Raw genomic sequence first — 115343 nt, 5'->3', positions numbered from 1 at the left:
CTACGAGACATTCGCAAACACGTTTCCTGGTATTTCAAAGGCTACCCGGTCGGCGGGGAGATGCGCCGGGCGTTGACCGCGGTCGAGACTCTGGCTCAATTGCGGCAACTGCTGGATACCGTGGACCGCAGCGTCCCCTATCCCGGAGCTGATGCCGAAGGCCCACGTGGCCGTGCAGGGGCACCTAAGAAACCGCACCTGCCAGAAGGCTGGCTCGAATCCCAAGACATCACCGATGAACACCGAGCCCAAATCCACGAAGCCGAACTGGACATTTCAGGAGGCTAAACCGTGACCAGTAGTGAAGCCGTGAACGGCCAGCACCCCCAGCCCCCACGAACCACGCAACAGCCGAGTCTCTTCTGGCCGCAGTACCGCCCGCCTTACGCCGGCGAAGCAACCCAAACACCAGGATACGACGTGTGGGATATGGCCCGCTGGGTGCCCGAACCGGCCAAATCTACGTATCGTTCGGATTTTGAGCGGGACCGCGCTCGCATTTTGCACTCGGCAGCGTTACGACGACTGGCTGCAAAAACCCAGGTCGTGTCCCCAGGGGATCACGACTTCATCCGAAATCGACTCACCCATTCGTTGGAAGTTGCCCAGGTGGGCCGGGAATTTGGCAGATCGCTGGGGTGCGATCCCGACGTGGTGGATGCTGCGTGTTTGTCCCACGATTTAGGACATCCGCCCTTCGGTCACAACGGTGAAAAGGCACTCAATGAGGCCGCGGCAGCGATTGGTGGTTTTGAAGGCAACGCGCAAACACTTCGTTTGCTGTCTCGTCTGGAACCCAAAAAGTTCACGGAAGACGGCCACCCGGCGGGCCTTAACCTCACTCGAGCCACGCTTGATGCTGCCACGAAATATCCGTGGCGCAAGGCTGATGCACCCCTGAAAGCCAATGGGAAGCCCACAAGGAAATTTGGCGTCTATGATGACGATGTTGAGGTCTTTAAGTGGTTTCGGAAAGGCATCACATCCGATCGTCTTTCGATGGAAGCCCAGGTCATGGATTTGGCGGATGACATCTCCTATTGTGTCCACGATGTCGAAGACGGCATCGTGTCGGGGATGTTTCAGTTGGGGTGGTTGACGAATCCCAACCGTCGTCAGCGTGCTATTGAAACCACCCGGGAGTGGTACCTCCCTGATACCGCACCAGAGGTGGTAGATGAGGCATTAGCTCGACTCGAGGCCACGCCCACATGGGTTTCAAACGCTGACGGGGCACGGCATGCCCACGCTGCGCTCAAGGATATGACGTCCCAGCTTATTGGGCGATTCACCACTGCCGCATTTGAAGCGACCCGGGATGCCTACGGCAACGACCCTCTCACACGCCACACCGCCGATGTCATCGTCCCGGAAGACACGGCAATAGAGATCGCTACCCTAAAGGGCATTGCCGCACACTTTGTGATGTCTTCGAAGCGTCGCCAGCCCCTGTATGAAGCCCAGCGTGAGGTCTTGTTCGAACTGGTCGAGCTGCTCACCTCTAGCGAGGATCACTACCTGGAACCGATGTACGCACAAGATTGGCAAGAGGCGCCAGACGATGCAAGTCGCAAGCGCGCTGTCATCGACCAGGTGGCATCCTTGACGGATACCTCAGCATTGCTATGGCACGGAAACTTAGTGCGTGGACAGGCAGAACCTACCGAGCTGCCTGTGGGACTCCACAACTAACTACACCACACCCGAAAGCATCTCGGGTAACGCCACAGCTGCCGTCGAGGGCAGATAAACGTCTGCCATCTTGGACAGTTCCGTGGCAGCAGGGTTGATCTCAATGATCTTAGCGCCGGCATCGCGACCTAGTAATGGTAACGACGCCGCTGGCTGTACCAGCCCCGAGGACCCCACCACGACCACCAAGTCAGCTTCCTGCAACGCTGCGACAGCTGCACCAAAGGCGTCCTCTGGAAGCATCTCCCCAAACCAGACCACCCCGGGACGTAAAACGCCCAGTTCACAGTGGCTACAGGCCACCGTGGGCACAATATCGTGGTTGCCGAAGTCTTGGTCAGCTCGCACACCAGTCGAAGCCGGATCGAAAGTCGCCGGGGTTCCGCAGTCCAGACAACGATATGCATGTAACGATCCGTGTAAGTGCAAGACTTCTTGTGCTCCACCGCGTTCATGGAGGTCATCGACATTTTGTGTTGCTACCGTCAAAGCCCCGTCTTGGGTGGCCAAGTGCCGCTGCCAAGCGCCAATCTTTCGGTGACCATCGTTGGGGTTGACGCTACGCACGAGCATCGCCCGCCACACGTACCACGACCACACTGTCGAGGGGTTGGCGCGGAATGCCGCTTCGGTTGCCAATTCTTCGGGTGCAAAACGCTCCCACAGGCCTGTCTGGGCATCACGAAACGTCGGCACGCCAGACTCCGCAGACATCCCCGCGCCGGAGAGCACCACCACCGAGCGAGCATCCTGAACCAGGAACGTTGCGCGTTGCATGTCAGATGTCATGAGTAAAGCTCCGGAAGAATGTCGCGAGCTGTGCCCTTCAGATACACGTCTGCTTCCTCGGACAGGGGCGTCATATTGGGATTGACCTCGATGACCTTGGCTCCGGCTGCTGAGGCGGCAATGGGCAGTGAAGCTGCCGGCTGGACAATATTTGATGTCCCCACCACGAGCGCCACGTCTGCCGAACGAACTGCATCCAAGGCCTCATCCATAGCGCCTTGTGGCAGCATCTCTCCGAACATCACAATATTGGGGCGAAGAAATCCGTGGTCACACCGCGTACACGCTGGAGGTTCGTCCAGTGTTAATTGGTCCAGGTCAGGCCGCGCCTGTAACTGCTCTTCGGTTGCCCTCTCTAGTGCGTAGTCCGCTGGAGCATCGCATTCGAAGCACCGAAAAGTGAACGTTGTGCCGTGTAAATGAGCCAGCACTTCCGCATCGGCACGTTCGTGCAAATCATCAATATTCTGCGTGATAATATCCAGGGCTCCGCCGCGGGCGTGCAACTGTTTTTGCCATGTGCCAAGGGCAATATGTCCTTCATGAGGGGCCACTGCCCGCATGACCCGGGCCTGATGTAGCATCCAGGACCAAACCAAATCGGGTTGGTTTGCCATCGCTTCTGGTGTAGCGAGTTGCTCGGGGCTGTATTTTTCCCACAGTCCTGTTTGGGCGTCACGAAAGGTGGGGACCCCCGATTCAGCAGACATGCCGGCCCCTGTCAGGACCGCTACTCGTTGAGCACCCTCAATAATCTCTTGAGCTTCGCGCATCGCGCCGTCTGACACTGTCCTCATACCCACCACTGTAGGTCAGCACCGAAAGTGAACACCAGCTTCGGCAGGGAGCCCGGGTAGGGCCAAGAAAACCAGCGGCGCCTGCTGTAGCCGGGTTACGGAACAGCAGGCGCCGGAATAGTCAGCCAGAGATGACTTCAGACTGGTTGTTATCGTGCAGGAAGTTCGAAGTCGATGTCCGAGCCCTCGGCGGATTCAAGCTCGACCTCCCAGCGTAGTTCGTCGCCGTCCTCGTCGAGTTCGATCTGTTCAAACGTGGCTTCTGGGTGAGCATCGAACGATTCATTCAATGCTGCGGTCACCGTAACAGTAGCCTGCTCGGCCTTGGCAATCTTGTCGTCATCGGTGTCACTGTCGTCTTCAGTAATCTCGCCGCCGGCGGTGACGTCGAGTTCCTGAAGTTCGCTCTCGACCACGATCTCGACTTCATACTGCGCGGTGTCGTCATCATCACGGTCAATACTGACGATGAAACCATCGGCGTATTCTGCTTCTACAGCCGTTACGACATCAAACACCGGATCTCCACCCAGTGGCTCTACATCCTCGGCCTCCGCAGTAGTGTCGCCAGGAGTAGTCTCCTCGGCTGTGGCGGCATCGTCGGTGGCATCTTGCTGCTCACCGTCAGTGGCGCCCTGTTCCGTCTCATTAGGGTCGACTGTTTCGACTTCCTGATCTGGCGGTTGCTGTTCGCCAGCGTCATCGGTAGTACAGGCAGTCATCAAGCCCAGAGCGGCCGCTCCAGCGATCCCGATGAATAGTCTCGATTGGCGAGCGTTGGTATTCGTCAGCATAAAACTCCTAACCTTCGGTGGAATTTTCATTTCATGTTATTTATCGAAGATGGGCCTGAAAAGGTCCAACTAATTCCCAGTGTAACCACGAGTACTTTCAGGTTCGAGACATCACTGCCCACTGATTTGTGCCTACCCGATCATGACGGCTTCAAATACGCCGGCACGTCCGGGACCATTGCTGGTCTTATCCACAGAGATCACGCCGCTGTTGGGTTGTCCAGACCTCCTCGACATAGACTATGGACATGGCAGGACGCATCACTCGGGAATCCATCGATAAGGTACTAGAAGCAACAGACTTGAAAACAGTTGTTGAAGAACACGTCTCACTTCGCACTGCCGGTATCGGCTCGTATAAGGGGCTGTGCCCTTTTCATGATGAACGCTCCCCATCTTTTCATGTCACGCCGTCCAAGGGCTTCTACCACTGCTTCGGTTGCCAAGAATCCGGCGACGCAATCAAGTTCATCATGGAAACCGAACACACCTCGTTTTCCGAAACTGTCGAGCTGCTGGCGGCACGAACCAATATCAGTCTGGAGTACGAGGAAGGTGGCGCTCCTGAACAGCAGACAGTGGCACCCCGACAACGCTTGTTACAAGCGCACCAAATCGCCGACGAATTTTATCAGCAGGCGCTGACCTCTCCGGCGGCCTCCCACGCCCGGGCCTTCCTCCACGAGAAAGGCTTCACGCAACAAGACGCCGAGTTATTCGGGGTGGGATATGCCCCAGACGGGTGGAACGAGCTGCTGTCACATTTACAACAGCGTGGGTTTACCCTAGAGGAGCTCACGGAGACCGGGCTGTTTTCCGAAGGCCGCCGGGGACTCTATGACCGCTTCCGGAACCGGTTGATGTGGCCGATCAAAGACATGACCGACAATACAATCGGCTACGGCGCTCGCCAGCTTGATGAAAACGACAAAGGTCCGAAGTACCTCAACACGCCTGAAACTCCGCTGTATAAGAAATCTCAAGTGCTCTACGGCCTCAACATGGCCAAAAAACACATCGCGCGGGAACGCCAGCTGGTGGTCGTCGAAGGATACACCGATGTCATGGCAGCACATCTTGCCGGCATTCAGACAGCCGTGGCAACTTGCGGGACGGCATTCGGTGAAGGCCACGTCAGGATCGCACGGCGGCTCATCACCGATGACGGCTCTGGCGGGGAAATCATTTTCACGTTCGACGGCGACGAAGCGGGGCAGAAGGCTGCGATGCGTGCCTTCGAATTTGATAACCAAATCGTGGCACAGACTTTTGTCGCGGTAGCTCCTGCGGGACAAGACCCCAACGATTTGCGTCAACACTATGGTGACGAAGCCGTCCGGGAACTCATCAAAGGCCGAACTCCACTTTTTGAGTTCGCTATTCGAACACGGCTCAAAGAATACAATCTTGATTCCGTGGAAGGACGAACAGGTGCGCTGCATTATGCAGCCCCGATCGTCAAAGAAATTCGAGACCCAATCATGCGCGATGGGTACATTCGCGAATTGGCCGGTTGGCTGGGCATGGACGTGGATGTTGTCCATCAAGCAGTTCAACGCGCCACAAAAGCGACCAGCGCTCGGAAACCCGCGGAACCATCTGAGCCGCAGCAGAGTGCAGCCGGGTCTCAGCTGTTCCGGCCGGACTTGCGTGACCCAGTTGCCAGGATGGAAAAAGAGGCGTTGGAAGTTATTTTGCAACGTCCTGAAACGTTGTCCCAGGAACAATGGAAAGCTCTGTACAGCTCTTCATTTAAAGTACCGGTCTATAACGCGATCCAGACGGCGGTATTGGCTGCGGCACGGAACGCTCAAGATACAACCAATTGGGTCCAACACGTCACTGCTGAAGCGCCTGAAGCCCTCTACTCATTCGTCACGGAGCTTGCGGTAGCACCCCTGCCGGCATCATCCGAAGAAGAGGTGATTCGGTATTCGCGTGACATCATGAATCGTCTACTCGAAATGCAGATTACCGAGCAAAAAGCAGAGCTAATCGGTAGGCTTCAGCGGTGGAATTCGCAAGAGGACCCCGAAGGATTCCAGGCCATCCAACAGCGCCTAGTCGAACTCGAAAACCAACGGCGTTTCCTGCGCCCAATTGACTAGTAATCATCGGGGCAGAAAACGCCGTGGTGAAAGCCAAAATTGAATTTCGGCAGGACCTCAAGGGTGTGAAGTTATAGGGGTTGTGGAGTCGCGGTTAAAGAGCCCAAGAGACTGAGTTACCAACCAGCCCAACTGTTGAAGTGGCGTTGCTCTCGCCAGCGCCTTCTACATCAGTGCCGTCATCAGCGGGATCCTCTTGCATTGGATCCTCGGCTGGGTCTTGGTTCGGATCTTCTGCTGGATCCTCCATATTGGGATCCTGAGCGGGTTCCTCTTGCATGCCTGGCTCAGCAGGCTCCTCTTCTGGGGTGGTGTCCTCCGCACAAGCGGTAAACAGCGCAAGTGCAGCGACTCCTGCGAAACCGGCGTACAGCTTGGAACGTTTAGAATTGGTTATCTTAAACACAGGGTTTATCTCCTTCGTTCTGTCAGTTCTTCCGTTGTATGTGGTTTTCAGCGATGGTCCTCGAGAGGTCCAATCTGCCCAAAAGTCTATCGGGTCACACTCATTTTTTGCACCCTCCTGCAATGTGGAGGCCTGCTGGAAACGGCAGGATTCCCCCGATTCGACATCTGGAAAAGGAGTCTGCTATAGTATTCATTTGTTGCCTTCCCCCATAGCTCAACGGCAGAGCACTCGACTGTTAATCGAGGGGTTACTGGTTCGAATCCAGTTGGGGGAGCGAACAGGCCCCGTCCAGTAGGACGGGGCCTTCTGTTTTTCCAGATCCCCTCGGCACGCATGGATCGTTGCGATGGCAGGCAAGGCCGGCGTCGGGGGCTTCAGCGTTTTTCCGCTTTATCTCCTCACCTAAGACGAGATTCCCTCATGGACCACCCAGGCTCAACGGGGGTCTTAGCTGATCCCAGAGAGGGTCGGGGAGGAAAAATTAGGGGCTTCATGACCTTGGTCAACCATTCAGTGCCTGTTCAGAAAGTTCACACAAAACTCTATGGCGCGTAGGCGCGTTTCACACCTCTTTTGGTGTGTATGGTCAGTGCAAAGTCTCAGTCGAAGGACAATTGCTTGGGTGCCCTGGCGTAAGGAAGGCTGGAGACATGTGGATTGGCTGGAATGAATTCGATATTTTGCTCGGCGACGTACACTCCCTGAAATCCAAGCGTTCCGTTGTGAGGCCTATCGTGGCTGAAATTCGAAAACGCTTTCAGATCTCTGTCGCCGAAGTCGAGGACGCAGAACTGTATCAACGCACTCGCATTGGAGTCTCTCTGGTTAGCGGAGATAGAAACCATATCGCAGAGACTCTGCAGAGGGTCGAAGAAGCGGTAGCCCAGCGTCCTGAAATTGAGTTGCTCTCCTCCAAAATGCGCCTTGTGCAGTCCACAGACTTCTAAATCCAAATAGACATTCGAGTTTTAGCGTCTGTCGGCATTCAAAGGTTGCATCAGGCACTACAAAACATCAGGCTAATAAAATAGAGCACGTATATGAGATGGTTGTCCACCGGTTTATACTGGTCAGACAGAGCATCTTAGATTTGACCGCATCACATATGAAGGTAGTGACTAATGACCACCAATGGCGCACGTCAGGTGACGACTAAAACTCGGATGAGTTCGCTGCTTGATTTGCTGGCGACCATCTTCCGGCTAATCCCAAAGCAGCTCAGCGACAACCTGATGCTGGTGAGCGGGCAACTCAAATCTAAGGGGATCCGCACTGGGGCCGGAGTTGGCGTAACGCTCCTTGGCCTGGTCTTTGGCGCAATAACATTTATCGCTCTCGTGGTAGCTTTGATCGGCGCATTTATGACCGAGGCACCGCTGTGGCAAACCTCGCTGTGGGTGGCTCTTGGGGCCTTCGTGCTCATGCTTGTCTTGCTAGGCGTGGGCTTCTTCATCATTCGCTCCAGCTTCCCGCTGGTTTCGCCTGAAATCATTCAGGGTATGAAGCACGATGTCGGTTACATCTTAAAAGGCAACGCTTTCAACCCGGCAGAGTTTGATCGCCTGGAAGAAGAACGACGTCACCAGCGCCAGGTCGAAAAACAGCGGCGTCAAGAGCAAGCGAAACGTGCCAAGAAAGAACACAAGCGTGCGGTACGACGTGGCGAGGCTGCAGATTCGCTTCCGCAAACCGAACCGACAGAAGCTCAGATCCGCCATCGCATGGAGCTTCGTCGTAAACACATGGGTGATATTCGTACAGGCGTGGATGAAAAGACGGATTTGCGCGCTCAGTTCAATACCTTCACAAGGCATGCCACCGGCAAGGTTCCCGCCGACAACGTTGAACAAGCAACCTCCCCGCTTGCAGCTCATCACTCTGCCGCCCGAGCAGGGGAGAAGGTCAACGATGGAGTCGAATACGTCAAAGATCGTTGGCAACCGTTGACCGTTCTTGGCGCTTCAGTGACGACCGCTGCGATATTGTTGCGCCGGCTCCGCCGTCGCTAGGCTCCTGATCCGCTGTGAGCTACTCATCGTTTCGAGGTTTCTATGAAGGGGCGGTCAGCCCAACCACCCGAAGGCAACAGTGATTCAACCATCACCAATAGCTGGCTGACCATCCCCAACGCGGTCACGTTGGCGAGATTCTTGCTGGTGCCAGTCTTCGTATGGTTCATGTTCCACGATGAATATTGGATCGCACTGATCACACTCATCGTGCTGTTCTCAACGGACTGGATCGACGGCTTCCTTGCCCGTATCCTCAACCAGAGATCCACAGTCGGCCAGTGGCTCGACCCGCTGGCGGACCGATTATCACTATGGGTGGTAGTCATTACGGTTGTCTTGTCAGGGTTGGCGCCGTTGTGGCTCATCTTTGCATTGGTGGTTCCAGACCTGCTTTTGGCGGGGGTCATGGCGGTCATTTACGCCGGCAATCCAAAGATGCGAGTCACACTCTTAGGCAAAGCCCGCACGGCAGCCCTGATGGTTGGGGTGCCGTTCTTACTGTTTGCTGAAGCGCCGTTTTTGGAGGACCCGCAAGTCTGGCACACGCTAGCCATTGTGATTCTTGCGGTGGGGGCCCTCGGTCATATCTTGGCAAGCATGGATTACCTTTTCCACGGGATCCAAAATGCGCGCAAGATGCGCAAAGCAAATCTCGATCCGCGCAACAAAACAGACCGCGACACGTTCCTGGAGTCAGTTTAATTCTTTGAGTGCATCAACTGTCTTTGCAGTGAATTCTCGCTACTCCGCCTTTTGGTGGAGCAAAACAGTGTTCTGTGACCTGAACGTGCCCTAGGATCAACACGAAACCAAAGAAAATGAGGAGCTATCAGAACTGTGCCCGAGAACCCAGCCACGCCGTTCCGTGTGCTCATCGCCGCCGACACCTACCCTCCACACGTCAACGGAGCGGCACAGTCATGTTTTCGCCTGGCGACCGAACTCACCGCTCGAGGATATGACGTCCATGTGGTGGCACCGCGTGACACCCCAGGTCCCGACACCGTGGAATACCAACCGGAAGCCACGATTCATCGCTTGAGATCTTATGCCGCACCTACACACGAGTTCTATCGCCTCGTAATGCCCTGGCACGCCAATCGAACAATCGATGATCTGATCGTGCACCTTGCACCAAATGTCGTGCACGCCCAATGTCACTACATGATTGGTGACGCAGCTATCGCGTCCGCTGACCGTCGCCGCATTCGACTGATTTGTACGAACCATTTCATGCCGGAGAACCTGGATCCGTTCATCCCGGGGCCACAATTTTTCAAAAACATTGTGTCCCGACGCTCCTGGTACGACATGGGACGCCTCATGCGCAGAGCAAATATTGTCACCACTCCAACGCCACTATCGGCAAAAAGCATGGGCGAGAATGCACAGCTCGATTATGTCCTCCCGGTCTCCAACGGCATTGATGTCGCAAAATATGAGGCCCAAGCTGATGAACACATCACCCCGCACCCGTATCCGACCGCGTTATTTGTCGGGCGTTTGGCTGTCGAGAAGAATGTTGACGTGTTGCTGAAGGCACTGACCATGACAGACCCAACTCTCGAAATCCACGCTGAAATCATTGGCGACGGCGAACAACGTGACTACTTGCATCGTCTCGCAAGGGATCTGGGAGTCGCTGACCGGGTGCATTTCCGTGGCCTAGTCTCAGACGAAGAGCTGCGTGAAGCCTACCTGCGGGCCGACGTGTTCACCCAGCCGTGCACGGCAGAACTCCAATCGTTGGCCTCGCTAGAAGCCATGAGCGCTTCCACCCCTGTGGTACTGGCGAACGCGTTAGCGTTGCCGCATTTAGTCTCCGAAGGCGTCAACGGGTATCTCTTCGAACCCTATAATGCTCAAGACTTGGCTGAAAAACTCAATCACGTCATTGGAGCTTCAGCCCAACAGCGTCACATGATGGGCGAAGCGTCACACCGATTCGCCTCCAAACACGCATATGGCAACGTTATCGATATCGTCGAAGAAATGTACCGTGGGGCTACGTCAGACGAGGTCGCGGGGATGCTTTCAGGAGCCAACCTGCGCTAGACTATGTGATCGTGCCGCCTGTCGTCCGCCTTCTAGGACTCGGACAAACACGCAGGTGACCACAAGGGGCGTTAGCTCAGTTGGTTAGAGCAGAGGACTCATAATCCTTTGGTCACCGGTTCAAGTCCGGTACGCCCTACTTTTCACGAATGGAGTGAGCATGCGGTTGTTTATGGACGGTCGCTACATCCGGACTGATTATCACGATGGAATCTCGCGGTTCAGCCACTCTCTGATTCATGCGGTAGCACGTATAGCTCCGCCGATCGTGATCATCCATGATCCTGCCCAGCGTGCTCTGCTTCCCGAGAATGTGGAAGTGGTGCAACTGTCATCGCCCACGTCGGTGCTCGAACCGTTAGCGGCCCGACGTCTTAACGCCTATCGGCCGGACGTGGTGTTTTCACCTATGCAGACTATCGGCTCTGTTGGGCGCACGTTTGGCCTCATCTTGACGCTGCATGATCTCATTTACTATCAACACCGGACGCCACCCAAGAACTTGCCGCAATTCATCCGAGGGCTCTGGTACGCCTATCATCTGACCTACTTGCCGCAACGCCTGTTGCTCAACCGTGCCGATGCCGTTGCAACCGTCTCCAAAACGTCCCAGAGACTTATCCGTCAACACCGGCTCACTTCACGGCCGGTCCACGTGATCTCGAATGCACCACCTGAAGTAGAAACACCGCGTGATCCGGCCCAGCGGCGTGCCAAAACACTGGTGTATATGGGCTCTTTTATGGAATATAAAAATGTTGAGCTGCTGATCCAAGCGATGCAACACCTGCCTGCATATCAGTTACATCTGTGCTCTCCTATTCCAGAGACCCGACGGATCCAGCTACTCGACATGGCTCGACGCTACAGTGTCGCCGACGGGCAACTGGTATTCCACGACGGTATTGCTGATGACACGTATCGCCAGTTGTTACGAAGCTGTACCGCATTGGTCACCGCCACGCGCTCTGAGGGGTATGGCTTACCCGTTGCTGAAGCGATGGCAGAGGGCACGCCCGTGGTACTTTCGAATCTTGAAATCTTCGAAGAGATCGCCGGGCTGGACAATCCGGGAGCGTTGTTTATCGATATCGAAGCCAGCAACCCCGCCCGACAATTCGCATCCCAGGTGCTTCGACTAGAAGATGACAGCACATTCGCCGCAGCATCTCGAGGGGCGGTCGAACAGGCTAGGTCGTTTCGGTGGGACCAATCGGCTCGGGATCTGCTCCGCCTGGCCGATGCGATCCATCATCGCCGGACTCGGGGGCCGGTTTATGGCGCCGGCTCAGTGTGAATCGGCCACAGGATCGAGGGTTCAGTCCAACCCAAAAGGAATGCGGGATCTATATATAAGTCGCGCGTCGTTGAACCGATGCGCCAAGCATCCGGCTTTCGAACGCCCCAGTGCACGCACTGCACCTCGCAATGGCTCACCCCCTCGGAGAGTTCGCCCAGCTGTTGACCTTGGCTTACAGTGTCACCGACCTGAAGCTCAGATTCCACAGGTTCAAAGGATGACAAGAGGCCGTTGGCGTGCCGGATCGTGAGGACCGGCCGATCAACCACCATGCCGACAAACGTCACCTCGCCCGCAGCAGGTGCAACGACCTGTGGGGTGGCAGACCGAAGGTCAAGACCCCGATGAGCCGCTGACCAAGGCATCTGGGGATGGATGAAACCATTGACGATATCGGCTTCGTTGGCGTCGACGATCGGCGGTACCCAGCGATCCGTCGTAGACGCCCTTGTTGGCGCGATATCTGAAGCGACAGCCCCAGAGGCCCACCACGCCAGCAAGAGCACGGCATTCAGCAGCAGAACCACCACGGCACAGAGGCCCGACGGGGGACGAGGCGGCGGTGAGGCGAACAATGAAAAGGCGTACATAATGCTAAGTGTGGGCGGTTTCTCCACTGCGCGGTGGGCAACCACCGTGGGTGGGGATATCTCCCATTCCCACCAAGCTGCTGTGGAAAGAGTATGCTAATGAATGTCTGCACATGCATATCGCCCAGTACTTCAACAACGAACGTGCCGGTGAAGGTGAAGGAGCAATCATGGCTGTAGTAACGATGCGTGAACTATTAGAATCTGGTGCGCACTTTGGGCACCAGACCAGTCGGTGGAATCCGAAGATGAAGCGTTTTATTTTCACCGAACGCAACGGTATTTACATCATCGATCTGCAGCAATCCCTGACACTGATTGACCAGGCTTACGAGTTCGTCAAAGAAACCGTGGCTCACGGCGGCAGCATTCTTTTTGCCGGGACGAAAAAACAGGCGCAGGAAGCCATCGCCGAGCAAGCCACTCGAGTCGGAATGCCTTACGTCAACCATCGTTGGTTGGGTGGCATGCTCACCAACTTCGCCACGGTTTCGAAACGCGTCGACCGCATGAAAGAGCTCGAAGAGATCGACTTCGAAGACGTTGCCGGTTCCGGCCACACTAAGAAAGAGCTGCTGCTACTGGAACGTGAACTGCTCAAGTTGCAGGCCAGCCTAGGCGGGATCCGCGATATGACTCGCACCCCCTCGGCCATCTGGGTGGTGGACACCGAAAAGGAACACCTGGCCGTGGACGAGGCAAACAAACTGGGCATCCCGGTCATCGCCATACTGGATACCAACGCCAACCCGGATCGAGTGACCTACCCGATTCCCGGCAACGACGACTCCATTCGCTCCGTGACCTTACTGACTCGCGTCATCGCTGATGCCGTGGCCGAAGGCCTGATGGCCCGCCACGGCCAGGGCGACAACGTCGAACCCATGGCCGAATGGGAACGGGAACTACTGCAAACCGATTCCTCGAGCGGTCCAACCGGAGCAACCGATAAGCTGAAACCGGTGTTATCCGTGCTGCAAGCTGCTGAAGCGGCGTATCCAAACTGCATTCTCGTCGAAGTCGAACAAGAAGATGACGGCGCATCCTACGAGGTTGAGCTCGTCCATGAACAGCAGCTCTACGAACTTGAGGTGACTCCCGACGGCGAGATTACTGTGGATGAGGTCGACTCAGACGATGAAGATATTCAGCGCGCCTCGCAAGTGACGGTCTCACTGCGTGACGCACTGCGCCAAGCCGTTGCTCAACACCAAGGCGCAACATTGGAGTCCATCGAACTCGAAGAGGAAGACGGTTCGCTCTACTGGGAAGTCGAACTCAAAGATGTCCAGGGCGAAGAGGTCGAATTCAAGATCGCGGCTGCAGGTGAGAACCGACAATAGCTCCGAGGCACCACAGCCAACCTTGGGGAATCGTGACGGCATTATGCTCCGGTTGACCTGAGGCATCGGACGTGTGTGGAGCGTCACACCTAGGTAAAATTCGTGTGCGCTATAGGGTATGCTTGACAAAGCAATTGTGTGCCTACCTTGGTGGGTGCTCAGTTGACTACGCGCGTGAGTGTGCAACCAGAGCGTTGCAGTTACACCCGTCGGTCCAGAGGAATCTGGTCAGCGGTGCTTCCCGAACTGTTTCGTACTCACGCTAGGAAGCTGAGAAAATCAGCTGCATACACTAACCGATAACGAGAAGGTTATTCCGCGTGCGGGATAACTTTGAAGGAGCGACCATGTCAGTCGTAACCATGCGTGAAATGCTGGATTCTGGTGTGCACTTCGGCCACCAGACACGTCGTTGGAACCCAAAGATGAAGCGCTTCATCTTCACAGAACGCAACGGCATTTACATTATTGACCTACAGCAATCCCTGTCTTTCATCGACCGCGCATATGAGTTTGTGAAAGAAACCGTCGCACACGGCGGCAGCATTTTGTTCGTAGGAACCAAAAAGCAGGCCCAAGAAGCGATCTCCGAGCAAGCCACACGAGTTGGCATGCCATACGTCAACCATCGTTGGCTGGGCGGTATGCTCACCAACTTTGCCACGGTATCGAAGCGCGTTGACCGCATGAAAGAACTCGAAGAAATCGATTTCGAAGATGTCGCCGGCTCGGGTCACACCAAAAAAGAACTCCTGCTGCTGGAACGCGAACTGCAAAAACTGCAGGCGAACCTCGGCGGTATTCGCAATATGACCCGCACCCCATCGGCTATCTGGGTCATCGACACCAAAAAAGAACACCTTGCTGTCGATGAAGCCAAGAAGCTTGGGATCCCTGTGGTTGCCATCCTGGATACCAACGCTGATCCCGACGATGTGACTTACCCCATCCCAGGCAACGACGATGCGATTCGTTCCGTAGCCTTGCTGACTCGCGTCATTGCTGATGCAGTCGCCGATGGTCTCATGGCCCGCAACCAGGGCAAAGGCGAAACCGGTGCAGAACCAATGGCCGAGTGGGAACGTGAACTGTTGGAATCAGGTCAGACCGAGAGTGCTGATGAAGGAGCCGCTGACACCACTGCTGCTCCAGCAGACGCAGCCACTGTAGAAACCGCAGAACAAGTCGGTGCCACTCCCGAAGGCGAACAGCCAGTGGCAACCGAAGAGTACTAATCCACACCACCACGTTTCGATTTAGAATTGCGGGCCACACCGCAACGAACATCCAAGGAATGGGATATCTGTAATGGCGAATTACACAGTCAAAGACATTCAGGCCCTACGTGAGCGTACTGGCGCCGGCATGATGGACGTCAAAAAGGCCCTCGACGAAGCCGAAGGCGATGTCGATAAGGCGATGGAAATCATCCGCGTCAAAGGTCTGCAAGGTGCCTCCAAACGTGAAGGTCGAGCCGCCGCTGAAGGTCTCATCACCGCCACCGTCAAAGACGGCGTTGGCGTCATGATCGAGATCAACTCCGAAACCGACTTCGTGGCCAAATCCGATAAGTTCATCGAACTGGCTAACACCGTGCTAGAGACCGCTGTGGCCTCAGGTGCCGATAACGTCGATGACCTGCTGGCCGCTGACTACAACGGCAACCCACTGGGCGATTTCGTCAAAGAAGAAGGCGCCCTGCTGGGGGAGAAAGTTGAAGTACGTCGACTGGCCCGCGTCGAAGGCGCATTCGTCGATGCGTACCTGCACAAGACATCAGCTGACCTGCCAGCTCAGGTTGGTGTCCTCATGGCTGTCGATGCTGACTCCGAAGCCGCACAGACGGCAGCCCACGATGTTGCAGTACACGTTGCTGCAATGAGCCCAACCTACCTCTCTCGGGACGAAGTTCCGGAAGAGACCGTCGCCAACGAACGTCGTATCGCCGAAGAGACTGCGCGTGCTGAAGGCAAGCCAGAGCGTGCCATGCAGAACATCATTGAAGGCCGCCTGACCGGTTACTTCAAAGAAGTTGCCCTGCTGGACCAGCCATTTGCTAAAGACACCAAGACCACCGTTGGTGCCGTGCTGGAAGACGCAGGAACGAAAGCGCTGGCTTTCGCCCGGTTCCGTGTTGGAGCCTAACGCGTTTCTAACCGCACCGCAGTGTTTGGAATTGTCTAGGTAATACAACAGCGTTACTACCTATAGCAAGGGGGTGATCACCACACACGGTGATCACCCCCTTCTCATGCCCCCACGATTTCATCGGACCCTCAGGAGCCTTACCGTGTCAGATACTCCCGCCATCAACGTTCCCGGCGGATTACAAGATGGCCCAAGCAACTCAAAACTCGACGCCGTTCACCGTCGCCGCGTCCTGTTGAAACTTTCAGGCGAAGTTTTCGGTGGCGGATCAATTGGGGTAGATCCCAATACGGTGCGAGCCGTAGCAGAGCAGATCGCCCAGGCTGCAGCTCATGTAGAAATCGCCATCGTCGTCGGCGGCGGGAACTTCTTCCGCGGTGCAGAGCTGTCCATCAACGGCATGGATCGCCGGCGGGCAGATTACATGGGCATGCTGGGGACCGTCATGAATGCGCTGGCACTTCAAGATTTCCTGACCCAGGCCGGGGTCGACACACGAGTCCAATCCGCCATCAATATGCACCAGGTAGCAGAACCCTATATCCCGCAGCGCGCAATTCGGCACATGCAAAAGGGCCGTGTCGTGATTTTTGGAGCAGGTACCGGATTACCGTACTTCTCGACCGATACCGTAGCGGCACAACGCGCATTAGAAATCCGTGCCGACCAAGTCCTCATGGCGAAATCCGGTGTCGACGGAGTCTATACGTCCGATCCGAAAGTCGATGCCGAAGCCAAGAAGTTTGACCATCTGACTTATGATGAGGCGATCATCAAAAACATCCGCGTTATGGACCTGACAGCGATGACCATGTGTAAAGATAACAACTTGGACATGCTGGTCTTTGGCATGGAAGGCGATGGAAACGTCACTCGCGCTCTGCTGGGTGAATCCATAGGCACCGTTGTCACACCGTAAATTGCTACACCTCTGCCTGTTTTAGACTAAAGGCACACCCAGAATTCAACGAAGGAGAAGCCATGACCTCATCAGCATTAGCAGACGCCAAAAAGGCGATGGAACGAACCCTAGAAGCAACCCGCGAAGACTTCGCAGCCGTGCGTACCGGACGCGCCAACCCAGGTCTATACGCAAAAGTCTTGGTGGACTACTACGGCAGCCCCACTCCGCTCCAGCAATTGGCCTCATTCGCTGTCCAAGACGCCCGCACCATTTTGATCTCACCATTCGACGTCACCGCACTGCGCGAGATCGAAACAGCACTGTCATCTTCCGAAGTGGGTGCAAACCCGTCCAACGACGGTAAGGTCATCCGCGTTGTGATGCCGGAACTAACGAAAGAGCGCCGTCAAGAATACGTGAAGTTGATCAAATCGAAAGCCGAAGACCACCGGGTCTCGGTACGCAACGCTCGTCGCGCGGCGAAAGAAACCATCGACAAGATGGTCGACGATGGCGACATCGGAGAAGATGATGGACGCCGCGCCGAAAAAGAGCTCGATGAACTGACACGTAAATACGTGGACCAAATCGATGAGATGGCCAAGAACAAAGAAGAAGAACTATTGGAGGTCTAGGCTCTAACAGCCTTTGCTTGCATGTCCACACCAGACCCAAAATCCGAACAGCAGTTTCCGGTCGTGACCCAACTCGATGGGTTTCCTGACCCAGTCAGAGACCCCGAGACGGGCATGATCGTGCCGCAGACCCGCCGGGAACGCCGGGCGCTTGAAGCTGCCCAACAACGGATGCGCGCCCGACGCACTGCCCGACAGCAGCAAGCCCAAGACCAGACCAACGGAATCCCGGATGAAACGACTGAGGATCTAGGTTTAGGATCGGATCCATCCTCCGACCTCGACACCGAAGAGGCCGCGGTGTTGTCCGTCAAAGAAGTTGCGGTTGACGACGATGTTCCCTCACAGCCGCTCCCCGCAGCGCCGTCTGAAGAGCCCGTCTCACGGGCCGGGCGGAATCTACCGGCAGCCATCACGGTTGGCCTGGTGCTATTAGCTGCTGCGGCGCTGGGGATCTTTTGGTCGTCACTCGTCCTGGCGCTGTTGGTAGCGATACTGGTCACCCTGGGAATTTGGGAACTCGCTCAAGTCACCAAAACCAAAAACATCCATCTGGCACTGACACCGGCCTGGGTTGCTGGCCTTGGCATTCCCGCCGCGGCCTGGTTCGGTGGTATCGATGCGATGGTCTTTGCGCTATTTGGCAGTATTCTGCTGAGCGTATTTTGGACTGCAGTGGGGGAGCCGGACCGGCCGGCCGCCTCGATGGCAAGCACCTTACTGTCCATTCTATGGCTACCGTTCTTCCTATCGTTCGGCATCACCTTATTGCAGGAGCCCGACGGGAGTTTCTTGCTGATGACCACGGTCCTCGCGGTGGTGGCCAGTGATACTTTCGGGTATATCGTTGGCGCTACACTGGGCAAACACCGCATGGCGCCGAAGATCTCGCCGAAGAAGTCATGGGAAGGTTTCTTTGGTTCCCTGGTGGGTGCCGTGGGCATTTCAATGCTAGTGACTCACTTCTTCCTCGAGTACCCGTGGTGGGTCGGAAGCATCATCGGAACCGTGCTGATGCTTGCGGCCACAGCCGGTGACTTTGCCGCGTCTATGATCAAACGTGATTTTGGTGTCAAAGATATGGGCACCACACTGCCTGGTCACGGGGGCGTCATGGATCGCTTAGACTCAATCGTGTTTGCCGTACCCGTTGGGTACACCCTGTTCGTGGTCGTGCTGCCACTGATCTTGGGCTAGATCTCAAAGGAAGTATTGTGTCGACTCAAACCCAAACCGCATCACCGTTTCAAACCGTGCAGAAGCGTGAATTCGGATACCATACCGGCCAAGTGGATGAATTCATTACCGCTGCACGAGAGGCCTATGAAACCGAGTCCGGGATCACCGCAGATACCGTGCAAGCAAAGACCTTTGACCTCGTGCGCGGTGGGTACCGCACGGATCAAGTGGATCAAGTCTTAGAACGGCTGGAAGATGCACTGCGTCGTGCAGAACGCGATGAGTTCATCGCCACATATGGTCAACAGGCCTGGGATCTGCAACTGCTGGATCGGTTAGAAGAGCTCAACGGTCGATTGCAGCGCCCGCGCGGAGAAAAGTTCCGCCCCGCCGACCCAAGCGTCCAGGGATATCATGTCGCAGACGTGGAAGTGTGCATGGCCAAAATCACCGGTCACCTTCAAGACGAAGAGCACATTCGCATCGATGACGTTCGAAACGTCACCTTTCGCGCACAAAAAGGCCCTCATGGATACGATGAAGCTCAAGTCGATGCGTTCTTGCTAGCCGTCATTGAACTGCTAGTCGTGCTCGACTAGGAACCATATGACGCTAGTCCTCGCCCTGCTGGGCATTCTCATCATGGTCGTGGGAATCGCCGCCTCCATCGCCTTACACGAAATAGGACATTTGGTCCCGGCCAAACTTTTCAATGTTCGTGTTACCCAATACATGATTGGGTTTGGTAAGACCCTTTGGTCCACGAAAAAAGGTGAGACCGAATACGGCATCAAGGCCATCCCCTTGGGCGGATACGTCTCTATGATCGGGATGCTGCCGGCCAACAAACCCGGGCAACAACCATCCAAAGCTCGCGCACAGTATTTTCAGACGATGGCTCACCAGGCTCGCGAGGACGCTGCCGCCCAACTGACCGAACACGACTCCGGGCGTACGTTCATCTCCCTGCCCGTGTGGAAACGTATCATTATCATGCTGGGCGGCCCCTTCATGAACCTCGTGATCGCGCTCGTGATCACCGCCATCCTCGTGTCCACATTTGGCGTAGCCACACCCACCACCAAAGTGCACGATGTCTTCGAGTGCATGACCGAAACCACCGATGCCAGTGCACTAGATGCCGAATGCGACCCAGACGATGAGCCATCTCCGGCCTGGGAAGCCGGACTGCGACCCGGCGATGAAATCACCCACTTCAATAACCAACCGGTCGACAGCTGGGACGACCTTTCGGCGGCCATCCGGCAGCGCGCGAACACCAATACCACCATCACCTACGTCCGCGATGACGAAGTCATCAACGAAACCATCACCCCGGTACTCACTCAGCGCCCCGTCCTGGATCGGTTTGACCAACCAGTCACTGACAGTAAAGGGCAGCTCGAAACCGCACCGGTGGGTTTCATTGGCATGTCGTCGATGGTAGAAAACCAACAACAGCCAGCAAGCGCCGCATTTACCGTGGTGGGGGACCAAATATCCGGTACGTTCTCGGTTATTACCGTCCTGCCGGTCAAGCTTTGGGAAACCGCTCAGGTGCTCCTGACCGACGGAGAGCGGGACCCGACCGGACCCGTCTCAGTCGTGGGTGTTGGACGGATCGCTGGCGAAGCGGCCGCCCAGCAGGATATCCCCATCGAGGATCGTGCTGCGATGCTGCTATCGCTGATCGCCGGGCTCAATGTAGCCTTGATGGTATTCAACCTCATCCCGCTGCTGCCCCTGGACGGCGGACACGTGGCGGGAGCGTTGTGGGAAGCCCTCCGGCGCGGTTGGGCCAAACTGCGAGGCAAACCGGACCCGGGACCATTTGATATCGCTAAAATGTTCCCGCTCACCATCGTCGTCTTCGGTCTATTGCTGACGATGGGGGTATTGTTGATCGTTGCAGACATTTTCAAACCGGTAACGCTGTTCTAGACGAAAGGGTGACGTTGCGGCACCTGACCCGTACACTTCGTTGGTTACTTGATGCCGAAGACACCGTGGCACAGGCAACCGGTGATACCGTGCGCATTCTGGCCAACTCGGACACCCCAGCCCTGCGTCATCTCATTGAACAACAGCCCGTCACCAATGCCTATGTGCAATCCATTCTGGACACCGGTCGGCGTGCTGGGCCTATCGGCGGATTCGCCCGCGGTATTTTCCTGGGGATTTTTGACCCCCGGGCACCCGATAGGCTGATCGCCGCCTGTTGGGCCGGTGCCAACATCGTGCCGGTGACCGACGACTTTGAAGCCGGCGCGTACTTCGGTCAGGCCCTGAGGGCCCTGAGAGAATACTTCGGTTCGATTTTCGGGCCCCAACACGCCGTCGAAGGTATCTGGGATGCGCTGCGCCACGGCAGGCAAGCAGCCCGCGACATCCGGAAAGATCAGCCCTTCATGACGATCACCGACCAACCAGACGTCGTGGCAAACCCCAAGGTTCGCTTAGCCACCGAAGCTGACTATGCTCGAGTCCTGCCCGCCTCGGTGGCCATGTTTACGGAAGAACTGGGCTATTCGCCTCTGGCCGACGGTTCAAGCGGTTACCGTCTTCGAGTTCGCCAACTGATCGCCAAGGGCCACACTCTGATTGAACCGGGCTCCGAAGATATCACGTTCAAGGCCGACCTGGGCATTGTCACCCGTTCCGCAGTGCAAATACAAGGCGTCTGGGTGGCTCCGGCAGCTCGCGGTCAAGGCCGTGCTGCACCAGCGATGGCAGCGGTGGTCAATCATGCACTAGGCCTTGCTCCCGTGGTGTGCCTCTACGTCAATGATTTCAACACGGCCGCCATCCGCACCTACCAACGCGTCGGATTTGAAACCGTCGATCGCTTCGCGACCGTATTATTCTAAACAGTACGAAGGAAAGGCAGGCATGGGCAGGCAACTTCTGGTGCTCGGTGCGGTGACAGCCCTGGTATTGACCGGCTGTTCACAGCCGCGCGAGTCTTCCTCGGTCGACGTCACCCCGCCTCCGGAAGTGGAAGTGCCTACTCAAACCATCTTCTATGAGGCTATCCAAGCGGCCCTAGGCGAGGAGGCAATCATCTCCACCGGGCAGCCCGCCATCGAAGCTCTCAATAGTGCGGCAGCCGAAATCGCCCAGTACGCACCGGAACCTGCTGAGTGCGCGGGGACCATTGACCCAGAGTTTTACACCACCACCGAGGTGGCGATGGGATTTCACTCACAATCTGGCGAGGACGCACAGCATAGCGCCCAAACCATCGTCGCAGCCGACCTTGAAACCGCCGATGACGCGAGCGCATACTTTGGGGCACGAACCGATCCCTGGGTGGAATGTCCCTCGGTCGACCTGACCATTGATGACACCAATGTCCTCACCTTGCACTACGAGGCCTCGACCTTTGCCGACACCACAGACCTATCAGTGCCCGAGATCATGACTCAAGCAGACCAAGACATGGTCCTAACATCGGCTGGAGAATTATCGGCTGCGTTTGAATCCTCAGATACCACGGTTCCAAATCCCGGAGGTCTGCCGGATTACGTCATCTCACCCGATGAGATTCCAGAACCCGAACCTGAACACATCTCAGTGACCAACGCCACCGTCGTGGCACGCTTTGACAGTCACGTCTACTGGGTCACAGTGGAGCCCGGAGAACGTCTGAACGAAGCGATCACCATGTTGGCCGAGGTTGTAGAAATGGTGCAAGACGAACTGTGAAACCTGCCGCTCTGCTATTGCTCCTTGCCGTGTTGGGCCTGACTGCTTGTACCGATCAACCGGTCGAACCTGAACCTGCACCCACTGCCACGGTGACTGAAACCGTGACAGCTGATCCCGCCGATCAGTTGCCCTCGGAAGATGAGCTCACTGATGCCATTGCCACCGTCATGGGCGCCTCCGACCCAGCACAGCTGCCCCAGGGTGCTGCAGCCCTCGATGAATTATCCGCGGTGCTCACCGCAGAGGGTGACGAAGATGACCAGTCAGATGGTGCGCAAGACACCAACTCGTGTCCTGCGGCGTTCGAAACCCAACCTGAGATTGCCGGTTACGGTCTAGCCGCAGCCCAAGACGAAGACACCGCAGACGACCAAGAGGAAACGACCGGTCTAGCTGCCCTGGGTTTTGAATCCCCCGAACGTGCCACCGCGCTCACGGACGAAATCCAAGATTTCGCTCAAACCTGCGAAGGGTACGAAATCCAGCCACTGACCCACCACACCGATGAAGCATTTCAAATCCGTGTCACCCCCGCCGACGAACCGAGCACATCGGTAGTACTGGTTCGCAACACCACCTGGGTCTATGCAGTTGCCTCGACCCCGGCCACAGACGTGGGCTTGGCGCTGACTCTGATCGATCAGCTCGAAGAAACGCTGCGGTAGAATACTTGCCAGATAACCACCGACCACCCTTCTTGAATGGAGCCCTCACAGTGCCATTGCGCATGTCCACACTATTTCTTCGCACCCTGCGAGATGATCCGGCCGATGCCGAAGTAGCCAGCCACAAACTGCTTGTCCGTGCCGGTTACATTCGTCGAGCCGCACCGGGTGGTTACACCTGGTTACCTCTTGGACTGCGCGTCAAAAACAAGGTGGAAAACATTGTTCGAGAAGAGATGAACGCCATCGGCGGGCAGGAAGTGCACTTCCCAGCTCTTTTGCCCAAGGAACCTTACGAGGCCACTGGGCGGTGGGAAGACTACGGCGACGGCATTTTCCGCCTACAAGATCGCTCGGGTGCGGACTTCTTGCTGGCACCCACCCACGAAGAACTCTTCACTTTGTTAGTCAAAGACCACTACTCGTCGTATAAAGATCTGCCGGTATATCTCTATCAGATCCAAACGAAATACCGTGACGAAGCCCGCCCGCGAGCTGGTCTACTGCGAGTTCGTGAATTCATCATGAAAGACTCGTATTCCTTCACGATCGACGATGCTGGCCTGGATGAAGCCTACGAGAAACACCGCGAAGCCTACGTGCGCATCTTTGAGCGCCTCGGTTTAGACGTGGTTGCCGTGGAAGCCATGGCCGGTGCCATGGGTGGGTCCCGTTCAGAAGAGTTCTTGCACCCCTCCGCAGCAGGGGAGGACACCTTCGTTGAATCACCCGGCGGCTACCGAGCCAATGTCGAAGCCGTCTCAACGGTGGTTCCTGACGCCATCGACTACACCGATGCAGCTGCTCCAGAAGTCAAAGACACCCCCGCCTCCACTACGATTGCCGCGCTGGTAGAAGTAGCCAATGACCTGGCACCCAAAGAAACGGGTCAGTGGCAGGCGCACGAGACACTAAAATGTGTCGTCCTGACCGCGGTGCTAGACGGAGATGAACGGCAAGTATTTGTCGTAGCCGTGCCCGGGGACCGTGACGTCGACATCAAACGCCTCGAAGCTTCCATTGGTGAAGCACTGGGTGTGACCGGTGAACCGTCAGTAGAGCCGGCCACCGAAGACGACATCGCCAAACACGCGCAACTTGTGCCAGGCTATATCGGCCCCACGGCATTCAACGCCGGACAAGTCCAGCAAATGCTGGGCACCGAGTCGCAGACCGGGATCCCGTTTTTCGTCGACCCACGGATCGTTCCGGGGAGCACGTGGATCACCGGAGCCAACGATGACCAACAACACGTCTTTGGATTGGTCGCAGAACGCGACTTCAGCTGGGACGGCGTGCTGGAGGCCACCGCGGTCCAAGATGGCGACCCGGCACCAGATGGTTCGGGACCGCTAGCTACCCGCCGGGGTATGGAAATGGGCCACATCTTCCAGTTAGGCCGTAAGTACGCTGAAGCACTAGGACTCAAAGTGCTCGACGAAAATGGGAAACAAGTCGTCGTGACCATGGGCTCCTACGGTATCGGCATTTCGCGTGCCGTCGCAGCGCTGGCCGAAGCCCATCATGATGAACAGGGTTTGATTTGGCCAATCAACGTCGCACCTGCCCACGTTCACATTGTGGCCACCGGTAAAGACGACAGTATCTTTGAGACCGCCGAAGAGTTTGCCACCAAACTCGAAGCCGCAGGCATCGAGGTATTACTGGATGATCGCAGAAAAGCACATGCGGGAGAAAAATTCTCCGATGCGGAACTGCTCGGCGTACCCATCCACCTCATCGTGGGACGAGGGTTAGCCAAAGGCACGGTCGAACTCAAAGACCGGTTCGCCGCTACCCGCGAAGATCTTGCGGTAGATGATGCACTGGAGCACTTGACCAATCTCGTGCACAGCTACCAGAACCGTTAGATACCCGTTGTGGTTGCCGGGCGATGGCCACTCGCCCGGCCATCAGGGTACGTTTAGCTGGTAAACGTAAAAGGCGATTTGCCAGGCTGCCAAGTGGCCTCCCAGCTGATCACTTGCCATAAACCGGCTAGGGCTAATTCACGTTCCGGTGCGGTCTCGGCTAACAGGTACAGCTGGGACCACTCGTCCAACAAATTATCTGAGACCTTCACCATATGGCCGAGGCTCATCCCGTCGGCGCGGCGTAACGTGTCGGATAACACAAAGGTCACCGGCACCCCCGGTTCGCACTCCGGTGGGAACAGTCGCGTGAGGGCTAGTGCGCTATCGTGGGCTTGCGATTGCTGGGCACGCCACAATGCCGTATCGACGACTCGGGCTCCTGCGACCGTAGAAAAGTAATCAACCCCATGCAGCTGGATAGTCGCATGTTCCAATGCCTGGGCGTAACGCGAACCACACGAGACCGGTTCACTGCTGACTACGGCATCCGGAATAGTTTGGACATGCGGTGGTGTTGTAGCAGAAGCAGCAGATATCCGCAGAACTCTGACGAGATGTTCAATGTGCTGTGAAGCGGTCAACTCGCTGGATTCCTCGGTGACACTATCGCTGCTTCGGACCAGACTGGTGGCCAGCCACGTGCCGAGTCCCACAAGCGCAATAAGCACGATTGCAGTGATGACCCCAGGCCACATCGGACGGCGGGGTGCCACACCTTGTCGGATCGAATCGTCATACTTCACATCACGTTATTGTGTCATAGTTCCACCGAACACCACTCGGACCGGGCCGAGGTTGGTACAAATGTCTATACAACGCACTGCTAGGAGTACATCACCGCGCTATGGTCAACCGTCGTAGTTTCGCTCAACACGTCCATGAATCACGCCCCGCCGTGTCGGAGTTAGATCCGATCCAGCGGTCTGAGCTCCAGTCGCTGATCGGGGCCGTGGTGGAGGGCCAGGGGCTCTGGTGTGAAGAAGTCGTGCTGGGAGGTCAGCCAGGGGACCGAGTCCTTTCTGTCGTCGTAGACCGTATCGACGACCAGGACGGCATCAGCCTTGACACCATCGGGGTAATAACCCAAGAAGTTTCGGCCGCGCTTGATGCCGAAGGCGATGCGATCCCGGAACTCGGCTCGCAATCGTACACGCTGGAGGTCACAACACCCGGTACCGACCGACCACTGGTGCGCAAACATCACTGGGAGAAAAATCTCGGACGTGTGGTCAATGTTCGAATTGATGACCAGGAAGCCACGGACGCCAAAATTCACGATGTCGATGCTGAGGGTGTCGAGCTGTCGATCATCACTCCGGGTGCGAAAAAAGGTATGCCCGCTAAGTACGCCAAGCCCGAGCACTATTCCTACGAGCGGCTGTCGAATGCCATCGTCCAAGTTCAGCTAAAATAGCCTAGAAACTCTGGCCCCGGTCAGCTATAACTGCACCACATAACAGAATCACAAGTGAATGACCCCTGGAGGACCCCTGGTGGATATCGATATTTCCCTGCTGCGCATGCTTGAGACGGAACATGAATTTCCGTTGGATCAACTGATCTCAACAATCGAGCAAGCACTGCTGCTGGCCTACCATAAATCTCCCGGCGCGATCCCACAAGCCCGAGCCGAAGTAGACACCAAAACTGGCAAAGTCACCATTTGGGCAGTCGAATACGGGGATAATGACGAGCCGATTGGCGAATTCGATGACACCCCATCAGGGTTTGACCGGATCGCTGCCTCGACCGCCCGACAGGTGATTGTGCAGCGCCTTCGCGATGCTGAAGATGATCAAGTGCTGGGGGAGTTCCGGGACAAACAGGATCAGGTCATCTCGGGCGTGATCCAACAGGGTAACAACCCGCATATGATTCAGGTAGATCTGGGCAGTGTCGAAGGTGTTCTTCCACCGGCAGAACAAGTCCCTGGCGAAGACTATTCACACGGCACCCGGTTGCGTTCCTACGTTGTGTCCGTGACTCGTGGCAATAAGGGTCCGTCCATCACCTTGTCGCGTTCCCACCCGGGACTGGTCCGTAAACTGTTTGAGTTCGAAGTGCCAGAAATCGCCAACGGCAGTGTCGAGATCGCCGCGATCGCTCGGGAAGCTGGACACCGCACCAAGATCGCGGTGAAAGCCAATGAACCCGGTATCAACGCCAAAGGTGCTTGCATTGGCGAAATGGGCAGCCGTGTCAGAGCGGTCATGACCGAGCTCAACGACGAGAAGATCGACATCGTTGACTACTCAGAAGATCCCGCTGCGTTTATCACCGCAGCCCTATCCCCATCAAAGGTCGTCAAAGTCTTTGGAGTGGATGAAGCAACTCGTTCAGCCTCCGTTGTCGTACCTGATTATCAACTGTCTCTTGCCATTGGCAAAGAAGGACAGAACGCCCGACTGGCCGCAAAACTGACCGGATGGCGCATCGACATCATGGGAGAGACGGTCTACGAACAGCAAAGAGGCGCTGAAGCGGCTCCAGAGGCTTAGCTCCTTTGGCGTCAACCAGGCGCTTTGCGTTAGACTATTAAAGGTTGACGATAGTGTGGCAGATGTGGAGGCCCATGGCCAAGCATGTACCAATGCGGTTATGTATTGGCTGTCGCACACGTGAAACCATTGACAGTTTGGTACGTGTCGCGTTCGACGAAGCCAATGATTCCCGATCATTAGTTTTAGATCAGCGCAACGTACTACCGGGACGTGGTGCTTGGCTGCACCGCGACCCGAAGTGTTTGTCCACGGCTTTGCGCAAACGCGCTTTTGCTCGGGCTTTTCGGGGTCGGGTCGACACCGCACAGCTAGAACAATCGCTGAGCGCATGGCACACGACAGACACCACCACATATAACAATGATGAAAGCGGGTCAGAGATCTGATGGATACCCGGTGAGCACACGATGAGTGCCCAACGATGAATATCACAGTCAGCTCACAACGCATGAGCAACCGTGGAAACGGTGTCATGCGGTTGATGACAGAGCATATAATTCGACCGGCCAGAATCGCGGTAATGCACTAAGTTCTAGTGGCAGCCACGATTCAGCCAGAATAGGAGAATCGTGGCGAAACTCCGCGTCCACGAAGTTGCGAAGCAACTTGGGATTACATCCCGCGAGGCGCTGAAGAAACTCGAAGAAATTGGCGAGTTCGTATCTTCAGCATCCTCAACCATTGAACCACCGGTAGTGAAGCGTTTGAAAGCAGAATTTGCTGACGCCGCACCGGCAGAAAAACCAACACCCGCGGCCAAGAAGCCTGCCGCGCCGAAACCTGCGGCCAAGAAACCAGCCGCGCCAAAGGCACAAGAGCCGGCAGCTCCGGCCAAAGAGTCGAAGCCTGCAGCGCCGAAGCCAGGACCGAAAGCTCCGACCCCACAAGAGCCGGCTCCCACGCCGCCAGAGGTCGCGCCAACACCTGCCGCCGAGACTCCAAAACCGGCAGCCAAGCCTGCGCCAGAGCCAGTTGCAGAACCAGAATCTGCAACAAAACCGGACGCAGCAAAACCAGACGTAGCAAAACCTGGCCAGGACAAGCCTGCGGCACCAAAACCAGGGCCGAAAGCACCAGCGCCTCGTCCGGGTAACAACCCCTTCCAATCCAAGGAAGGCACCACCGCCCCTCGTCCAGGACCACGCGGTGGTGGCCCACGCCCAGGAAACAACCCGTTCGCCCCGCAGCAAGGCATGCGCCAAGAACGTGGTGGCGGTCCACGCCCTGTACCGGGTCGTGGCGGACCCAAGCCGGCTCCTCGCAAGGGCGCACCAAAACCTGGCGCAAAGCCAGGCGGTAAGCCTGAAACAGCAGCACCACGCGGTTCAGGTCCACGCCCATCGCCGGCAATGATGCCCGGCCAGATCACCCCGCCCAAACCGGCCGAACCAGGCCGCGGTGGGGGACCACGTCGTGGCGCCGGTGGCGGACCGCGTCGAGGCCCGGGCCGTGGCTCACCTCAGGGTGCCTTCGGTCGGGGACCACAAACCGGTCGTCGTCGTTCCAAGAAGCGTCAACGTCGCGAAGAGCAGCATCAGCAAGCTCCAGTCATTGGCGGCGTCAAGGTACCAAAGGGTGACGGCGATACCGTCATCCGGTTGCGTCGCGGCTCCTCGATTGCTGATCTCGCTGAGCGCATCAAAGCTGATCCGGCAGCACTGGTGACCATCCTGTTCCACCTGGGTGAAATGGCCACGGCTAACCAGTCCTTGGACGAAGAGACCTTCGCTATCCTGGGTGAGGAAATCGGCTATAAAGTACAAGTCGTCTCCCCAGAAGAAGAAGATCGTGAAATCCTCGACGCCTTCGACATCGACCTCGATGAAGAAGAAGCCGCAGAAGACATGGAAGCCCGCCCGGCGGTTGTCACCGTTATGGGTCACGTGGACCACGGTAAAACCCGCACGTTGGATGCCATCCGCTCTGCACGGGTCCGTGAATCCGAAGCCGGCGGCATCACCCAGCACATCGGTGCATACCAGGTCGAAGTGCCACACGACGGAAATCAGCGCACGCTGACCTTCATTGATACCCCGGGTCACGAGGCGTTCACCGCCATGCGTGCTCGCGGTGCAAAGGTCACCGACATTGCCGTACTGGTCGTCGCCGCTGATGACGGCGTCATGCCCCAGACCGTTGAAGCGCTCAACCACGCCAAAGCCGCTGAAGTGCCGATCGTGGTTGCGATCAACAAGGTCGATAAGGAAGGCGCGAACCCGGATCGTATCCGTGGTGAATTGTCCGAATACGGCCTGGTCCCAGAAGAATATGGTGGCGACACCATGTTCGTAGAAATCTCTGCCTTGCAGAAGCAGAACATCGACGGATTGCTCGAATCGATCCTGCTAACCGCCGATGCTGCGCTGGAACTGACCGCTAACCCAGAACGTGAAGCCCGTGGGGTTGCCATTGAGGCTAACCTCGATCGCGGTCGAGGCCCAGTGGCCACCGTCCTGGTCCAGAACGGTACGCTGCACGTTGGCGATAACATGGTCGTGGGCGATGCTCACGGTCGTGTCCGTGCGATGTTCGATGAGTATGGCGACCCTGTCAAAGAGGCCTTGCCGTCACGTCCGGTTCAGGTACTTGGTCTGTCCAACGTGCCGCGCGCCGGTGACGTCTTCTTGGTCACCGACGACGAACGGACCGCGCGCCAGATCGCTGAACGACGCGAAACAGCAAAGCGCAACGCTATGCTGGCACGTCGCCGCAAGCGCATCACCCTGGAAGAGTTCGATCAGGCTGTTGCCGAAGGCAAACTGGATACGCTCAACCTCATTATTAAAGGTGACGCATCCGGTCCGGTGGAAGCACTGGAAGATTCACTCATGCAGATCGATGTGGGCGGCAAGGACGAAGTCCAATTGCGCGTTATCCACCGTGGCGTGGGTGCCATCACCCAGAACGACGTCAACCTGGCAACCGTCGACGATGCCGTCATCATCGGCTTCAACGTTCGCCCGGCTGAACGCGTCACCGAGCTGGCCGATGAAGAAGGCGTCGACATGCGCTTCTACACCGTCATCTACGACGTGATCGACGACATCGAACAAGCGCTCAAGGGCATGCTGAAACCGGAATACGAAGAAGCGGTGCTCGGTCGCGCCGAAGTCCGCGAAATCTTCCGTTCCTCCAAAGCAGGCACCATTGCCGGTTCCATGGTGGCCTCCGGTATCATGCGTCGCAACGCCACAGCACGCCTACTGCGTGATAACCGCGTGGTGGCCGACGATCTTTCGATCGGCTCGTTGCGTCGTTTCACCGACGATGTCACCGAAGTCCGCGAAGGCTTCGAATGCGGTATCGGACTGGGTAAATTCAGCGATATCCGCGAAGGCGACATCATCGAAAACTACGAAATGCGAGAGATACCGCGCGTATAGCTTGCAGCTCCGCGGCGTCCACACCGGACGCCGCGGATCCACCCCATTTCAGGAGATCTACCATGGCAGATCACAACCGTGCCGCACGACTGGCACAACGAATCAAAGTGCTTCTTGCTGAAGCTCTGCAAAAAACGATCAAAGATGACCGGGTCGACAACGTCACGATTACCGAAGCTCGCGTCACCAATGATCTACAGCAAGCCACTGTGTACTACACCGTCTTTGGTGATGACGACACCGTAGCCGCAGCGCACGAAGCAATGGAAGAAAACCGTGGACTCTTACGTCGCGAAATGGGCCGCGGGCTCAACATCCGGTTGGTTCCGACACTAGAGCTCATCCGCGACACCGTTCCCGAGACCGCCGCGCAACTGGAAGAAGTGCTGCGCGCCGCTCGAGCCCGGGATGCTGAACTCGCCGCACAGCGCGAATCAGCAACCTATGCCGGTGACGAAGACCCTTATAAGGAATAACACAATGGTGGCAGACGCTTCGGGATTACTTCTGGTGGATAAACCAGCGGGATGGACTTCACACGATGTGGTGTCTCGTACCCGCAAACTCGCTGGAACCCGAAAAGTCGGCCACGCAGGCACATTGGACCCGATGGCCACCGGATTGCTGGTCATCGGGTTCAATAAGGCCACCCGGTTGCTGACCTACATCGTCGACACCACAAAAACGTATCGCGCGACGATCCGACTGGGTCACACCACCACGACTGACGATGCCGACGGTGAGATCGTTCAAACTCGATTCGCGAATGCCGTCACCCCGGAAGACATCCAGCGGGCTGTCGCAGCACTGACCGGCACGATTCAACAGGTACCCTCGTCAGTATCCGCCATCAAGATTGATGGAAAACGGGCGTACCAGCGGGTCCGGGATGGCGAGGACGTCGAGATCCCGGCGCGCGAAGTCACCATCCACCGGTTCGACGTCGAAACTATCAACCGTGCCGATGACGGCAAGACGATCGACATCGAGGTTGAGGTCGAATGCACGCCCGGCACCTATATTCGCGCGCTGGCCCGCGATATGGGAGAGGACCTCAACACCGGAGGTTATCTCACGGCCCTGCGCCGCACCGCAGTGGGCCCCTATACCGTCGCCAATGCCGCCACCCTGGAACAATTGGCCCAGGACTTTCAATACACGGATATTTCCCAAGCGGCCGCAAAGCTCTTTCCGGTCCGCACCGTGAGCCTTGCACAGGCCCAAGACCTCGTCCATGGACGTCGCATCGAACCGACCGATGATAGCCAGCTGCACGCAGCGCAGCTGGCGAATGGACAGCTGGTCGCGTTGATCACCGATGTGGAACGTGCTGGCACCATCGAAGCTAAGCCGGAGATCGTGTTTGCCACGCTCGAAGACCTGACCGGGGCGTCTGCATGATTCTCGACGGCTGGTTTTACGCTGGGGCAGTCATCGGCATCCTGTCTGCGATCATTTGTATTGCCGCGACAATTTTTCGGGACCACCCGGCAGATTCGTCGATCTTGTCACTGGCTGCCATTGAACTGTATCTGGGGGTCTACGCCATCTACGCCCTGGTGTCACCCGTGCCTATTAATGGTCCCGGCTGGGAATTTTGGGGCTACATCATCACGGCAATGCTCTTACCCCCGATCGCGTTCTTCTGGGGGATAACGGACAAAACTCGTTGGTCCAATTTGGTCATGGCCGCCATTGGGCCGACCATATTGGTCATGATTCACAGATTGCAGGTGATCTGGCATGGCTAAAATTGCCAGCCGTACCCCAACACAAGCAACCGGCCGCACCACCGGCGTCGGCCGCATCATCGTCATGCTGTATGCGATCTTAGCGCTGGCGGCGTCCTGGCGCTCGGGATTCCAGATCCTAACCAAGTTCGATGAAGCGCCCGTGGCATTTACCTTGTCGGCGATGGCCGGGATCGTGTACATCGTGGCCACTATCGCCCTTGCGACCCCGGGGCGCAAAGCGTGGAGCGTTGCAGTGGTTGCCGTGTGGTTTGAACTCATCGGCGTGGTGACCGTTGGCACCTGGTCGCTGCTGGCCCCCCAGATGTTCCCCGAATCCACCGTCTGGTCTAGCTTTGGTATCGGCTATGGCTTCATCCCGCTCATCCTGCCGCTGATCGGCTTGTATTGGTTATATAAACACCGGCCAAAACCGTTAGCCTAGACTCATCTCCCGCGATACGAAAGAAGATACCAAGTGCAATACTGGGCAGGTACCGCTGCAATACAGCAACCAACACCGCCGTCGGTGGTCACACTCGGAAACTTCGACGGCGTCCACCGCGGCCACCAGGCCGTGTTGAAGCTCGTTGTAGATACCGCACACCAACACGACCTGACCTCGGTCGCGGTGACCTTTGACCCGCACCCTCGGTTGGTCCACCTGCCTGAAGAACCCCTGGTCCCCATCGTGTCGTTGCCACAAAAAATTCGGCTGCTGGAAGCCTGCGACCTCGACGCTACACTGGTCATCCACTACACACTGGATTTCGCGGCGCAATCCGCACAGGCCTTCGTGGAGAACATCCTCGTCGAAGCCTTGAACGCTCGAATCGTGGTCGTCGGCGCTGACACGCGTTTCGGAGCCGGCAACACCGGGGACATTCACACCCTGCGAAAGTTGGGCCAGGTACACAACTTTGAGGTGGTCGAAGTTGAGGACGTGGGCGAAACCGAACGTTGGTCCTCCACCTGGGTGCGCGAGACCCTAGCACATGGCAATGTTGCTCAAGCCAGCCGTATCCTGGGCCGCTACCACACGGTCGAAGGTGACATCGTCCACGGTCATGCCAGAGGCCGCGAACTCGGCTTCCCAACGGCCAACTTCGCACCCGACGCCCAGGGCATGATCCCCGCCGATGGCGTCTACGCCGGCTGGTTCACCGACGCGACCGGACAACGTCTGCCCACGGCAATCTCGGTGGGCAGTAACCCGACCTTCAACGATGTTGTCCGCACCGTGGAAGCCCATATTTTTGACCGGCCGCAAGACGAAGCGCTGGAAGAGTTCAACCTCTACGGGCAGCACTGCACCGTGGAATTCGTCGCCCGGCTGCGAGGCATGCTGGCGTTTAGCGGTATTGATGAACTCGTCGCGCAAATGGACCGCGACGTGAGCGATGCCAGAGCGATCCTCACCGGTGAAGCACCAGAACTTGACGCTCCACAGCCCCGAGGCGCTCAATAAATGTCGGCTCGCCGCTCCTCAGCTACGACACTGAACCGGGACGCACGAACACGCTACCAGCTAGCCTTCGACACCGACCAAGCTGAGCTCTACCACAGCATCCGGCCCGGCTACCAAGCCGAGATCCTGCCGTTTCTCACCTCACGCTCTGCGGGCCTAGCCATTGATCTGGGGGCCGGCACAGGACTGTTTACCGACCAACTTGTTGCAGCCGGGTGGGACGTGGTCGCAGTCGACCCGGCCGCACACATGCTGCACATCCTCGCAGCGAATCACCCTGACGTGACCACCGTGGTGAGCTCAGTCGAAGAGTTAGACACCACGGCATGGCAAAACCAAGCAGACCTAGTCGTCTGCGCTCAAGCCTGGCACTGGATTGATACGGTTCAAGGCTGCCACCAGGCCGCCGAGCTCTTAGCAGCAGAGGGAACCTTCGCCGTGGTGCACCACCAAATCGACACCTCACATGATTGGGTATTGCGGCTGTGCCGCATCATGCACTCGGGCGACGTGCATCCCATTGAGAAACCACCACAGGTGACTGAGCAGTTCACCGAACCCGAGGGCGCCTGGTGGCACTGGCATCAACGCTTGAATGTTGAACAAATTCATCAGCTCATGATGAGCAGGGCCTACTATCTGCGCACGACCCCGCGACAGCGGGCGCGCATGCATGACAATCTTCAGTGGTACCTGCTGGATCATCTGGGCTACACCGAAGATGACACCATCCAATTGCCCTACGTCACGGCCGCTTGGCGGATGCACAAGCGCCAATTGGGTCGTCACTGAACAAAGTGGTAAGGTTGGTGGCTGGTGTTCGCTGCGGTCCGCGGTGGCGATACCCGCCGACATGTCGGTGTTCTCTGATCGCGGTACAGCTCTCAAGGAGTTTCACATGTCAATTTCCCGTGAAGTAAAGCAGCAGCTTATTGCCGAATACGCCACCCATGAGGGTGACACCGGCTCGCCAGAAGTTCAGGTCGCCGTCCTGTCCCGTCGTATCGCGAATCTGACTGCACACCTCAAGGATCACCCCCACGACCACCACACCCGCCGCGGCCTGATGGCCCTGGTCGGTCGCCGTCGTCGTATGCTGCAGTACCTCTACTCCGAGGATGTAGAACGTTACCGTTCATTAATCGAACGGATCGGCCTGCGCAAGTAGGGTGAGACAAAGTTTGGGGCGGCGCTCCGGGGAATTGCCGGACGCCGCCTTGAAGTTTAATTACACTAGATAACAGTGCCATCTGGCACACCAGAAAAATTGCATCAAACCCGTTCCGTTTCCCGGTCCTCGACAGTGACCTCCGGAGCACACGTTGCGGAGGTTTCGATCGAAGACCGACATGATGGGTTTGATGCAAATATTTGAAAGGAGACCTATGGAAGGTCCAGAAATTCAATTTGCAGAAGCCGTCATTGATAACGGCGCATACGGTACTCGTACCGTCCGATTCGAAACCGGCCGCCTGGCCAAACAAGCCACCGGCTCCGCCTTCGTCATGCTAGACGAAGACACCTCGATGCTGACCACCACCACCGTGGGCAAGAGCCCGCGTGAAGGTTTTGACTTCTTCCCGCTGACCGTTGATGTTGAAGAACGTCAGTACGCCGCAGGTAAGATCCCCGGATCATTCTTCCGTCGTGAAGGCCGCCCACCGACGGATGCTATTCTGACCGCCCGTCTCATCGACCGGCCGTTGCGCCCATCTTTTGCTGATGGCATTCGCAACGAAGTGCAAGTCGTCGTGACCGTCACTTCAATGGGCCCAGACGAGATGTACGACAGCGTGGCTATCAACGCCGCCTCCATGTCCACGACCCTGACCGGGATGGATTTCGCCGGCCCAATCGGTGCGGTACGTATGGCACTCATTGCCGATGATCAAGGCGAAACCCAGTGGGTTGCTTTCCCGAAATACTCTCAACTAGAAAACGCCGTGTTCAACATGGTCGTTGCCGGGCGTATCGCCGATGACGACATCGCCGTGATGATGGTCGAAGCAGAAGCCACCGACGAAGCGTGGTCACTGATTCACGACAAGAATGTGGCCGCCCCGACTGAAGATGTCGTTGCTGCCGGCTTGGACGCTGCGAAGCCATTTATTCGCGTGCTGTGTGAAGCTCAAGCAGATCTGGCCGAGCGGGCCAGCAAAGAGCCGGTTGAAATTCCACTGTTCCGCGCCTACGAACAAGACGCCTTCGACGCGGTTGAAGAATTCGCTGCCGAGCGCTTGACCGAGATCTACTCGATCGGTGACAAACAGGCTCGTGAAACGGCTTCGGATGAATACCACAAAGAAGTCATCGAAGCACTGGCCGGCGAAGGCAAACCTTTCGAAGAGCGCCAAGACGAAATCGTCAAGGCCTACGGGGCTGTCACCAAACACATCGTGCGCAAACGGATCCTCACCGACCAGGTACGTATCGACGGCCGCGGGCTCACGGACATCCGTCAACTCACCGCCGAAGTGGAAGTGCTGCCACGCGTGCACGGTTCCGCAATCTTTGAACGCGGCGAAACCCAGATTATGGGTGTCACCACGCTGAACATGCTCCGGATGGAACAAAGCCTGGACTCCTTGAGCCCAGAAACCTCCAAGCGATACATGCACCACTACAACTTCCCGCCGTATTCGGTCGGGGAAACCGGTCGCGTTGGCTCACCAAAACGTCGCGAAATCGGCCACGGTGCACTGGCAGAACGTGCCATCGCTCCGGTTCTGCCGTCGCGTGAAGAATTCCCATACGCCATCCGTCAGGTATCCGAAGCGTTGGGTTCCAACGGGTCGACCTCGATGGGTTCGGTCTGTGCATCAACGCTGTCGCTGTACAACGCTGGTGTCCCACTGCGCGCTTCCGTTGCTGGGATCGCTATGGGTCTCGTTTCAGACACCGTCGATAACGAAACCCGTTACGCCGCGCTGACCGACATCTTGGGCGCTGAAGACGCCATGGGTGACATGGACTTCAAAGTTGCCGGCACCAAGGATTTCATCACCGCCATTCAGCTTGATACCAAGCTCGACGGGCTCCCAGCCGACGTCCTGTCAGCTGCGCTCACCCAAGCTCGCGAAGCTCGCCTGCACATCCTGTCGGTCATGGAATCGGTCATTGATGAAGCCGATGCAATGAGCGAGACCGCTCCACGCATCCTGTCAGTCAAGATCCCGGTCGACAAGATCGGTGAGGTCATTGGGCCCAAGGGCAAGATGATCAACCAGATCCAGGAAGACACTGGCGCAGACATCAGCATCGAAGACGATGGCACGGTCCTGATCGGTTCCACCGAAGGTAAAGCAGCTGAAGAGGCACGCGATACCATCAACGCCATCGCCAACCCACAGGTCCCAGAAGTCGGTGAACGCTACCTCGGCACCGTGGTCAAGACCACCAGCTTTGGTGCTTTCATCTCTTTGACCCCGGGCAAAGACGGCCTGTTGCACATCTCTGAACTGCGCAAACTCAACGACGGCAAACGCGTCGACGAAGTCGACGATGTCGTTGCTGTTGGGTCCAAGATTCAGGTCGAGATCGCCAAGGTCGATGATCGTGGCAAACTGTCGCTGGTCCCCGTCATTGAAGACGGCCAAGCTGACCAAGAAGGTCAAGACGACTAACCCCTGCTAAACCGTAAAATGCCGGGCTGAACACCACGTTCAGCCCGGCATTTTCATGTCAACCCTGCCCTCGGACTAAAGTAGTACACATGTCATCAGCTACCACACCACAACCCATCCGCGTAGCCCTGGTCGGAGCCACCGGCAAAATGGGCCGCTACGCCATCGACGCCATCAGCAACGCCGACGATATGGACCTCGTTGCGACCCTGTCATCCAAAAATCCGTTGGAAGACATCACCGAAGCGCAAGCGACGCACGTGCTAGATCTCAGCGTGCCAGATATTTCCCCTGACGTTGTAGCCTTTGCGGTCGACAACGGTCTCCACACCGTGGTGGGTACCTCCGGTTGGACCGAAGACAAACGCACCGCGCTTGCCTCGCAGCTGGCTAACCACCCCGAAATCGGGGTGCTCATCGCTCCGAACTTCTCGATCGGTTCGGTGCTAGCCACCCGTTTTGCAGCCCAAGCCGCCCCATACTTCGACTCGGTGGAAATCATCGAAATGCATCACCCCCACAAACTCGATGCCCCATCGGGGACCGCCGTGCGGACCGCCGAGATGATTGCCACAGCACGTCACAACGCCGGTGTCGGAGCGTCCCCGGATGCCACCAAGCACGATCCCGACCATGCTCGCGGTGCACAAGTTGACGGCGTCCACGTCCACGCCGTCCGATTGGCAGGGCTCGAAGCGCATCAAGAAGTCCTGCTGGGCACGCCGGGACAGCAACTTGTCTTGCGCCACGATGCCTTCGACCGCACCTCATACATGCCAGGCGTCTTGTTGGGACTGCGCACCGTGGCCTCTCGCCCTGGACTGGCCTACGGACTCGACGAATACTTGGATTTGGACTAACGCGATGAAAACAAAAATAGCCGTGGGCCTGCTCACCGCTTTGACCCTGCTATTTGCGGTCCTTGCCGTGTGGTCGGCCATCGCGTTCCTGAGCACGGATGACTGGATCGCCAAGGCGATCGGAGTCAGCGTCATCGCCATTGTGATCTTGGGGATGTGGGCGTTGGTGCGCGAACTGCGGTTTGGCGCCAGCACCGAGAAACTGGCCCGGATTCTTGAAGCGGAAGGGTTCCTGCCCGAAGATAACCTCCCGCGAGTGCGCGGCCGAATTGATCGTGCTGCCGCGGATAAAGAGTTCGAAATATATCGTGCCGAAACCGAAGCTGCCCCCGATGACTGGCGCAGCTGGTACCGGTTAGGCCTAGCCTACGACGCGGCTGGCGATCGGAAACGGGCCCGATCCGCGATACGGGACGCTATCACGATGTACCGTCAGAACTAAGTTTTGGCGGTCACCCGCGAAGCATTCCGCAACAACGATTCCAACGGGCCGCGCACCTTGAGGAAATATACGACCATCCCGAGGACTGCGACCAGCACCCAATGCACGATCAGCATCAACCAGATGTCGTCCCATACAGGGTCGCCGATCACAACCATCGATGGCCACGTCCGCGGCCAGAGGCCGGTGAGGATCACATGGGCCGTATACGCAGTCAAAGCGATCATGCCCGTGGCAGTAATTGGCAGCAGCACTACTTGCATGACCGTGCTGCGAGTGAGCATGAGAAACAACCCGATCGCGGCTAGGGCGGCTCCAGCCGTGGAATACATATCTAACGGAGCCCCAGAGTGCGGGACCGCTAGCCCGAACCACTGTGGTGCTCCCATGATCAGGTTCGTATCGATCTGGGCCCCGGTGGCCGCCAGCGCATCAAGCTCGGCAACATCATAGCCGGTCGCATGAGCAACGCGATACGCAAATGCGTCATCGCTCAAGAACCATGCGCCCAATCCACGAGACGCCACATAGATGACCGCCCCGGTGACGAACAGTCCCGCCGCGGTGACCAGGCGTCGCAGATTCGCCCGACCAATGGCCATGCCCACCAGGATGTAACCCAAAAAGGAAATCACCGGATAGTACCCCGTGAAGAGCACATCCCACAGCGTCAACAAGGGCTGGGTCAGGACATCCAACAGGGTGGGGGAGGTCCACAACCGCCAATTTTCGACATACACGCTGGTCCCACCAGCTTGGACGTGCATAAAGCGAGTGAATAACCCGTGCACCCAAGGGGCCACCACGATCCAGCTGATGGCGGTGATGGTCAGCACTTTGCGTGACATCGTGATAAACCACATCGCCACAAGAAACAGCACGCCGTAATGCACCAGAATGATAGCCACGTTGGACCCTGCGTGCCCCAAGAGCAGCCCGATAAAGATCAGAATGAGCGCACGCATCGATAATTGCACCCGCGAACGGCCGGGGTGTGCGGTGTTGCGCGTCAACAGGCTCAACCCCACGCCCGCTAAGACCACAAACAGCGCAGAAGACACCCCGGTGAATGTCATGCCAACCCAAGTAGGTGTCACGGCTCCGGCACCGGTACCCGTCAACAAGGGGTAAATGTGGGTAGCAATCATCCCGAAGATCGCCACGCCCCGAGCAGTATCCAATCCAACGATGCGGCCGGAGCCACCAAGACCAGGCATACGACAACTTTCTAGTGGAAGTCCTTCAACATAAGTCATCTACAGACGACCTATACTGTTTTCTTCCATTGTCACAGGTAGGCTTGAAGCTATGAGTCAGACATCCCGAACAACACATAATGGTGACGCATCGATGACCGAACCCATTTTTGGCACCATGGTCCCCGCCATGGTCACCCCCTTTACCGATGACGGCGAACTGGACCTCGAGGCAACTCAGACGCTGGCGGAGCACCTGGTTTCCAATGGAGCCGACGGGCTGGTCGTGACCGGCACCACCGGTGAAACGTCCACCTTAACGGATGACGAAAACATCCAGGTATTTGAAGCCGTAGTCGAAGCAGTTGGGGGCCGCGCCAAAGTTGTGGCCGGAACCGGGATGAATGATACCGCGCACTCGGCTCACCTCTCGCAGCGTGCACAAGCCGCTGGGGTTGACGGGTTATTGCTGGTCACCCCGTACTATAACAAGCCCAATCAAGCGGGGATCCAAGCGCACTTCGAACACATCGCGTCCGCCACGGATCTGCCCATCATGCTGTATGACATTCCAGGTCGATCCGTGATGCCGATCGAGCCAGACACGCTCATGACGTTATCCAAACACCCCAACATTGTGGCGCTCAAAGACGCCAAGTCGGACTACCAGTCCACGACGTTAGTCTTGGCCAACACCGATTTAACCGTCTACTCCGGCGATGACGGGCTGACCCTGCCACTCATGGCAGCCGGAGCCGTCGGCGTGGTCTCTGTGACCGGCCATGTCGCGCCGCGCACCTACCGTGAGCTTGTTGATGCCGCAAATGCCGGCGACTTCGCTACCGCACGGCAAAAACACTTCGAACTCGACCCGATCCAGCGTGCGGTCATGACCCACGTCCAGGGGGCCGTAGCAGCCAAGACCGTGCTTGCTTGGCAGGGCATCATTCCGTCGGCCCGGGTACGTCTCCCGCTCGTCGGTGTCACCGACGACGAAGCAGCACTCATCAAAACTGACCTCGCCGAAGGCGGCATCACGCTCTAACGGCCCAGTCGCTACACTTTTTCAACTTCATCGGAGGAACCACTCGACCATGACCGAAACCCAAGTTATCTCCCATCCACCTAAACTCCGCAACGGCACCTGCCGTATTGTGCCGCTCGGCGGGTTGGGTGATATCGGTCGAAACATGACGGTCTTTGAGCTCAACGGCAAGCTCCTGATCGTCGACGCCGGTGTCCTCTTCCCAGAAGAAGTCCAACCCGGCATCGACTTGATCCTGCCGGACTTTGATTACATCAAAGACCGTCTCGACGACGTGGTAGCCATCGTGCTAACCCACGGCCACGAGGACCACATCGGGGCAGTACCGTATCTGCTGCGCTTGAATCCCGACATTCCACTGATCGGTTCGCAGCTGACCCTGGCCCTAGTCGAATCGAAACTCCAACAGCACCGCATCAAACCGCTCACACTGGAGGCACAAGACGGTGGCCGCGAACAGCTGGGGCCTTTCGATCTGGAATTCGTCGCCGTCAACCACTCGATTCCGGATTCTCTGGCCATCGCAATCCGCACCGAAGCCGGCACCATTTTGCACACCGGAGACTTCAAAATGGACCAGCTGCCTCTCGACGGGCGCATCACCGACTTGCGTGCTTTTGCGCGACTTGGTGAAGAGGGTGTCGATCTGTTTATGACCGACTCGACCAACTCCGAAGTCCCCGGGTTTACCCCCACCGAGAAGGACATTGGGCCGGTCATTGAAAACTACATTGGCAAAGCACAACGCCGTGTCATTGTAGCGTCGTTTGCTTCGCATATTCACCGCGTCCAGCAAGTCTTGGATGCTGCGGTAAAACACGGTCGCAAGGTCGCTTTTGTTGGACGGTCGATGGTCAACAACATGGGCATCGCCGCTGATCTGGGATATTTAAACATTCCCGCCAACACGGTCATCGATCTCAAACACGTTAATGATTATGCAGATCATGAAGTGGTCCTGATGTCCACCGGGTCCCAGGGTGAACCGATGGCGGCGCTGTCTCGGATGGCCAATGATGAGCACCGCCAAATCACCATCCAAGAGGACGATTTGGTGATCTTGGCATCTTCCATGATTCCCGGCAATGAGAATGCTGTCACACGAGTGATCAATGGTCTGATGTCCATGGGCGCCCACGTGATTCATAAAGGTAACGCCCACGTACACGTGTCAGGCCACGCCTCTGAGGGCGAACTGCTGTACTGCTACAACATCGTTAAACCAAAAAACGTGCTGCCGGTGCACGGCGAAATGCGCCATTTGATCGCCAATGGACGCCTAGCCGAAGCAACTGGTGTACCGGAAGAGAACGTCATCATCACCAATGACGGCGGTGTCATAGACCTGGTCGACGGGGTGGCCCGTCAAGTTGGTCAAATCCCGTGCGAATACGTCTACGTTGATGGTCGTTCGATCGGAGAGGTCACCGAAGATGACCTCAAAGACCGCCAGGTATTAGGTGAAGAAGGGTTCATCACGGTTATTGCAGTGGTCGATCGACAAACCGGCGCCCTGGTCTCCGGTCCGGAAATCCATTCTCGCGGCGTGGCCGAGGATGAAGGCGTCTTTGATTCGATTAAACCTAAGCTCGTCAGAGCGTTAGAAGATGCCGCCGCATCCGAGAAGGAACACAGCAAACATCAGCTGCAACAAATGATGCGTCGCACCTTGGGTTCCTGGGTGGCACGCAAACTGCGTCGCCGCTCGATGATTGTGCCGATCATCATTGAAGCGTAGGAATTTTGGGCCGACGCCGCTTGAATCCGACGATAATTACTCAAAAGCGGTAGCCTAGGGGATATGGCGACACGAACTTCCCCGGACCGTTCGTCGAAGAAGAAGTCCGCTTCAAAATCGAAGAAGACCTCTGCGACAACGAAAGAGACCCCTTACAACATAACCGAGACCACTCAACCCTGGGTGGTCCGGGCAGTGACGCGTTTTTGGGCTGCGGTCGCGGCCCCGTTTGGTGGCGCAGTTCGCAAGATGGGACCAGACGTCACCATCCCGGTGGAACAACGCCGGGATGGCACCGGTTTCTTCGTGCTTCTGCTCGCAGTAATTGTGGCCTGGACTTTCTGGTGGGCGCCCGCAACCGCCCCCATCGTCAGCTCATTCGTATTCCATATTGTGGCCGGGACCTTCGGATGGTTTTCCATCCTCATGCCGTTGGTGCTGGGCATCATTGCCGTACGATTCTTCCGCTATCCCCAAGCACACCGTGCCAATGGACGAATCTTCTTTGGGCTCCTCTTCGCCACCATCTCCGGTGCTGGTATTAGTCAGCTGGTCTTCGATAACCCGTCTATGGGCGCAGCGATGGACGACAAACTGACCTCCGGGGGAGTGCTGGGGTACTTAGTTGTCGACCCGCTTGCAGCACTGATCACCTCCATTCCCGTCTGGGTGTTGATGATCCTGATGGCCTTTTTCGCCCTCTTGGTCATCACGGCGACTCCAGTGGGTCAGATCCCCGCTCGCATTGTCGGGGCTTATCGCTGGCTCACCGGACAAGACATGGAAGACCACCAGTCAGGCTCCACCCACTCGGATCACGAACAGCGCACTCACACAGATCACGATCAGTCGTATTTGTATGAGCATGAACGCCCGAAGCGCCCTGCAGCCAAACGCCCCGGCTTTTTCGCCCGGTTATTCGGTGGCAAGCGCGGTCACGATCAGAACAGTGACGACGGATCGCTGGTCGGTGATGAGGCTTATGCCTCAGCGGTCATCGACGATGAGAAGCCCGCCGTCGAAATTCTTGACGATGACGACAATGTTCCGTCACCGGTGCCCCGGGCTCGGGGTACTCAACACACCGAAGTTATGGACTTCGGTTCATTATTCGATGGTGACAAAGAGCAACAGCAGTCCAACGAGCCAGCTACCGAGGTGCTATCAGACAGCTCTGCTGATGCAGACACTGGTGCATCAGCAGCTGCCGAACCCGATGTACGTCCCGGCGTGCGGCGCCCCACCGCTGATGAACTGGCGTTGCAAGAGGCGCGAGAAAGTGCCGGCCTGACTGAGGCGAAGGTTCCCGCAGCTGAAGTGTCGAAACCGGTGGTCGATCTGCCACCGATTCCCGCACGCACCGAACAGTTGGAACTCGACGGCGATGTCACGTACACGCTGCCCAATTTAGAAATGTTGCCCACCGGGCCACCGCCCAAACAACGCACCGAGGTCAACGACCGTGTGGTGGCGGCGCTGGATGCCGTGTTCGACCAATTCAAAGTTGAAGCCGAAGTGACAGGTTTCTCTCGTGGCCCCACGGTGACCCGTTATGAAGTCGAAGTAGCACCGGGCACCAAGGTCGAAAAAGTTACCAACCTGGAGCGCAACATCGCCTACGCGGTGGCTTCCACCGACGTGCGGGTGCTGTCACCGATTCCTGGGAAATCTGCTATCGGTGTGGAGATCCCGAACACCGACAAAGAAATCGTCGCACTAGGCGATGTGCTGCGTTCTAACCCGGCACGCAAAACGGACCATCCGATGGTCATGGGTGTTGGCAAGGACGTCGAGGGCGGCTACATCATGGCAAACCTCGCCAAAATGCCGCACTTGCTGGTTGCCGGTGCTACCGGTGCCGGTAAATCTGCGTTCATCAACTCGATGATCACCTCCGTCCTCACCCGCGCAACGCCAGATGATGTCCGCATGGTGCTTGTGGACCCCAAACGTGTTGAGCTGACCGTCTACGAAGGCGTGCCACACCTGGTTACGCCGATTATCACAGACCCGAAGAAGGCCGCCGAAGCACTTCAATGGGTCGTCCAAGAAATGGACACCCGATACGACGACCTGGCAGCGTTTGGGTTTAAACACATCGACGACTTCAACAAAGCCGTCCGAGCAGGAAAAGTCACCCTCCCGCCGGATTCTAAGCGCAAGCTCAAACCATATCCCTACCTCTTAGTGATCATTGACGAGCTCGCAGACCTGATGATGGTCGCCCCACGTGATGTGGAAGACTCGGTCGTGCGGATCACCCAGTTGGCACGCGCAGCCGGGATCCACCTTGTCCTGGCGACCCAGCGGCCCTCAGTTGATGTAGTCACCGGACTGATCAAAGCCAACGTCCCGTCCCGAATGGCTTTTGCCACCTCATCGGTGACTGACTCGCGAGTCGTCCTCGATCAACCTGGTGCGGAAAAGCTCCTTGGGCAAGGCGACGCCCTATTTTTACCAATGGGCAAATCCAAACCCATGCGTGTCCAAGGTGCCTGGGTCAACGAATCCGAGATCCGCGACATCGTCGATCACGTGAAGTCACAGATGCAGGTGCAATACCGTCACGATGTGCTCCCCGAGAAGCAATCGAAGGTTATTGATGAGGATATCGGTGATGACCTCGAGGACCTCATCCAAGCAGTCGAGCTCGTAGTGACCTCTCAGTTTGGTTCGACCTCAATGCTCCAGCGGAAATTACGCGTTGGGTTCGCCCGAGCAGGACGGCTCATGGACCTCATGGAATCTCGTGGAGTCGTGGGGCCCTCCGAAGGCTCCAAGGCCCGCGACGTGCTGGTACAGCCCGATGATCTTGCAGAAGTCCTCGCCAATATCAAAGGCGAAGACGTCCCTGCGCCTGCCGACGATCCTCCTGGGGACAGCGCGACCGAGCCCTTTGAAACTCCTATCGAGGTCGATTACTCCGACTATGACGATCCCAACGACGAAAGTGACTCTGAAGACGCATGGCAGCTAACCGGCCGGTAAGCAGTTGGAACCTTCCGAACGTGCTCACCACGGTTCGGATCCTGCTGGTCCCGTTTTTCGTTTGGGCTCTCTGGGAGTCCGGCACGTTCGGTGAAGACTCAATGCAGGCCCGCTGGATTGCCGTGGCGATCTTCGCGGTGGCCATGTACACTGACAAACTCGACGGTGACATAGCCAGAGCTCGGGGACTCGTGACCAACTTCGGCAAAATCGCTGATCCGATAGCCGATAAGTTCCTCACTGGCGCCGCTTGGATCACCATGTCTTTGCTCGGGGAGATCTGGTGGTGGATCACCATAGCGATTTTGGTGCGTGAGTGGGGGATTACCCTGATGCGTCTGGCCATGTTGCGCACCCGGGTGCTTCCGGCCAGCCGCGGGGGCAAAATTAAAACGGTCATGCAAACAGCAGCCATCCTGGTGCTGCTGATCCCACTGGCTGAATTCGTGGGGACCTGGTGGCTCTGGTTTGGTTGGGCACTTGTCATCGCTGCCCTGGTGGTCACGGTAGTAACCGGTTTAGATTACCTCATTAAAGCTATACGAGCCCCCAAAGAAACATCCCAAGTAGACGACTAACGAAGCGACTTTTCCATGCCTCCTGAAGACGCCCAAGACGTAGTGCAGCAACTGACCCAGCGGCAGCTGACCTTGGCAACGGCGGAGTCGCTCACCGCAGGCATGCTCAGTTCCGTTATCGCTGCAGTCCCAGGAGCGTCAGCTGTGCTCCAGGGAGGCATTGTTGCCTATAACAACTCCGTTAAACATCGTCTCTTGGGAGTCTCCGCCGACACGTTGGCTGCCAGGGGAGCAGTGGATTCGGATACTGCTAAACAAATGGCAACCGGTGTCCGTGACCGCTTGGACGCTGACATTGGGATTGCCACTACCGGTGTGGCCGGCCCCGACCCTTCCGAGGGTAAGGCCGTCGGGATTGTGTTTATCGCGTTATCCACAGTCGATGACACCGTCGCGAAACTTCTGCGATTTGACGGCACGCGCCAACACATTCGTGAAGCGACAGTAGCGGCTAGTCTCCAGCTCGTGGCAGAATGGCTTGAACGATCACCGAACTCGAAGAGCTAGCGTCGTTCCATTCACGGCACGACGCGACCATCACACCTTAAGTGGCATATATCACATCTCAACGTGTTTTGGGATATATTTCCAAGAATTTGATCCATGGGGGAACAAATTCGACAACACGTGTGTTGTGTATTCATGGAAGGTCTTAGAATTCCGCGCTTCGACAGCCGGGATTCGGTATTTATACAGGAGATGGTGGTTAAATATGATGAGAGAACCAGTAGTTGTAAATGGCGTAACCCGCTGGTTGAAAGCTGGCGAGAATCTCGGCCAGCAGAACGAAACCAAGGAGCCCACCATGCCCGTGCTGCGTGAAGAAATCGGCTACGTGCTGCGTGACGTGCGCCAGCGCCAGGGCCGTACTCTACGCGAGGTTTCACATGATGCACGTGTTTCACTGGGTTATCTCTCCGAAGTAGAACGTGGTCAGAAGGAAGCTTCTTCCGAATTGTTGAGTGCTATCACAGCCGCACTTGATATCCCCTTGTCGGTAATGCTTCGTGAAGTATCTGATCGTATTGCCGTTGAAGAAGCCGTGCAAATTCCAGACACGATTCCAGCGGAACTGGCTCACCGTTACGCCCAGCAACAGCAGCAGGGTCACTACAAGCGTGGTGACCGTCTAGCAAACCGCTAGTCACGCTGCCAAGATTCAAGCTTTGGATCAGGCCGCAAGCCTCTCAGATCGTCTGGTAGGGGCTTGCGGCCTTTGCCACGCGCAAGCGAACTATGAGGACGTCACATGAGACAATCGCAATTCTGGCTCCTGATGGAGGACGAATTCGGCTCTGCCAATGCCGGAGTTATCGCGACCTCACTTGAACTGCCCGGTTTAAAGGCCACCGCTCAGCAGGCATTGGCCAACGGGGTCGAACCGAGAGCAGTCTGGTCAGCCGTGTGCAACCTACATGACATCCCTGCAGAGCGACGTCTTGGAAAAGACAAAGCGCCTCGGGATACCGGTACCGTCTAGCGCGGCTTCGACGCGCGAAGTACACTTCGCGAAATGTCGCGCAGTTTGTAGAATTATTCACAAGTCGCCGCAATGGTGCTTTGCGTAGACGCAGATATCCACAACTGACCAACCGTGGCTTATCGTGTCCTCGCCAGCTCATACACTTGAGGCAGGCAGCAAGCTTTTCGGCTTGCGATTAACAATTCAAGGAGTACACCTTATGTCGTCAAATCCAAATCGCGATAAAGCACTCGATGCCGCGCTTGCCCAAATCGACAAGAGTTACGGCAAGGGATCCATTATGCGCCTTGGGGACGAGGTCCGTGTGCCGATAGAAATTATCCCCACCGGTTCAGTTGCCCTCGATATCGCACTCGGTCTTGGTGGGTTGCCGCGCGGGCGCGTCGTGGAAATCTATGGCCCAGAATCCTCGGGTAAGACCACGGTCGCGCTGCATGCTGTTGCAGAAGCACAGCGTAAGGGCGGTATTGCAGCATTTATTGACGCAGAGCACGCCTTAGACCCCGAATACGCGAAGAAACTTGGTGTGGACACTGATGCCCTCCTGGTCTCGCAGCCAGATACCGGTGAACAAGCCCTTGAAATCATGGATATGCTCATCGGGTCCGGAGCGCTGGATATCGTAGTGATTGACTCCGTAGCCGCCTTGGTGCCGCGAGCTGAAATTGAAGGCGAGATGGGTGACTCGCACGTCGGGCTTCAGGCTCGTCTGATGTCGCAAGCGCTGCGCAAAATCACCGGCCGCCTGGCACAATCCAAGACCACCGCCATCTTCATCAACCAGCTCCGTGAAAAAGTTGGGGTTTTCTTCGGTTCGCCAGAAACCACTACAGGCGGTAAAGCCCTGAAGTTTTACGCTTCGGTGCGCATCGATATCCGTCGTATCGAAACCCTGAAAGAAGCTGGCAACCCTGTTGGTAACCGGACCCGGGCGAAGATTGTGAAAAACAAAATGGCCCCGCCCTTCAAGCAGGCCGAATTCGACATCCTCTATGGTGAGGGAATCTCCCGCGAAGGTGGACTCCTGGATATGGGGGTCGAACACAACATCGTGCGGAAATCTGGTGCTTGGTACACCTATGACGGGGATCAGCTTGGCCAGGGTAAAGAGAATTCTCGCCGCTTCCTGAAAGACAACCCTGATCTTGCCAACGAGATCGAACAGCGCATCAAAGTCTCACTGGGAATCGGCGCTGAACAAGCTGAGGACGATGCAGAGGTAGAGCTCAAAGCAGTCGAGGACGCCTAAACCTGAATGTCGCAAGAGAAGACCCCTGAGGAACACCGACAAACCGCAAGGAATATTATTCTGCGGCAATTGTCGGCTGCTCCAAAATCGCGGCATCAGCTCACCCAAAAGCTCGTTGAGCGAGAGATTCCAGAAGACGTCATTGAAGAGGTCCTAGACCGGTTCGAAGAGGTTGAGCTCATCGACGATGCCTCCTTTGCCGAAATGTTGGTTCGTTCCCGACATCGCTCAAAGGGTCTGGCACGCCGAGCCTTGAGCATGGAACTCAAACAACGCGGGATCGCAGACCACCAGGCCGAGGCAGCTTTGGAACAAGTCACTGACGAGGACGAATGGACAACAGCCCACGAGCTTGTCAGTAAGAAACTGTCGCGTGCTTCGATTCCCTCGTCATCAGATCCAGCGGAACGGAAACAACGCGATAGAATGGTGCGACGCTTGGTGGGTATGCTGTCTCGAAAAGGGTACCCATCTGGCCTAGCATTTAGCGTCGTCACCGACGCAATGAATGCAGCCGACCTCGACCACCTCGACGAATGAAAAAGAGCATCGTGACTGAAGCCCTAGCCGACACTGCCACCCCGCGCTCATATGAAATCCGCACGTTCGGATGCCAAATGAACGTCCACGATTCCGAGCGCATCTCTGGGCTACTAGAAGCCAATGGGTACTTTCCGGTCCAAGAAGATCACACCCCCGACCTCGTGGTATTCAATACCTGCGCCGTGCGGGAGAATGCATCAAATCGACTCTACGGGCACCTTGGAAACCTCAAGGAAACCAAAGAATCCCACCCGCAAATGCAAATCGCGGTCGGCGGGTGTCTAGCGCAAAAAGACCAGAACACCATCGTCGAGCGCGCCCCGTGGGTAGATGTCGTCTTCGGCACGCATAACATCGGCTCGTTGCCGGTGCTGTTGAACCGGTCGAGACACAATAATACTGCTGAAGTCGAGCTCTTAGAAGCATTGGAGACCTTTCCTTCTACGCTACCCACCAAGCGCGAATCCAGCTATTCCGGTTGGGTCTCGATTTCGGTGGGATGTAACAACACATGTACCTTCTGTATCGTTCCGTCGCTGCGAGGCAAAGAAAAAGACCGTAGGCCCGGCGATATCCTCGCTGAAGTACAAGCACTCGTCGCCGATGGCGCCGTAGAAGTCACACTTCTGGGTCAAAACGTGAACACCTACGGCGTCGAATTTCGCGATCGCCAGGCGTTTTCTAAACTCCTCCGCGCGACCGGAGAAATTGAAGGCCTGGAGCGCGTTCGCTTCACCAGCCCACACCCTGCTTCATTCACCGACGACGTCATCGACGCTATGGCGGAGACACCAAACGTGATGCCGCAGCTGCACATGCCGTTACAATCCGGTTCAGACCGCATCCTCAAAGCCATGCGCAGATCGTATCGCTCGAAACGTTTCTTAGGGATTCTCGACAAAGTCCGGGAGCGCATCCCGCACGCTGCTGTGACAACTGACATCATCGTTGGTTTTCCTGGTGAAACCGAAGAAGACTTCCAGCAAACGCTTGAGGTCGTCGAAGCATCGCGTTTCTCCATGGCCTATACCTTCCAGTACTCTCCACGGGAAGGCACACCGGCCGCTGAGATGGAAGACCAGATTCCAAAAGAAGTGGTGCAAGAGCGCTTTGAACGCCTCGTTGCTCTACAAGATCGAATCGCAGCAGAAGAATCTGCCAAGCTCGTGGGCTCGTATCAAGAATTGTTAGTAACCAACGATACGGGCAATCGTAGTCAGCAGACCGGACGTATGACAGGCCGGGCACCCGATAACCGCCTGGTGCACTTCAGCATCCCGCATGGTGCCCCATCACCTCGTCCCGGCGACTTCGTAACCGTTCCCATTACGGGTGCACACCCTTATCACCTCATAGCGGATCCGACAGCCGACCAACAGTACTTACTTCGTCGATCATCAGCTGGCGATGCCTGGGATAGAGCGCAAGCTGAGTCCTGTGGTACCGGATCAGCGGCTCCTGCAGGTGGGGTAAACCTGGGTCTACCGAGTTTGCGCATCGGTGTCCAATAAGCGTCCGGTTATTGCGCTAGTCGGGGCAACAGCTACGGGCAAAACCGCCTTATCTGTTGCCCTAGCCAAAGCCCTACGAGGCGAGGTCATTAACGCTGATTCCATGCAGTTCTATCGCGGTATGGACATCGGGACTGCAAAAGCCACCGCTGCTGAACGTCAAGGTGTAGCGCATCATCTGCTTGATATCTACGACCTCAATGTCGAAGCCAGCGTAGCGACCTTTCAACACATGGCCCGGCAGAAGATTGCCGACATCAGATCCCGGGGCCACGCCCCAATTCTTACCGGCGGATCGGGTCTGTACGTACGCGCCGCCTTAGACACATTAGAATTTCCGCCCACCAATGCACAACTGCGCCAACAACTCACCGATCAGGTAGCAGAGGATGGGACCGCGGCACTTGTAGCGGAGCTTCGCCGCGTAGACCCTGAGTCCGCTGATCGCCTACATGACGCCCGTCGCATCATTCGGGCGGTAGAGGTCTACCGGCTGACCGGGCGGCCCTTCAGCTCATATATGCCACAGCGAGAGTATCAGCCGATGATTCCGCCAGTGCTGCAGGTCGGGCTGCGGATCGATCGAGCAGTCCTCCACGATCGGATTGCCCAACGTGTCCACCAAATGATCGAGCGTGGTTGGCTTGAAGAAGTCCAGCATCTCAAAGCTCAAGGCTTGGCACAGGCCCCGACGGCTTCACGCGCTATCGGCTACAAACAGATGTTGGCATACCTGGCAGGAGAACAGACCCTAGCCGAAGCCACCGAAGCCACCATTGTCGCGACTCGACGCTTCGCCAGGCGCCAAGAAACGTGGTTCAAAGCGGATCCGAGGGTGCATTGGATTGATGCCGAATCGCAACATGCCGTGGAGCAGATCACCGCGTTGCTTGCCTCAGATTAGGCTGGCAGTATGACCCCTCCACAACCGCCCGTGCCAAGATCTCTTCGTGAGACGCTAGCTGGCTCACGTTTCATAAAAGTAACCGGCCCGGCCGGCGATTGGATCGTGTTCAACGATGACACGGTGTCAGCGACTCTGACGCAAGATCAGATCATCGCCCTGTGCGACCGTCGCAATGGTGTCGGCGCCACAGGGGTAGTCGCAATGACTGCGATAGACAAAACAGTCGAACACCCCACGATGCGATATCACCTAGAAGCTTGGCGAGCCGACGGGGCCATGATGGACGATATGACCGAAGCGGCACGAGCAGCCACCAGCGTGATGGCTGCGCTTGAGATCATCGATGTTCAAGATACGAGCCACCACGTGTTCCGGACCAACGCGGAGTTTGTCACCACCGTCTACACCCCGGCATATATAGGGGTAGATATTGGCCAATGGTCCTATGCTTACGCTGACACCGCCACAGCCGTGGGTTCCGATGCGCTCGTGATGACGGCCGGGCTGACCGATCCGCGGCCAGGATTGAGCATACGCATCCATCACAACCACATCACCATAGCCATCGAATCATACGAAGAGCTCGAATCCATCGACCTCACCCAACAACCATCGATCGAACCCGCGGTGGAGGAACCCACCAGTGTGAGTTTTGTGACGCCACAAGACCCACTCATCGACAGCGGGATGGGGCAACTCATCATGCGCTACTCTGGCGAAGCCAACCATCATCACGACCTCGCAGCCGCGACGGCAGCTGCAGCGGTGTCGTTTCAACAGTGGTCGGGTCTGCAACAGCTAAATTTATGGAACGTCAAGACCCCGCTTGGTCAGATGGTGGTTCAACTTCACGACCACCACAGGCTCTCCACATTTACGAGAGTGCCAGCGGTATTTTTCGGTCGCTTCTAGTGCCGATCAATACGCAATACTCTGAAACCCTTCATACTGTCGGCGCGTGCTGTAACAAACTGGCCCGGAGCCTTTGCTTCTAACATGTCAGTGATCCACGGGAGCAGTGAATCAGCACCAAGTTTCTTGGCCACTACCAGCCACGCCTGACCGCCTGGGTTGAGGGTGGGTAGCCACCGCGACAGGAGCTCGTGCAGGGCCGCTTTACCAATACGAATGGGCGGGTTCGACCAGATCAGATCAAATCCCTTATCGGCGGCAATAGCCTCAGGGTGCTGCACGTCAATATTGTGCAAACCTAACCGCGCAGCGTTGGCTTGGGTCAGCTCTGCTGCGCGTTCATTCACCTCTACAGCAGTCACGCGCGCTTCAGGCGATAATAACCCAAGCGTCAGCGCGATCGGGCCCCAACCCGAGCCAAGGTCTAAGAACTCTCCGGTGGACGGTGGATGCGGCACGACATCGAATAACACCTTGGTCCCACGGTCAAGTCCGTCTGGAGAAAAGATACTCGCGGCAGTCTGCACTTGAACAGATCGGCCCGCTAGTTCCACATCGAGGGTCCGGTGACGGGCATCCCCGGAGGGGGTAGAAGAAAAATAATGCTCATTCATCGTTCTTGTAGTCTAGTACGCCCCATACCGATGCAGTCCTTGTGGCGGCGGAATATAACCACCCCATTCAATGTTGTATTGAGTAGATGATATTGGATCAAAAAACGCTGAATTTTAGCACTGGAAAGTTTATATCCATAGGCATACGCAGCGCGACTGTGAAATACTACAACGTAAGGAATACTGCTTCTGAACAAGGAGAAAATGGTCACCTCAAACGAACCCACTGATCGTCAGGTTGATGAGCAAGTCAAGACGCTGATCGATCGGATCCTGTCGGCCGATAACGCGAAACCATCGCACAGCAGCGCGATCGACGCCCCAACGGGCGCGCAAGCATTAGACGCCGGGGGATCAAACCATACTGTTTATGACGGTGACCAGCTCGATCTAGAACAGCGTCACGCGCTGCGTCGAGTACAAGGGCTATCCACCGAACTCGATGACGTCACTGAGGTCGAATACCGTCGGTTGCGGCTCGAACAGGTGGTATTGGCCGGGTTATGGACCGAAGGCACGATGACGGAAGCTGAGCACTCGCTTCAGGAATTAGCCGCACTGGCGCATACGGCCGGATCAACCGTGCTCGATGGCATTATTCAACGCCGGCATGCGCCCGATCCCGCGACCTTTTTGGGGCGCGGCAAAGCCCGTGAGCTCGCCGAGATCGTGCAAAACAACGGTGCGGACACCGTGATTCTCGACACCGAGTTGGCACCATCGCAACGCCGTGGCCTTGAAGATGTGGTTGGCGTCAAAGTTATTGACCGCACCGCGCTGATTCTTGATATTTTTGCTCAACATGCCCAATCGAAAGAGGGCAAAGCGCAAGTTGAGCTCGCGCAATTAGAGTATCTCCTGCCGCGACTACGCGGTTGGGGTGAGTCGATGTCGCGTCAGGCCGGTGGTCAAGCCGCCGGTGGTGCCGGGATCGGGTCACGCGGTCCCGGTGAAACCAAAATCGAGTTAGACCGGCGCCGCATTCGCGACCGGATGGCCAAACTCCGCCGCGACATCAAACACATGGAGAACGCTCGACAGACGAAACGCGCGCGTCGTCGTCGCAACCAAATCCCGTCGGTCGCGATCGCCGGTTACACCAACGCTGGCAAGTCTTCGTTACTAAACCGTCTGACGCAGGCGGGCGTGCTCGTAGAAAACGCGCTATTTGCCACGCTGGACCCAACGGTCCGAGCCGCTGAAACACCGGACGGCGTGGCCTATACGCTGTCGGATACCGTGGGTTTCGTCCGGCAACTTCCAACGCAGTTGGTCGAAGCCTTCCGTTCAACTTTGGAAGAAGTCGACGAGTCGGATTTGATCCTGCACGTGGTCGACGCCTCGCACCCAGAACCTGAAGCCCAAATTCAAGCCGTGCATCAGGTTTTTGGTGATACCGACATCGCCGGTATCCAGGAGCTGGTGGTCTTCAATAAAGCAGATGCTGCCGACTCGTTGGTATTGGCTCGACTACGCAGAAGGTACCCGACCGCTGTGATCGTTTCGGCTGCAACCGGTGAAGGGTTCGAAGAACTTGAACAAGCCATCGCGGAGCGGCTGCCCCGACCAAGCGTCCATCTGGATCTCTTGGTGCCATATACCGATGGAGAGATCGTCCACCAGTTACACTCGGATGACACCGAAATCCTGGCCGAAAGTTACGAGCCAGAAGGCACAGCGATGACCGTGCTGGTGTACCCCGAGGATAAGGACCACTACCTAAGTTATGTCCGGTAATCAACCGGTAGACACAGCGACAGCCAGCCAAGCGGAGACACAAGTCACCGAATGGTTGGCTGATGTTGTTGACGCCCTGGGCGGTCAGGACCGTCCTGGTCAACGACAAATGGCCACCGAAGTCACCAAGGCCTTGGAATCCGGCACCCACCTGCTCGTCCAGGCCGGCACAGGCACCGGGAAATCCTTGGCGTATTTGATTCCCGCAGTGGAGTATGCCTTGGGGAGCGAATCGCCGGTCATCATCGCCACCGCCACTCTGGCATTGCAAAACCAGATCATCAAACGTGATCTGCCGCGCCTGCTCGAAACGTTGGGTCCCTCACTGCCCCGCGCAGTTGATGTTGCCCTCCTCAAGGGACGCGCCAACTACGTGTGCAAGCATAAGCTTCATGGTGCCGCGACCCCGGCAGAAGATGACAGTCTGCTCGCGACCACCGATGTCACCGGTCAACCGCTATCCCAATTGGGTGAAGAAGTGGTGCGACTGCGCGAATGGGCCGAAGAAACCGACACCGGTGATCGTGACGACCTCAAACCCGGCGTCACGGATGATGCCTGGCGGCAGGTCTCCGTGACCGCTCGAGAATGTATTGGCGCCTCGAAATGCCCGTTTGCTGAAGAATGCTTTTCCGAACTTGCCCGTGAGGCAGCCGGTAAGGCGGACCTTGTCGTGACCAACCATGCCATGCTCGCCATCGCGGCCTTCGAGGATCTCAACCTCATGCCCGAAGCGGATGCGATCGTCATCGATGAGGCTCATGAACTCACCGACCGTGTGACGTCAGCTGTGACGTTGCACCTGTCAGGTCCGATGATTCGCACGGTGGCCAAACAAGCCAGACAAGAGGCAGCTGTTGTTGCATCGGATCTCACCGATGCGGCGGCAGCGCTTGAGGCGGCGTTTGTGACCGCACCGTCGGGGTGGTTTGCTCAAGGTCTCAACGAGCAACAGCTCAACGCCCTGGAAACAGTGCACAACGAAACCCGCCAGATGATTAGCGATCTGAAAGGTTCCGGTGGAACCGACACAGAAGACTCCCAACGTCAGTTAGTTAAAAATCGCCTGACGGAGATTCTGGAAACCACCGACCAAATTCTCACGGCCGGTTCACAGCCACAAGGAAGCACGGTCGTTTGGGCCACGAGGCCCTCGCATTTTGAACCCGGACAAGGTTGGATAGAAGCCGATCCGAACTCTGCGCCGTTGCTTTACACGGCGCCACTATCGATCGCGGGGAAATTCCGCGACAAACTCTTAGACGACACCACGACCATTCTGACTTCGGCCACGCTCACTGTCGGCGGGAAATTCGATGCGATCGCCGGTGATCTCGGCTTCACCCTCAACGGGGGAGCGAAATACCAAACGTTAGACGTGGGCAGTCCTTTCGAATACCCCAAACAGGGTATTTTGTACGTCGCCGATGATCTGCCCAAACCCGGGCCGCAACCCACAGCACAATCTCACGAGCGTCTCGAGCAGCTCCTGCATGCTTCCCGCGGCGGCGCACTGTGTCTGTTCTCCTCGCGCAGCGCGGCAAAATCAGCAGCAGACGAGATGCGCCTACGTTTTGGCGACCAGATGAACATTCTCGTCCAAGGCGAAGCCACCCTATCCGGGTTGATCGAAGAGTTTATTGACGATCCCACAGCTTGTCTCTTTGGCACCCTCACCTTGTGGCAAGGCGTTGATGTGCCAGGAAACGCCCTACGTCTTGTCACGATCGACCGTATCCCATTTCCGCGCCCCGACGATCCGCTCTCCTCAGCACGAGCTCGTCACATCAGCCAACGCGGTGGCAATGGCTTCATGGCAGTATCCGCTACACACGCCGCAGTGCGTATGGCCCAGGGAGCAGGCCGCCTCATTCGTTCCACTTCGGACCGAGGCGTCGTAGCAGTGCTGGACTCCCGACTAGCAACTGCAGGGTACGGCGGATTCCTACGGGCCTCCATGCCGGACTTCTGGTCGACGCGCTCGCTGGACCAGGTCTTGCAAAGCCTGACCAGACTATCCGCTGACCTCTAACCCACTCCTGGTAACCACCAGCAGTGGCGTGTTTCTGCGACTCAGCTCCATTGTGCAAGGTTATTTCATAGCTCCAACACCGTAACGCGACCACTTCTTATCCTGTCCTACCCGATTGCTTCAATACAGATACAGCAGTTTCCCGGTCAGACAGAAGAAGGTGGGTTCGATGCGACACTCGACCATTCACAACACCACACAGAAACTTCACCTCACGCCCAAAGGCAAGCTCGTGCTGACAGGCCTGGTCCTGATGCTCGTCGTAGCTTGTATGCTGTTAGCTTCGGCCCGGCCGGCCGTCCCTCCAGCCATGGCGGCGGAAGGTATCCAGCCCGACACCTATCAACAAATCCTGATTCAACCCGGCGACACACTATGGGATATATCATCTCGGATCGCGCAGGAATCGGATCACACTGCAGTCATGGAACACATTGTGGCCTATAACGATCTTGAGAGCTCAGAACTGCAGGTGGGACAGACCTTGTTTGTGCCGGTGGATAACTAGGCTCGCATTGTGGCGTCACCCGCAGAGCAAGGGGTCGGCTGCCCGCTATGCTATTGCCGTGACTAATCAGCAAGACGAAGCCAAAACCAGTGCTCTTGAGGCGTTGCCTCTCCGCGACGATCTACGCGGACAAAGCCCCTACGGTGCACCCCAACTTGAAGTAACGCACTTGCTCAATACCAATGAGAACACGCATTCGGTACCGCAGGTGGTTGTCGATGCCATTGGGGAGGCCGTCCATCACGCTGCGACGTCACTCAACCGCTATCCCGATCGCGAATTTACCGAGCTGCGCCGTCGACTAGCCCAATATCTCGGTCACGGACTGACCGAAGACAACGTCTGGGCTGCTAATGGCTCGAATGAAGTCCTACAACAAATATTGCAGGCATTTGGGGGACCAGGACGCACGGTGCTGAGCTTCCCGCCCACCTACTCGATGTACCCGCTGTTAGCTTCAGGCACCAACACCCAATATATTCATGGCGTTCGGCAAGAAGACTTTACGCTGACTCCCGAATCAGCCGCTCAGCAGGTCAAAGACAACCAGCCCAACATTGTGATCCTGTGTTCGCCCAACAACCCGACCGGCACGGCACTAGGACTCGATGTGGTCGAAGCCGTCTACGAGGCGGGAGAAGAATTCAATACCATGGTGGTGGTCGACGAAGCGTACGAAGAATTTGCGCTGGAAGGCACCCGTTCGGCACTGACATTGCTACCGGGACGCGAACGTCTTATTATCTCTCGCACCATGTCTAAAGCCTTCGCGCTTGCTGGTGCGCGGGTGGGGTACTTGGCCGCTTCTGCACAGGTGACCGATGCATTACGTCTAGTGCGGTTGCCTTACCATCTGTCGGCCATTACGCAGGCAGCAGCCAACGCTGCATTGCAACACGTGGACGTTCTGCTGGCAACCGTGGATCAGATTAAGGCCCAACGCGACCGAATCGTCGAAGAGTTGGGGCAGATGGGTCTCCAACCTGCGATCTCGGATTCAAACTTCGTCTTCTTCGGCTGGTTTGACGATGCCCATGCTGTTTGGCAGGGCTTATTAGACCGCGGGGTATTAATCCGGGACGTTGGCATCCCGCACCATCTTCGGGTCACCGCCGGAACAGAAGAAGAAACCACGGCGTTTTTGGTTGCGCTGCGGGAAGTAATCGGCGCATAACAACATTTCGTCCAGCATGGTGCGACTACAATAAAGAGCTGCACCGAACAACCGCCGAATAAGGAGTATCCGCACCGCTATGGCAGCAGAATTACTTTCTGGTCGAAAAGCGTCGATGCAACGAACAACCTCGGAATCGGATGTCTACGTTGAACTCGACCTCGACGGTACCGGAACGTCGAAGATTTCCACCGGAGTGCCATTTTATGATCACATGCTGGATGCTCTGAGCCGGCACTCCTTGATGGATCTGACGGTCCAAGCCACCGGTGACATCCACGTAGATGTCCATCACACGGTCGAAGACGTCGCCATTACCTTGGGTGAGGTGTTCAAAGTTGCTCTGGGTGATAAACGCGGCATCCGCCGGTATGGCGAAGCCACCATCCCGATGGATGAAGCGCTGGCACGGGCCGTGGTGGATTTGTCAGGTCGGCCATATTTTCTTCACGAAGGCGAATCCGAAGCGCAGGTGTATCACCTCATCGGTGGACATTTCACCGGTGCCATGACCCGGCACGTTTTCGAGTCCTTCACCCACCACGCGGCCATTAACGTCCACGTCGACCTGCTGCGTGGGCGCGATCCGCACCACATCGTTGAAGTGCAGTTCAAGGCATTGGCCCGAGCGTTGCGTCAAGCCATCGAACAAGATCCTCGCGTTGAGGGCATCCCCTCCACTAAGGGTGCGCTGTAGTGCCAACCAAGGTTCCAACTATCGCAATAGCTGATTACGGCATCGGCAACCTCGGTTCGTTAGCAAACGCCCTAGAGCACTGCGGTGCCAAGGTGGTTTTGACGGACCAGGGCCAAGAACTGCTCGAGGCTGACGGCATGATCTTGCCAGGTAATGGCGCGTTCGCAGCGAGTAAAGCGGCCATGCAGGATCGCAGTATCCTGCGCTGGGTTGGGCAGCGCGTGGCCGGCGGACGCCCGGTATTGGCAGTCTGTGTAGGATTTCAGATCCTCTTTGACGGCTCGGAAGAGTTCGGGTCGCACGAGGGCATGGGAGAATGGCCAGGCACCGTCAAGAAGTTGCCGACCAAAGCCGTGCCCCACATTGGGTGGAGTCACGTCACGCCCGTGGCTGACAGCGCGCTGTTCGCCGGGCTCACCGATGAACGCTTTTATTTTTCACATTCTTACGGTGTGCTCGACTGGAATTTTGATCAGGGCAACGAAGCGATGGTTCCACCACAGGTCTCATGGGCTCATCACGATGCCGACTTCGTGGCAGCGGTAGAAAACGGGCCGCTGGCGGGCGTGCAATTCCACCCGGAATTGTCAGGTCGCGCAGGCCTGACCCTGCTGAAGAATTGGTTAGGATCGTTCTAATGCCTTGGTGGTCGACTCTGTTGCTGGCGCTGGGTGGCATCTTATTAGGTGGCGCTTGGTCCCTGCATCGTCAACAGGCTCCCGTGTGGACACGGATTGCCTTTGTGATTTTGGCAGTGATGGCCGTCATCGCCGCATTCTTTACCATCCCTTGGGCCGAATAGTTACGGAGAATCATGACCACACCTTTACAACTCTTACCCGCAGTCGATGTACAAGACGGTCAAGCCGTCAGACTCGTACAGGGCGAATACGGCACAGCCACAAACTACGGTGATCCCTTCGATGCGGCGATCGGATGGCAAAAAGCCGGTGCAGAATGGTTGCACCTAGTCGATCTCGATGCAGCCTTCGGCCACGGCAACAACCGTGAAATCATTCGCCGTATTACCGGAGAACTCGGTATCAAAATTGAGCTGTCCGGTGGCTTACGTGACGATGCTTCCCTCGACGAAGCTTTGGCGATGGGAGCTACCCGTGTGAACCTTGGCACCGCTGCGTTAGAAAACCCGGAGTGGACCGCGCAAGTGATCGAAAAATACGGGGATAAGATCGCCGTCGGACTCGACGTGCGTGGTGAAAAGCTCGCGACCCGCGGCTGGGTGGAAGAAGGCGGCAATCTGTGGGATGTGCTCGGCCACCTGGAAGAGGCTGGCTGTGCGCGCTATGTCGTAACAGATATCACCAAAGACGGTACGCTCACCGGCCCTAATACCGAACTGTTGGTGAAAATCGCCGAACACACCGGCAAACCCGTTATCGCTTCGGGAGGCATTTCCACGCTGGATGATATAGCCACACTGTCTACCATGGTGGATCAAGGGATCGAAGGCGCGATCATTGGCAAAGCCCTCTACGCCGGGCAATTTACCTTGCAAGAAGCGCTCCATGTAGCCTCCGCTCCCGCAGGCGATGACTCCTAAGGCTTTATGAAAGACCAACCACAACTGCCCGGACACATTCAAGCAGCCATCGATCGCAACCTGGCCCGCCAAAACCGGGATGCCTTCGGTCGTCCCGCGGACTCGGCCGGTACCAGTTGGCAAGGCCGCGATCTCACCGGTCCGGGCATCGACGGCTCGAAGAATCCGCTGCACGCATTCGACACGGACGATGGGCTAGAAGACGAGCGGTGGACCAAGGTCAGTCAAAAACTGCTTGCCGGAGAAGCGGATGAAAAAGATGTCTTCAAGGTGCTGGAAGCCATCCGTGTCTTCGCCGCTGTGGTCCCTACTGTGGCGGAAACTTCGACGCACACCCACCGTGATGAGCACGGACATGAGCACACGATGGAATCCGATAAGGAAGCCGATGTAGCACTTGTGTCTTTGAAGTCAGCCGATGGGCGCGGTGCGCTACCGGTCTTCACTTCTATTCCGAAGCTGACAGCATGGCATAAAGACGCACGGCCGGTGGCTGTATGGATGCCACGTGCCTGTCTCAGCGCCGTCGATGAAGGCAATGAGCTGGTGGTTGTCGATCCGGGCGCCAACCTTACATATGTGGTCCGTCGGCCTGGAGTGTATGCCCTCGCTCAGCAACAACAATGGACACCCTCCTACGAGGATGTCCAGATCGCTGAAGAACTCTCGAGCCTGACAGACCTCATCCCAGGCTTAGCCCAACTGGCAATGGCCCCCGGTCGCGGTGTGGCAACACAAACCGCCGACGGCAAAGTGATCCCCGGTGGGGGAGCCGGACCCGAACTGGCATTAGTCGCAACACCGCACGACCCCAACGACACGGTGGGAAACAAGCTGCTGCTCGCCACGTTGCAATCGTTGATCGCTGATCAACCACTACTCAATGAGCGTGCCGACACCGTCGAATTAGTTTTGGGTGCCGCCGAGTAGGTTAATCTTCGGGCACGTCATCCAGGTTTTGCGATACTTGAGAAAAGATGTGATGCAGCTGGATCAGCTGTTCCTCGGAAACGACATCAGTAAATAACTCTTTGACACCTATCGCATGAATGACCGAGGCGCGACGGAACAACGTACGGCCTTCCGGAGTTAACTCAGCCTGCCAGGCCCTGCCGTCTTCGGGACATTTCACTCGATTTACTAAACCCCGATCGGTCATAACCTTGACTTGATAGGTCAAGCGAGACGGTGAAAACACGATCGCTTCTGCCAGTTGCCCCATCCGCATTTGCCCATGGGGCGCTTCGGAGAGTAAGAGTAACGTGTTGTATTCACTAAGGGTCAGACCGACCTGCTGCTTGAGGCGTTTCTCCAACCGATCTAGTAAGCGCGCGGTTGTTTCAAAATACACTCGGAACGCCGGTCCGAGCGGTTGCTGTAGTTGATCGTCAGTCAGTTCCGTGAAGGAGTTGGTCAAATGGAGTCACCTCTAAATCCTTAGGCTGTGAGGGTGCACGACGTGGCCGCGGATCCATACGGGCGGTTACCTCGGCAAGATCTTGACCAGCTTGGGTTATGCGGCGGCTGAGGTATGCCGCATTCGAGTCAGGGTCTTCGCTACTGTGGGAGCTGTCGGCGGCTCCCCAGTCCTCGGTGGCAGCATAGACCCCGACGGGCATGACGCGCATGCGCAAGTAGGAAAAGAGTGGGCGCATGGCATTATCAATGACCAGCGAGTGGCGAGGGCTGCCACCGGTGGCACCCAGTTGGACGGGAACCCCTCGAAGGGCATCGCTGTCTATGAGATCCCAAAAAGACTTGAATAAACCCGAATAAGATGCTTTGAAGACCGGTGAAACCGTGATGATTGCGTCGGCTTGCTCAACTTCGGCAATCATTTCTGATAGTTTCTCTGATCTGCTAAATGTCACCAGCGATTCCGCGATGTCGGTGGCGACCTCACGTAATTCAGAATGATGTACGACTGGACGATACCCATCTTCGGCCAATGCGTCAGCCGTCGCTTCACTGAGGTGTTTCGCCAGCATCGCGCTGGAACTCGGATCGCTCAGACCCGCAGCGACCACCGCAATATGACGGGTATCCGGGGTAAACGGATCCGTCGATTCGAATGCTGTATCCATGATCTCCACGCCCCCCCAGAGGGTAAGTATACTCGGTCGTCCCGTTAGTTTGTTTCGTTTTCTTTGGCCTTCTGCCGATCGGCGTGGGCTTGAGACCCCTCGCCGCCGCCGGCTATCGGGGCGTTCCCCGCGGCGTGCCGGTTTTTTAGGAATTCGTGAGTCGGGGCGTCTGGAACATCCGCTGGACGATTCTTCGCAAATTCCTCCCGCAGCACCGGCAGCACCTTTTCGCCAAAGAGGTCGATTTGTTCCAAAACGGTTTCTGTCGGCAAACCAGCATGGTCAATTAAGAACATCTGCCGCTGGTAATCACCAACCCAGTCGCGAAATTCCAGCGTCCGTTCGATAACTTGTTGCGGCGACCCTACCGTGAGCGGAGTCATTTTCGTGAAGTCTTCCATCGTCGGACCGTGTCCATATACGGGCGCATTATCGAAATAGGGCCGGAACTCGTTCCATGCATCCTGAGAGTTCTCCCGCATAAACGCCTGGCCACCTAGGGCAACATAGGCCTGATGCGCCTTGCCGTGCCCATAGTACTCGTAGCGTTGCCGGTAGAGCTGCACCATCTGGATCACGTGTTCTTTATTCCAGAAAATATTGTTGTGGAAGAACCCGTCACCATAATATGCGGCTTGCTCGGCGATTTCAGGGGAACGAATGGAGCCGTGCCATACAAACGGCGGAACATCGTCGAGTGGACGGGGAGTAGCGGTGAACTGCTGTAAGGGCGTGCGGAAGCGGCCTTCCCAGTCCACCTCTTCCTCGCGCCATAAGCGGTATAGCAGATTGTAGTTTTCCACTGCCAGCGGGATGCCTTGGCGGATATCTTTACCAAACCACGGGTAGACCGGACCGGTGTTCCCCCGACCCATAGCCAGGTCCACTCGGCCATCGGCCAAGTGTTGGAGGTACGCGTAGTCTTCAGCTAAGCGCACTGGATCCATCGTGGTGATAAGCGTGGTGGCGGTCGAAAGGATTAAATCTTGGGTTTGCGCGGCGAGATAGGACAACAGCACCGGTGGGTTGCCAGGCGCCACGAAGGGCGGGTTGTGGTGTTGCCCGGTGGCAAAAACTTCAAAGCCGGCCTGCTCGGCATGCTTGGCGATTTTCACCGTGTCCAAGATGCGCTGGTGTTCTGTCGGGGCCTGTCCCGTATGGGGGTCAGGGGTGACATCCCCAATGGTAAATATGCCAAACTGCATTATTTTCTCCTACTGACGGATAATCCTTCAAAAATTAACTACTCTCTAGTGTAGCGAGACTGGAAAAGTATTTCAAATCTGAAATATATCCTGGGTCGAGTTCACAGAGCGGCCAGTATCGCGGTCATCGCAGCGCGGTACGTGATATCCCAAGCCGACGAGGTACGAGCCGCTAGGCTATCAAGCATGCAACATTCATCGTCGCGACCCATCGTGGTCGGTGCAGCCATTCTCGACAGTGCGCACCAACCCACCAAATTGCTTGCAGCTCGGCGAAAGGCGCCTAAGTCGTTGGCCGGGTTCTGGGAATTTCCCGGGGGCAAAGTAGAAGAGCACGAGTCCTTTGAAGCTGGGCTGTGTCGCGAGGTGTATGAAGAACTCGGCGTGGAAATTGCCATCCAGGACCTAGTAGTCGCCCCTGCACAGGACGGATGGCGGCTAGACAACGGCATGAACATGCACGTCTATACCGCGGTCATTACCGCAGGGCAGCCAGCCCCACTGATTGAACACGACCGGCTGGAATGGGTCGGGCTCAACGGATCGCAATTGCATGCTTTGGAATGGATTCCAGCGGATCGTCCGATCCTTGAGGCGCTGTTACAACAACTCGAACACGCCCGGACGTCGCCATAAGCCGGGACTACCTAGCGTGGTCCGTCCGCCAGTTTGGCTGCTCGTGTCACGACTGTGCGAGCGTGAGCGATGAGTGGCCCATCCACCATAGTGCCTCGGAACTGGAAGACTCCGCCGTGCTTGGGCACTTCTGCCAGTAGCGCTTGAGCATATTCCGACTCTTCTTCGGTGGGTGTATATGCCTGGCGGATGATAGGGACCTGTGCCGGATGGATGCAGGCCTTTGCCGTCCAGCCAGACGCGACGGCATCGTGGGCCTCATGGATAAATTGATCGGTCGGGGAGAGATCCGTATGAATCGTATCGATGCTGCCCTTGCCGGCCGCAGCGGCAGCTAACAAGACATTCGCCCGAGCAAACCTGGGCACGTCACGATACGTCCCATCAGGAAAGCGGGAGGATGAGCCACCTGTTGAGGCCATGAGATCTTCCGATCCCCACATCAAAGCTACAACGGCCTCATGTTTGGCGATCTGCTGGGCTCCCAGCACCCCGGCTGCCGTCTCGCATAAGGCAACCACCCCCACGCCGGGTAGTGCCGCTGCAACCGTGGCTATGTCGTCGGGATCTTCAACCTTCGGCACCATGACATAGCGTAAGTCGGTACCGGATAGGGCGGCCACGTCCTCGGTAAAGTCGGCTTCATCGACCGGATTGACCCGCACGACGGTTCGGGTTGCGGTGCTGGAGTCGAGCGTCGCCAGATGGTCACGAAGTGCATCGCGGGCAGCGGGTCGATCTGCCGGTGAAACGGCATCCTCTAGATCGATGATCACTGCGTCAGAACGTTCATAAGCTTTGGCATAGCGTTCTGGCCGGTCTGCCGGAACAAATAAGATGGCCGGGCCGAGTTCGAAAATGGTCATGCTGAAGCCTTCCGGTGGTGGGCTTCGGATTGCCAGAGCAAGGTCGATCGCACACATTCCGCCACCACATCACCGTGCTGGTTCCGGCCCAGGTGCCGGAACTTGATGATGCCTTGACCAGGCCTGGAAGAAGACAATCGTTTGTCTATGATTTCTGTTTCGGTATACAGCGTATCCCCGTGATACAGCGGTTTGGGAAAGCGGACCGTCTCAAAACCTAAATTCGCCACAATGGTGCCCTGGGTTAACTGCGCTACAGATGCACCAACGATCGTGGACAGGGTGAACATAGAATTAACCAACGGCTGACCGAATTCTTGCTGGGCCGACCAGTGAGCATCTAAATGCAGCGACTGGGTGTTCATCGTCAGGGTGGTGAAAAAAACATTATCGGCTTCCGTCACGGTCCGGCCCGGCGCGTGCTGATAGACGACGCCAACTTCGATTTCGTCGTAGTAGAGTCCGCGTTGTTGCATAATGCGTGGTTCGGCAGGCATCTGGCTCCTAAAGACCTAGAGAACGGGCAATTAGCATGAGTTGGACTTCGGTGGTACCTTCACCTATTTCCAGGATCTTGGAATCTCGGTAATGGCGTGCCACCAGAGATTCGTTCATGAACCCATACCCACCAAAGACCTGAGTAGCATCACGGGCGTTATCCATCGCAGCTTCGGAGGCCACCATTTTGGCGATCGCCGCTTCGGTTTTGAAGGGCTTACCCGCAACCAATTTCTTGGCCGCCGCATAATATGCTGCCCGCGCAGCATACGCGCGAGCTTGCATTCGAGCGATCTTGAACGAAATGCCCTGATTATCGCCAATGGGGCGACCAAAACTGGTACGTGTTTTGGCGTATGCGACAGCCTCATCGACACAACCTTGGGCGGCACCGGTAGCGAGCGCAGCGATGGCGACTCGACCCTCATCTAAGATGTCCAAGAAGTTCGCGAAACCGCGACCGCGTTCACCGAGCAAATTGGTCTCAGGTACTTGAACATCAGTCAGGGTTAATGGATGGGTATCAGAAGCATTCCATCCTACCTTGTCATAGGCTGGTTCAGCGGTGAATCCGGGGGTATCGGTTGGCACGATGATGGTAGAAATCTCATCGGGACCGGTGACCGCGGTGACGGTGACCATCGCGGTGATGTCTGTGCCGGAGTTTGTGATGAACTCCTTGTTGCCGTTAATGGTCCACATCCCATCGTCCAGTATGGCTCTGGTCTGGGTACCCCCGGCGTCGGAGCCAGCACCGGGTTCGGTGAGGCCGAACGCCGCTAAGGTCTTCGCGTCCGATAGATCGGGCAACCATTGCTGTTTTTGTTCGTCGGTCCCAAACTTCACCAGCGGCATCATGCCCAACGACACCCCGGCCTCGAGCGTGATGGCTACCGATTGATCAACTTTGGCCACTTCTTCCAACACTAGGCACAAGGTGAAATAGTCGCCCCCTTGGCCACCGTATTGCTCTGGGATCGGTAGCCCAAAGAGCCCCATCTCACCCATTTGAGCGATGATTTCGTAAGGAAAAGTCTCTTCTCGGTCGTGTTGGGCCGCAACCGGTGCGATAACTTGCTGTGCAAAGTCTCGGACACCCTCGACCAGCGCGAGCTGTTCCTCATCCAGGAGGTGATCTAGTGACATGTCAAACCTTTCTTCGGGATGTTAGGCTTCGCCGGCGGCGGGTTGAGCGGCGGTGACGGTCAAGATGTTCTCACCGAGTCGAACCTGTTGCCCGTCGGTCACGTGAATGGAGACCGTACCGTCTAAGGGTGCTTTGAGCTGGTGCTCCATTTTCATCGCTTCGATGGTGACAACGGGATCACCTGCAGAGACCGCTGTGCCGTCGGGCAGGTGTACCGCGGTCACCGTCCCGGGTAGCGGTGCACGAACCTGAGGATCGATGCCCTGTTGCAGAGCGTCCATATTCACTAGCGCATCCACGACTTGTGCCTTGTGATCTAATACGGTGACTGCTCCGGTAAAGTCCCGTGAAGCCAACCACACGCGTGTTCCGCTCGTGTGGGGCGGTTCGGCGACCATCGTCACCACTTCGACACCGTTGGCATCGCGATAGATGTATTCGTTCGGGCGGTGATGCGGTACTAATTCGGACTGTAGGTCCAGTGTGACATCGATGCGCACAGGGTCTTCCGCAGCATAGTCCACACGATAGGTGATGGGGGAGCTCGCATTGAGGCGGAACCCGTCGTGTGCCCACGCGGCACTCGGAGCGTGTTGCTGCTGATGAATGAAGAGTGCTGCCATATGGGCCTGGCGTGGATCGGGGGCATCGAAGGTCATCTCTGGGAGTCGTGCTTCGACCAGCGTCGTGTCGATGGTGCCGGCAACGACATCTGGGTCCCGGAGAAGGTGCTGCAAATATTCCAGGTTGGTGTTCACCCCCAGAACGACCATCTCGTCGAGGGCCTGATTTAACCGGGCCAGCGCCTGACTGCGGTCGGCCCCGGTGGCAATGACTTTGGCGAGCATCGGATCAAATTCAGTCCCAATGACCGCGCCGGTGCGTAAGCCTGAATCGACTCTGACCCCGGTTCCGGTGGGTTCTGCGAGGTGCCGAACGGTGCCGGTAGATGGCATGAAACCAGCAGCCGGGGTTTCGGCGTAGACGCGCGCCTCGATCGAGTGGCCAGAAAATTTCACTTGCGATTGCTTCCAAGCCAGGGGAGCCCCGGCGGCAATGCGCAGTTGTGCTTCGACGAGGTCAATACCAGTAATTTCTTCGGTGACCGGGTGTTCAACCTGCAGGCGTGTATTCATCTCCATGAAATGAAACTTGTCGGGTTCAGCATCGGAGACGAGAAACTCGACGGTCCCAGCCCCTACATACTCCACTGATTTAGCGGTATCAATCGCGGCCTGACCGATACGTTCGCGTGTCTCCGGCGTCAGGAGGACAGAAGGTGCCTCTTCAATGATTTTCTGGTGACGGCGCTGCAATGAACACTCGCGCTCACCCAGATGAATCACATTGCCGTGGGTATCAGCAAGAATTTGGACTTCAATATGTCGGGGCGACCGGACAAGTTGTTCGATCAGTAACGTGTCATCACCGAAGGCTGCCTTGGCAACTCGACGAGCTGTTGCGAGCTGTCCGGGCAACTGCTCGTGAGTCTCAACTATGTGCATCCCTTTACCACCGCCACCGGCCGAAGGCTTAATGAGCATGGGGAAGGTCATATGACGGGTTGCTTCGATGAGTTGTTCATCGGTCAGTCCGGCTTCCGAGACGCCATCGACTATAGGCACCCCAGCGTGGGCGACATGGTTCTTCGAACGAATTTTGTCACCCATCACGTCCAGAGCATGCTCGGCCGGACCTATAAATGTCACACCAGCTCGCTGACATGCCCGGGCTAACTCGACGTTTTCGGACAGGAACCCATACCCGGGGTGGATGGCCTCGGCCCCGGTATCCACCGCTGCATCAACCACTGCTTGAGGATCCAGATACGAGGCAGCGGAGGTTGCCCCAAGACGCCGGGCCTCATCAGCGAATCGTACGTGTGCGGCATCTTGGTCTGCATCGGAGTAGATTGCCACGGAACGGATGCCAAGATGATGCAGTGTTTTGGCGATACGAATCGCGATTTCACCGCGATTTGCGATAAGGACTTTTGAAAATAACCGCACAGTGCTCACATCCGAAAAAGACCAAATTGAGGGGCATTGAGTGGGGTCCGGGAACAAACATCTAGCGCCATGGCGACAATCCGCCGAGTATCTTGGGGCTCGATGATGCCATCATCCCAAAGCCGGGCTGTTGAATAATAGGCCGACCCTTGAGCGTTGTACTGATCCAAAATGGGTTGTTTGAACTCTGCTTCAGCCTCCGCGGACCACTCCTGACCCGCGGCCTCGTACTGGTCGCGTTTGACCGTGGCCAATACTCCGGCGGCCTGGTCAGGTCCCATGACTGAGATCCGAGCGTTGGGCCACATGAACAAAAAGCGCGGAGAATATGCTCGTCCGCACATCGAATAGTTGCCGGCTCCGAAGGAACCGCCGATCACCACGGTAATTTTGGGAACCCTGGTGGTCGCAACTGCCGTCACCATTTTGGCCCCGTTTTTGGCAATTCCACCGGCTTCGTAGTCTTTTCCGACCATGAATCCGGAGATATTTTGTAAGAACAGCAGCGGAATGCCGCGTTGATCGGCCAGTTCAATAAAGTGAGCACCCTTGAGCGACGACTCAGAAAATAGGATGCCATTATTGGCGATGATCCCCACTGGATGCCCATCAATGCGCGCAAAGCCTGTTACCAGCGTGGTCCCATAATCTTGTTTGAACTCGTGAAAGGTATCCGCATCAATGATCCGGGCGATAATTTCACGGACGTCATATGAGGTGTGTTGATCCTTGGGCACAATGCCAGCAATTTCACTGGCATTATAGGCGGGATCCAGGGCCTCGATTTTCTCCCAGATCCTGGGAGGCGTCTCCGGCAGGGTTGCCACAATATTGCGGACGATCTGGAGGGCATGATCATCATTTTCGGCGATATGATCTGCCACCCCGGAAACTGCGGTGTGTACTTCGGCTCCGCCGAGCTCCTCGGAGGAAACCACCTCACCGGTTGCGGCCTTGACTAACGGGGGCCCACCCAAGAATATCGTGGCCTGGTTCCGGACCATGACGGATTCATCGCTCATGGCTGGTACGTAAGCGCCGCCTGCGGTCGAAGATCCCAACACAGCGGAGATCTGCGCAATACCAAGTGCGGACAGTTGGGCTTGGTTATAGAAGATCCGCCCAAAATGATCTCGATCGGGAAAAACTTCGTCTTGTCGTGGCAAAAACGCGCCACCAGAGTCAACCAGATACACACATGGTAGACGGTTCTCTCTCGCGATTTCTTGGGCTCGCAGATGTTTTTTCACGGTAATGGGATAATATGTGCCGCCTTTGACAGTCGAATCATTGCACACGATCATCACATAGCGTTGCTCGACCACTCCGATCCCGGCGATCAGCCCAGCAGCCGGCGCGTCATCGTCATACATCCCAAACGCTGCTAGGGCACCGATCTCCAAGAAAGGCGAACCCGGATCCAATACACGGCGGACTCGCTCTCGAGGTAACAACCGCCCCCGATCGATATGCCGTTGACGTGAGCGCTCCGAGCCGCCCTGTGCCACCTCCGCGACGCGCTCACGCAGTAGGTTACTCAGTTGGCTGTGGTGAGTGAAGTTCGTTTGAAATTGCTCGGAGTTGGCATCAACTTGGGTGATCAGCTGTTGCATTCCTCTCCTGACCAGGTGCTCTAGACACGGCGACTAATTCAGTTTATGGTGACTAACTGAAGTTCAGATTAGTGATGGAGATCTCATTTGTCTAGTGCTGGTATAGAAATCAACGGAGGCGGTGCGAAGACGCAACGCCAGCTTGAGAAAGAGAAACGCCGGGAACAGTTGCTGCTTACGGCTGGCCGCCTCTTCGCCCAGCGGGGTTTCGCTGCGGTGTCCCTGGATGAAATCGGTGCTGAAGTAGGAGTTACAGGGCAAGCGATCTATCGTCACTTTGAGTCAAAGCAAGACATGTTGGGCCTATTGATCGGGCAGGCGAGTGCACATCTGTTGACCATCGGGAAACGGTTCGAAGCTGAACACCATAATCCGGTAGAGCGTTTGCAGGCACTGGTGGGATTACAAACAGACTTTGCGTTGAGCTCTTCAGATATTATTCGCATTCAGGACCGCGATTTGGCAGCTGTTGAGCCAATCAAACAGCGAGACATTCGTCGCACACAGCGAGAATATATCGCTATTTGGATTCGTGCCATGCGTCAGATCCACCCGGAGGAAACCGACGATCAATTGCTGATTCGAGCCCACGCACTTTTTGGCCTCATTAACTCGACCGGCCATTCATTCCGGGGACTAGCCAAACGGAAACAGACCGAGAATTTTTTGGCGTATCTCAAGAAAATGCTGCCCCAGATGGCTATGGAAGCCATCCATGCTGTCCCGGCTCCATAAATGTCCCGGTGTCAGTAGTCTCGGCAGCACTGTTGGTGTGTAGTACATCGGCAATAGTTCCGACTCCTAAGCTTCACGTCTTAGACTAGGTGGGGTCGAAACCACAAGGTTTCGTCCATCTTTGTGAATTCCTCGTACGACATCTAAGGCGTGTACCTCATATGACGGATACTTCGAATCTCCTCCAGGAGGTTTCACCGGCTGACGATGCGGCCGTCGATCAGGCGGTCCAGGCAGCCCTGGCGGCTTTTGAGGCGGCCGGAGACCTTGACGAGCTCAAAGCAGCTCGGATCGCTCACACCGGCGACAATGCGCCGCTCACCCTGGCGAACCGCAAGATCGGCAAGCTCGACAAATCAGAAAAAGCCGACGCCGGCAAACGGATGGGCCAAGCACGCGGCAAAATTGGCAAAGCGCTCGCAGCCCGTGAAGCACAGCTGCAGGCCGAGCACGAAGCTCGCATGCTGGAAGAAGAGACCGTCGACGTTACGACCGCTGTGCGTCGTCGGCGTCATGGGGCCCGGCACCCTCTGGAATTACTCCAAGAACGAGCATCTGACATCTTCGTGGGAATGGGATGGGAGATCGCCGAGGGCCCGGAGTTGGAATCCGAATGGTACAACTTCGATGCGCTGAATTTCGAACCGGACCACCCAGCACGGGAAATGCAAGACACCTTCTTCGTTGAACCGGTCGACGGGCACCTGGTGCTGCGCACCCACACCTCACCGGTTCAGATTCGTGCGATGCTCGAACGCGGTGCGCCCACTTATATTCTCGTGCCCGGTAAAACCTTCCGCACCGATGAACTGGATGCTACCCACACGCCGGTATTCCACCAGTTCGAAGGCCTAGCCGTAGACAAAGGCCTGACCATGGCGGATCTGCGCGGGACTCTGGAGTATTTCGCGACATCCATGTTTGGGTCCGAAGCGCGCATCCGGCTGCGCCCGAACTTCTTTCCCTTTACCGAACCATCTGCCGAACTCGATGTTTGGTATCCCGGTGCCAAGGGTGGCCCGCAGTGGGTCGAATGGGGCGGTTGCGGCATGGTGCACCCGCAGGTTCTCCGGGCCGCCGGTATCGACCCGGACATCTACTCTGGTTTCGCCTTTGGTATGGGCGTGGAACGTACTTTGATGTTCCGCAACGGAGTGACCGATATGCACGACATGATTGAAGGCGACGTGCGGTTCTCAACGCAATTTGGAATGGAGATTTAGTCACAGCATGCGTATCCCATTGTCGTGGTTGCGTGAATATACGCAACTGCCAGCAGATGCCACCGCAGAAGACCTCATGGCCGATTTGGTCAAAGTCGGACTGGAAGAAGAAGACGTTCATACCTTTGAACTCACCGGCCCGATCGTCGTGGGGAAGGTATTAGAAAAAACTCCCGAAGAACACTCCAACGGCAAGACCATCAACTGGTGTCGAGTCCAGGTCGTACCGGATGGCCAAACTCAGACCCTTGAAGGTAGGGGCATCGACCCCTCGGGTGTCCAAGGGGTCGTGTGCGGTGCGCACAACTTCGAAGTCGGTGACAAGGTTGTTGTGACCCTTCCGGGTGCAGAGCTTCCCGGCGGCTTCAACATCTCTGTCCGCAAGACCTACGGCCACACCTCAGCCGGCATGATTGCCTCAGAAGCCGAGCTAGGACTGGGTGCCGGCCACGACGGAATCATCGTGTTGTCAGAATGGGGCTTGGACCCTGAAATCGGCACTGACGTCCTAGACTTGCTGCACCTCGACGATGAAGCAGCTGAAATTAATGTCACGCCCGATCGTGGCTATGTCCTCTCCATGCGTGGTGTCGCACGGGAGTACAGCCACGCAACCGGTACCGACTTTACCGATCCTGCAGCAGGCATCGAAGTTCCGACCCCGAATGATCAGGGCTGGCCCGTGCGCATCGAAGATGAGGCTCCCATTCATGACACACCGGGAGCCAGCCGGTTTGTCGCCCGCCGCGTCAACGGCATCGATGCCAGTGCTGCGACCCCGACATGGATGTCGGCACGGCTGCGGCTGGCCGGGATTCGGCCCCTGAGCTTGCCCGTGGACATCTCCAACTATGTGATGTTAGAACTCGGCCAACCATTGCACTTCTATGATGCCGATAAACTTTCCGGGGATATCGTGGTGCGTCGGGCGCACAAGGGCGAGACCTTAGAGACACTGGACGGCAAGACACGAAAGCTCCACGTCGAAGACCTCCTCATCACCGACGACAGTGGCCCGATCGGTATGGCGGGCGTCATGGGAGGACTTGCAACCGAGGTCACCGATACCACCACGTCCATACTGATTGAATCAGCTAACTTTGATGCCGTCTCTGTGTCTCGTACCCAGCGTCGTCACCGTTTGCCCTCAGAAGCATCGAAACGTAATACCCGAGGCGTCGACTGGCACATCGCGGATGAAGCAGCCCAACGTGCCGCTGAACTGTTGGTCGAACTCGCCGGCGGCACCATTGACGAGGGTGTCACGGACGTGGGGGAACAAGCCCCGACCACGACGGTCCGGCTTCGTGCAGATTACCCGAGTGCGGTTGTGGGATACGACTACACCGAAGAACAAATCAGACAAGTCCTGACCGACCTTGGTGCCTACGTCTCGCAACAGCGTGACAGTACCGATGGGACGCCTATCTTTGTGGTGACGCCCCCATCGTGGCGTACCGATCTGCAGATACCAGAAGATCTTGTGGAAGAAGTCGCCAGGATCGTCGGTTATTCGCATATCCCAGCCACCCTGCCGGTTCCACCACCGGGCCGCGGTTTTACGGTGCACCAGCGGATGCGGCGGCAGGTTGCCAATGCGCTTGCCGGGGCAGGGCTGGTGGAAACACTGTCCTATCCGTTCGTGTCCGAGGCTCAGAATCGGGCCTTCGGCTCGGCCGACGAGGCGAGCGCAGCAGACCAAGCCATGATCAAACTCGCCAACCCCATTTCCTCAGAATTCGGGTGGTTGCGTACCACGATCCTGCCGGGACTGCTCGATACACTTCGTCGCAATGTGGCGCGCGGCTTCCGTGACATCGCCCTGTACGAGTCGGGCCGGGTCTTCCTCCCGGGAGCCCAGACGGGCTCAAAGACCATTCCGCCATTGGGACAACGACCCGATGACGACGTGCTGGCCCAAATCGAAGCCGGCATTCCAGACCAACCACACCGTCTGGCTGCAGTGTTTACCGGTCATGATTCAGCCCCTGGACCCGGCCACACGCCACGGGAGTATGACTGGCAGGACCCCATCGGGATTGCCTTGGATATTGCGGATGTTGTGGGCGTGGACCTGCGCATCCGGCAGGGCACGCATCACGGTTTCCACCCGGGACGCGTCGCAGAACTGGTCGTGGAGGGCCAGCTCGTCGGCTACGCCGGGGAAGTGCTCCCGAAACTGCTCGAAGAATGGGAACTTCCGGCCCGGACCAGCGCATTAGAGCTGGACTTGGATGCGATCATTGCGGCGGCCCCGGATGTGGTTGAAGCACAACCGGTGGCCAGCTATCCAGCGACCTTCCAAGACGTCGCCCTTGTGGTCGATGACCACGTGGTCGCCGCAGAGGTCCAACAGACGCTGCGCGCTGCAGCGGGCGAGCTGCTCGAAGACATCGGATTATTTGACGTGTATGCAGGTGCTGGGATCGAGGAGGGCAAGAAGTCACTGGCCTTCAATCTACGGTTCCGTGCTGCCGACCGGACGCTGACCGCCGATGAGGCATCAGAAGCACGCTTGGCAGCAATCGCTGCGGCAGAAACAGAACACGGTGCGGTGTTGCGATGACTCAACCATGGGAACTCAACAACCCGGTGCCCGAGCACCCAGCAGATCGAGCTCGACGTCGCCGTCGTAGCGTGATGACCTCGCTCGTTGCGTTATTGATCGTCGTGGGACTCGTCGGCACCACCGTGATGGCGTTGTTCTAAGAGATGACGAAAATAATCACCCCAAGGCAATCGACCCGATCGCCTTGGGGTGTTTGCAACCCGCAGGGGATCAGACTAAGGGATAAGCACGGTCTTGCCCGTGGTCGCGCGCGATTCCAGCGTTCGATGAGCTTCGGCAGCATCTGCTAAGTCAAAACGCTGATCCACGCTCAGTTTCAATGCGCCCTCGGCGAGCCACCCAAAAATCTCGCCGGCACGCCATGCCACCTCATCGGCGGTCAGCGTGTAATACGCCAGGCCTGGACGAGTGGCAAACAGCGAACCAGCGGCATTGAGTCGTTGTAAATCAAATGGCGGCACAGGTCCTGAGGCGGCGCCAAACAGCACAATCATGCCTCGAGGACGCACTGACTCTAACGAGGTATCAAACGTATCGGCGCCCACCCCGTCATAAGCGACGTCCACACCGCGGCCGCCGGTGACCTCTTTGAGCCGCTGACCAAAATCTTCGTAATTGAAGACCCCGTCCGCGCCCGCAGCCAGGGCGATCTCGCGTTTTTTATCGGTCGAGACCGCTGTATACACTTTCGCGCCCAAGTGCTTACACATTTGGGTAAGTAACTGACCGACCCCACCGGCGCCAGCCGTCAAAAACACCTCGTCACCTGCTGTGACTTCGAACGTTGAGCGACACAGATAGTGCGCCGTCATACCTTGGAGCGGAATCGCCGCAGCCTCAACCAGGTCGATGGAATCCGGTACCGGCAGCAATTTATCTGCCGGCGCAACAAAGAATTCCGCGTACGTAGCAGTGCCAGAAGCGGTCGCAACCCGATCGCCCACGGCGACATTATCGACATCATCGCCGACAGCTACGACCGTGCCAGAGGCTTCCGAACCCGGGACAAACGGGTATTCCACCTTGTAGAGGCCAGACCGTTGATAGGTCTCAATGAAATTCAGACCGGTGGCGGCCGTTTCCACGAGTACTTGATTCGGCGCAGGGGTCGGAACGGGCACTTCACGCCAAGCAAAGTTTTCGGGACCGCCGGCTTCTAACACCACTGCGGCACGCATAGTTTCTGGAATTTCTGAAGGTATTTGAGTCATACTTGCTACGGTACATTCCTGCAGATAGGGCCGCTAGAGACTCCCTGCTGCATAATTATTAGATACACTGCATATCTTAGTGTTAGGGTGGGTCCATGACTCTTCGTGTAGCTGTTTCCGGAGCCAGTGGCTATGCCGGGGGAGAGGTTCTGCGCTTGCTGACCTCACACCCCAACGTGGACATTGGTTCAATCACCGCCCACTCCAACGCCGGGCAAAAACTCGGTGGCCTGCAACCGCATTTGCATGCCCTGGCGGACCGCGTACTTGAGCCAACCGAGGTTGACGTGCTGCGCGGTCACGACGTCGTGTTTTTGGCTCTTCCGCACGGCGCGTCTGCGGAGATTGCAGCAGAATTATCAGATGACACACTGGTGATTGACGCCGGAGCTGACCACCGCCTGGAAAACAGTGAAATGTGGGAGAAATTCTATGGTTCACCACATGCTGGTACCTGGCCATATGGACTCCCAGAACTGCCGGGTGCCCGCGAAAAACTTCAGAACGCCAAACGCATCGCCGTGCCGGGGTGTTATCCAACCGGTTCGCTCTTAGGACTCGCTCCGGGCTTTAGCGCCGGGGTCTTACAGCCCGAAGACGTTGTGATTGTCGCTGCGTCCGGCACGTCCGGTGCGGGGAAGTCACTGAAGCCCCACCTGTTAGGTTCCGAAGTGATGGGCGGGATGAGCCCGTATGGTGTGGGCGGTTCCCACCGTCACACCCCCGAAATCGTCCAAGGCCTGTCCAATGCGGCCGGTGAAGACATCACCTTGTCCTTCACCCCCACGCTGGCACCGATGTCGCGAGGAATTCTGACTACCGCTACGGCCAGGTACAAGCCTGGCGTCGATGTGGCCACACTCCGTGCTGCATGGGAGACGGCTTATCAGCACGAACATTTCGTGCACCTGCTGCCCGAAGGTCAGTGGCCCACCACGAAGTCCGTCGTGGGCTCAAATCATGTGGTTATGCAACTTGCGGTGGATGAAGAAGCCGGGCGTGTAGTCGTGGTGGTGGCTGTAGATAACCTCACCAAAGGCACCGCCGGCGGGGCGATACAGTCCATGAACATCGCCATGGGCTTTGCCGAAGAAACCGGACTCAACACCCAGGGGGTAGCACCGTGAGCCTTCCGACTCCAGCAGGATTTACTGCCTCAGGGATAGCAGCCGGAATTAAAGCCTCTGGCGACCTCGACCTCAGTCTGATAGTCAACCATGGCCCCCGATTCAACGCAGCCGGGGTGTTTACCACCAATCGAATCTCTGCGGCACCAGTGCGATGGTCGCAAGCAGCCCTCGAAGACGGCGAGGCCAGAGCGGTTGTGCTCAATTCTGGTGGAGCAAATGCCTGCACGGGTATCCCGGGGGATCAGGATGCGGTTGCCATGGCGGACAGCGCTGCCATATCGCTGGGCATTGCCACTGACGAGGTCCTGGTGTGTTCCACCGGCCTGATCGGCGAGCGCCTTCCAATGAACAACGTCATCCCTGGTATCCAAACCGCCGTCGACGCGCTCACAGCTGACGGATTAGAAGACGCCGCGAAAGCCATTATGACCACCGACACTGTGCACAAGACTGCAAGTGCTCAGGGTTCTGGCTATGTAGTCAGTGGTATAACCAAAGGCGCTGGGATGATGGCGCCGGGAATGGCTACCATGTTGGCGGTTGTTACCACCGACGCAGTGCTGGATTCAGCGCTGGCACACCAGATCTTAACTGAAGCCGTGCGCACGACTTTTAACCGAGCCGATTCGGATGGCTGCATGTCGACCAATGACACCGTGATTCTGATGGCATCCGGGGCTTCGGGGATCGAACCCGATCAAACGGAGATACAGGACCTCATCACAGACGTTTGTGCTTCATTAGCCCGCCAAATCATTAGCGATGCCGAAGGCTCAACTCGTGATATCGCGGTAACAGTCCATGGTGCGGCCACCGAAGCTGACGGTGAAGAAGTGGCTCGTGCGGTGTCGCGCTCCAACCTCTTCAAGACCGCAATGTTTGGCAAAGATCCCAACTGGGGACGGATCATCTCAGCGGTGGGCACCACAGACGCCCAATTTGAGCCCACCACCCTTGACGTTGCAGTCAACGGTGTGATGGTCTGCCGCAACGCCGGTATCGGGGAGGACCGCGACCTGGTCAACTTCGCAGACCGGGAAGTGCACGTTGACATCTACCTCAAAGCCGGAGAGCACGAAGTCACCATTTGGACTAACGATTTGTCTTATGACTACGTGCGCGAAAACGCCGAATACTCTTCATAGAAACGCGATATGGTCACTACACAACGAGACATGTCCAAGGCTGCCGAAAAAGCCGCCGTGTTGATCGAAGCCCTGCCTTGGATCCAAAAATTTGCCGGCACCACGATGGTCATCAAATACGGTGGCAACGCCATGGTTTCCGATGAGCTCCGCGAGGCGTTTGTCCAGGACATGGTCTTTTTGCATCACTGCGGCATCCACCCGGTGGTAGTCCACGGCGGTGGGCCGCAGATCAGTCAGATGCTCAAAAAGCTCGACATTCAATCTGAATTTCGCGGCGGTCTGCGAGTCACCACCGAAGAAACGATGGAAGTCGTCCGGATGGTGCTGACCGGCAAGGTCGGCCGACAGCTCGTGGGACTCATCAACGCGCATGGCACGTACGCGGTGGGGCTGTCCGGTGAAGACGCTGACCTCTTTGCAGCGCATCGGACCAAACACGTCATTGACGGCGAAGAAGTTGATCTAGGCCTGGTTGGCGATGTCGTCCACGTCAATACCAATGCGATCACCGACTTGATCGAAAACGGCCGGATTCCCGTCGTGTCGTCGGTCGCCCCAGAATATGACCCGGCCACAGGCCAACCGACCGGCCAAGTGCTCAACGTCAACGCCGATACTGCAGCAGCCGAACTCGCCGGGGCGTTAGGGGCATCAAAGCTGGTCGTGCTGACAGACGTCGAAGGTCTCTACGGCAACTGGCCAGATCCCGCATCCTTAATCACTGCAATCACAGCTGCCGAACTTCGGCAGATGGTTGATTCACTGGAAACCGGCATGATTCCAAAAATGCGGGCCTGCCTGGCTGCCGTTGACGCTGGCGTGCCACAAGCGCACATCGTCGATGGCAGGCAACCGCATTCCATGCTGTTAGAAATTTTCACGACCGCCGGTGTAGGTACCCAGGTCACCCCATAGGAGCACACTTGACGCAAAACCTTTTGGACCGCTATCAGCGTGCCATGACCAACATGTTCGGCACCCCAGCTACAGCCCTCGTCAAAGGTGAGGGAGTGTACGTCTGGGATGCCGACGGAAACCGTTACACCGACTTCCTCGCCGGCATCGCGGTCAACGCCCTGGGACATGCCCATCCGGCGGTAGTGGAAGCTCTGACGCAACAGGCGCGCACTCTTGGGCACATCTCGAATTTGTTTACCTCATTACCCCAGGTGGAATTAGCAGAACGCCTCACCGCCCTCGCCGGGGCAAAAGACGGTACGTGTTTCTTCGCAAATTCCGGTACCGAAGCCAACGAGGCTGCTTTTAAGCTCGCGCGTCGTCATAGTTACGCCGCCGGTGGCACCCGTACCAAGATTATTGCCTTGGAAAATGCTTTCCACGGTCGGACAATGGGCGCGCTGGCACTGACCTGGAAACCGCAATACCGCGAACCTTTCGAGCCGCTTCCTGGCGGTGTGGTGTTTGTCCCCGCAGGGGATATTGCGGCATTAGAAGCCGAAATGGACGACACGGTAGCTGCCGTTATCATCGAACCGGTACAAGGCGAAGCCGGCGTGCGAGATTTCCCGGTAGACTATTTGCGTCGGGTCCGTCAAGCTTGTGACGAGCACGGCGCGCTACTCATTTTCGACGAAATCCAGTCCGGGATCGGCCGCACCGGTACCTGGTTTGGCTTCCAAAACCCAGACATCACCGGTAGCCAAGAACCCGTAGTTCCCGACGCGATGACTTTGGCCAAAGGTTTGGGCGGGGGCATGCCAATCGGCGCCCTGGTGACCTTCGGCAAGGAAGTTTCCGAGCTGTTCACCGCAGGCCAGCACGGTACCACCTTTGGGGGTAACCCCTTGGCCACCGCAACTGCTCTTGCGGTATTGCAGACTCTTGAGGACGACAAGATCCTGGACAATGTCCGTACCGTGGGGACCTATCTGGCCGACCGGTTGCGAACTCTCCCCGGGGTAAAGACTGTTCGTGCTTATGGGTTATGGCAGGGTGTCGAACTGGATACCGGAGCCATTCTGGAGCAGGACCAAAAGCTGCCTGAAGCCGGGTTGGCCCCGGCCGTGGTGTCCAAAGCATTGGAATATGGATACATCCTCAACGCTACCGACGCGACCACTCTGCGGTTGGCGCCTCCGCTCATCATCACCACAGAGCAAGTCGACCCGTTACTCACCGATCTGCCGAATATCATCGCGGAAACCATTGCCGAAGCTAATTAGTTGACCTGTACGTAGAAGGAGCGGCCTAATGCCGACGACCCCACGCCATTTTCTCGTCGATACTGACCTGACAGCAGCTGAACAGGACGAAGTACTGTCACTTGCTGCAACGATGAAACACCGGCGCTACGACTTCAAACCCTTGGCTGGCCCCCAAACTGGGATCGTCATGTTCGACAAGACATCTACTCGAACGAGGGTCTCTTTTGCGGCAGGACTGAGCGAGTTGGGGGGTAACCCCTTGATTATTAACCCGGGAGAATCTCAGCTGGGGCACAAAGAATCGATTTACGATTCAGCCAAGGTCTTTGAACGTATGGTCTCCGTGGTAATTTGGCGGACCTTTGCTCAGTCGGGCATCGTGGAACTGGCAGAGAACTCTTCGATCCCGGTCATTAACGCGCTCACCGACGACTACCACCCGTGCCAAGTACTTGCCGATCTTCAGACGGTTCGCGAAGCAAAAGGAGCTACTGCTGGTCTGATCATGACGTATCTTGGCGATGCGGCAAATAATATGGCGAATTCGTATCTGCTTGGCGGCGTCACGGCCGGCATGCATGTGCGCATAGCCGGTCCCGCCGACTATCTGCCCGATGCGATGGTGGTCAAAGCAGCACAACAACGTGCAGCTGAAACTGGCGGCTCGGTGACCATCACCACAAACGCCCAAGAGGCCTTGGACGGAGCAGATGTGGTCGTGACGGATACGTGGATTTCGATGGGTCAGGAAGCCGAAGCTGAACTTCGGATGAAGCTCTTTGAAGACTATTCGGTCGATAGCAAGGCCATGGCACTTGCCGATAAGGGGGCGATCTTTTTGCACTGCCTCCCCGCGTACCGAGGTTACGAAGTAACGGCCGAGGTGATCGACGGCCCACAGTCCAGGGTCTTCGATGAGGCCGAGAATCGGTTACACGCCCAAAAGGCCCTCATTGCATGGTTACTGTATGCATCCGGACTAGCGGACATCCCCTCGGACCTTGAGCTGCCACAGGCTGTAGCATCACGTTCACAAGTAGTGTGATATGGCCGCTCCCATGACCAAAGTAGCTCGTCAACACGAGATCCGGACCGTCCTTTCTAGACAACGGATCCGTTCCCAAGCCGAGCTAGCGGAGGTACTGGAACAGCGCGGCGTCTCCGTGACGCAGGGAACATTGTCACGAGACCTGGTCGATATTGGTGCCACCCGGATCCGAGACGAATCAGGACAGATGGTGTATCACGTCGCGGGGGACGAGGCCACCGGAGGCCCCGGGCAAGGCAGCCAATCTGCAGAAACCGCCGCAGCTCGCATGGCCTCACTATGCAAAGAACTCCTCCTTTCGGCTGAAGGATCAGCCAACGTGGCAGTTCTTCGCACGCCGCCGGGAGCGGCACAGTTTCTTGCCTCGGCAATCGATCAAGCCAGACTGCACAGTATTCTAGGCACCATCGCCGGGGACGATGCGATCATGGTGATAACGCGCGTGCCGGATGGCGGCCAAGCGGTGGCAGCTGATTTTATCGCCTACGCCGAGCAAGATCCTCGACCGTCATAAGGCAGAACAACAATCGTCCGGAGCTCAAGTCTCCGGACGATTCTGGCACAGAGCGGTGCGCACCCTAGAAGGACCACTCCAGATCCGAAATCTCATCTTCGGGCGGAGCTTCAAAGACCTCCACTGCATCCATGTCAGAAAAACCATGGGTTGCCGTGGAGTCGCCAGTGGAAGCATCTACCTGAACTAGGTCGGAAGTTTCCTGGAGGAAATAAAATTCCACGGTCTCGGCCCCGGTGTAGTGAACAGTCTCACCGTCAGCTGTTGCTGGTACTACGTATTTATAAACGGCTTGACCATCCAGCTCGGTCTCTTCGACCTCAATGGTATCGAGCTCCTCTTCGGAGAGACCTTCTATGAGGGAGAAGGTTGTCTCGATGATGCTGTCAAAATCTTGGGTGTATTCGCTGAGGTCTTCTTGCTCGGCTTCTGGGACTTCAATCCATTGACCGTCAGTGTCGACATTCCCAAGGATCTCGCTCAGAGATTCATCCTTGAGATTGAGCCGCAGAAACGCATTGCTCTCATCGACGGCACGCACTTCGACGTCAGCTTGGGGCATTTCCAGCAGAATATTGTAGTTGACCTGGTCTGTGTGGCTGGAGAATTCGCCCAATTCCAACTCATCACCGTGGACACCATCAGGATCGGTGACCGTGTAGGTAAATGAGGTTGCATCTTCCATCGACTGCCTGGCTTCGGTAGCGATTTCGGTCAGTGCAGGAGGGCCGCCCCCACACGATGACAACGTAAGTGCTGCCACGATGCCGAGACCGGTTGCCGTCCACAGACGGGGTGGAGGGGACATAGTTTGAGTCAAAATTGCTCCTAGATTAGACCGCTTGGTCTGAGAGTATATGGCGGCTTGATAAAAGTTATTTTTGCTCGCCGGAACGTGCCGACTGGTCTGCCTCGTAAGCAGCTAGGAAGTCTCCCATATGGTCCAGCCCCATCGCCGAGATTGTTGCGCGAGCCGACTGCGGGCCGAGATCAGGGTCGGCACCAGCATCTAGTAACTGACGAGCAATATCCTCATTTTGCATGAAAACCGCACAGGTCAGCGCAGACTGACCGCGATTGTTGAGGAGATTGACATCAGCTTGACGTTCGAGAAGAGCCTTTACGATTATTGGCTGTTCCCGATATGCGGCCAAAATCAAAAAAGTGTCACCATTATGATTTGTCAGATCCACCGGGATACCTTGGTCGATGGCGGAAGTGAGTGCGACCACCTGACCTTCGCGCGCGTAGTCAAAGAGGGAATTGAGAAACTCTATTTGTTCATCTGTTAGCTCTGGCTGATTTTCGGACTGGTTTTCTGTCATGCCGTCCAGTTTAGACAATTTCTCCAGCACTGACCGCGAGACTGCGTTGCTACTCGTTGCCTGTAAGCGCGACACATCGGCGAGGTGAGACCTCGGAAGGCCCCGATAGGTCTTGTGCAAGGCCGCAAGAGGGTAGCGGGGCTTTTGGGACGCCAAAATGTTGGTAGTTTTGACTCAACAGTAATCGCGGAAGAAAAGGTTTCAACACATGGCTGAGGCTCCATCACATGGCACAAACGAAGGTTCGCTTTGGGGAGGTCGCTTTTCGGACGGTCCAGCGGATTCATTAGCCGCGCTGAGTAAATCTACCGATTTCGACTGGCGGCTCGCACGCTACGACATCGCAGGCTCGCGAGCGCATGCTCGAGTGCTGAACCGTTCAGGCCTGCTAACTGATCAGGAGCTGACTGACATGCTGGCTGCCCTCGACACCTTGGAACGAGATGTTCTGGATGGCAGCTATGTCGCGGCCGAGTCTGACGAGGATGTTCATGGCTCATTAGAGCGAGGTCTGCTGGAACGTGCGGGCGAGACCCTCGGGGGCAAGCTTCGGGCAGGTCGCTCACGTAATGACCAAATCGCGACGATGGGTCGCATGTTTCTTCGTGATAGTGCGCGCAACGTATCAGCCCAACTGCTTGAAGTCGTAGATGCGCTCATCACTCAGGCAGAGAATCATCCCTACGCTCCAATGCCCGGTCGCACCCACTTACAACACGCCCAACCCGTGTTGTTATCGCACCATCTCTTGGCACATGGCTGGGCATTCTTACGCGATCTACAACGTTTCGTGGACTGGGACCGGCGTGCCGCGGTTAGCCCCTATGGATCTGGTGCATTGGCTGGGTCATCCCTTGGCCTCGATCCGGTATCTATCGCGAAGGATCTCGGTTTTGAGTCGGCGGTGTGGAACTCCATCGACGGCACAGCATCCCGGGACGTGTTCGCCGAATTCGCCTGGATCGCCTCAATGATCGGGGTGAACCTCTCGCGATTATCCGAAGAAATCATCTTTTGGGCGACCAAGGAAGTGAACTTCGTGACGCTGCACGACGCTTACTCGACTGGGTCCTCCATCATGCCGCAGAAGAAGAACCCCGACATCGCCGAATTGGCCCGGGGCAAATCTGGTCGTCTGCTGGGGGACTTCACCGGGTTAATGACCACACTCAAAGCCCTGCCGTTGGCATACAACCGGGACCTCCAAGAGGATAAGGAACCCGTTTTTGACGCGGCAGACACCTTGGAGTTGCTGTTACCGGCCTTCGCAGGTCAGGTAGCTACTTTGACATTTAACACAGCACGAATGGCCGAATTAGCACCGGAGGGTTTTGCGCTGGCAACCGACATCGCCGAGTGGCTGGTCCGTCAGGGCGTCCCATTCCGGGTAGCTCACGAGCTTGCCGGGGAAGCCGTGCGCGTTGCTGAAAATCGAGGTGTTGAACTCTGGGATCTCACTGACGACGAATACGCCAGCATCTCAGAACATCTCACCCCCGACGTGCGCGCCGTGTTATCTACCGAAGGATCGCTGACCTCCCGGTCGAGTCAGGGAGGCACTGGACCAGAAGCAGTAACACATCAATTGACGGAGTTTAAGCGGCAATTGGCGGAAATCCGTGAGTTTATCGCCACAAATCCTACCGGTCTGCGCTGAGTCATAGCTAAGCTAGTGGGTTGATGTGAGCTAGTGCTGGCGGAATGTACCAGCAGTAAAGGAGCCTTGGTGACCGACGAACACGGGTCCACCGGTACGACTTCGTGGTATCAACACGAGTTGGCAGCAGAACGTGAGTACATCGCGAAACTCTACAGTCGCCTCGATACGTTGCGGGAAGAAAAACAACGACAACTTGCGCGAGTCCAAGCCCAAGGCCTCCAAGGCTCTCTGCAGAACCAATCAGAGCGCGACTCTTTTGCCACTCTTTACCGTGATCGGATCAACCAGCTCAATGCGGTAGATGAGCGCCTAGTCTTTGGTCGGCTTGACACGATCAACGCCGTAACTCGACATATTGGACGAATTGGCCTAGCCGATGACGATCGCTCAAGACTGTTAGTTGACTGGCGGGCGCCGGAAGCCGCTCCGTTCTACCAAGCAACGGCCGCATATCCGCAGGGTGTTGCCCGTCGACGCCACATTATGATGAGCGGGCGTACGGTGGAGTCATTTGAAGATGACGTTTTGACTTCCGATGACGAAGAACACGCCTCACAAGCCCTGTTGTCAGCAGTCAGTGCCCCGCGGACCGGGGTTATGGGCGATATAGTGGCGACAATTCAGCGAGAGCAAGACGAAATCATTCGCGACGATATGCGGGGCGTCCTTGTCGTGCAAGGAGGGCCAGGCACCGGTAAAACTGCGGTGGCACTACACCGGGCTGCCTACTTGCTCTATACGCATCGAGATCGGCTGGCAAAGTCCGGGGTGCTACTTGTTGGCCCCTCTGAAGCATTCATGAACTATATCGATCAGGTCTTACCCTCGTTGGGTGAAACCGGTGTGGTCATGAGTTCTATCGGGAACATTTATCCGGGTGTCCACGGGGTACCGGAAGTGAGTTCTGACGCAGCGGAAATAAAAGGTCGTGCGGAGATGGCTGAAGTTATCGCCAACGCCGTCAGCTTGCGCCAACGGTCAATTCCGGAAACAACCTATGTTCATGTCGAAGGGACCCGGCTGCGCGTTCGGCCAGCCCAAATTCGGCGGGCCATCAAGCACGCGCGCGAGTCGGGACGACCGCACAACCAGGCGCGAGAAGTTTTCGTTGACCATATGGTCAAGACGTTATATGACCAGCTGCGCGACATCGTGAGTCCAAAGCGAGACGACGGCCTAGTAAACAAGGCTGATCGTTCGTACTTGCGTCAAGAGATACGTCAGTCGGTAGAAGTACGACGCTTATTGAATCTTTGCTGGATGCCGCTGACCCCGACAGGGTTGATAAATCAGTTACTTTCCACTCCGCAATATCTCGTGGATGCCGCTCCCATGTTGACTGCTAGGGAAATTAAGAGTCTGCTGCGGCAACCGGGCGCGCAATTCACTGAGGCTGACGTGCCGCTCCTGGACGAGGCCGCCGTCGCATTAGGGGATTCTTCTTCTCTAGCAAGTGGTTCCTCAGGTGAGCGAAGCAAACAGCGAAACCTCGATACTGCCGAAGCTGCCTTGGAGAACATGCATTACACCTTGGAAGACATCGGTGTCGATGGGGTCGTGACAGCGGAAATGCTCGCTGCTGCCCAAGAACCAGAGGCGATATGGAAATCTGTTGCCGACCGGGCAAGGTCAGATCGTACTTGGACCTACGGACACATTATTGTCGATGAGGCGCAAGAGCTCACCCATATGCAATGGCGCATGCTATTTCGGCGTTCCCCGTTACGGTCCTTCACGGTTGTGGGTGATTTAGCACAGGCTTCAGGCGCCGCCGCCAAATCGGATTGGCCCTCAGTGCTTGCTCCGTTTGCTGGAGGCAACTGGCGTCAGTCTGAACTGACAGTCAATTACCGGACTCCTGCCCGCATAGCCGAAGCTGCTGCCGAAGTAGCAACGCAAGCAGGACGCCCAGTGACTACACCTCAAGCTCTTCGTCAAGGCGATTATGAACCTGAACTTGTGGTGACCACTCCCCAGCACTGCCCAAATCAAATACTCGACACCGTGCAAAAACAGCTCGGCAGAATCCAAGGCGGGCTTGTCGGGGTTATCGCGCCCATTCCGGAACACGACATGGTGCATGAAGTATTAGACCATGCATATCCGGGGCGCGTGTGGAGGGGCATCGGTCGTCGGCGGGATCGTGACCTTGTCTTGGTTTCACCTCAGCAAGCTAAAGGCCTCGAATACGATGCTGTAATCATTGTCGAACCGCAAGATATTGTCAGTGGTGCTGGTGGGTCGGTGGGTGATCTTTATGTGGCGATGACCCGGGCGACGCAGACCTTGACCCTGATAACTACAGCAACTGTCGAGCAGTTGCCACTTGGTTTGCAGGACATATAAGGCGGAGACTTTCATCCTTGGGGACGGAAACTGGTAACTTGAACAGCGTGAATAACGAAGAGTTTTTGAGTCGACAAGCCAATGATCCTTCTTTCGAAAACATCTGGCAGGAGCTGCAATGGCGAGGTCTCGTCCAAGTTTCCACTGATGAAAATAAACTCGAAGAAGCCCTCGCAGGGGACCCAATAAACTATTACTGCGGGTTCGATCCGACCGCAGCGTCCCTGCATCTTGGACACCTCGTCCAATTGCTCGTCTTACGTCGACTCCAACTGGCAGGTCACCGGCCAGTTGCACTTGTTGGAGGGGCAACCGGTCTCATAGGGGACCCCCGACAAACAAGCGAGCGAAGCTTGAATACCAGAGAAACGGTGGAAGGCTGGGTCGAGACTTTACGAGACCAGATCCAGCAGTACTTATCATTCGCAGGTGACAACGGTGCCGTAATGGTCAACAACCTGGACTGGACTGGCAATTTGTCAGCGCTCGACTTTCTGCGCGACATCGGCAAACACTTCCGCGTCGGGACCATGATTCGAAAAGAAATCGTCGCATCGCGTCTGGAATCCGATGAAGGAATCTCGTACACAGAGTTTTCCTATCAAGTCCTTCAAGGGATGGACTTCATGGAGCTGTACCGTCGCCATAATGTCACGCTGCAGACCGGCGGGTCAGACCAATGGGGCAACCTGACCTCCGGCACTGAGTTGGTGCGAAAAGTAGAAGGCGAACATGTCCACGCTTTTGGTACCCCGTTGATCACAAACTCTGATGGAACGAAATTCGGGAAATCCGAAGGAAACGCCATCTGGTTGAACCCTGAGATGTGTTCGCCTTATACGTTCTATCAATTCTGGATCAACACGGCCGACGCGGACGTAATTGACCGGCTAAAAGTTTTTACATTTCTTAGTCGCGACGAAATCGCAGAGCTTGAACAGAAGGTCGCTGAAGAGCCGTTCCGTCGCGAAGCTCAACGCCGACTCGCGTGGGAAGTAACCTCATTGGTGCATGGTGAGGAACAGACTCAGCGGGTTATTGATGCTTCCGCTGCCCTTTTTGGTCGCGGTGATCTTCACAGTATTGATGCTCCAACACTTGAAGCGGCCGGAACAGAACTTCCCTTCGCCGCTCCTGGATCGTTACCCACTGACCTAACGATCATCGACCTACTGGTGGCCACCGGTCTGGAAGTCTCAAAGTCTTCAGCGCGTCGTACAGTCAAAGATGGCGGAGCGTACTTAAACAATGCCAAGGTCGAAAATCCAGAGCAATCTATCGATGTCAGCGAAGCACTCCACGGGAAGTACTTCATCGTACGCAGGGGCCGTCGAAATCTCGGATTCGTTGATCTGACCGCGGCTAAGCACTGAGACCTACATCTCAATATTCTAATTCTTGACAATAAATGAATAGCTCAAGCTGATAAATCGGCGGATTCATGCGGTTCTGTTGCTCAGATCGTATCGAGTCCGCCGATTTTGCGTTCGGAATTAAGGTGTGTATAGTTATCTCTCGTGCCCAGGGCAGACCGGAGACGGGAAGCGCTGAGACACCGAAGTTCTTTTAGAAAAATTTATACAGCGATCCACGTCAAGGTCAGAGAAAATTTACTTCTCCGAACGTATGCATCTGCGAGTTGAAATGCAGATGAACTTCGGTATATAGTAAAGATCCGCACTCGAATAAACGAGAGCGGAAGCCGAGTTGACAAACACTGAAGCAGTTATGCTAAGGTTGCAATTCGGTCCTGATAGCTAATCAGATATTGATAGTGGTCAGATAGTATCGATAGTAATGATCAGTTTTACAGCGAACAATGGCTCAAGTGCCAGTTGATCGAAGTGTGGCTGACATCACGTTGATAGAATTTGACTCTCAGCTAGACGTTGTTTAGTGTTGTGTTTTGCGCCGGTTTTGGTGTGGTTCATGACGGTTTGGTTGTGGGTCGTTGGTTTGCTGCTTGGTGGCTGCTCTGCGTGTTGTGGGGTGGTTGGTGGGTGGTGGTGGTTGTTTGAGAACTCAATAGTGTGCCAAGTTTGTTTGATGCCATTTATTTTTGAATGGTTATGCCATGGCTGATCGTACCTCCGTGTGGTTGGTTGTGGTAGTGCCAGGGATTGGGCTGTTTCCGGCCTGGTCTGTTTGATTGAATGTTTTCATATGTTTTGTATGGAGAGTTTGATCCTGGCTCAGGATGAACGCTGGCGGCGTGCTTAACACATGCAAGTCGAACGCTGAAGCTCCCAGCTTGCTGGGGGTGGATGAGTGGCGAACGGGTGAGTATCACGTGAGGAACCTGCCCTGAACTCTGGGATAAGCCCGGGAAACTGGGTCTAATACCGGATAGGACTAGCCATCGCATGGTGGTTGGTGGAAAGCTTTTGCGGTTTGGGATGGTCTCGCGGCCTATCAGCTTGTTGGTGGGGTAATGGCCTACCAAGGCGTTGACGGGTAGCCGGCCTGAGAGGGTGACCGGCCACACTGGGACTGAGACACGGCCCAGACTCCTACGGGAGGCAGCAGTGGGGGATATTGCACAATGGGCGCAAGCCTGATGCAGCGACGCCGCGTGAGGGATGACGGCCTTCGGGTTGTAAACCTCTTTCAGTTGGGAAGAAGCCCCCTTTGGGGGTGACGGTACCTTCAGAAGAAGCACCGGCTAACTACGTGCCAGCAGCCGCGGTAATACGTAGGGTGCGAGCGTTATCCGGAATTATTGGGCGTAAAGAGCTCGTAGGCGGTTTGTCACGTCTGCTGTGAAAGCCCAGGGCTTAACCCTGGGTTTGCAGTGGGTACGGGCAGGCTGGAGTGCAGTAGGGGAGACTGGAATTCCTGGTGTAGCGGTGAAATGCGCAGATATCAGGAGGAACACCGATGGCGAAGGCAGGTCTCTGGGCTGTTACTGACGCTGAGGAGCGAAAGCATGGGGAGCGAACAGGATTAGATACCCTGGTAGTCCATGCCGTAAACGTTGGGCACTAGGTGTGGGGATCATTTCCACGATTTCCGCGCCGTAGCTAACGCATTAAGTGCCCCGCCTGGGGAGTACGGCCGCAAGGCTAAAACTCAAAGGAATTGACGGGGGCCCGCACAAGCGGCGGAGCATGCGGATTAATTCGATGCAACGCGAAGAACCTTACCAAGGCTTGACATACACTAGACCGCCTCAGAGATGGGGTTTCCCTTCGGGGCTGGTGTACAGGTGGTGCATGGTTGTCGTCAGCTCGTGTCGTGAGATGTTGGGTTAAGTCCCGCAACGAGCGGAACCCCTATTCTATGTTGCCAGCAATTCGGTTGGGGACTCATGGGAGACTGCCGGGGTCAACTCGGAGGAAGGTGGGGACGACGTCAAATCATCATGCCCCTTATGTCTTGGGCTTCACGCATGCTACAATGGCCGGCACAATGGGTTGCGAGATCGTGAGGTTGAGCTAATCCCATAAAACCGGTCTCAGTTCGGATTGGGGTCTGCAACTCGACCCCATGAAGTCGGAGTCGCTAGTAATCGCAGATCAGCAACGCTGCGGTGAATACGTTCCCGGGCCTTGTACACACCGCCCGTCAAGTCACGAAAGTTGGTAACACCCGAAGCCGGTGGCCCAACCACATTGTGGGGGGAGCCGTCGAAGGTGGGACCGGTGATTGGGACTAAGTCGTAACAAGGTAGCCGTACCGGAAGGTGCGGCTGGATCACCTCCTTTCTAAGGAGATAGTTGATATCTCAAGATATTAGAGAGCACAACTGTCATTGGTCTGATCGTCCCATCCTGGGATGGTCGGGATGGTTGTGCGTGGGTGGAACATCAAACAAATCATCACTGGCCCGACGTTGTCGGGGTGGTGGTGGTCCGTGCGTGGCTGGTATCAGTGAGCACAAGTACTGAGCAATCCTACCCTGTATTGGGTGGGGTTGGTCGTGGAACGTGGTCCTGGTGGTGGGCGCGTGGCGTGATTTTGGCATACTGTTGGGTTTTGGAACAACCACTGAAAACCCCCTGTTGAATGCATGCGTCTGTCCCTGGGTGGGGTGGATGGTGTGTGGGGGTGGTTGTTGGTCCTGCTGCTAGTGGTGCCGCACACAGGGTGTGTGGTGGCTGGTAGTGGTGGGGTGTTGTTGATTGTAACTGTATAGTGGACGCGAGCATCTTTGAGTTCAATGAGTGTCGCACACGCATCCCTTTGTGGGTGGGTGTGTGGTATGTGATTGTTCTGTGTGATTGCATCATTCGTTCAGCCGTTGGCTGGGTGATGGTGTGATATTTGCGTTGTGTTGTGATTTGGGCAGCCGCGGCCCCCTTGTTGGGGTGGTGGTTGGGTAAGTTAGCAAGAGCGCACGGTGGATGCCTTGGTACTAGGAGCCGATGAAGGACGTGGGAATCTGCGATAAGCCTGGTGGAGTTGATAACCAAACGGTGAGACCAGGATGTCCGAATGGGGAAACCCCGCATGTGCGTCTTCGGGCGTGTGTGTGACCGCTGGCTGAATGTATAGGCCAGTTGGAGGGAACGCGGGGAAGTGAAACATCTCAGTACCTGCAGGAAGAGAAAACAATAGTGATTCTGTTAGTAGTGGCGAGCGAACGCGGATGAGGCTAAACCGGTCACGTGGAATACCCGGCAGGGGTTGCGTGATCGGGGTTGTTGGGCGTAGTTGGTGGTGTACTGCCGTGCACCGCAGTGGCTACATGGTGTAGTCGAAGAGGTTTGGATGCCTCACCGTAGAGGGTGATAGTCCCGTAGACGAAACAGTATGTGGTGCTGTCAAGTATGTCCCGAGTAGCACGACGTTCGTGGAGCGTCGTGTGAATCTGCCAGGACCACCTGGTAAGCCTAAATACTTCCTAGTGACCGATAGTGAATCAGTACCGTGAGGGAATGGTGAAAAGTACCCCGGGAGGGGAGTGAAATAGTACCTGAAACCGTGTGCTTACAATCCGTCCGAGCATCCTGTGGGGTGTGAGGGCGTGCCTTTTGCAAAATGAGCCTGCGAGTCAGTGATGCGTGGCGAGGTTAACCCGTGTGGGGTAGTCGTAGCGAAAGCGAGTCTGAAGAGGGCGAGTCAGTCGCGTGTTCTGGACCCGAAACGAAGTGATCTACCCATGACCAGGTTGAAGCGCGTGTAAGAGCGCGTGGAGGACCGAACCCACTTAGGTTGAAAACTGAGGGGATGAGTTGTGGGTAGGGGTGAAAGGCTAATCAAACTTCGTGATAGCTGGTTCTCCCCGAAATGCATTTAGGTGCAGCGTTACGTGTGCTTGCTGGTGGTAGAGCTACTGGTTGACTGATGGGCCCTACAAGGTTACTGACGTCTGCCAAACTCCGAATGCTGGCAAGTTGAGCGTAGCAGTGAGACGGTGGGGGATAAGCTTCATCGTCGAAAGGGAAACAGCCCAGATCATCGGTTAAGGCCCCTAAGCGTGTGCTAAGTGGGAAAGGATGTGGAGTTGCTGAGACAACCAGGAGGTTGGCTTAGAAGCAGCCACCCTTGAAAGAGTGCGTAACAGCCCACTGGTCAAGTGATTCTGCGCCGACAATGTAGCGGGGCTCAAGCACACCGCCGAAACCATGACTGCAACACCTGCTGGTGTTGCGGGGTAGGGGAGCGTCGTGTAGGAGGTGAAGCCGCAGTGTGAACTTGTGGTGGATTCTGCGCGAGTGAGAATGCAGGCATGAGTAGCGAATGACGGGTGAGAAACCCGTCCGCCGGATGACTAAGGGTTCCAGGGTCAAGCTAATCTTCCCTGGGTTAGTCGGGACCTAAGGCGAGGCCGACAGGCGTAGTCGATGGACAACGGGTTGATATTCCCGTACCGATACTATACCGCCCATGACACGCTGGTGAGACTAACCTCTCAAGCCAGCGGTGTGCACCTTCGGGTGTGCACTGGTGGTGCGATTGGGACCTGATCCAGTAGGTCAAGCGCATTAACAGGTGTGACGCAGGAAGGTAGCCGGGCCAGGCAGTGGAATTGTCCTGGTCTAAGCGTGTAGGGCGTCTGGTAGGGAAATCCGCCAGACACATGCCTGAGACGTGATGGGCCCCCACGTGGTGGGGGATCCGGTGATCCTATGCTGCCTAGAAAAGCATCGGCGCCAGGTGTAGTGTTGCCCGTACCCATAACCGACACAGGTAGTCAGGTAGAGAATACTAAGGCGATCGAGACAATCATAGTTAAGGAACTCGGCAAAATGCCCCCGTAACTTCGGAAGAAGGGGGGCCCGGACCCTGAGACCCACGTGCTGGGTTGAGGGGGTAAGGGCCGCAGAGACTAGGGGGAGGCGACTGTTTATCAAAAACACAGGTGCATGCGAAGTCGTAAGACGATGTATATGCACTGACTCCTGCCCGGTGCTGGAAGGTTAAGCGGATCTGTTAGCCCACCTTGTGTGGGCGAAGCGGAAAAGTTAAGCCCCAGTAAACGGCGGTGGTAACTATAACCATCCTAAGGTAGCGAAATTCCTTGTCGGGTAAGTTCCGACCTGCACGAATGGAGCAACGACCTCTCCGCTGTCTCTACTATGAACTCGGCGAAATTGCACTACGAGTAAAGATGCTCGTTACGCGCAGAAGGACGGAAAGACCCCGGAACCTTTACTATAGTTTGGTATTGGTATTGACTGTCACTTGTGTAGTATAGGTGGGAGACTGTGAAGCCATCACGCTAGTGATGGTGGAGTCGATCGGTGAAATACCACTCTGGTGATAGTGAATATCTAACTTCGGGCCATGATCTGGTCCAGGGACAGTGCCTGATGGGTAGTTTAACTGGGGCGGTTGCCTCCTAAATGGTAACGGAGGCGCCCAAAGGTTCCCTCAGCCTGGTCGGTCATCAGGTGTTGAGTGTAAGTGCACAAGGGAGCTTGACTGTGAGACAGGCATGTCGAGCAGGAACGAAAGTTGGGACTAGTGATCCGGCGACTCGTTGTGGAACGGTCGTCGCTCAACGGATAAAAGGTACTCCGGGGATAACAGGCTGATCTTGCCCAAGAGTTCATATCGACGGCATGGTTTGGCACCTCGATGTCGGCTCGTCGCATCCTGGGGCTGGAGTAGGTCCCAAGGGTTGGGCTGTTCGCCCATTAAAGCGGTACGCGAGCTGGGTTCAGAACGTCGTGAGACAGTTCGGTCCCTATCCTCTGCGCGCGTTGGAGAATTGCGAAGGTCTGTCCTTAGTACGAGAGGACCGGGACGGACGAACCTCTGGTATGTCAGTTGTACCGCCAGGTGCATGGCTGATTCGCTACGTTCGGGATGGATAACCGCTGAAAGCATCTAAGCGGGAAGCCGGCTTCAAGATGAATTCTCCTTATAAGGTGCCCAGTAGACTACTGGGTTGATAGGCCGGAAGTGGAAGCACAGACTACAGATGTGTGCAGCTGACCGGTACTAATACACCAAAGACTTACCCACACCCCACACCACACCGTGGAGGGGGGTGTGTATTGTCAGGCAGCAAAAGGTCTGACACGAGTCACCACACAATAACGTGCACACAGAACACGTGCATGCGTCCACGAGACCACTCAACAGGATTTGTTGATGCGCGTCCACTATACGGTTACAGCAACACCACCCCGTGACCACCCCCGAACCCCCCGCAACCAGGGGTGGGTAGGGTCACCCAGAATTGCATAAGATGTCGTCACCACACCGGTGACCCACAGGATTGCCACCCCACCACGGGGTGAGCTCAAGGGTTACGGTGGTTATAGCGTGGGGGAAACGCCCGGTCCCATTCCGAACCCGGAAGCTAAGACCCACAGCGCCGATGGTACTGCACCCGGGAGGGTGTGGGAGAGTAGGACACCGCCGGACAACCATTCACAGGCGCCCCGGGAGGGCCCCGACCACACGGTCGGCCCCCTCCCGGGGCCCCTGCATTTAACAACACAAACATGGTGTCGTGCGCCTTCCGGATCTTCCGTTCCGGGAACTTATTACCTATCGGTTAATAACGCTTTGTCGCAACACCGTTAGTGTCAAAGTGCTATCTTCAATCGCGGTGACAGAGTGTTTTTCTGGGGGCAGGGGCAACATCTGTCCAGCAGCAATTTCCCAGTTTCTATCATCACCATGAAGAACGACTTTACCCTCCATGACGTGTATGAAACCTTCTTGGGGGCTCCAGTGTTCTGCCATGTGTTCACCTGCTAATATCACGACCATAGTCTGTCTGACGCCATCACCCCGGTACACGGTGCTTCCTGCACGTCGAGCTACCGCGCTTTCGGCGGAATCACGGAGTACCTGTTGTTCTGCGTTGAGATCGATGAGTTTGAGCTCTGCTGGCGGATACGACATTGCAATGACCTCCAATACTGTCCTGCTATTTGGGTGCTACCACTGTACCTGAGCAAGGGTGGGACCTACCTCGTCTACAGATTGTGGGTGAGTTGTTGTAATTGCATCGTCAGTTCGCGGGTATCGGTGCTCTATCCCTTGCCATTCGTTAGGGCCCAGAGTTCTGCCTGCTGAAGACCGAACCCAGGCGATCTATGATCATGTCTAATATTTCCGGCCCTGTGGCGAAATTGATTCGTAGGTGGCCCTCGCCAACATCTCCGGTCGCGGCACCATCTGTAGCGATGACTCCACAGCGTTGTGCAGTTGCCTCAGCGAGACTATAGCGCTGGGGCACATCGGCTACGACTGCTTCATAATTGGGTGTGCTTCGTAGGTCGATCCATGCCAAATACGTGGCTTCGGGTGGCGTGTAGACCGCTCCAGGCAGGTAGGTGTCCACCAACTGTGTGAGTTGCTTCCGGTTCTGCTCTAACTGGTCCATAGCAACCCGGAACCACTCGCTTCCATCCTTGAGCGCCGATATGGTCGCGACGTAGCCGGAAGATGCCGTACCCATCTCGAAATGCTGACCAAACTCTTGCCACCGTCGCTGGTCACCATCGCGCGTGAAAATCAAACAAGCTGCCTTAGCGCCTGGTACCGAAAATCCCTTGGTACACGACCAAGCCGTAATTGCACATTCTGCAGCTGTGGCACTAACTGACGCGAAGGGGACGTGGCTATGCCCATCAAAAACCAGCGGCTCATGAATTTCATCGGCAAACACCCGCACGTTATACTGCCGAGCGAGCTCTGCAATCTGCTCGAGTTCTGTTCGGTTGTATACCTTGCCGATCGGGTTATGAGGGTTAACTAAAACTAGAAGCCCTCCGTCTGCGAGTGCTTGTTCAAGTCTTTCCCAGTCAATTCTCCACTGCTGGTGCAGCGCATCAGGCGCGAGCATACTGACATTGCGTACCGGGCGCTGGTCTTCAAAGATATGCTGGATGAAATTCATATAGGCCGGTGTCAATAGTGTGATTGGCGTGCCCGGCGCGGTAAAGATCCTGGCCACGGCATCGTACGCCGTCATGACATCCGAAATAGGGCGAATCGCATCGTGATCCACTGTTAGGCCGAGGTCTCGGTAGTGCTCGGCGATAACTTGTTGAAAATTTTGCACCAGACCAGGAGGCCGATACCCCAACGGCGCATGCTCGGCCCAATGTTTCAACGCCCTTCTGATATTGCCAGCTGGGGCGAAATCCATTTCGGCAACGAAGCATGGGATGGTCTCGTGCCCGTTAATGTGTTCTGGGTACATTGACCATTTCATCGAGCCGGAAGCTCGTAAGGCAGCTGGGGAGAGATCACCCAGTATCGCAGGTGTATCAAAACTCATGGGGCCAGCTTAACCAGGTCTCGACCTCGGTGCCTAGGCATCACCGCTGGTCATAAGGGTAACTGAATATACCTGCCCGCTATGGGGCGACCTAGACTAGTGAACTATGACATATAACTCAGTATTTGAAAGTCCTATCGTCGGTCGTCAATTATTTGGCCCTGGACCCTGCAACCCCTATCCAGAAGCTCACCTAGCGTTGAGCTTGCCTTTGCTCGGTCACCTGGACCCCACCTTCATTGCTGCTATGGATGCCACGAGCGACATGCTGCGGCGTGTGTGGGGGACCGCGAATCAGCGAACTCTGCCACTGTCCGCGACCGGTTCCGCCGGGATGGAGGCGGCCTTTGTGAATACAATCCACCCGGGAGATGTAGTGGTGGTCGCGGTCAATGGGCTGTTCGGCGAGCGTATGGTGGATGTGGCGTCGCGGCATGGCGCCGAGGTCATCTCGGTAGAACACGAGTATGGCACACCAGTCGACGTTGAGCGGGTGGTGACCGCTCATCCGAATCCGAACATCATCGCCGCGGTCCACGCGGAGACTTCCACCGGGGTCGTCTCTGACATCCAACAGTTGGGAGAGAACAAAGGCGACGCCCTGTTGCTCGCCGATTGTGTAACCTCCATCGGGGGGATGCCAATTGAACTCGACGAGTGGGGTGTGGATATCGCGTATGCTGGATCGCAAAAATGTCTTGGCGTTGCTCCCGGCCTAGCACCTTTCACTATCTCAGAACGAGCGTATGAACGCCGTGTGGAACGGCCGGCAAACTGGTACCTGGACCTCAACTTGCTAGGGGGATACGCCACTGGCACCACCGGTGGGCAACGCACCTATCACCACACGGCCCCCACAGGTATGGTGGTCTCGCTAAAAGCGGGGCTAGAACGGATCTTTGCTGAAGGGCTAGATAATGTTTACGCACGGCATGCGGCAGCCGGTAAGGCATTGCAGGATGGCCTAGAGGCCATGGGACTCACATTATTTGCTGAAGAGGGCGCGCGGTTAGCTCAACTGACGACGGTGAAGGTCCCAGACGGCGTGGATTCGGCTGCAGTACGTAGCTATCTTATGGAGAAGTACAATCTTGAGATAGGCGCCGGTACCGGCGAATACGCGTCAAAGATCTGGCGGATCGGCATGATGGGGCATAACGCCACCGAAGCGAACGCCCATCTGGTACTCTCCGCACTCCAAGACGCTCTCGATCACGCCTGACATGACAAAGCCGTGTGTGAGACCCTTATTGAGCCTCACACACGGCTAACAGGTTATGTGGCGTCTTAGAAGTCGATGTCGTCCTGCGTGCCTGTTACAAGGTTTGCAGCGTTACCGTTTCGTTGGGCGACCTCGGCCACCGCTTCAGCTACGGCTGGGGCGACTCTAGTATTGAACACCGACGGGATGACATAGCTCGGGTTGAGTTCATCCTCGGTGATGGTTTCCGAAATCGCGTCGGCGGCCGCGACTAACATGTCCTCAGTGATATCGGATGCACCCGCGTCGAGCAGCCCACGGAAGAGTCCCGGAAACGCCAAAACATTATTAATCTGATTCGGGAAATCCGAACGTCCGGTGGCCACTACCGCAGCATGCTTTGAAGCTTCCGTCGGCAGGATTTCGGGATCGGGGTTAGCCATCGCAAAAACAATCGCATCGTCATTCATGCTGGCGATATCAGTTTCGTCCAACAAGTTGGGAGCTGACACCCCGATGAAGACATCCGCGCCTACCATAGCTTCCTTGAGCGACCCAGAGAAGCCGGCCTGATTGGTATTATCAGCTAGCCACTGGCGGTGCTCGTCTCGCTGAGTGGTGTTAGGCTCGAGGACCCCGTCACGACCTGCAGCTAAGATGTGCTGAGCTCCGGACGCTTGCAACAACCGAATAATCGCGTGACCTGCTGCCCCAACACCTGAGACAACGATCCGGACGTCGGCGATATCTTTGCCGACCACTTTAAGAGCATTGTTGAGTGCCGCCTGGGTGACGATTGCGGTGCCGTGTTGATCGTCGTGAAATACGGGAATGTCGAGTTCTTCTCGCAACCGGGCTTCGATCTCGAAGCAACGCGGTGCTGAAATATCTTCGAGGTTGATGCCGCCATACGCTGGTGCCAGAGCTTTGACGATCGCGACGATCTCGTCGGTGTCTTTGGTGTCCAACGCCACAGGCCAGGCGTCCACGTTGGCAAACTGCTTGAACAACACAGCTTTACCTTCCATGACCGGCATCGAAGCTTCTGGTCCGATGTCGCCCAAACCAAGCACCGCGGTGCCATCAGTCACCACTGCGATGGTGTTGCGTTTGATAGTGAGCTCACGGGCTCGTGCCGTATCTTTGGCTATGGCCTTGCACACCCGTGCCACACCTGGAGTGTATGCCCGTGAGAGATCATCGCGGTTCCGAACGTTGACCTTTGATACGGTTTGGAGCTTTCCGCCCTGATGCATATGGAAGGTACGATCCGAAAGGCTTAATACCTTGAATCCTTCCTGGGCTTCAATAGCGTCTCGGACTTGCTGGCTGTGCACTTTCCCTAGCGTGTTACACGCCAGGTTGATGATATTGGACTCATGACTGGCATCAACAATGTCGAGCGCTGTGATCGCGGCGCCGGCCTCCGCCACGAGAGCGGTGAGGTCACTAGTTGCGGTGAAGGTGGAAGGTGCCTGAACTTTGACGATGATCGAATAACCGGGGCTGGGTGTAGCCATGATGTGTTTGAACTCCTTGGCAGTTTGTAGGTGTAACCATCAACGATGGCTGCACCATTGGTTGTACGAGCGGCTCGTGTGCACTACCTGGCAATCATGGGTGGATGACGACAGCACATGCAGCAGCACTGGCCTGGTAAGGCTCAAAGGCCACATGATCCGAACTTGCACGATACCACGTGCAGCTCCGCTTTAGCGGCAAATATTGAGCTATTGAGACGCATTGCTCTAAGAAGATGCAAAAATTTTCAACCAACCCCCTACCCCTTTTAGGTGACGTAGGTTACAGTTGAGCGGTATCGGTGCTGCACTGTCGCAGCGCCAAAGTTGGAAGGCACAGTCGATTCGAATACCCCCGAACGTTGTGTTGTTTCAGCTTCCACGGACAGCCCAGAGGCGTCCGTGTCCAGGCCCATCTAGCCGAAGTGTGTTCCATCTGCCAGTTAGTACAGCAAGTTCCACAGGTTCTATCTGTTTCCGGCACATCGTCGTGCTCAGAGGTCTATGAGGAGACTCCGATGACATCCATGTCCAATATTCCCCCGATTGCGTCTCACGCCAGCAGCCCGACCCGCGGGTTCGAAAGCTTTCCGGTCGGCGGGTCCGACCCAGATTTTGTCAATCTGGACCGCGGTAAATCCGTGATGTGTTCTATACCGTTACTGGGTAAAGTTTTGCCCCAGTGTAGATAACCACGACCGTCTTGTTCGCTTAGCATAAGGAGCGGCACAGCCACCTCAACGCGTCCACGAACAGCTGTAAGATGGAGGCACTGTGTAAATGTGCCTGCCAACTACCCAACAGGCCTCCGAATGACTCAAGGACGCTATAACTTTGACCGATACCACTGGAAACCAGCCGCGGAATCGCGACGACTCATCACGATCTGATCGTTTTGAGCGTCGAGAAGGGTCCCGGGCGCGCACACCCCGGCAAGCAGGCCGTTCGGGTGCAGGCCGAGGCAGCGAAACTCGGGGTGCTCAGCGGGGCCGTTCAGGCAGCGGAAATCAGCAGTATCGTGGCAAAGGGCCGCGCCAGGGTGAGAATCAGCGGCGTCCCCGGGACAGCGAGTCGGAGTCGACACCGCAGCATAATCCGGCTGATCTGCGCTCCTCGAATCGGCCCGACCGCGGCCGGTCGCCAGACATCGATGAGGACGTTACAGGCCGTGAGCTAGACAAGAGCGTCCAACGAGAGCTGGGTGCCTTAGACGAGCACAACCGTCCCTGGGTGCAAAAACACTTAGTGATGGCCGCACGATTAATCGATGATGATCCGGAGCTTGCTTTTGCGCACGCACTTGCTGCGTCTCGGCGCGGTGGTCGGCTCGCTGTGGTTCGTGAGGCTGCCGGGATGACCGCTTATGCGGCAGGTAATTTCTCTGAAGCGCTTCGCGAATTCCGGACCTATCGGCGGATCAGTGGCGATAACGCCCACTTGCCAGAAATGGTTGATTCCGAACGCGCGTTGGGCCGGACGGACAAAGCTTTAGAACTTGCGGCTGAAGTGAAACCGGACCAGCTCCCGGTCGCGTCCCGAGTCGAACTTGCCATCGTTGTTTCAGGAATTCACCTCGACAACGACGACCCGCGGTCAGCTCTAAAAGCTCTGGAGATCCCTGAATTGAATCCGCGGCGCGGATTTTCGTATTCGCCGCGGCTCTTTCGGGCTTATGCCCAAGCCCTGAGCGCGGCTGGACGCGCCGAGGAGGGACGCAAGTGGGCCAGTCTTGCTCGACGCGCAGAACGTGCACTAGGGCTTGATGTCGAACCTGAGCCAGAGATTCTCGACCTCGACGGGGAAGACACGCCCGTGTCGGTTCGGGCTCGCGATGTCGTTCCCCCTGCCGAACACCAACGTCGCGCACAGACCGAAGGTGGAGACGCGTAGTTCGTGACCACGTTTTATCACGGCTATGACGGCTTGCTCTGCGACCTCGACGGGGTCGTCTATGCCGGAGCCCAGCCGATCCCGTATGCAGTAGACACGCTCAATGCGCTCATCGAACGCGGTATCCCGGTGGGTTTCGTGACCAACAATGCCTCAAAATCTGCTGCAGATGTGGCAGACCGTCTCACGAGCTTCGGGGTGGACACAGACAGCACCCATGTGATCACCTCCGCCCAAGCGGTGGCTGACGTGTTGAAGCGTGAGTACCAGCCCGCTGATGGGCCTGTTTTAGTCACCGGATCAGAGCAACTGACGGCACTGATCCAAGCCGCCGGCTTCGCCACTACAGCGGTGGCCGCCGACGCTCCGCAAGTAGTAGTTCAGGGTTTCAACCCGCACCTTGGGTGGAAAGATCTTGCTGAAGCGAGTTTTGCTATCCAACACGGTGCCGGGTGGTTGGCCTCGAACCTCGATCTGACGATTCCGCTGGCCCAAGGGGTGGCGCCCGGTAACGGGTCCCTCGTCAATGCCGTTGCTCAAGCCACCGGTCACCGTCCCGAACTTGCTGCCGGAAAACCCGCGCCCACGATGTTTCGGACCATGGCAAACAGGTTCTCGATGCGTCAGCCCCTAGTTGTTGGTGACCGTCTCGATACGGATGTCTTGGGCGCCCTCAACGCTGGTTTCGACGGTGCACTGGTGGAAACCGGGATCCATCGGCGCGCAGATCTTCCAGCGTTTCGCCGAATCTCCTCACCTACCTGGGTCCTACCTGATCTGAGTGTGCTGCTAAACTCACCGGAACCCGAGCACCGAGGCCAACATGATCGACCCTGAAACCGTCGCCCAGCATCTTCAGTCTGCCCTGGAACATGTATCGGATTTGCGTCCAGCCGAGGAGCTGGCAGCCTACGAGCAGGTGCTAGCCGAGTTAACAGAGCTACTCAACGCTCCCGACGAGCACGGCCCGGGGCTGACCTAGTATGAAACGCCTGGATCAGGTCATGGTTGCTCGCCAACTCGTCAGCTCACGGACTATCGCAGTGCGGCATATTCAGGCAGGGGAGGTGAAGGTCAATGGCCAACCGGTGACCAAACCCGCCACGAAAATAGCCGCCGACGCTCTGATTGAACTCACTGCTTCGGGGCCGCAGTATGCATCCCGTGCTGGACACAAGCTGGCCGGTGCCCTCGATAGTTTTAGCAACGTGCAGGTTACCGGGGCCAGGTGCTTAGATGCCGGTGCTTCGACCGGAGGGTTCACCGATGTGCTGCTTCAACGGGGTGCACGGGAGGTCATTGCGGTCGATGTGGGGCACGACCAGATCGTTCAACGACTGCGTGCTGATCCGCGCGTGGACGTGCGCGAGGGAGTCAACGTTCGCTACCTAGCCCTGGCGGATGTTGGTGCCCCCGTAGATATCGTGGTGTCTGACTTATCATTTATCTCACTGACCTTGGTGCTCAACGCGCTTACCACGGTGAGCGCTCCGGGAGCCCACCTGATCCTGATGGTGAAACCGCAATTTGAAATCGGCCGAGAGCACTTGCCGAAAACCGGGGTGGTCAGCGATCCGCGCCAACGACGAGCAGCTGTGCTTGGCGTGATCGAAGCGGCGCTGACCCATGGATTGCGTCCTCGAGGTCTTGCCGCCAGTCCGTTGCCTGGCCAAGACGGCAATAAAGAATTTTTCCTCTGGGCTACCCAACCAGAGACCAGCGCTTATAGGCAGGACACTGTCAATGCCGCAGAATGGTTAGACGCGCAGCAGGTCAGATGGGATGATGAGCTCGGCTGAGCAGCTTGTCCACAAGGTGCCGAACTGAGGAAACCCGTGTTCGACAACGACTACATTGGGTACTAGGCAGACGTATAAACAAAGGAGGACCATGAGCCGACGAATACTGATTTTGGCTCACACGGGACGCCAAAAGGCGATGCAGACTGCACTGCAAGCCATCGAGTTGTTACGTGAAGCTGATCTTACGCCGGTGATGATGCCTCACGATGCCGCCGTGATGCACGAAGCAATACACAACGGGGTGTTGTCAGCAAACGGTATCGGTGTGGAGAGCATCGACTCCAAATCAACGCTGCATGACATAGAACTGTGCATGGTCCTCGGCGGTGATGGCTCCGTATTGCGTGCTGCCGAAATGGTTCGCGAATCCGGTCTGCCGCTGATGGCCGTCAACCTCGGTCACGTCGGTTTCCTTGCCGAAGCAGAACAGGCCGACTTGGAACGAGCCGTGGCAGCGATCGTCAACAAAGATTACCTCGTCGAAGAGCGGATGGCCATCGACGTCAAAGTCCTGGTGGGCAAACACCTGGTTGCCCATACGTGGGCATTGAACGAGGCATCCGTAGAGAAATCCAACCGCGAGCGTATGTTGGAGGTCGTCATCGGAGTGGATGACCGGCCTATCTCCTCCTTCGGCTGTGATGGCGTTGTGATGTCGACTCCCACCGGCTCCACTGCGTATGCGTTTTCTGGTGGCGGCCCCATCGTGTGGCCAGAAGTCCAAGCCATGCTTATGGTCCCGCTATCCGCTCATGCATTATTTGCTCGGCCCCTGGTCGTGGCTCCTGAATCAGTCATCTCCGTTGACGTGATGCAACGGACCAACGAGAACGGTGTCTTGTGGTGTGATGGTCGCCGGACCGTGGACCTACCACCCGGGGCGCGAATCGAAGCAACCCGCTCGCAGCGTCCTGTGAAGCTGGCTCGCTTGGCACTGACTCCGTTCTCCGAACGGTTAGTACGTAAGTTCGACCTGCCCACAGAAGGCTGGCGAGGCTCGTTAAGCGAAATCGACCGTGCGGCTATTGCAGCACGAGAAAACGAACGAAGAGGCCAAGATAACTGGCATCAGACCCTGGCCGATTCCCAGGGTGTTCGGATTGTAGAACCCCATCACATGGCGCCACCGCCAGAGATTGGCCCGCCGGTGACGACACCGATCCCGGTGATCACCAAAGCCGATGAAGAAGAAATAGTTGAACTGCCGAACCGGACACCTGATACCGGACGCGATGCACCTGGGGAGGACGACTAAATGCTGGACCACTTGTCGATTAACTCCTTGGGCGTCATCGAAGAAACAACCGTAGAACTTGACCCAGGTTTCACCGTAGTTACGGGGGAGACGGGTGCGGGAAAGACTATGGTCGTGACTGCCCTGAACCTATTGCTCGGGGCACGAGCCGACGCCGGAGCTATTCGTGCAGGTGATACCAAAGCCACGGTTGAGGCAGGCTTTCTGCTGTCACCCAATCATCCTTCCATCTCAGCGGCACAAGAAGCCGGAGCCGTCCTAGACGACGAAGGACAATCCAAACATCTTGTCATTACCCGCACAATTAGCGCATCCGGAAGCGGAACGCGCTCGCGGGCCACAGCCGGTGGTCGCGGCGTGCCGGTTGCTCTCCTTTCCCAAATCGGCGAACAGGCCGTGGCCATCCACGGTCAATCCGACCAACTGCGCCTGAAATCTCTGACCGCACAGCGGCGTGCCTTGGACGCTTTTGGTGGCAAGCCGGTGACCGAAGCACTGGCCAGCTACCGCGAGACCTACAACCAACTTCACGAGGTTACCAAGCAGCTAGAGACGCTCATTACCCAGGCTCAAGAGCGAGCACTCGAAGCCGAAAACTTGCAACGAAGTCTTGAAGAGATTGATACCGCAAACATTCAGGACAACGAAGACGAAGAGATTCAGGAGCGAATCAAACGACTCGAGTCCGCTGAAGAGTTCCGGAACGCGGCACGGCTGTCGACGACAGCGCTATCAGGTGATGACAACGACTTGGACGCTCCAAGCGCGGAATCACTCGTTGAAATTGCGCGACAAGCGATCCTGCAAACTCCCGGCGAGGTTGAAGAACTGGAAGAAATCACTCGCCGCTTAGCATCCGTGGGGATCGAGTTGGCTGACATCACCGCCGAGATCTCGCAATTTGCTTCGAGCCTGGATGAAGAAGGACCATTGGCGCTCAATCAGGCGCAATCGAGGCTAGCCGAACTCAACCGACTGAAAAAACTTTACGGTCCTGATCTAGCGGACGTCTTAGCGTGGGCGGAACAACAACGGCCCCGTTTGGATGAACTCCACGGCGACACCGAACGAATCGAATACCTTACTGAACAACAACAAGAACTTACCGAACAGCTCAACGAGCACGGTGCCCAGCTCACCGCGCTGCGACAACAAGCCGGTGAACAGCTAGGGGAGCAGGTGACAAAAGAACTCCACGGTCTGCTGATGCCGACTGCGCAGTTCTCAGTGGCCATCACCCCGGCAGAGCAACCCGGTCCGCACGGTTTCGATGACATCGCTTTACTACTCCAGCCCCACCCGGGATCAGACCCCAGGCCACTTGGCAAAGGCGCCTCCGGTGGGGAGCTATCCCGGATTATGCTGGCTCTGGAAGTTGTACTAGCTGATACCGACCCGGTTCCGACCTTCATATTTGACGAAATCGATGCGGGTGTTGGAGGGGAAGCTGCCGTGCAGATCGGCAAACGCTTGGCACGACTTGCCCGCCATGTGCAGGTCATCGTAGTCACCCACCTGCCACAGGTCGCCGCGTATGCTAATAAACATCTGAAGGTGAATAAAGCTCCCGATGTCGAGGCAGGCTTCACGACCTCAGACGTCAGTGAATTAAGTGGTGACGAACGAGTGTCAGAGCTGGCACGGATGTTAGCTGGTCACGCCGATTCGACATCAGCCCGCGAACACGCCCGTGAATTGTTGGAGACCTCGACTGCATGACGCACATTCAAGACACCCCAAAACCAGTGACACTCCAAGACCAGCAGACCGTGTTTTCGGGTGCAATCTGGGAGATCCAACGTGACACCTTCACGATCGAAGAGGGCGATGAACCACTGACGCGCGACTATGTTAAACATCCAGGCGCAGTAGCCATCGTTGCGCTGGATGACCAACAGCGCGTCGCCATGATCCGACAGTACCGACACCCGGTTGGACAAGACTGCTGGGAGATACCGGCTGGATTGGTTGATGTAGAAGGTGAAAGTCTATTAGCCACAGCGCAACGCGAACTGGCTGAAGAAGCCGATATGGTCGCCGATACCTGGTCCGTGTTGGTTGACCACTACCCATCAGCCGGTTCATCTACGGAAGCTATCCGCATCTTTCTCGCCCAAGACATTCGCACGGTCCCGGAAGCACAACGTCATCAGCGCGTCGGTGAAGAGGCGCATTTGACCTTGGAGTGGGTAGCCCTAGACGAAGCCCTACATGCAGTCATGTCCGGTGCTGTAAAAAATGTGAACGCGATAACCGGGATCATGGCGGCCCATCTCGTGGCCACCACCCAGCGTCAGCCTCGCTCAACTGACAGCCCGTTCTAAAACCCATGAGCTTGGACAATCTTGACATACCTCAGGCGCTGCAGGACGAAGTCGCGGCGTACTTGAACCACCTTACGGTTGAGCGGGGCCTAGCCGAAAACACACTGGCAGCATACCGACGGGATCTGAATCGCTACCTGCGGTACCTCACTCAAGAGCGCGTCACTGATGTCAAACAGATCACCGGTCATCACGTATCAGGTTTTCTCCAGGCCCTCAGCTCGGGAAGCCACCATATGGGCAGGTTGGCACCCTCATCAATCAACCGAATTCTTGTGGCAGCACGGGGTTGGCATCGTTTTATGCACCTGGAACACACTACGGAAATCAATCCGGCTGCCGATGTTCGGCCACCTAACACCGGGCAATATCTGCCTGATGCCCTCAGCATCGACGAAGTCACACGCATACTCGATACGCCACCGCCGGACACTGCCCAAGGGCTGAGGGACCGGGCACTGATGGAGCTGCTCTACGCCACTGGCGCTCGCGTCACTGAAGCGATCCAATTAGACGTAGACGACATCGTACAGCTCGACGACCCGCAAGATACGACCGTAGTACGACTCTTTGGGAAAGGATCAAAAGAACGCATCGTCCCGCTGGGTTCTTATGCTGTCGATGCGGTGAATGCCTACCTGGTGCGCGGCCGTCCTCACCACGCTGCCGCAGGGCGTGGTTCACCGGCCCTGTTTCTGAACCGTTTCGGAAATCGCATATCGCGCCAAACCGGTTGGAATGTGATCAAGCATGCAGCCGAGGTAGCCGACATACGTGCCGAAATTTCACCCCACACATTGCGTCACTCCTTTGCCACACACCTGCTTCAAGGAGGAGCCGATGTCAGAGTCGTGCAAGAATTGCTGGGGCACGCTTCCGTCACGACCACGCAAATCTATACCCATGTGACTGCCGAAACCCTACGTGAAGTTTTTGCCGCGGCCCATCCCAGAGCAAACGACTAATTGACCTTCATGTTTGACTTGAAACTTTAAGGCTCGCCGAGAAAATAGGCTATTTGACCGCCCAGGTCATCTTCGCGCAATACACTAGACTCAGAACCGAACCACTCTCATTTTCGATCACTAAGAGGATTGCACCCCCACTTTTACGTAGCGGTCAGGAGTTTCAACCATCGTGAATGACGCCAGCCAACAACCACGTCCAGTGATGATGATCACCGGCGAGCCAGTGATCGGTCCCACCGGGCGGCCCAAACACGAATTTCCCGTTCCCGAGCCTCTGGCCTCGCACGGTCCTGCCCGCATCATCGCCTTGGTGAACCAAAAAGGTGGCGTCGGGAAAACTACATCGTCAGTCAACCTTGGGGCCGCGCTGGCCGGATACGGCCGAAAAGTGCTAATGGTCGATTTCGATCCACAAGGCGCGCTGTCGGCTGGTTTCGGTACGAATCCGCACGAAATGGACCTCACCGTTTACAATGTGCTAATGGAGCGCGATGTTCACATCAGCGATGCAATCATCAAGACCGCCGACGAGAATATCGACTTACTTCCCGCAAACATTGACCTCTCCGCTGCTGAAGTTCAGCTGGTCAATGAGGTAGCCCGTGAACAAGTGCTGGCACGTGCCCTGCGCCCCATTGTCGATGACTACGATATTGTGATCATCGATTGCCAACCCTCGTTAGGGCTACTGACCGTCAACGCGCTAGCGGCGGCCCATGGAGTCATCATCCCTTTGACCGCCGAGTTTTTTGCGCTCCGTGCCGTAGCACTCCTCGTGGAAACCATTGAAAAAGTTCAAGACCGCATCAATCCCGACCTAGTGGTCGACGGGGTGCTAGCCACGATGGTGGATGGTAGAACATTGCATTCCAAAGAAGTGATCGGGCGATTAGTGGAAGCGTTCGGAGATAAAGTCTTTGAAACAGTAATCAACCGTTCCATCAAGTTTGCTGATGCCACCGTGGCTGCCGAACCTATTACCGCGTTCGCTCCCAATCACCCCGGCGCCAAGAATTATCGACAACTAGCACGCGAATTAATCTGTCGCGGCGGGGCACCGTGAGCCAGGCTGCAGTCCCAGAACTTGCAGATCAACTCAGCGACGAACATGTAGGTTTCGAACTCGCACTAACCAATTTCTCTGGCCCCTTCGACCTGCTCCTCTCGCTGATAGCTCGACGACGCATGGACGTTACTGAAATCGCTCTTGCAGAAGTCACCGATGAATTTCTCGCCTACGTCGCAACGCTGAAAACCACCGAAGAAGTCTTAGAGAATTCCACCGCATTTATGGTCGTTGCCGCGACCCTTCTAGAACTCAAAACAGCACGCTTACTTCCCACGGGGCTCAGCGATGTACAAGAAGAACTCGCGCTACTGGAAGAGCGCGACCTGCTCTTTGCGCGCCTCCTCCAATATCGGGCGTTTAAACAAGCCGCTGAGATGATTCATCACCGGTTGCAGGCACAAGCAGCCATGACTCCACGACAAGGTGGCCCGGAACCCCAACACGCCAATGTCCTGCCCGAACTCGTCTTCGATCTCTCGGCCGATGAGTTTGCAGCATTAGCTCAAGACGTATTCTCCAAGTTTCGTGAAGTGCCAGAAGAAGTCGGCACAGGGCATCTCCATGCGCCGCTGGTATCGATGACAGAGCAGATCGCGATCATGACCCACCGGCTCCAAACCTCCAAAAGGCTCTCCTTCGGTCGGTTAGTCAGCGATGCTACGACCACCATGGTCGTCGTCGTGCGCTTTCTGGGATTGCTCACCATGTATCGGGACCGGCTGATCGAATGGCACCAAGAGACACCACTAGGTGAAATCATGGTGGAATGGAATCCTCCCCATGAGTGAACATCGTCATCACTCTGAACTTTTCGCCCAACTTGAAGCCATATTGATGGTCTCAGACGAGCCCTTGACAGTAGAACAGCTCAGGAAAGCTACCGGGCAGTCCACAGACCATATTGAAGCCACTTTGAAGGCTATCCAACGCGACTACGATGGTCACGAGAACAGTAAAACCCGTGGTTTCCAGTTGCGCCAGGTAGCTGGCGGGTGGCGTATCTATACACGAGCAGAGCACGCAGAGGTTATCGCCTCGTTCATGTTGCAAGGAGCCACCCAGAAGCTGAGCCAGGCAAGCCTGGAGGCGCTGGCAGTGATAGCGTATCTACAGCCCACCACACGATCCAGAGTGGCACAAATCCGCGGGGTCAACTCCGACTCTGTCATTCGCACCCTTTTGACGAGGGGACTTATCGCCGAAGACGGGGTGGAAGAAATCACCGGTGCCGTACGCTATACGACAACGAATAACTTTCTTGAACTCCTTGGCATAAACTCGATACACGAACTACCAAAAATCTCACCGCTCCTCCCAGGAGTGGATGAAGCCAGCCAGCTGGCAGAAAGTCAGGAATAATTATGACATCCCGCAAGCCGAGAGGCTCCGGAAGCCGCAAACGCACTCCCCAAACGGGACGTCGCGGTGGGCCATTTTCCGGGGCTGACTACGATCGCAATCTAGGACCTGTGGACCGCAGCCAATACGGTAGAAAAGGGAAAGGCCAAGGCAAGAAATCGCGTCAGCATGTTCCCGAAGGCGAACGACTCCAAAAAGTTATCGCCGCCGCTGGCATCGCATCTCGCAGAGTCGCCGAAGACCTCATTAGCGAAGGTCGCGTAGAGGTCAACGAAGAGATTGTCACCGCGCTGGGCACCAGAGTCGACCCGGACACAGACGTTATCTTTGTCGATGGCATTCGTGTGAACACAAACCCAGATGCCGTCTACTACGCCTTCAATAAACCGCGCGGCGTCATCTCGACGATGTCGGATCCCAAAGGTCGGCCATCAATTGCTGACTATGTCAACACAGCCGACACCCGACTGTTTCACGTTGGCCGCTTGGACAACGAGACCGAGGGCCTGTTGCTACTGACCAACGATGGTGAACTGGCAAACCGACTATCACACCCTAGATATGAAATACCCAAAACCTATCTCGTGCAGGTCAAGGGTCCGCTGCGTAAGGGTGTTGGCGATGAGCTCAGACAGGGCATCGAGCTCGAAGAAGATGGCCTCGTCTCGGTGGACTCTTTCAAAGTGGTGGACTCGACGCCGGGTCACGTCTTATGTGAAGTGGTGATTCATAGCGGCCAAAACCGTGTGGTTCGCCGGCTTATGAAAGCCGTCGACTATCCTGTCCAGCGGCTCGTTCGCGTTGCGCACGGTCCGATCACCCTGGGGGATCAGCGTCAGGGCTCGATTCGTAAACTAAATTCACAAGAGGTCGGGCATCTTATGGCGGCGGTGGGGCTATGACGACACCCCGGTTCTCACGCACCGAGATTGTCGACACTGCTTCGCTGGCCGCAGCCACTGAAACGATTTCTAAACACCACTCCATACGACAACCGGTAGCCATTATTGGTACCGGCCTGTTAGGGACTTCCATTGGTCTGGGCTTACGCGCCGCTGGCCTTGAGGTACTCCTGACCGATCCGTCACCCTCGGCCCAAGCGGTGGCCGAAGATATCGGTGCCGGTCGCGGACTGACCCAGGAGGATCAACCCGGCACAGTGGTGGTGGCTGCACCTCCCGATGTCACAGGCGAAGAAGTCATTGCCGCACTCCAACGCTGGCCTGAAGCTATCGTGTTGGACATTGCTTCGGTTAAAACGGCCATTGTGCGAGAAGTTGAACACGCCGTCCAGACGGGGCGAATTACTCCCCGAGACAGCCTGCGATATCTTGGTACCCATCCAATGGCCGGCAGGGAACGCTCTGGTCCGGTAGCCGCACGCGGAGAGTTATTTACTGCAGCCCCTTGGGTCTTGTGCACGCAACCCGACACCCCGCGGCAGGTGATTTACGTTGCCTCCGACGTCGCCCGTTTGCTTGGTGCCACGATTTATCATATGAGCCCGGAAGAACATGATGCGGCAGTAGCCAAAATCAGTCACCTGCCTCAGATCGCAGCTTCCTTATTAGCCTCCCGGCTCCAAGATACGTCTGTTCAAGCACTTCAATTGGCAGGCAATGGTTTACGTGACACCACGCGTATCGCGGCATCAGATCCAAGCCTATGGGTACAGATCCTCACCGCCAACGCGGAACAAATCTTGCCCGAACTTCACGGAATGAAGTCTGACCTTGACCGACTGATCCACACTCTAAGCCAACCAACCGCATCAGGAGCGCGCTTAGACGTTGCTCAACTGATGGACGAAGGCAATCGTGGTCAAGCGCGTATCCCCGGTAAGCACGGGGGACCAGCACAGGGCTTCGCCCTAGTCACCATCCTGGTTGACGATACGCCGGGCGCACTTGTTTCAGCGCTGCAAGCGGTAGCCGATGCAGGGGTGAACGTGGAAGACTTGAGGATGGAACACTCCTCGGGGTACCAGGTCGGTATGCTGGAGCTCTCCGTGGTCCCCGGGCACAAAAAGCACCTGGTCGACTCGTTGACTGAACTTGGATGGAAGGTACTGTAATGTCGTCACTACAACCTCGGCTTGTTATCGCCATAGATGGACCGTCTGGCACTGGCAAATCCACCGTCGCGCGGTGGGTCGCTCAAGAGTTGGGGCTCAGTTACCTGGACACCGGAGCGAATTATCGTGCCGCCACGTTGTGGTGCATGAAAAACGGTTTAGACCTTGCACATCCAGAAAATGTTCAAACACAAGACATCACCGAGCTGATCACCAAGATGCCGCTGGCCCAGGATCTCAATCCCAATAACGTCAGCCTGGCATTGAATGGCCAAGACATCACCGAAGCGATCCGTACAGACGAGGTTACCGCTAACGTTTCTGTGCTCTCCACCCGCCCGGAAGTGCGAGAACATCTGGTACAACTCCAACGCCAAGCCATAGAAGCCAGGCCGCGCATTGTGGTGGAAGGCCGAGACATTACTACGGTAGTGGCACCTGATGCGCAGGCGCGCATCTTATTGACCGCATCCCCAGAAATTCGTATGGCCCGGAGGCGTCAGCAGCTACGCGAAACCCACCAGGATCCCACGAAAGTAGAATCCGACGTGTTGGAGCGCGACGCTAAAGATTCCGCACTCGTAGATTTCATGACCCCTGCTGACGGGGTAGCTGAAATCGACTCCACCAATCTTTCCCTCGAAGACACTGTGACCGTGGTCCTGGCCGAAATACAGCGCCAAGTCAACGCCAACGGTTCCTAAGAAAGCGTTATGACAGAAGAAGAATACACTCCGGCGGGTGCCGATACGGTCGATCAAGACCTGGCACAAATGACCGATGAAGAACACCAGGCCCGCACCGAAGCTTATCTTGCCGGTCTACAACAATACGAGCTTGAAGAAGACGACCACGAGATCTTAGAAGGTTTCGAGGACGACGCTCAGCCTGACCTACACGACTTCATACCCCCAGTGGTGGCCGTCGTTGGACGTCCCAACGTGGGCAAGTCGACCCTGGTCAACCGCATCATTGGACGTCGACAAGCCGTCGTTGAGGATGTGCCAGGGGTCACTCGAGATCGCGTGTTCTACGAAGCCGAATGGAATGGGCAGCCTTTTACGGTGGCAGATACCGGCGGCTGGGAGTACGGTGTCAAAGGGCTAGCTGCTAAGGTAGCGGACCAGGCAGAACGGGCCGTTGAAATAGCGGATGCCGTGCTCTTCGTCGTGGATGCCACCGTTGGCATCACCGCAACGGACGAAGCTATTGTTGCTATGCTTCGTCGATCGAATAAACCCGTGGTACTTGTTGCCAACAAAGTTGATGGGCAGTCACAAGAAGCCGATGCCGCGGCGTTATGGGGGTTAGGATTCGGCTATCCACACCCCGTCTCGGGGCTGCACGGTCGAGGGACCGCTGATCTGCTCGATGTGCTCATCGACACGCTTCCCGACGAAGCCGCTAATAGCGAGGCCCTGGTCGCCCGGGGACCACGACGCGTTGCGCTGGTGGGACGACCAAACGTGGGGAAGTCCTCTCTACTCAACAGTCTGGCCGGTAATGCACGTGCTGTGGTCGATGATACTGCTGGCACCACCCGAGACCCGGTGGATGAGCTCGTCGAACTGGACGGAAA

General features: G+C 56.6%; 107 protein-coding genes, 2 tRNA genes, 3 rRNA genes and 1 pseudogene (2 of these 113 only partly in view). 91 read left to right on the top strand and 22 right to left on the bottom strand.

The window, feature by feature from the left end; translation table 11 throughout:
- Together dusB and J2S62_RS08570 are read left to right on the top strand one after the other, a co-directional pair.
- On the top strand, window positions 1–288 hold the 3' portion of the coding sequence (gene dusB, locus J2S62_RS08575; protein WP_310175810.1) for a tRNA dihydrouridine synthase DusB. 861 nt of this gene lie to the left of the window's left edge; the window shows 288 of its 1149 coding nt (coding positions 862–1149); the start codon falls outside the window, past its left edge; its stop codon occupies window positions 286–288.
- 3 nt (window positions 289–291) lie between these two features.
- The gene (locus tag J2S62_RS08570) at window positions 292–1692 is read left to right on the top strand and encodes a deoxyguanosinetriphosphate triphosphohydrolase (protein WP_310173665.1); all 1401 of its coding nucleotides are present in this window, start codon (window positions 292–294) and stop codon (window positions 1690–1692) included.
- On the opposite strand, the gene J2S62_RS08565 is transcribed toward J2S62_RS08570, so the two are convergent.
- The 3 genes from J2S62_RS08565 to J2S62_RS08555 all read right to left on the bottom strand — a co-directional run bounded on the left by J2S62_RS08565 (window position 1693) and on the right by J2S62_RS08555 (window position 4072).
- A complete protein-coding gene (locus J2S62_RS08565) occupies window positions 1693–2481 on the bottom strand; it encodes an NAD-dependent deacylase (RefSeq protein WP_310173663.1) in 789 nt (262 codons plus the stop codon).
- The gene (locus J2S62_RS08560) at window positions 2478–3278 is read right to left on the bottom strand and encodes an SIR2 family NAD-dependent protein deacylase (protein ID WP_310173661.1); all 801 of its coding nucleotides are present in this window, start codon (window positions 3276–3278) and stop codon (window positions 2478–2480) included. The genes J2S62_RS08565 and J2S62_RS08560 overlap by 4 nt, the downstream gene beginning before the upstream one ends.
- Before the next feature lie 149 nt (window positions 3279–3427).
- The gene (locus J2S62_RS08555) at window positions 3428–4072 is read right to left on the bottom strand and encodes a hypothetical protein (RefSeq protein ID WP_310173659.1); all 645 of its coding nucleotides are present in this window, start codon (window positions 4070–4072) and stop codon (window positions 3428–3430) included.
- Window positions 4073–4320: 248 nt separating this feature from the next.
- Between J2S62_RS08555 and dnaG the strand changes: the two genes are divergently transcribed.
- Window positions 4321–6180, top strand: coding sequence for a DNA primase (dnaG, locus tag J2S62_RS08550; RefSeq protein WP_310173657.1), 1860 nt, complete (start codon window positions 4321–4323; stop codon window positions 6178–6180).
- 94 nt (window positions 6181–6274) lie between these two features.
- Here the strand turns inward: dnaG and J2S62_RS08545 are convergent, their stop codons facing one another.
- On the bottom strand, window positions 6275–6586 hold the full coding sequence (locus J2S62_RS08545; RefSeq protein ID WP_310173655.1) for a hypothetical protein: 312 nt from the start codon (window positions 6584–6586) through the stop codon (window positions 6275–6277).
- 205 nt (window positions 6587–6791) lie between these two features.
- Here J2S62_RS08545 and J2S62_RS08540 point away from each other — a divergent pair.
- The 7 genes from J2S62_RS08540 to J2S62_RS08510 all read left to right on the top strand — a co-directional run bounded on the left by J2S62_RS08540 (window position 6792) and on the right by J2S62_RS08510 (window position 11953).
- Window positions 6792–6863 (top strand) — tRNA-Asn (locus J2S62_RS08540).
- A gap of 376 nt (window positions 6864–7239) precedes the next feature.
- Window positions 7240–7536, top strand: a complete 297-nt coding sequence (locus J2S62_RS08535) for a DUF503 domain-containing protein (protein WP_310173652.1) — start codon at window positions 7240–7242, stop codon at window positions 7534–7536.
- A gap of 174 nt (window positions 7537–7710) precedes the next feature.
- Window positions 7711–8598 carry a phage holin family protein gene (locus tag J2S62_RS08530; RefSeq protein ID WP_310173649.1) on the top strand — a complete coding sequence of 296 codons (888 nt, stop codon included), beginning with the start codon at window positions 7711–7713 and terminating at the stop codon, window positions 8596–8598.
- 42 nt (window positions 8599–8640) lie between these two features.
- Window positions 8641–9303: a CDP-alcohol phosphatidyltransferase family protein gene (locus J2S62_RS08525; protein WP_310173646.1), complete on the top strand. Its 663-nt coding sequence runs from the start codon at window positions 8641–8643 to the stop codon at window positions 9301–9303.
- Window positions 9304–9438: 135 nt separating this feature from the next.
- Entirely contained in the window at window positions 9439–10656 is a 1218-nt protein-coding gene (locus J2S62_RS08520; RefSeq protein WP_310173644.1) for a glycosyltransferase, read from the top strand.
- Window positions 10657–10721: 65 nt separating this feature from the next.
- Window positions 10722–10795: transfer RNA gene (locus J2S62_RS08515), tRNA-Ile, on the top strand.
- A gap of 21 nt (window positions 10796–10816) precedes the next feature.
- A complete protein-coding gene (locus J2S62_RS08510) occupies window positions 10817–11953 on the top strand; it encodes a glycosyltransferase (RefSeq protein ID WP_310173641.1) in 1137 nt (378 codons plus the stop codon).
- Here J2S62_RS08510 and J2S62_RS08505 read toward each other — a convergent pair.
- Window positions 11932–12546, bottom strand: a complete 615-nt coding sequence (locus J2S62_RS08505) for a M23 family metallopeptidase (protein WP_310173638.1) — start codon at window positions 12544–12546, stop codon at window positions 11932–11934. The two genes, J2S62_RS08510 and J2S62_RS08505, sit on opposite strands and share 22 nt — an antisense overlap.
- Before the next feature lie 170 nt (window positions 12547–12716).
- Here J2S62_RS08505 and rpsB (J2S62_RS08500) point away from each other — a divergent pair.
- From rpsB (J2S62_RS08500) to J2S62_RS08440, 13 genes and pseudogenes are all read left to right on the top strand, one after another.
- Window positions 12717–13460: pseudogene (gene rpsB / locus J2S62_RS08500) on the top strand (30S ribosomal protein S2); the annotation flags it as partial.
- A gap of 48 nt (window positions 13461–13508) precedes the next feature.
- Window positions 13509–13889, top strand: coding sequence for a PepSY domain-containing protein (locus J2S62_RS08495; RefSeq protein ID WP_407650011.1), 381 nt, complete (start codon window positions 13509–13511; stop codon window positions 13887–13889).
- 347 nt (window positions 13890–14236) lie between these two features.
- The gene (gene rpsB, locus J2S62_RS08490; protein WP_310173635.1) at window positions 14237–15124 is read left to right on the top strand and encodes a 30S ribosomal protein S2; all 888 of its coding nucleotides are present in this window, start codon (window positions 14237–14239) and stop codon (window positions 15122–15124) included.
- A 73-nt stretch (window positions 15125–15197) separates the two neighbouring features.
- Complete coding sequence (gene tsf, locus J2S62_RS08485; RefSeq protein ID WP_310173632.1) at window positions 15198–16034, top strand: translation elongation factor Ts; 837 nt, start codon at window positions 15198–15200, stop codon at window positions 16032–16034.
- A 145-nt stretch (window positions 16035–16179) separates the two neighbouring features.
- Complete coding sequence (gene pyrH, locus J2S62_RS08480; protein ID WP_407649934.1) at window positions 16180–16956, top strand: UMP kinase; 777 nt, start codon at window positions 16180–16182, stop codon at window positions 16954–16956.
- Window positions 16957–17018: 62 nt separating this feature from the next.
- On the top strand, window positions 17019–17576 hold the full coding sequence (frr, locus tag J2S62_RS08475) for a ribosome recycling factor (protein ID WP_310173629.1): 558 nt from the start codon (window positions 17019–17021) through the stop codon (window positions 17574–17576).
- A 21-nt stretch (window positions 17577–17597) separates the two neighbouring features.
- Window positions 17598–18773, top strand: a complete 1176-nt coding sequence (locus J2S62_RS08470) for a phosphatidate cytidylyltransferase (RefSeq protein WP_310173626.1) — start codon at window positions 17598–17600, stop codon at window positions 18771–18773.
- A 17-nt stretch (window positions 18774–18790) separates the two neighbouring features.
- On the top strand, window positions 18791–19354 hold the full coding sequence (locus J2S62_RS08465; RefSeq protein WP_310173623.1) for a DivIVA domain-containing protein: 564 nt from the start codon (window positions 18791–18793) through the stop codon (window positions 19352–19354).
- A 7-nt stretch (window positions 19355–19361) separates the two neighbouring features.
- A complete protein-coding gene (locus tag J2S62_RS08460; protein WP_310173619.1) occupies window positions 19362–20696 on the top strand; it encodes a M50 family metallopeptidase in 1335 nt (444 codons plus the stop codon).
- A gap of 8 nt (window positions 20697–20704) precedes the next feature.
- The gene (locus J2S62_RS08455; RefSeq protein ID WP_310173616.1) at window positions 20705–21622 is read left to right on the top strand and encodes a GNAT family N-acetyltransferase; all 918 of its coding nucleotides are present in this window, start codon (window positions 20705–20707) and stop codon (window positions 21620–21622) included.
- Between the two features lie 22 nt (window positions 21623–21644).
- On the top strand, window positions 21645–22460 hold the full coding sequence (locus J2S62_RS08450) for a hypothetical protein (RefSeq protein WP_310173612.1): 816 nt from the start codon (window positions 21645–21647) through the stop codon (window positions 22458–22460).
- Window positions 22457–23128: a hypothetical protein gene (locus J2S62_RS08445; protein WP_310173610.1), complete on the top strand. Its 672-nt coding sequence runs from the start codon at window positions 22457–22459 to the stop codon at window positions 23126–23128. Before J2S62_RS08450 ends, J2S62_RS08445 begins: the two co-directional genes overlap by 4 nt.
- Before the next feature lie 50 nt (window positions 23129–23178).
- On the top strand, window positions 23179–24999 hold the full coding sequence (locus J2S62_RS08440) for a proline--tRNA ligase (protein ID WP_310173606.1): 1821 nt from the start codon (window positions 23179–23181) through the stop codon (window positions 24997–24999).
- Between the two features lie 53 nt (window positions 25000–25052).
- Here J2S62_RS08440 and J2S62_RS08435 read toward each other — a convergent pair whose 3' ends face one another.
- Window positions 25053–25745, bottom strand: coding sequence for a hypothetical protein (locus tag J2S62_RS08435; RefSeq protein WP_310173604.1), 693 nt, complete (start codon window positions 25743–25745; stop codon window positions 25053–25055).
- Between the two features lie 101 nt (window positions 25746–25846).
- Here J2S62_RS08435 and J2S62_RS08430 point away from each other — a divergent pair, with 101 nt between their 5' ends.
- The 14 genes from J2S62_RS08430 to J2S62_RS08365 all read left to right on the top strand — a co-directional run bounded on the left by J2S62_RS08430 (window position 25847) and on the right by J2S62_RS08365 (window position 39009).
- Complete coding sequence (locus J2S62_RS08430; protein ID WP_310173600.1) at window positions 25847–26416, top strand: LSm family protein; 570 nt, start codon at window positions 25847–25849, stop codon at window positions 26414–26416.
- 79 nt (window positions 26417–26495) lie between these two features.
- Complete coding sequence (gene nusA / locus J2S62_RS08425) at window positions 26496–27500, top strand: transcription termination factor NusA (protein WP_310175805.1); 1005 nt, start codon at window positions 26496–26498, stop codon at window positions 27498–27500.
- Between the two features lie 74 nt (window positions 27501–27574).
- On the top strand, window positions 27575–27889 hold the full coding sequence (locus J2S62_RS08420; protein ID WP_310173598.1) for a YlxR family protein: 315 nt from the start codon (window positions 27575–27577) through the stop codon (window positions 27887–27889).
- A 183-nt stretch (window positions 27890–28072) separates the two neighbouring features.
- Window positions 28073–30886, top strand: coding sequence for a translation initiation factor IF-2 (gene infB / locus J2S62_RS08415; RefSeq protein ID WP_310173595.1), 2814 nt, complete (start codon window positions 28073–28075; stop codon window positions 30884–30886).
- Window positions 30887–30948: 62 nt separating this feature from the next.
- A complete protein-coding gene (rbfA, locus tag J2S62_RS08410; RefSeq protein WP_310173593.1) occupies window positions 30949–31362 on the top strand; it encodes a 30S ribosome-binding factor RbfA in 414 nt (137 codons plus the stop codon).
- A 4-nt stretch (window positions 31363–31366) separates the two neighbouring features.
- Window positions 31367–32287, top strand: coding sequence for a tRNA pseudouridine(55) synthase TruB (gene truB, locus J2S62_RS08405; protein WP_310173590.1), 921 nt, complete (start codon window positions 31367–31369; stop codon window positions 32285–32287).
- Complete coding sequence (locus J2S62_RS08400) at window positions 32284–32637, top strand: hypothetical protein (protein ID WP_310173587.1); 354 nt, start codon at window positions 32284–32286, stop codon at window positions 32635–32637. The genes truB and J2S62_RS08400 overlap by 4 nt, the downstream gene beginning before the upstream one ends.
- Window positions 32630–33061 carry a hypothetical protein gene (locus J2S62_RS08395; protein WP_310173586.1) on the top strand — a complete coding sequence of 144 codons (432 nt, stop codon included), beginning with the start codon at window positions 32630–32632 and terminating at the stop codon, window positions 33059–33061. Before J2S62_RS08400 ends, J2S62_RS08395 begins: the two co-directional genes overlap by 8 nt.
- 33 nt (window positions 33062–33094) lie before the next feature.
- Complete coding sequence (locus tag J2S62_RS08390; protein ID WP_310173584.1) at window positions 33095–34084, top strand: bifunctional riboflavin kinase/FAD synthetase; 990 nt, start codon at window positions 33095–33097, stop codon at window positions 34082–34084.
- Window positions 34085–34876, top strand: coding sequence for a class I SAM-dependent methyltransferase (locus J2S62_RS08385; protein WP_310173580.1), 792 nt, complete (start codon window positions 34085–34087; stop codon window positions 34874–34876).
- Between the two features lie 106 nt (window positions 34877–34982).
- On the top strand, window positions 34983–35252 hold the full coding sequence (rpsO, locus tag J2S62_RS08380; RefSeq protein ID WP_310173574.1) for a 30S ribosomal protein S15: 270 nt from the start codon (window positions 34983–34985) through the stop codon (window positions 35250–35252).
- Window positions 35253–35469: 217 nt separating this feature from the next.
- Window positions 35470–37707, top strand: coding sequence for a polyribonucleotide nucleotidyltransferase (locus J2S62_RS08375; protein WP_310173570.1), 2238 nt, complete (start codon window positions 35470–35472; stop codon window positions 37705–37707).
- 89 nt (window positions 37708–37796) lie between these two features.
- Window positions 37797–38567 carry a 4-hydroxy-tetrahydrodipicolinate reductase gene (gene dapB / locus J2S62_RS08370; RefSeq protein WP_310173568.1) on the top strand — a complete coding sequence of 257 codons (771 nt, stop codon included), beginning with the start codon at window positions 37797–37799 and terminating at the stop codon, window positions 38565–38567.
- Between the two features lie 4 nt (window positions 38568–38571).
- Window positions 38572–39009: a hypothetical protein gene (locus J2S62_RS08365; protein ID WP_310173566.1), complete on the top strand. Its 438-nt coding sequence runs from the start codon at window positions 38572–38574 to the stop codon at window positions 39007–39009.
- Here J2S62_RS08365 and J2S62_RS08360 read toward each other — a convergent pair.
- The gene (locus J2S62_RS08360) at window positions 39006–40226 is read right to left on the bottom strand and encodes a heparan-alpha-glucosaminide N-acetyltransferase domain-containing protein (RefSeq protein WP_310173563.1); all 1221 of its coding nucleotides are present in this window, start codon (window positions 40224–40226) and stop codon (window positions 39006–39008) included. The two genes, J2S62_RS08365 and J2S62_RS08360, sit on opposite strands and share 4 nt — an antisense overlap.
- A 91-nt stretch (window positions 40227–40317) precedes the next feature.
- Between J2S62_RS08360 and dapA the strand changes: the two genes are divergently transcribed.
- The 12 genes from dapA to J2S62_RS08300 all read left to right on the top strand — a co-directional run bounded on the left by dapA (window position 40318) and on the right by J2S62_RS08300 (window position 53159).
- Window positions 40318–41250, top strand: coding sequence for a 4-hydroxy-tetrahydrodipicolinate synthase (gene dapA, locus J2S62_RS08355; RefSeq protein ID WP_310173560.1), 933 nt, complete (start codon window positions 40318–40320; stop codon window positions 41248–41250).
- A gap of 49 nt (window positions 41251–41299) precedes the next feature.
- Window positions 41300–42988, top strand: a complete 1689-nt coding sequence (locus J2S62_RS08350; protein WP_310173558.1) for a ribonuclease J — start codon at window positions 41300–41302, stop codon at window positions 42986–42988.
- Window positions 42989–43051: 63 nt separating this feature from the next.
- On the top strand, window positions 43052–45976 hold the full coding sequence (locus tag J2S62_RS08345; protein WP_310173556.1) for an FtsK/SpoIIIE family DNA translocase: 2925 nt from the start codon (window positions 43052–43054) through the stop codon (window positions 45974–45976).
- Window positions 45955–46554 (top strand): CDP-diacylglycerol--glycerol-3-phosphate 3-phosphatidyltransferase, encoded by a 600-nt coding sequence (gene pgsA, locus J2S62_RS08340; RefSeq protein ID WP_310173554.1) that lies wholly within the window; start codon window positions 45955–45957, stop codon window positions 46552–46554. The genes J2S62_RS08345 and pgsA overlap by 22 nt, the downstream gene beginning before the upstream one ends.
- 15 nt (window positions 46555–46569) lie before the next feature.
- A complete protein-coding gene (locus J2S62_RS08335) occupies window positions 46570–47061 on the top strand; it encodes a CinA family protein (RefSeq protein WP_310173551.1) in 492 nt (163 codons plus the stop codon).
- Between the two features lie 205 nt (window positions 47062–47266).
- Complete coding sequence (locus tag J2S62_RS08330; RefSeq protein ID WP_310173548.1) at window positions 47267–47698, top strand: helix-turn-helix domain-containing protein; 432 nt, start codon at window positions 47267–47269, stop codon at window positions 47696–47698.
- 105 nt (window positions 47699–47803) lie between these two features.
- Entirely contained in the window at window positions 47804–48034 is a 231-nt protein-coding gene (locus J2S62_RS08325) for a DUF3046 domain-containing protein (RefSeq protein ID WP_310173546.1), read from the top strand.
- A gap of 202 nt (window positions 48035–48236) precedes the next feature.
- Window positions 48237–49286 carry a recombinase RecA gene (recA, locus tag J2S62_RS08320; RefSeq protein WP_310173544.1) on the top strand — a complete coding sequence of 350 codons (1050 nt, stop codon included), beginning with the start codon at window positions 48237–48239 and terminating at the stop codon, window positions 49284–49286.
- Window positions 49287–49292: 6 nt separating this feature from the next.
- Window positions 49293–49826: a regulatory protein RecX gene (locus J2S62_RS08315; RefSeq protein WP_310173542.1), complete on the top strand. Its 534-nt coding sequence runs from the start codon at window positions 49293–49295 to the stop codon at window positions 49824–49826.
- Window positions 49823–51340 carry a tRNA (N6-isopentenyl adenosine(37)-C2)-methylthiotransferase MiaB gene (gene miaB, locus J2S62_RS08310; RefSeq protein WP_310173540.1) on the top strand — a complete coding sequence of 506 codons (1518 nt, stop codon included), beginning with the start codon at window positions 49823–49825 and terminating at the stop codon, window positions 51338–51340. The genes J2S62_RS08315 and miaB overlap by 4 nt, the downstream gene beginning before the upstream one ends.
- On the top strand, window positions 51330–52244 hold the full coding sequence (gene miaA / locus J2S62_RS08305; protein WP_310173538.1) for a tRNA (adenosine(37)-N6)-dimethylallyltransferase MiaA: 915 nt from the start codon (window positions 51330–51332) through the stop codon (window positions 52242–52244). Before miaB ends, miaA begins: the two co-directional genes overlap by 11 nt.
- A gap of 9 nt (window positions 52245–52253) precedes the next feature.
- Entirely contained in the window at window positions 52254–53159 is a 906-nt protein-coding gene (locus tag J2S62_RS08300; RefSeq protein ID WP_310173535.1) for a diaminopimelate epimerase, read from the top strand.
- Here the strand turns inward: J2S62_RS08300 and J2S62_RS08295 are convergent.
- On the bottom strand, window positions 53156–53773 hold the full coding sequence (locus J2S62_RS08295) for a class I SAM-dependent methyltransferase (protein ID WP_310173532.1): 618 nt from the start codon (window positions 53771–53773) through the stop codon (window positions 53156–53158). The two genes, J2S62_RS08300 and J2S62_RS08295, sit on opposite strands and share 4 nt — an antisense overlap.
- Window positions 53774–53977: 204 nt before the next feature.
- Here J2S62_RS08295 and hflX point away from each other — a divergent pair, with 204 nt between their 5' ends.
- From hflX to J2S62_RS08250, 9 genes are all read left to right on the top strand, one after another.
- The gene (gene hflX / locus J2S62_RS08290) at window positions 53978–55510 is read left to right on the top strand and encodes a GTPase HflX (RefSeq protein ID WP_310173530.1); all 1533 of its coding nucleotides are present in this window, start codon (window positions 53978–53980) and stop codon (window positions 55508–55510) included.
- Window positions 55500–57542, top strand: coding sequence for an ATP-dependent DNA helicase (locus J2S62_RS08285; RefSeq protein ID WP_310173528.1), 2043 nt, complete (start codon window positions 55500–55502; stop codon window positions 57540–57542). Before hflX ends, J2S62_RS08285 begins: the two co-directional genes overlap by 11 nt.
- Window positions 57543–57711: 169 nt before the next feature.
- Window positions 57712–58050, top strand: coding sequence for a LysM peptidoglycan-binding domain-containing protein (locus J2S62_RS08280; RefSeq protein ID WP_310173526.1), 339 nt, complete (start codon window positions 57712–57714; stop codon window positions 58048–58050).
- 58 nt (window positions 58051–58108) lie between these two features.
- Entirely contained in the window at window positions 58109–59224 is a 1116-nt protein-coding gene (locus J2S62_RS08275; RefSeq protein WP_310173524.1) for a histidinol-phosphate transaminase, read from the top strand.
- Between the two features lie 79 nt (window positions 59225–59303).
- On the top strand, window positions 59304–59921 hold the full coding sequence (gene hisB, locus J2S62_RS08270) for an imidazoleglycerol-phosphate dehydratase HisB (RefSeq protein WP_310173521.1): 618 nt from the start codon (window positions 59304–59306) through the stop codon (window positions 59919–59921).
- Window positions 59921–60559 carry an imidazole glycerol phosphate synthase subunit HisH gene (gene hisH / locus J2S62_RS08265; RefSeq protein ID WP_310173519.1) on the top strand — a complete coding sequence of 213 codons (639 nt, stop codon included), beginning with the start codon at window positions 59921–59923 and terminating at the stop codon, window positions 60557–60559. Before hisB ends, hisH begins: the two co-directional genes overlap by 1 nt.
- Entirely contained in the window at window positions 60559–60723 is a 165-nt protein-coding gene (locus J2S62_RS08260; RefSeq protein ID WP_310173517.1) for a hypothetical protein, read from the top strand. The genes hisH and J2S62_RS08260 overlap by 1 nt, the downstream gene beginning before the upstream one ends.
- A 12-nt stretch (window positions 60724–60735) precedes the next feature.
- A complete protein-coding gene (gene priA / locus J2S62_RS08255) occupies window positions 60736–61482 on the top strand; it encodes a bifunctional 1-(5-phosphoribosyl)-5-((5-phosphoribosylamino)methylideneamino)imidazole-4-carboxamide isomerase/phosphoribosylanthranilate isomerase PriA (protein WP_310173514.1) in 747 nt (248 codons plus the stop codon).
- A 6-nt stretch (window positions 61483–61488) separates the two neighbouring features.
- Complete coding sequence (locus tag J2S62_RS08250; protein ID WP_310173513.1) at window positions 61489–62412, top strand: SseB family protein; 924 nt, start codon at window positions 61489–61491, stop codon at window positions 62410–62412.
- Between the two features lies 1 nt (window position 62413).
- On the opposite strand, the gene J2S62_RS08245 is transcribed toward J2S62_RS08250, so the two are convergent.
- From J2S62_RS08245 to J2S62_RS08235, 3 genes are read right to left on the bottom strand one after another with little or no spacing between them, the layout of a single operon-like run.
- Window positions 62414–62899, bottom strand: coding sequence for a MarR family winged helix-turn-helix transcriptional regulator (locus tag J2S62_RS08245; protein WP_310173511.1), 486 nt, complete (start codon window positions 62897–62899; stop codon window positions 62414–62416).
- The gene (locus tag J2S62_RS08240; RefSeq protein ID WP_310173509.1) at window positions 62871–63566 is read right to left on the bottom strand and encodes a CE1759 family FMN reductase; all 696 of its coding nucleotides are present in this window, start codon (window positions 63564–63566) and stop codon (window positions 62871–62873) included. Before J2S62_RS08240 ends, J2S62_RS08245 begins: the two co-directional genes overlap by 29 nt.
- A 44-nt stretch (window positions 63567–63610) precedes the next feature.
- Complete coding sequence (locus tag J2S62_RS08235; protein ID WP_310173507.1) at window positions 63611–64771, bottom strand: LLM class flavin-dependent oxidoreductase; 1161 nt, start codon at window positions 64769–64771, stop codon at window positions 63611–63613.
- 186 nt (window positions 64772–64957) lie between these two features.
- Here J2S62_RS08235 and J2S62_RS08230 point away from each other — a divergent pair, with 186 nt between their 5' ends.
- Window positions 64958–65407, top strand: coding sequence for a (deoxy)nucleoside triphosphate pyrophosphohydrolase (locus J2S62_RS08230; RefSeq protein ID WP_310173504.1), 450 nt, complete (start codon window positions 64958–64960; stop codon window positions 65405–65407).
- Between the two features lie 11 nt (window positions 65408–65418).
- Here the strand turns inward: J2S62_RS08230 and J2S62_RS08225 are convergent, their stop codons facing one another.
- The 5 genes from J2S62_RS08225 to J2S62_RS08205 are packed head-to-tail and all read right to left on the bottom strand — an operon-like array spanning window position 65419 to window position 71540.
- Complete coding sequence (locus J2S62_RS08225; protein WP_310173502.1) at window positions 65419–66273, bottom strand: HpcH/HpaI aldolase/citrate lyase family protein; 855 nt, start codon at window positions 66271–66273, stop codon at window positions 65419–65421.
- Window positions 66270–66770 carry a MaoC family dehydratase gene (locus J2S62_RS08220; RefSeq protein ID WP_310173500.1) on the bottom strand — a complete coding sequence of 167 codons (501 nt, stop codon included), beginning with the start codon at window positions 66768–66770 and terminating at the stop codon, window positions 66270–66272. Before J2S62_RS08220 ends, J2S62_RS08225 begins: the two co-directional genes overlap by 4 nt.
- A gap of 7 nt (window positions 66771–66777) precedes the next feature.
- Window positions 66778–67917, bottom strand: a complete 1140-nt coding sequence (locus tag J2S62_RS08215) for an acyl-CoA dehydrogenase family protein (protein WP_310173497.1) — start codon at window positions 67915–67917, stop codon at window positions 66778–66780.
- Window positions 67918–67938: 21 nt separating this feature from the next.
- Window positions 67939–69927: an acetyl/propionyl/methylcrotonyl-CoA carboxylase subunit alpha gene (locus J2S62_RS08210; protein WP_310173495.1), complete on the bottom strand. Its 1989-nt coding sequence runs from the start codon at window positions 69925–69927 to the stop codon at window positions 67939–67941.
- Between the two features lie 5 nt (window positions 69928–69932).
- Window positions 69933–71540 (bottom strand): carboxyl transferase domain-containing protein, encoded by a 1608-nt coding sequence (locus tag J2S62_RS08205; protein ID WP_310173493.1) that lies wholly within the window; start codon window positions 71538–71540, stop codon window positions 69933–69935.
- 87 nt (window positions 71541–71627) lie between these two features.
- Between J2S62_RS08205 and J2S62_RS08200 the strand changes: the two genes are divergently transcribed.
- The 4 genes from J2S62_RS08200 to J2S62_RS08185 all read left to right on the top strand — a co-directional run bounded on the left by J2S62_RS08200 (window position 71628) and on the right by J2S62_RS08185 (window position 76207).
- Window positions 71628–72275 carry a TetR/AcrR family transcriptional regulator gene (locus J2S62_RS08200; protein ID WP_310173491.1) on the top strand — a complete coding sequence of 216 codons (648 nt, stop codon included), beginning with the start codon at window positions 71628–71630 and terminating at the stop codon, window positions 72273–72275.
- Between the two features lie 161 nt (window positions 72276–72436).
- Window positions 72437–73498: a phenylalanine--tRNA ligase subunit alpha gene (gene pheS, locus J2S62_RS08195; protein ID WP_310173489.1), complete on the top strand. Its 1062-nt coding sequence runs from the start codon at window positions 72437–72439 to the stop codon at window positions 73496–73498.
- Between the two features lie 7 nt (window positions 73499–73505).
- Window positions 73506–76064, top strand: a complete 2559-nt coding sequence (pheT, locus tag J2S62_RS08190) for a phenylalanine--tRNA ligase subunit beta (RefSeq protein ID WP_310173487.1) — start codon at window positions 73506–73508, stop codon at window positions 76062–76064.
- Window positions 76061–76207, top strand: a complete 147-nt coding sequence (locus tag J2S62_RS08185; RefSeq protein ID WP_310173485.1) for a hypothetical protein — start codon at window positions 76061–76063, stop codon at window positions 76205–76207. Before pheT ends, J2S62_RS08185 begins: the two co-directional genes overlap by 4 nt.
- A 75-nt stretch (window positions 76208–76282) precedes the next feature.
- Here the strand turns inward: J2S62_RS08185 and J2S62_RS08180 are convergent, their stop codons facing one another.
- The gene (locus J2S62_RS08180; protein WP_310173483.1) at window positions 76283–77278 is read right to left on the bottom strand and encodes a quinone oxidoreductase family protein; all 996 of its coding nucleotides are present in this window, start codon (window positions 77276–77278) and stop codon (window positions 76283–76285) included.
- A 95-nt stretch (window positions 77279–77373) separates the two neighbouring features.
- Here J2S62_RS08180 and argC point away from each other — a divergent pair, with 95 nt between their 5' ends.
- From argC to argR, 6 genes are read left to right on the top strand one after another with little or no spacing between them, the layout of a single operon-like run.
- Window positions 77374–78405: an N-acetyl-gamma-glutamyl-phosphate reductase gene (argC, locus tag J2S62_RS08175; RefSeq protein ID WP_310173481.1), complete on the top strand. Its 1032-nt coding sequence runs from the start codon at window positions 77374–77376 to the stop codon at window positions 78403–78405.
- A complete protein-coding gene (argJ, locus tag J2S62_RS08170; protein WP_310173478.1) occupies window positions 78402–79553 on the top strand; it encodes a bifunctional glutamate N-acetyltransferase/amino-acid acetyltransferase ArgJ in 1152 nt (383 codons plus the stop codon). The genes argC and argJ overlap by 4 nt, the downstream gene beginning before the upstream one ends.
- A 9-nt stretch (window positions 79554–79562) precedes the next feature.
- A complete protein-coding gene (gene argB, locus J2S62_RS08165; protein WP_310173476.1) occupies window positions 79563–80471 on the top strand; it encodes an acetylglutamate kinase in 909 nt (302 codons plus the stop codon).
- Between the two features lie 8 nt (window positions 80472–80479).
- Window positions 80480–81739, top strand: coding sequence for an acetylornithine transaminase (locus tag J2S62_RS08160; RefSeq protein ID WP_310173473.1), 1260 nt, complete (start codon window positions 80480–80482; stop codon window positions 81737–81739).
- A gap of 28 nt (window positions 81740–81767) precedes the next feature.
- Window positions 81768–82766 (top strand): ornithine carbamoyltransferase, encoded by a 999-nt coding sequence (gene argF, locus J2S62_RS08155; RefSeq protein WP_310173471.1) that lies wholly within the window; start codon window positions 81768–81770, stop codon window positions 82764–82766.
- A 1-nt stretch (window position 82767) separates the two neighbouring features.
- Entirely contained in the window at window positions 82768–83283 is a 516-nt protein-coding gene (gene argR / locus J2S62_RS08150) for an arginine repressor (protein WP_310173468.1), read from the top strand.
- 64 nt (window positions 83284–83347) lie between these two features.
- Here the strand turns inward: argR and J2S62_RS08145 are convergent, their stop codons facing one another.
- Together J2S62_RS08145 and J2S62_RS08140 are read right to left on the bottom strand one after the other, a co-directional pair.
- Window positions 83348–84091 (bottom strand): hypothetical protein, encoded by a 744-nt coding sequence (locus J2S62_RS08145; RefSeq protein ID WP_310173465.1) that lies wholly within the window; start codon window positions 84089–84091, stop codon window positions 83348–83350.
- Window positions 84092–84158: 67 nt separating this feature from the next.
- Window positions 84159–84608, bottom strand: a complete 450-nt coding sequence (locus J2S62_RS08140) for an ankyrin repeat domain-containing protein (RefSeq protein ID WP_310173462.1) — start codon at window positions 84606–84608, stop codon at window positions 84159–84161.
- Window positions 84609–84816: 208 nt separating this feature from the next.
- Here J2S62_RS08140 and argH point away from each other — a divergent pair, with 208 nt between their 5' ends.
- The 6 genes from argH to rrf all read left to right on the top strand — a co-directional run bounded on the left by argH (window position 84817) and on the right by rrf (window position 96432).
- Window positions 84817–86265 carry an argininosuccinate lyase gene (argH, locus tag J2S62_RS08135; protein WP_310173460.1) on the top strand — a complete coding sequence of 483 codons (1449 nt, stop codon included), beginning with the start codon at window positions 84817–84819 and terminating at the stop codon, window positions 86263–86265.
- 69 nt (window positions 86266–86334) lie between these two features.
- Window positions 86335–88614 carry a HelD family protein gene (locus J2S62_RS08130; protein WP_310173458.1) on the top strand — a complete coding sequence of 760 codons (2280 nt, stop codon included), beginning with the start codon at window positions 86335–86337 and terminating at the stop codon, window positions 88612–88614.
- 38 nt (window positions 88615–88652) lie between these two features.
- Window positions 88653–89987: a tyrosine--tRNA ligase gene (tyrS, locus tag J2S62_RS08125; RefSeq protein WP_310173456.1), complete on the top strand. Its 1335-nt coding sequence runs from the start codon at window positions 88653–88655 to the stop codon at window positions 89985–89987.
- Between the two features lie 796 nt (window positions 89988–90783).
- Window positions 90784–92318: ribosomal RNA gene (locus J2S62_RS08120) — 16S ribosomal RNA — on the top strand.
- A gap of 612 nt (window positions 92319–92930) precedes the next feature.
- A 23S ribosomal RNA gene (locus J2S62_RS08115) occupies window positions 92931–96027 on the top strand.
- Between the two features lie 288 nt (window positions 96028–96315).
- Window positions 96316–96432 (top strand): 5S ribosomal RNA (gene rrf / locus J2S62_RS08110).
- Together the 16S, 23S and 5S rRNA genes form the textbook arrangement of a ribosomal RNA operon.
- Before the next feature lie 126 nt (window positions 96433–96558).
- On the opposite strand, the gene J2S62_RS08105 is transcribed toward rrf, so the two are convergent.
- Together J2S62_RS08105 and J2S62_RS08100 are read right to left on the bottom strand one after the other, a co-directional pair.
- Window positions 96559–96918 carry a cupin domain-containing protein gene (locus tag J2S62_RS08105; protein ID WP_310173454.1) on the bottom strand — a complete coding sequence of 120 codons (360 nt, stop codon included), beginning with the start codon at window positions 96916–96918 and terminating at the stop codon, window positions 96559–96561.
- A 148-nt stretch (window positions 96919–97066) separates the two neighbouring features.
- Window positions 97067–98302, bottom strand: coding sequence for a MalY/PatB family protein (locus tag J2S62_RS08100; protein WP_310173450.1), 1236 nt, complete (start codon window positions 98300–98302; stop codon window positions 97067–97069).
- A gap of 106 nt (window positions 98303–98408) precedes the next feature.
- Between J2S62_RS08100 and J2S62_RS08095 the strand changes: the two genes are divergently transcribed.
- Entirely contained in the window at window positions 98409–99524 is a 1116-nt protein-coding gene (locus J2S62_RS08095) for a pyridoxal-phosphate-dependent aminotransferase family protein (RefSeq protein WP_310173448.1), read from the top strand.
- A gap of 65 nt (window positions 99525–99589) precedes the next feature.
- Here the strand turns inward: J2S62_RS08095 and J2S62_RS08090 are convergent, their stop codons facing one another.
- Entirely contained in the window at window positions 99590–101023 is a 1434-nt protein-coding gene (locus J2S62_RS08090) for an NAD-dependent malic enzyme (RefSeq protein WP_310173446.1), read from the bottom strand.
- Window positions 101024–101857: 834 nt separating this feature from the next.
- Here J2S62_RS08090 and J2S62_RS08085 point away from each other — a divergent pair.
- The 15 genes from J2S62_RS08085 to der all read left to right on the top strand — a co-directional run.
- A complete protein-coding gene (locus tag J2S62_RS08085) occupies window positions 101858–102913 on the top strand; it encodes a tetratricopeptide repeat protein (RefSeq protein WP_310173444.1) in 1056 nt (351 codons plus the stop codon).
- A gap of 3 nt (window positions 102914–102916) precedes the next feature.
- The gene (locus tag J2S62_RS08080; RefSeq protein ID WP_310173442.1) at window positions 102917–103750 is read left to right on the top strand and encodes an HAD-IIA family hydrolase; all 834 of its coding nucleotides are present in this window, start codon (window positions 102917–102919) and stop codon (window positions 103748–103750) included.
- The gene (locus J2S62_RS08075; protein WP_310173439.1) at window positions 103737–103895 is read left to right on the top strand and encodes a hypothetical protein; all 159 of its coding nucleotides are present in this window, start codon (window positions 103737–103739) and stop codon (window positions 103893–103895) included. Before J2S62_RS08080 ends, J2S62_RS08075 begins: the two co-directional genes overlap by 14 nt.
- A gap of 1 nt (window position 103896) precedes the next feature.
- Window positions 103897–104712 carry a TlyA family RNA methyltransferase gene (locus tag J2S62_RS08070; protein WP_310173437.1) on the top strand — a complete coding sequence of 272 codons (816 nt, stop codon included), beginning with the start codon at window positions 103897–103899 and terminating at the stop codon, window positions 104710–104712.
- A gap of 91 nt (window positions 104713–104803) precedes the next feature.
- Window positions 104804–105970 (top strand): NAD kinase, encoded by a 1167-nt coding sequence (locus tag J2S62_RS08065; protein ID WP_310173435.1) that lies wholly within the window; start codon window positions 104804–104806, stop codon window positions 105968–105970.
- Window positions 105971–107689, top strand: coding sequence for a DNA repair protein RecN (recN, locus tag J2S62_RS08060; RefSeq protein ID WP_310173433.1), 1719 nt, complete (start codon window positions 105971–105973; stop codon window positions 107687–107689).
- Window positions 107686–108294: an NUDIX hydrolase gene (locus tag J2S62_RS08055; protein WP_310173432.1), complete on the top strand. Its 609-nt coding sequence runs from the start codon at window positions 107686–107688 to the stop codon at window positions 108292–108294. Before recN ends, J2S62_RS08055 begins: the two co-directional genes overlap by 4 nt.
- Window positions 108295–108305: 11 nt before the next feature.
- Window positions 108306–109259, top strand: coding sequence for a site-specific tyrosine recombinase XerD (xerD, locus tag J2S62_RS08050; RefSeq protein WP_310173430.1), 954 nt, complete (start codon window positions 108306–108308; stop codon window positions 109257–109259).
- Window positions 109260–109464: 205 nt separating this feature from the next.
- Window positions 109465–110325 carry a ParA family protein gene (locus J2S62_RS08045; RefSeq protein ID WP_310175802.1) on the top strand — a complete coding sequence of 287 codons (861 nt, stop codon included), beginning with the start codon at window positions 109465–109467 and terminating at the stop codon, window positions 110323–110325.
- Complete coding sequence (locus tag J2S62_RS08040; protein ID WP_310173428.1) at window positions 110322–111119, top strand: segregation and condensation protein A; 798 nt, start codon at window positions 110322–110324, stop codon at window positions 111117–111119. The genes J2S62_RS08045 and J2S62_RS08040 overlap by 4 nt, the downstream gene beginning before the upstream one ends.
- Entirely contained in the window at window positions 111112–111690 is a 579-nt protein-coding gene (gene scpB, locus J2S62_RS08035; RefSeq protein ID WP_310173426.1) for an SMC-Scp complex subunit ScpB, read from the top strand. Before J2S62_RS08040 ends, scpB begins: the two co-directional genes overlap by 8 nt.
- A 2-nt stretch (window positions 111691–111692) precedes the next feature.
- A complete protein-coding gene (locus tag J2S62_RS08030) occupies window positions 111693–112592 on the top strand; it encodes a pseudouridine synthase (RefSeq protein ID WP_310173424.1) in 900 nt (299 codons plus the stop codon).
- Window positions 112589–113764: a prephenate dehydrogenase gene (locus tag J2S62_RS08025; RefSeq protein ID WP_310173421.1), complete on the top strand. Its 1176-nt coding sequence runs from the start codon at window positions 112589–112591 to the stop codon at window positions 113762–113764. Before J2S62_RS08030 ends, J2S62_RS08025 begins: the two co-directional genes overlap by 4 nt.
- Window positions 113764–114468: a (d)CMP kinase gene (gene cmk / locus J2S62_RS08020; protein ID WP_310173419.1), complete on the top strand. Its 705-nt coding sequence runs from the start codon at window positions 113764–113766 to the stop codon at window positions 114466–114468. Before J2S62_RS08025 ends, cmk begins: the two co-directional genes overlap by 1 nt.
- A 9-nt stretch (window positions 114469–114477) precedes the next feature.
- Window positions 114478–115343, top strand: the 5' portion of a protein-coding gene (der, locus tag J2S62_RS08015) for a ribosome biogenesis GTPase Der (RefSeq protein WP_310173417.1). The gene runs 643 nt beyond the window's last position; the window shows 866 of its 1509 coding nt (coding positions 1–866); it begins with the start codon at window positions 114478–114480; its stop codon lies beyond the right edge, outside the window.

The organism is Enteractinococcus fodinae (assembly GCF_031458395.1).
Classification (GTDB): domain Bacteria; phylum Actinomycetota; class Actinomycetes; order Actinomycetales; family Micrococcaceae; genus Yaniella; species Yaniella fodinae.
This window is presented reverse-complemented; position numbering and strand designations above follow the sequence as displayed.

Excerpts from the sequence above, each read along its gene's own strand:
- J2S62_RS08565 (WP_310173663.1), bottom strand. The coding sequence starts at position 2,481 with ATGACATCTGACATGCAACGCGCAACGTTCCTGGTTCAGGATGCTCGC.
- J2S62_RS08560 (WP_310173661.1), bottom strand. The coding sequence starts at position 3,278 with ATGAGGACAGTGTCAGACGGCGCGATGCGCGAAGCTCAAGAGATTATT.
- J2S62_RS08555 (WP_310173659.1), bottom strand. The coding sequence starts at position 4,072 with ATGCTGACGAATACCAACGCTCGCCAATCGAGACTATTCATCGGGATC.
- dnaG (WP_310173657.1), top strand. The coding sequence starts at position 4,321 with ATGGCAGGACGCATCACTCGGGAATCCATCGATAAGGTACTAGAAGCA.
- J2S62_RS08535 (WP_310173652.1), top strand. The coding sequence starts at position 7,240 with ATGTGGATTGGCTGGAATGAATTCGATATTTTGCTCGGCGACGTACAC.
- J2S62_RS08530 (WP_310173649.1), top strand. The coding sequence starts at position 7,711 with ATGACCACCAATGGCGCACGTCAGGTGACGACTAAAACTCGGATGAGT.
- J2S62_RS08525 (WP_310173646.1), top strand. The coding sequence starts at position 8,641 with ATGAAGGGGCGGTCAGCCCAACCACCCGAAGGCAACAGTGATTCAACC.
- J2S62_RS08510 (WP_310173641.1), top strand. The coding sequence starts at position 10,817 with ATGCGGTTGTTTATGGACGGTCGCTACATCCGGACTGATTATCACGAT.
- J2S62_RS08505 (WP_310173638.1), bottom strand. The coding sequence starts at position 12,546 with ATGTACGCCTTTTCATTGTTCGCCTCACCGCCGCCTCGTCCCCCGTCG.
- rpsB (WP_310173635.1), top strand. The coding sequence starts at position 14,237 with ATGTCAGTCGTAACCATGCGTGAAATGCTGGATTCTGGTGTGCACTTC.
- tsf (WP_310173632.1), top strand. The coding sequence starts at position 15,198 with ATGGCGAATTACACAGTCAAAGACATTCAGGCCCTACGTGAGCGTACT.
- frr (WP_310173629.1), top strand. The coding sequence starts at position 17,019 with ATGACCTCATCAGCATTAGCAGACGCCAAAAAGGCGATGGAACGAACC.
- J2S62_RS08470 (WP_310173626.1), top strand. The coding sequence starts at position 17,598 with ATGTCCACACCAGACCCAAAATCCGAACAGCAGTTTCCGGTCGTGACC.
- J2S62_RS08460 (WP_310173619.1), top strand. The coding sequence starts at position 19,362 with ATGACGCTAGTCCTCGCCCTGCTGGGCATTCTCATCATGGTCGTGGGA.
- J2S62_RS08450 (WP_310173612.1), top strand. The coding sequence starts at position 21,645 with ATGGGCAGGCAACTTCTGGTGCTCGGTGCGGTGACAGCCCTGGTATTG.
- J2S62_RS08430 (WP_310173600.1), top strand. The coding sequence starts at position 25,847 with ATGGTCAACCGTCGTAGTTTCGCTCAACACGTCCATGAATCACGCCCC.
- J2S62_RS08420 (WP_310173598.1), top strand. The coding sequence starts at position 27,575 with ATGGCCAAGCATGTACCAATGCGGTTATGTATTGGCTGTCGCACACGT.
- rbfA (WP_310173593.1), top strand. The coding sequence starts at position 30,949 with ATGGCAGATCACAACCGTGCCGCACGACTGGCACAACGAATCAAAGTG.
- truB (WP_310173590.1), top strand. The coding sequence starts at position 31,367 with ATGGTGGCAGACGCTTCGGGATTACTTCTGGTGGATAAACCAGCGGGA.
- J2S62_RS08400 (WP_310173587.1), top strand. The coding sequence starts at position 32,284 with ATGATTCTCGACGGCTGGTTTTACGCTGGGGCAGTCATCGGCATCCTG.
- J2S62_RS08395 (WP_310173586.1), top strand. The coding sequence starts at position 32,630 with ATGGCTAAAATTGCCAGCCGTACCCCAACACAAGCAACCGGCCGCACC.
- J2S62_RS08385 (WP_310173580.1), top strand. The coding sequence starts at position 34,085 with ATGTCGGCTCGCCGCTCCTCAGCTACGACACTGAACCGGGACGCACGA.
- rpsO (WP_310173574.1), top strand. The coding sequence starts at position 34,983 with ATGTCAATTTCCCGTGAAGTAAAGCAGCAGCTTATTGCCGAATACGCC.
- J2S62_RS08375 (WP_310173570.1), top strand. The coding sequence starts at position 35,470 with ATGGAAGGTCCAGAAATTCAATTTGCAGAAGCCGTCATTGATAACGGC.
- dapB (WP_310173568.1), top strand. The coding sequence starts at position 37,797 with ATGTCATCAGCTACCACACCACAACCCATCCGCGTAGCCCTGGTCGGA.
- J2S62_RS08365 (WP_310173566.1), top strand. The coding sequence starts at position 38,572 with ATGAAAACAAAAATAGCCGTGGGCCTGCTCACCGCTTTGACCCTGCTA.
- J2S62_RS08360 (WP_310173563.1), bottom strand. The coding sequence starts at position 40,226 with ATGCCTGGTCTTGGTGGCTCCGGCCGCATCGTTGGATTGGATACTGCT.
- dapA (WP_310173560.1), top strand. The coding sequence starts at position 40,318 with ATGAGTCAGACATCCCGAACAACACATAATGGTGACGCATCGATGACC.
- J2S62_RS08350 (WP_310173558.1), top strand. The coding sequence starts at position 41,300 with ATGACCGAAACCCAAGTTATCTCCCATCCACCTAAACTCCGCAACGGC.
- J2S62_RS08345 (WP_310173556.1), top strand. The coding sequence starts at position 43,052 with ATGGCGACACGAACTTCCCCGGACCGTTCGTCGAAGAAGAAGTCCGCT.
- pgsA (WP_310173554.1), top strand. The coding sequence starts at position 45,955 with ATGGCAGCTAACCGGCCGGTAAGCAGTTGGAACCTTCCGAACGTGCTC.
- J2S62_RS08335 (WP_310173551.1), top strand. The coding sequence starts at position 46,570 with ATGCCTCCTGAAGACGCCCAAGACGTAGTGCAGCAACTGACCCAGCGG.
- J2S62_RS08330 (WP_310173548.1), top strand. The coding sequence starts at position 47,267 with ATGATGAGAGAACCAGTAGTTGTAAATGGCGTAACCCGCTGGTTGAAA.
- J2S62_RS08325 (WP_310173546.1), top strand. The coding sequence starts at position 47,804 with ATGAGACAATCGCAATTCTGGCTCCTGATGGAGGACGAATTCGGCTCT.
- recA (WP_310173544.1), top strand. The coding sequence starts at position 48,237 with ATGTCGTCAAATCCAAATCGCGATAAAGCACTCGATGCCGCGCTTGCC.
- J2S62_RS08315 (WP_310173542.1), top strand. The coding sequence starts at position 49,293 with ATGTCGCAAGAGAAGACCCCTGAGGAACACCGACAAACCGCAAGGAAT.
- miaB (WP_310173540.1), top strand. The coding sequence starts at position 49,823 with ATGAAAAAGAGCATCGTGACTGAAGCCCTAGCCGACACTGCCACCCCG.
- J2S62_RS08300 (WP_310173535.1), top strand. The coding sequence starts at position 52,254 with ATGACCCCTCCACAACCGCCCGTGCCAAGATCTCTTCGTGAGACGCTA.
- J2S62_RS08295 (WP_310173532.1), bottom strand. The coding sequence starts at position 53,773 with ATGAATGAGCATTATTTTTCTTCTACCCCCTCCGGGGATGCCCGTCAC.
- hflX (WP_310173530.1), top strand. The coding sequence starts at position 53,978 with ATGGTCACCTCAAACGAACCCACTGATCGTCAGGTTGATGAGCAAGTC.
- J2S62_RS08285 (WP_310173528.1), top strand. The coding sequence starts at position 55,500 with ATGTCCGGTAATCAACCGGTAGACACAGCGACAGCCAGCCAAGCGGAG.
- J2S62_RS08280 (WP_310173526.1), top strand. The coding sequence starts at position 57,712 with ATGCGACACTCGACCATTCACAACACCACACAGAAACTTCACCTCACG.
- hisB (WP_310173521.1), top strand. The coding sequence starts at position 59,304 with ATGGCAGCAGAATTACTTTCTGGTCGAAAAGCGTCGATGCAACGAACA.
- J2S62_RS08260 (WP_310173517.1), top strand. The coding sequence starts at position 60,559 with ATGCCTTGGTGGTCGACTCTGTTGCTGGCGCTGGGTGGCATCTTATTA.
- priA (WP_310173514.1), top strand. The coding sequence starts at position 60,736 with ATGACCACACCTTTACAACTCTTACCCGCAGTCGATGTACAAGACGGT.
- J2S62_RS08250 (WP_310173513.1), top strand. The coding sequence starts at position 61,489 with ATGAAAGACCAACCACAACTGCCCGGACACATTCAAGCAGCCATCGAT.
- J2S62_RS08240 (WP_310173509.1), bottom strand. The coding sequence starts at position 63,566 with ATGGATACAGCATTCGAATCGACGGATCCGTTTACCCCGGATACCCGT.
- J2S62_RS08235 (WP_310173507.1), bottom strand. The coding sequence starts at position 64,771 with ATGCAGTTTGGCATATTTACCATTGGGGATGTCACCCCTGACCCCCAT.
- J2S62_RS08230 (WP_310173504.1), top strand. The coding sequence starts at position 64,958 with ATGCAACATTCATCGTCGCGACCCATCGTGGTCGGTGCAGCCATTCTC.
- J2S62_RS08225 (WP_310173502.1), bottom strand. The coding sequence starts at position 66,273 with ATGACCATTTTCGAACTCGGCCCGGCCATCTTATTTGTTCCGGCAGAC.
- J2S62_RS08220 (WP_310173500.1), bottom strand. The coding sequence starts at position 66,770 with ATGCCTGCCGAACCACGCATTATGCAACAACGCGGACTCTACTACGAC.
- J2S62_RS08215 (WP_310173497.1), bottom strand. The coding sequence starts at position 67,917 with ATGTCACTAGATCACCTCCTGGATGAGGAACAGCTCGCGCTGGTCGAG.
- J2S62_RS08205 (WP_310173493.1), bottom strand. The coding sequence starts at position 71,540 with ATGCAACAGCTGATCACCCAAGTTGATGCCAACTCCGAGCAATTTCAA.
- pheS (WP_310173489.1), top strand. The coding sequence starts at position 72,437 with ATGACGGATACTTCGAATCTCCTCCAGGAGGTTTCACCGGCTGACGAT.
- pheT (WP_310173487.1), top strand. The coding sequence starts at position 73,506 with ATGCGTATCCCATTGTCGTGGTTGCGTGAATATACGCAACTGCCAGCA.
- J2S62_RS08185 (WP_310173485.1), top strand. The coding sequence starts at position 76,061 with ATGACTCAACCATGGGAACTCAACAACCCGGTGCCCGAGCACCCAGCA.
- J2S62_RS08180 (WP_310173483.1), bottom strand. The coding sequence starts at position 77,278 with ATGACTCAAATACCTTCAGAAATTCCAGAAACTATGCGTGCCGCAGTG.
- argC (WP_310173481.1), top strand. The coding sequence starts at position 77,374 with ATGACTCTTCGTGTAGCTGTTTCCGGAGCCAGTGGCTATGCCGGGGGA.
- argB (WP_310173476.1), top strand. The coding sequence starts at position 79,563 with ATGGTCACTACACAACGAGACATGTCCAAGGCTGCCGAAAAAGCCGCC.
- argF (WP_310173471.1), top strand. The coding sequence starts at position 81,768 with ATGCCGACGACCCCACGCCATTTTCTCGTCGATACTGACCTGACAGCA.
- argR (WP_310173468.1), top strand. The coding sequence starts at position 82,768 with ATGGCCGCTCCCATGACCAAAGTAGCTCGTCAACACGAGATCCGGACC.
- J2S62_RS08145 (WP_310173465.1), bottom strand. The coding sequence starts at position 84,091 with ATGTCCCCTCCACCCCGTCTGTGGACGGCAACCGGTCTCGGCATCGTG.
- J2S62_RS08140 (WP_310173462.1), bottom strand. The coding sequence starts at position 84,608 with ATGACAGAAAACCAGTCCGAAAATCAGCCAGAGCTAACAGATGAACAA.
- argH (WP_310173460.1), top strand. The coding sequence starts at position 84,817 with ATGGCTGAGGCTCCATCACATGGCACAAACGAAGGTTCGCTTTGGGGA.
- J2S62_RS08105 (WP_310173454.1), bottom strand. The coding sequence starts at position 96,918 with ATGTCGTATCCGCCAGCAGAGCTCAAACTCATCGATCTCAACGCAGAA.
- J2S62_RS08100 (WP_310173450.1), bottom strand. The coding sequence starts at position 98,302 with ATGAGTTTTGATACACCTGCGATACTGGGTGATCTCTCCCCAGCTGCC.
- J2S62_RS08095 (WP_310173448.1), top strand. The coding sequence starts at position 98,409 with ATGACATATAACTCAGTATTTGAAAGTCCTATCGTCGGTCGTCAATTA.
- J2S62_RS08090 (WP_310173446.1), bottom strand. The coding sequence starts at position 101,023 with ATGGCTACACCCAGCCCCGGTTATTCGATCATCGTCAAAGTTCAGGCA.
- J2S62_RS08075 (WP_310173439.1), top strand. The coding sequence starts at position 103,737 with ATGATCGACCCTGAAACCGTCGCCCAGCATCTTCAGTCTGCCCTGGAA.
- J2S62_RS08070 (WP_310173437.1), top strand. The coding sequence starts at position 103,897 with ATGAAACGCCTGGATCAGGTCATGGTTGCTCGCCAACTCGTCAGCTCA.
- J2S62_RS08065 (WP_310173435.1), top strand. The coding sequence starts at position 104,804 with ATGAGCCGACGAATACTGATTTTGGCTCACACGGGACGCCAAAAGGCG.
- recN (WP_310173433.1), top strand. The coding sequence starts at position 105,971 with ATGCTGGACCACTTGTCGATTAACTCCTTGGGCGTCATCGAAGAAACA.
- J2S62_RS08055 (WP_310173432.1), top strand. The coding sequence starts at position 107,686 with ATGACGCACATTCAAGACACCCCAAAACCAGTGACACTCCAAGACCAG.
- J2S62_RS08045 (WP_310175802.1), top strand. The coding sequence starts at position 109,465 with ATGATGATCACCGGCGAGCCAGTGATCGGTCCCACCGGGCGGCCCAAA.
- scpB (WP_310173426.1), top strand. The coding sequence starts at position 111,112 with ATGAGTGAACATCGTCATCACTCTGAACTTTTCGCCCAACTTGAAGCC.
- J2S62_RS08030 (WP_310173424.1), top strand. The coding sequence starts at position 111,693 with ATGACATCCCGCAAGCCGAGAGGCTCCGGAAGCCGCAAACGCACTCCC.
- J2S62_RS08025 (WP_310173421.1), top strand. The coding sequence starts at position 112,589 with ATGACGACACCCCGGTTCTCACGCACCGAGATTGTCGACACTGCTTCG.
- cmk (WP_310173419.1), top strand. The coding sequence starts at position 113,764 with ATGTCGTCACTACAACCTCGGCTTGTTATCGCCATAGATGGACCGTCT.